Annotated in this window: 96 protein-coding genes, 1 tRNA gene, 1 other RNA gene and 3 pseudogenes (1 of these 101 running past the window's edge); 56 read left to right on the plus strand and 45 right to left on the minus strand. The window is 41.4% G+C overall.

Annotation, left to right across the window (positions count from 1 at the left end; all coding sequences use genetic code 11):
- Together H6G83_RS18200 and H6G83_RS18205 are read right to left on the minus strand one after the other, a co-directional pair.
- Positions 1-503, minus strand: a pseudogene (locus H6G83_RS18200) (RNA-guided endonuclease TnpB family protein); the annotation flags it as partial.
- Positions 504-678: 175 nt separating this feature from the next.
- Positions 679-1,956, minus strand: a complete 1,278-nt coding sequence (locus H6G83_RS18205) for a hypothetical protein (RefSeq protein WP_190474852.1) — start codon at positions 1,954-1,956, stop codon at positions 679-681.
- A 996-nt stretch (positions 1,957-2,952) separates the two neighbouring features.
- On the opposite strand from H6G83_RS18205, the gene fmt reads away from it, so the two are divergent.
- Entirely contained in the window at positions 2,953-3,951 is a 999-nt protein-coding gene (gene fmt, locus H6G83_RS18210; RefSeq protein ID WP_190474854.1) for a methionyl-tRNA formyltransferase, read from the plus strand.
- Between the two features lie 45 nt (positions 3,952-3,996).
- Here fmt and H6G83_RS18215 read toward each other — a convergent pair whose 3' ends face one another.
- Positions 3,997-4,368: a DUF6464 family protein gene (locus tag H6G83_RS18215; protein WP_190474856.1), complete on the minus strand. Its 372-nt coding sequence runs from the start codon at positions 4,366-4,368 to the stop codon at positions 3,997-3,999.
- 428 nt (positions 4,369-4,796) lie between these two features.
- Here H6G83_RS18215 and H6G83_RS18220 point away from each other — a divergent pair, with 428 nt between their 5' ends.
- The 4 genes from H6G83_RS18220 (at position 4,797) to H6G83_RS18235 (ending at position 12,310) form a co-directional block, all read left to right on the plus strand.
- Positions 4,797-7,826: a tetratricopeptide repeat protein gene (locus H6G83_RS18220; RefSeq protein ID WP_190474858.1), complete on the plus strand. Its 3,030-nt coding sequence runs from the start codon at positions 4,797-4,799 to the stop codon at positions 7,824-7,826.
- Between the two features lie 551 nt (positions 7,827-8,377).
- On the plus strand, positions 8,378-8,623 hold the full coding sequence (gene psaC / locus H6G83_RS18225) for a photosystem I iron-sulfur center protein PsaC (RefSeq protein WP_067775192.1): 246 nt from the start codon (positions 8,378-8,380) through the stop codon (positions 8,621-8,623).
- 283 nt (positions 8,624-8,906) lie between these two features.
- Positions 8,907-10,781 carry a glutamine--fructose-6-phosphate transaminase (isomerizing) gene (glmS, locus tag H6G83_RS18230; protein ID WP_190474860.1) on the plus strand — a complete coding sequence of 625 codons (1,875 nt, stop codon included), beginning with the start codon at positions 8,907-8,909 and terminating at the stop codon, positions 10,779-10,781.
- A gap of 248 nt (positions 10,782-11,029) precedes the next feature.
- Positions 11,030-12,310, plus strand: a complete 1,281-nt coding sequence (locus tag H6G83_RS18235; protein WP_242044663.1) for a hypothetical protein — start codon at positions 11,030-11,032, stop codon at positions 12,308-12,310.
- Positions 12,311-12,553: 243 nt separating this feature from the next.
- On the opposite strand, the gene H6G83_RS18240 is transcribed toward H6G83_RS18235, so the two are convergent.
- Positions 12,554-12,721, minus strand: a complete 168-nt coding sequence (locus H6G83_RS18240) for a hypothetical protein (RefSeq protein ID WP_190474862.1) — start codon at positions 12,719-12,721, stop codon at positions 12,554-12,556.
- Between the two features lie 336 nt (positions 12,722-13,057).
- On the opposite strand from H6G83_RS18240, the gene bchM reads away from it, so the two are divergent.
- A complete protein-coding gene (gene bchM, locus H6G83_RS18245; protein WP_190474864.1) occupies positions 13,058-13,744 on the plus strand; it encodes a magnesium protoporphyrin IX methyltransferase in 687 nt (228 codons plus the stop codon).
- 640 nt (positions 13,745-14,384) lie between these two features.
- On the opposite strand, the gene shc is transcribed toward bchM, so the two are convergent.
- Positions 14,385-16,316, minus strand: coding sequence for a squalene--hopene cyclase (gene shc / locus H6G83_RS18250; RefSeq protein WP_190474866.1), 1,932 nt, complete (start codon positions 16,314-16,316; stop codon positions 14,385-14,387).
- 332 nt (positions 16,317-16,648) lie between these two features.
- Between shc and H6G83_RS18255 the strand changes: the two genes are divergently transcribed.
- Complete coding sequence (locus tag H6G83_RS18255; RefSeq protein ID WP_190474868.1) at positions 16,649-17,893, plus strand: glycosyltransferase; 1,245 nt, start codon at positions 16,649-16,651, stop codon at positions 17,891-17,893.
- 311 nt (positions 17,894-18,204) lie between these two features.
- On the opposite strand, the gene uvrC is transcribed toward H6G83_RS18255, so the two are convergent.
- From uvrC to dndC, 4 genes are all read right to left on the minus strand, one after another.
- Positions 18,205-20,079 carry an excinuclease ABC subunit UvrC gene (gene uvrC, locus H6G83_RS18260; RefSeq protein ID WP_190474870.1) on the minus strand — a complete coding sequence of 625 codons (1,875 nt, stop codon included), beginning with the start codon at positions 20,077-20,079 and terminating at the stop codon, positions 18,205-18,207.
- Positions 20,080-20,426: 347 nt separating this feature from the next.
- On the minus strand, positions 20,427-21,338 hold the full coding sequence (locus tag H6G83_RS18265; RefSeq protein ID WP_190474871.1) for an NF038130 family PEP-CTERM protein: 912 nt from the start codon (positions 21,336-21,338) through the stop codon (positions 20,427-20,429).
- A 594-nt stretch (positions 21,339-21,932) separates the two neighbouring features.
- Complete coding sequence (gene dndD, locus H6G83_RS18270) at positions 21,933-23,921, minus strand: DNA sulfur modification protein DndD (protein WP_190474873.1); 1,989 nt, start codon at positions 23,919-23,921, stop codon at positions 21,933-21,935.
- 188 nt (positions 23,922-24,109) lie between these two features.
- The gene (gene dndC / locus H6G83_RS18275) at positions 24,110-25,777 is read right to left on the minus strand and encodes a DNA phosphorothioation system sulfurtransferase DndC (protein ID WP_190474875.1); all 1,668 of its coding nucleotides are present in this window, start codon (positions 25,775-25,777) and stop codon (positions 24,110-24,112) included.
- A 250-nt stretch (positions 25,778-26,027) separates the two neighbouring features.
- On the opposite strand from dndC, the gene H6G83_RS18280 reads away from it, so the two are divergent.
- Both H6G83_RS18280 and H6G83_RS18285 read left to right on the plus strand, forming a co-directional pair.
- On the plus strand, positions 26,028-27,626 hold the full coding sequence (locus H6G83_RS18280) for a DGQHR domain-containing protein (protein ID WP_190474877.1): 1,599 nt from the start codon (positions 26,028-26,030) through the stop codon (positions 27,624-27,626).
- Between the two features lie 105 nt (positions 27,627-27,731).
- Positions 27,732-28,922, plus strand: coding sequence for a DNA sulfur modification protein DndB (locus H6G83_RS18285; protein WP_190474879.1), 1,191 nt, complete (start codon positions 27,732-27,734; stop codon positions 28,920-28,922).
- A 33-nt stretch (positions 28,923-28,955) separates the two neighbouring features.
- On the opposite strand, the gene H6G83_RS18290 is transcribed toward H6G83_RS18285, so the two are convergent.
- The 7 genes from H6G83_RS18290 to H6G83_RS18315 form a co-directional block, all read right to left on the minus strand.
- Positions 28,956-29,429, minus strand: a complete 474-nt coding sequence (locus H6G83_RS18290) for a DNA phosphorothioation-associated protein 4 (RefSeq protein ID WP_190474881.1) — start codon at positions 29,427-29,429, stop codon at positions 28,956-28,958.
- A gap of 295 nt (positions 29,430-29,724) precedes the next feature.
- Entirely contained in the window at positions 29,725-30,294 is a 570-nt protein-coding gene (locus tag H6G83_RS18295) for a Uma2 family endonuclease (protein WP_190474884.1), read from the minus strand.
- Complete coding sequence (locus H6G83_RS36430; protein WP_190474886.1) at positions 30,221-30,418, minus strand: S-layer homology domain-containing protein; 198 nt, start codon at positions 30,416-30,418, stop codon at positions 30,221-30,223. The genes H6G83_RS18295 and H6G83_RS36430 overlap by 74 nt, the downstream gene beginning before the upstream one ends.
- On the minus strand, positions 30,387-30,521 hold the full coding sequence (locus H6G83_RS35950; RefSeq protein ID WP_277876367.1) for a hypothetical protein: 135 nt from the start codon (positions 30,519-30,521) through the stop codon (positions 30,387-30,389). The genes H6G83_RS36430 and H6G83_RS35950 overlap by 32 nt, the downstream gene beginning before the upstream one ends.
- Positions 30,475-31,149 carry a cadmium resistance transporter gene (locus H6G83_RS18305; protein ID WP_190474888.1) on the minus strand — a complete coding sequence of 225 codons (675 nt, stop codon included), beginning with the start codon at positions 31,147-31,149 and terminating at the stop codon, positions 30,475-30,477. Before H6G83_RS18305 ends, H6G83_RS35950 begins: the two co-directional genes overlap by 47 nt.
- 283 nt (positions 31,150-31,432) lie before the next feature.
- On the minus strand, positions 31,433-33,505 hold the full coding sequence (locus tag H6G83_RS18310; RefSeq protein WP_190474889.1) for an AAA family ATPase: 2,073 nt from the start codon (positions 33,503-33,505) through the stop codon (positions 31,433-31,435).
- On the minus strand, positions 33,502-33,675 hold the full coding sequence (locus H6G83_RS18315) for a hypothetical protein (RefSeq protein WP_190474891.1): 174 nt from the start codon (positions 33,673-33,675) through the stop codon (positions 33,502-33,504). Before H6G83_RS18315 ends, H6G83_RS18310 begins: the two co-directional genes overlap by 4 nt.
- 561 nt (positions 33,676-34,236) lie before the next feature.
- Here H6G83_RS18315 and prfB point away from each other — a divergent pair.
- From prfB to H6G83_RS18335, 4 genes are all read left to right on the plus strand, one after another.
- A protein-coding gene (gene prfB, locus H6G83_RS18320; RefSeq protein WP_190474894.1) for a peptide chain release factor 2 occupies positions 34,237-35,359 on the plus strand; the annotation gives its coding sequence in 2 pieces (ribosomal slippage) (positions 34,237-34,308 and positions 34,310-35,359; 1,122 coding nt in all).
- Positions 35,360-35,517: 158 nt separating this feature from the next.
- Positions 35,518-35,673 carry a DUF3285 domain-containing protein gene (locus H6G83_RS18325; RefSeq protein WP_190474895.1) on the plus strand — a complete coding sequence of 52 codons (156 nt, stop codon included), beginning with the start codon at positions 35,518-35,520 and terminating at the stop codon, positions 35,671-35,673.
- Between the two features lie 39 nt (positions 35,674-35,712).
- A complete protein-coding gene (gene ybeY / locus H6G83_RS18330) occupies positions 35,713-36,240 on the plus strand; it encodes an rRNA maturation RNase YbeY (RefSeq protein ID WP_199328492.1) in 528 nt (175 codons plus the stop codon).
- Positions 36,241-36,377: 137 nt separating this feature from the next.
- On the plus strand, positions 36,378-36,833 hold the full coding sequence (locus H6G83_RS18335) for a diacylglycerol kinase family protein (RefSeq protein ID WP_190474899.1): 456 nt from the start codon (positions 36,378-36,380) through the stop codon (positions 36,831-36,833).
- Between the two features lie 324 nt (positions 36,834-37,157).
- Here H6G83_RS18335 and H6G83_RS18340 read toward each other — a convergent pair whose 3' ends face one another.
- From H6G83_RS18340 to H6G83_RS18355, 4 genes are all read right to left on the minus strand, one after another.
- Positions 37,158-38,726 carry an alkaline phosphatase D family protein gene (locus tag H6G83_RS18340; protein WP_190474901.1) on the minus strand — a complete coding sequence of 523 codons (1,569 nt, stop codon included), beginning with the start codon at positions 38,724-38,726 and terminating at the stop codon, positions 37,158-37,160.
- Positions 38,727-38,968: 242 nt separating this feature from the next.
- Positions 38,969-39,646, minus strand: coding sequence for a DevA family ABC transporter ATP-binding protein (locus H6G83_RS18345; protein WP_190474903.1), 678 nt, complete (start codon positions 39,644-39,646; stop codon positions 38,969-38,971).
- 29 nt (positions 39,647-39,675) lie between these two features.
- A complete protein-coding gene (gene devC, locus H6G83_RS18350) occupies positions 39,676-40,830 on the minus strand; it encodes an ABC transporter permease DevC (RefSeq protein WP_190474905.1) in 1,155 nt (384 codons plus the stop codon).
- A 104-nt stretch (positions 40,831-40,934) separates the two neighbouring features.
- Positions 40,935-42,128 carry an ABC exporter membrane fusion protein gene (locus tag H6G83_RS18355; protein WP_190474907.1) on the minus strand — a complete coding sequence of 398 codons (1,194 nt, stop codon included), beginning with the start codon at positions 42,126-42,128 and terminating at the stop codon, positions 40,935-40,937.
- A 128-nt stretch (positions 42,129-42,256) separates the two neighbouring features.
- On the opposite strand from H6G83_RS18355, the gene H6G83_RS18360 reads away from it, so the two are divergent.
- From H6G83_RS18360 to H6G83_RS18400, 10 genes are all read left to right on the plus strand, one after another.
- Positions 42,257-42,802 carry a PadR family transcriptional regulator gene (locus H6G83_RS18360; protein ID WP_190474908.1) on the plus strand — a complete coding sequence of 182 codons (546 nt, stop codon included), beginning with the start codon at positions 42,257-42,259 and terminating at the stop codon, positions 42,800-42,802.
- A gap of 240 nt (positions 42,803-43,042) precedes the next feature.
- Complete coding sequence (locus tag H6G83_RS35955) at positions 43,043-43,177, plus strand: hypothetical protein (RefSeq protein WP_277876365.1); 135 nt, start codon at positions 43,043-43,045, stop codon at positions 43,175-43,177.
- Between the two features lie 186 nt (positions 43,178-43,363).
- On the plus strand, positions 43,364-43,765 hold the full coding sequence (gene dndE / locus H6G83_RS18365) for a DNA sulfur modification protein DndE (protein ID WP_190474910.1): 402 nt from the start codon (positions 43,364-43,366) through the stop codon (positions 43,763-43,765).
- A 30-nt stretch (positions 43,766-43,795) separates the two neighbouring features.
- Positions 43,796-45,253: a DNA phosphorothioation-associated putative methyltransferase gene (locus H6G83_RS18370; RefSeq protein ID WP_190474912.1), complete on the plus strand. Its 1,458-nt coding sequence runs from the start codon at positions 43,796-43,798 to the stop codon at positions 45,251-45,253.
- Between the two features lie 35 nt (positions 45,254-45,288).
- Positions 45,289-45,522 (plus strand): hypothetical protein, encoded by a 234-nt coding sequence (locus H6G83_RS18375; RefSeq protein WP_190474914.1) that lies wholly within the window; start codon positions 45,289-45,291, stop codon positions 45,520-45,522.
- Positions 45,519-45,920: a type II toxin-antitoxin system tRNA(fMet)-specific endonuclease VapC gene (gene vapC, locus H6G83_RS18380; RefSeq protein WP_190474916.1), complete on the plus strand. Its 402-nt coding sequence runs from the start codon at positions 45,519-45,521 to the stop codon at positions 45,918-45,920. Before H6G83_RS18375 ends, vapC begins: the two co-directional genes overlap by 4 nt.
- 89 nt (positions 45,921-46,009) lie before the next feature.
- Positions 46,010-47,518: an AmpG family muropeptide MFS transporter gene (locus tag H6G83_RS18385; RefSeq protein ID WP_190474918.1), complete on the plus strand. Its 1,509-nt coding sequence runs from the start codon at positions 46,010-46,012 to the stop codon at positions 47,516-47,518.
- Positions 47,503-47,913 carry an ABC transporter permease gene (locus tag H6G83_RS18390; RefSeq protein ID WP_190474920.1) on the plus strand — a complete coding sequence of 137 codons (411 nt, stop codon included), beginning with the start codon at positions 47,503-47,505 and terminating at the stop codon, positions 47,911-47,913. Before H6G83_RS18385 ends, H6G83_RS18390 begins: the two co-directional genes overlap by 16 nt.
- Before the next feature lie 187 nt (positions 47,914-48,100).
- Positions 48,101-48,253, plus strand: coding sequence for a hypothetical protein (locus tag H6G83_RS18395; RefSeq protein ID WP_190474922.1), 153 nt, complete (start codon positions 48,101-48,103; stop codon positions 48,251-48,253).
- Between the two features lie 88 nt (positions 48,254-48,341).
- Positions 48,342-48,908 carry a GNAT family N-acetyltransferase gene (locus H6G83_RS18400; RefSeq protein ID WP_190474924.1) on the plus strand — a complete coding sequence of 189 codons (567 nt, stop codon included), beginning with the start codon at positions 48,342-48,344 and terminating at the stop codon, positions 48,906-48,908.
- 376 nt (positions 48,909-49,284) lie between these two features.
- Here the strand turns inward: H6G83_RS18400 and H6G83_RS18405 are convergent, their stop codons facing one another.
- Positions 49,285-50,130: an exosortase-dependent surface protein XDP2 gene (locus H6G83_RS18405; protein WP_190474925.1), complete on the minus strand. Its 846-nt coding sequence runs from the start codon at positions 50,128-50,130 to the stop codon at positions 49,285-49,287.
- A gap of 438 nt (positions 50,131-50,568) precedes the next feature.
- On the opposite strand from H6G83_RS18405, the gene H6G83_RS18410 reads away from it, so the two are divergent.
- Positions 50,569-51,327 (plus strand): HEAT repeat domain-containing protein, encoded by a 759-nt coding sequence (locus H6G83_RS18410; RefSeq protein ID WP_190474927.1) that lies wholly within the window; start codon positions 50,569-50,571, stop codon positions 51,325-51,327.
- A gap of 91 nt (positions 51,328-51,418) precedes the next feature.
- Here the strand turns inward: H6G83_RS18410 and H6G83_RS18415 are convergent, their stop codons facing one another.
- Together H6G83_RS18415 and H6G83_RS18420 are read right to left on the minus strand one after the other, a co-directional pair.
- Positions 51,419-51,826, minus strand: a complete 408-nt coding sequence (locus tag H6G83_RS18415) for a phosphomannose isomerase type II C-terminal cupin domain (RefSeq protein WP_190474929.1) — start codon at positions 51,824-51,826, stop codon at positions 51,419-51,421.
- A gap of 248 nt (positions 51,827-52,074) precedes the next feature.
- Positions 52,075-53,421, minus strand: coding sequence for a PQQ-dependent sugar dehydrogenase (locus tag H6G83_RS18420; protein WP_190475024.1), 1,347 nt, complete (start codon positions 53,419-53,421; stop codon positions 52,075-52,077).
- Between the two features lie 322 nt (positions 53,422-53,743).
- On the opposite strand from H6G83_RS18420, the gene H6G83_RS18425 reads away from it, so the two are divergent.
- The 5 genes from H6G83_RS18425 to H6G83_RS18445 all read left to right on the plus strand — a co-directional run bounded on the left by H6G83_RS18425 (position 53,744) and on the right by H6G83_RS18445 (position 59,650).
- Positions 53,744-54,475: an RNA methyltransferase gene (locus H6G83_RS18425; protein ID WP_190474931.1), complete on the plus strand. Its 732-nt coding sequence runs from the start codon at positions 53,744-53,746 to the stop codon at positions 54,473-54,475.
- 199 nt (positions 54,476-54,674) lie between these two features.
- Positions 54,675-55,862 (plus strand): RNA-guided endonuclease InsQ/TnpB family protein, encoded by a 1,188-nt coding sequence (locus H6G83_RS18430; protein ID WP_190474934.1) that lies wholly within the window; start codon positions 54,675-54,677, stop codon positions 55,860-55,862.
- Between the two features lie 330 nt (positions 55,863-56,192).
- Positions 56,193-57,707 carry a serine hydrolase gene (locus tag H6G83_RS18435; protein ID WP_190474936.1) on the plus strand — a complete coding sequence of 505 codons (1,515 nt, stop codon included), beginning with the start codon at positions 56,193-56,195 and terminating at the stop codon, positions 57,705-57,707.
- 141 nt (positions 57,708-57,848) lie between these two features.
- Positions 57,849-58,217, plus strand: coding sequence for a photosystem II reaction center protein Psb28 (gene psb28, locus H6G83_RS18440; RefSeq protein ID WP_190475026.1), 369 nt, complete (start codon positions 57,849-57,851; stop codon positions 58,215-58,217).
- 1,031 nt (positions 58,218-59,248) lie between these two features.
- Positions 59,249-59,650 carry a peptidoglycan-binding domain-containing protein gene (locus tag H6G83_RS18445; RefSeq protein ID WP_190474938.1) on the plus strand — a complete coding sequence of 134 codons (402 nt, stop codon included), beginning with the start codon at positions 59,249-59,251 and terminating at the stop codon, positions 59,648-59,650.
- Positions 59,651-59,696: 46 nt separating this feature from the next.
- On the opposite strand, the gene pstB is transcribed toward H6G83_RS18445, so the two are convergent.
- From pstB to H6G83_RS18485, 8 genes are all read right to left on the minus strand, one after another.
- Positions 59,697-60,527 (minus strand): phosphate ABC transporter ATP-binding protein PstB, encoded by an 831-nt coding sequence (gene pstB / locus H6G83_RS18450; RefSeq protein ID WP_190474940.1) that lies wholly within the window; start codon positions 60,525-60,527, stop codon positions 59,697-59,699.
- A gap of 50 nt (positions 60,528-60,577) precedes the next feature.
- Positions 60,578-61,477: a phosphate ABC transporter permease PstA gene (gene pstA / locus H6G83_RS18455; RefSeq protein WP_190474942.1), complete on the minus strand. Its 900-nt coding sequence runs from the start codon at positions 61,475-61,477 to the stop codon at positions 60,578-60,580.
- Between the two features lie 5 nt (positions 61,478-61,482).
- On the minus strand, positions 61,483-62,424 hold the full coding sequence (gene pstC / locus H6G83_RS18460; RefSeq protein WP_190474943.1) for a phosphate ABC transporter permease subunit PstC: 942 nt from the start codon (positions 62,422-62,424) through the stop codon (positions 61,483-61,485).
- A gap of 26 nt (positions 62,425-62,450) precedes the next feature.
- Positions 62,451-63,452 (minus strand): PstS family phosphate ABC transporter substrate-binding protein, encoded by a 1,002-nt coding sequence (locus H6G83_RS18465; protein ID WP_190474945.1) that lies wholly within the window; start codon positions 63,450-63,452, stop codon positions 62,451-62,453.
- Between the two features lie 120 nt (positions 63,453-63,572).
- Entirely contained in the window at positions 63,573-64,706 is a 1,134-nt protein-coding gene (locus H6G83_RS18470; RefSeq protein WP_190474947.1) for a sulfate ABC transporter substrate-binding protein, read from the minus strand.
- Between the two features lie 744 nt (positions 64,707-65,450).
- Positions 65,451-66,065, minus strand: a complete 615-nt coding sequence (locus H6G83_RS18475; RefSeq protein WP_242044667.1) for a DUF4437 domain-containing protein — start codon at positions 66,063-66,065, stop codon at positions 65,451-65,453.
- Positions 66,066-66,401: 336 nt separating this feature from the next.
- Positions 66,402-66,710: a hypothetical protein gene (locus H6G83_RS18480; protein ID WP_190474951.1), complete on the minus strand. Its 309-nt coding sequence runs from the start codon at positions 66,708-66,710 to the stop codon at positions 66,402-66,404.
- 6 nt (positions 66,711-66,716) lie between these two features.
- Positions 66,717-67,430, minus strand: coding sequence for a cadmium resistance transporter (locus H6G83_RS18485; protein ID WP_190474954.1), 714 nt, complete (start codon positions 67,428-67,430; stop codon positions 66,717-66,719).
- A 568-nt stretch (positions 67,431-67,998) separates the two neighbouring features.
- On the opposite strand from H6G83_RS18485, the gene H6G83_RS18490 reads away from it, so the two are divergent.
- From H6G83_RS18490 to H6G83_RS18505, 4 genes are all read left to right on the plus strand, one after another.
- The gene (locus H6G83_RS18490; protein WP_190474956.1) at positions 67,999-68,991 is read left to right on the plus strand and encodes an ABC transporter ATP-binding protein; all 993 of its coding nucleotides are present in this window, start codon (positions 67,999-68,001) and stop codon (positions 68,989-68,991) included.
- Entirely contained in the window at positions 68,992-69,804 is an 813-nt protein-coding gene (locus H6G83_RS18495) for an ABC transporter permease (protein WP_190474958.1), read from the plus strand.
- A 135-nt stretch (positions 69,805-69,939) separates the two neighbouring features.
- Positions 69,940-71,763, plus strand: coding sequence for a GldG family protein (locus H6G83_RS18500; RefSeq protein WP_190475028.1), 1,824 nt, complete (start codon positions 69,940-69,942; stop codon positions 71,761-71,763).
- 264 nt (positions 71,764-72,027) lie between these two features.
- A complete protein-coding gene (locus H6G83_RS18505; RefSeq protein ID WP_190474960.1) occupies positions 72,028-72,627 on the plus strand; it encodes a DUF4340 domain-containing protein in 600 nt (199 codons plus the stop codon).
- A gap of 183 nt (positions 72,628-72,810) precedes the next feature.
- Here the strand turns inward: H6G83_RS18505 and H6G83_RS18510 are convergent, their stop codons facing one another.
- The gene (locus tag H6G83_RS18510; RefSeq protein ID WP_242044669.1) at positions 72,811-72,996 is read right to left on the minus strand and encodes a hypothetical protein; all 186 of its coding nucleotides are present in this window, start codon (positions 72,994-72,996) and stop codon (positions 72,811-72,813) included.
- A gap of 268 nt (positions 72,997-73,264) precedes the next feature.
- Here H6G83_RS18510 and purU point away from each other — a divergent pair, with 268 nt between their 5' ends.
- Positions 73,265-74,119, plus strand: coding sequence for a formyltetrahydrofolate deformylase (gene purU / locus H6G83_RS18515; protein ID WP_190474966.1), 855 nt, complete (start codon positions 73,265-73,267; stop codon positions 74,117-74,119).
- Between the two features lie 311 nt (positions 74,120-74,430).
- Positions 74,431-75,015: an LURP-one-related/scramblase family protein gene (locus H6G83_RS18520; protein ID WP_190474968.1), complete on the plus strand. Its 585-nt coding sequence runs from the start codon at positions 74,431-74,433 to the stop codon at positions 75,013-75,015.
- Positions 75,016-75,085: 70 nt separating this feature from the next.
- Here H6G83_RS18520 and H6G83_RS18525 read toward each other — a convergent pair whose 3' ends face one another.
- The gene (locus H6G83_RS18525) at positions 75,086-76,027 is read right to left on the minus strand and encodes an N-acetylmuramoyl-L-alanine amidase (protein WP_190474970.1); all 942 of its coding nucleotides are present in this window, start codon (positions 76,025-76,027) and stop codon (positions 75,086-75,088) included.
- Between the two features lie 613 nt (positions 76,028-76,640).
- On the opposite strand from H6G83_RS18525, the pseudogene H6G83_RS18530 reads away from it, so the two are divergent.
- From H6G83_RS18530 to gmk, 3 genes and pseudogenes are all read left to right on the plus strand, one after another.
- Positions 76,641-76,883 (plus strand): annotated as a pseudogene (locus H6G83_RS18530) (IS4 family transposase); the annotation flags it as partial.
- Positions 76,884-77,490: 607 nt separating this feature from the next.
- On the plus strand, positions 77,491-77,757 hold the full coding sequence (gene remA / locus H6G83_RS18535) for an extracellular matrix/biofilm regulator RemA (RefSeq protein ID WP_010994282.1): 267 nt from the start codon (positions 77,491-77,493) through the stop codon (positions 77,755-77,757).
- A gap of 184 nt (positions 77,758-77,941) precedes the next feature.
- The gene (gmk, locus tag H6G83_RS18540) at positions 77,942-78,544 is read left to right on the plus strand and encodes a guanylate kinase (RefSeq protein WP_190474972.1); all 603 of its coding nucleotides are present in this window, start codon (positions 77,942-77,944) and stop codon (positions 78,542-78,544) included.
- Between the two features lie 107 nt (positions 78,545-78,651).
- Here gmk and H6G83_RS18545 read toward each other — a convergent pair.
- From H6G83_RS18545 to H6G83_RS18560, 4 genes and pseudogenes are all read right to left on the minus strand, one after another.
- A pseudogene (locus tag H6G83_RS18545) lies at positions 78,652-78,969 on the minus strand (zinc ribbon domain-containing protein); the annotation flags it as partial.
- Positions 78,970-79,165: 196 nt separating this feature from the next.
- Positions 79,166-79,681, minus strand: coding sequence for a photosystem I reaction center protein subunit XI (locus H6G83_RS18550; protein ID WP_190474974.1), 516 nt, complete (start codon positions 79,679-79,681; stop codon positions 79,166-79,168).
- Positions 79,682-79,949: 268 nt separating this feature from the next.
- Positions 79,950-80,099, minus strand: a complete 150-nt coding sequence (gene psaJ / locus H6G83_RS18555; RefSeq protein WP_190474976.1) for a photosystem I reaction center subunit IX — start codon at positions 80,097-80,099, stop codon at positions 79,950-79,952.
- A 37-nt stretch (positions 80,100-80,136) separates the two neighbouring features.
- Complete coding sequence (locus H6G83_RS18560) at positions 80,137-80,631, minus strand: Photosystem I reaction center subunit III (protein WP_190474978.1); 495 nt, start codon at positions 80,629-80,631, stop codon at positions 80,137-80,139.
- A 460-nt stretch (positions 80,632-81,091) separates the two neighbouring features.
- On the opposite strand from H6G83_RS18560, the gene tsaD reads away from it, so the two are divergent.
- Positions 81,092-82,132, plus strand: a complete 1,041-nt coding sequence (gene tsaD, locus H6G83_RS18565) for a tRNA (adenosine(37)-N6)-threonylcarbamoyltransferase complex transferase subunit TsaD (RefSeq protein ID WP_190475031.1) — start codon at positions 81,092-81,094, stop codon at positions 82,130-82,132.
- Positions 82,133-82,235: 103 nt separating this feature from the next.
- On the opposite strand, the gene H6G83_RS18570 is transcribed toward tsaD, so the two are convergent.
- The 3 genes from H6G83_RS18570 to H6G83_RS18580 all read right to left on the minus strand — a co-directional run bounded on the left by H6G83_RS18570 (position 82,236) and on the right by H6G83_RS18580 (position 84,257).
- Positions 82,236-83,147 carry an alpha/beta fold hydrolase gene (locus tag H6G83_RS18570; RefSeq protein ID WP_190474980.1) on the minus strand — a complete coding sequence of 304 codons (912 nt, stop codon included), beginning with the start codon at positions 83,145-83,147 and terminating at the stop codon, positions 82,236-82,238.
- A 176-nt stretch (positions 83,148-83,323) separates the two neighbouring features.
- Positions 83,324-84,043, minus strand: coding sequence for a hypothetical protein (locus H6G83_RS18575; RefSeq protein WP_190474982.1), 720 nt, complete (start codon positions 84,041-84,043; stop codon positions 83,324-83,326).
- The gene (locus H6G83_RS18580) at positions 83,994-84,257 is read right to left on the minus strand and encodes a hypothetical protein (protein WP_190474984.1); all 264 of its coding nucleotides are present in this window, start codon (positions 84,255-84,257) and stop codon (positions 83,994-83,996) included. The genes H6G83_RS18575 and H6G83_RS18580 overlap by 50 nt, the downstream gene beginning before the upstream one ends.
- 423 nt (positions 84,258-84,680) lie before the next feature.
- Between H6G83_RS18580 and H6G83_RS18585 the strand changes: the two genes are divergently transcribed.
- From H6G83_RS18585 to prmC, 4 genes are all read left to right on the plus strand, one after another.
- The gene (locus tag H6G83_RS18585; protein WP_190474985.1) at positions 84,681-85,232 is read left to right on the plus strand and encodes a GNAT family N-acetyltransferase; all 552 of its coding nucleotides are present in this window, start codon (positions 84,681-84,683) and stop codon (positions 85,230-85,232) included.
- 77 nt (positions 85,233-85,309) lie between these two features.
- Positions 85,310-85,383, plus strand: a tRNA-Pro gene (locus tag H6G83_RS18590).
- 656 nt (positions 85,384-86,039) lie between these two features.
- Positions 86,040-86,870 (plus strand): Tic22 family protein, encoded by an 831-nt coding sequence (locus H6G83_RS18595; protein ID WP_190474988.1) that lies wholly within the window; start codon positions 86,040-86,042, stop codon positions 86,868-86,870.
- Between the two features lie 2 nt (positions 86,871-86,872).
- On the plus strand, positions 86,873-87,790 hold the full coding sequence (prmC, locus tag H6G83_RS18600; RefSeq protein ID WP_190474989.1) for a peptide chain release factor N(5)-glutamine methyltransferase: 918 nt from the start codon (positions 86,873-86,875) through the stop codon (positions 87,788-87,790).
- On the opposite strand, the gene H6G83_RS18605 is transcribed toward prmC, so the two are convergent.
- Entirely contained in the window at positions 87,791-89,656 is a 1,866-nt protein-coding gene (locus tag H6G83_RS18605) for a ShlB/FhaC/HecB family hemolysin secretion/activation protein (protein WP_242044671.1), read from the minus strand. It abuts the gene before it with no gap.
- Positions 89,657-90,263: 607 nt separating this feature from the next.
- Here H6G83_RS18605 and H6G83_RS18610 point away from each other — a divergent pair.
- On the plus strand, positions 90,264-91,169 hold the full coding sequence (locus H6G83_RS18610; protein WP_190474992.1) for a trypsin-like peptidase domain-containing protein: 906 nt from the start codon (positions 90,264-90,266) through the stop codon (positions 91,167-91,169).
- Between the two features lie 392 nt (positions 91,170-91,561).
- Positions 91,562-97,054 (plus strand): CHAT domain-containing protein, encoded by a 5,493-nt coding sequence (locus H6G83_RS18615; RefSeq protein ID WP_190474994.1) that lies wholly within the window; start codon positions 91,562-91,564, stop codon positions 97,052-97,054.
- A 212-nt stretch (positions 97,055-97,266) separates the two neighbouring features.
- Here the strand turns inward: H6G83_RS18615 and H6G83_RS18620 are convergent, their stop codons facing one another.
- Positions 97,267-97,590: a slr1957 family protein gene (locus H6G83_RS18620; protein WP_452038995.1), complete on the minus strand. Its 324-nt coding sequence runs from the start codon at positions 97,588-97,590 to the stop codon at positions 97,267-97,269.
- Positions 97,591-98,238: 648 nt separating this feature from the next.
- On the opposite strand from H6G83_RS18620, the gene H6G83_RS18625 reads away from it, so the two are divergent.
- Positions 98,239-98,772, plus strand: coding sequence for a pentapeptide repeat-containing protein (locus H6G83_RS18625; protein WP_190474998.1), 534 nt, complete (start codon positions 98,239-98,241; stop codon positions 98,770-98,772).
- Positions 98,769-99,911: a 5-(carboxyamino)imidazole ribonucleotide synthase gene (locus H6G83_RS18630; RefSeq protein WP_190475034.1), complete on the plus strand. Its 1,143-nt coding sequence runs from the start codon at positions 98,769-98,771 to the stop codon at positions 99,909-99,911. Before H6G83_RS18625 ends, H6G83_RS18630 begins: the two co-directional genes overlap by 4 nt.
- On the opposite strand, the gene H6G83_RS18635 is transcribed toward H6G83_RS18630, so the two are convergent.
- Positions 99,908-100,084 carry a hypothetical protein gene (locus H6G83_RS18635; protein WP_190475001.1) on the minus strand — a complete coding sequence of 59 codons (177 nt, stop codon included), beginning with the start codon at positions 100,082-100,084 and terminating at the stop codon, positions 99,908-99,910. The genes H6G83_RS18630 and H6G83_RS18635 overlap by 4 nt on opposite strands.
- Before the next feature lie 38 nt (positions 100,085-100,122).
- On the opposite strand from H6G83_RS18635, the gene ssrS reads away from it, so the two are divergent.
- From ssrS to H6G83_RS18660, 5 genes are all read left to right on the plus strand, one after another.
- Positions 100,123-100,305: non-coding RNA, 6S RNA (gene ssrS, locus H6G83_RS18640), on the plus strand.
- Positions 100,306-100,559: 254 nt separating this feature from the next.
- Positions 100,560-101,801 (plus strand): M16 family metallopeptidase, encoded by a 1,242-nt coding sequence (locus tag H6G83_RS18645; protein ID WP_190475037.1) that lies wholly within the window; start codon positions 100,560-100,562, stop codon positions 101,799-101,801.
- Between the two features lie 121 nt (positions 101,802-101,922).
- Positions 101,923-103,206 carry a M16 family metallopeptidase gene (locus tag H6G83_RS18650; RefSeq protein WP_190475003.1) on the plus strand — a complete coding sequence of 428 codons (1,284 nt, stop codon included), beginning with the start codon at positions 101,923-101,925 and terminating at the stop codon, positions 103,204-103,206.
- A 246-nt stretch (positions 103,207-103,452) separates the two neighbouring features.
- Entirely contained in the window at positions 103,453-104,448 is a 996-nt protein-coding gene (locus H6G83_RS18655) for a peptidoglycan-binding domain-containing protein (protein WP_190475006.1), read from the plus strand.
- A gap of 422 nt (positions 104,449-104,870) precedes the next feature.
- Positions 104,871-105,224 (plus strand): phage holin family protein, encoded by a 354-nt coding sequence (locus H6G83_RS18660; RefSeq protein ID WP_190475007.1) that lies wholly within the window; start codon positions 104,871-104,873, stop codon positions 105,222-105,224.
- On the opposite strand, the gene H6G83_RS18665 is transcribed toward H6G83_RS18660, so the two are convergent.
- Both H6G83_RS18665 and cofH read right to left on the minus strand, forming a co-directional pair.
- Positions 105,200-105,676, minus strand: coding sequence for a cobalamin biosynthesis protein (locus H6G83_RS18665; RefSeq protein WP_190475010.1), 477 nt, complete (start codon positions 105,674-105,676; stop codon positions 105,200-105,202). The two genes, H6G83_RS18660 and H6G83_RS18665, sit on opposite strands and share 25 nt — an antisense overlap.
- Before the next feature lie 639 nt (positions 105,677-106,315).
- Positions 106,316-107,491 carry a 7,8-didemethyl-8-hydroxy-5-deazariboflavin synthase subunit CofH gene (gene cofH, locus H6G83_RS18670; protein WP_190475011.1) on the minus strand — a complete coding sequence of 392 codons (1,176 nt, stop codon included), beginning with the start codon at positions 107,489-107,491 and terminating at the stop codon, positions 106,316-106,318.
- A gap of 253 nt (positions 107,492-107,744) precedes the next feature.
- On the opposite strand from cofH, the gene H6G83_RS18675 reads away from it, so the two are divergent.
- The 4 genes from H6G83_RS18675 to H6G83_RS18690 form a co-directional block, all read left to right on the plus strand.
- On the plus strand, positions 107,745-109,331 hold the full coding sequence (locus H6G83_RS18675; protein WP_190475012.1) for an LA_3751/LA_3752 family putative glycosyltransferase: 1,587 nt from the start codon (positions 107,745-107,747) through the stop codon (positions 109,329-109,331).
- A 439-nt stretch (positions 109,332-109,770) separates the two neighbouring features.
- Positions 109,771-111,465 carry a glycosyltransferase family 39 protein gene (locus H6G83_RS18680; RefSeq protein WP_190475014.1) on the plus strand — a complete coding sequence of 565 codons (1,695 nt, stop codon included), beginning with the start codon at positions 109,771-109,773 and terminating at the stop codon, positions 111,463-111,465.
- Between the two features lie 955 nt (positions 111,466-112,420).
- A complete protein-coding gene (locus H6G83_RS18685) occupies positions 112,421-113,665 on the plus strand; it encodes a glycosyltransferase (protein ID WP_190475017.1) in 1,245 nt (414 codons plus the stop codon).
- 173 nt (positions 113,666-113,838) lie between these two features.
- A protein-coding gene (locus tag H6G83_RS18690) for a glycosyltransferase family 39 protein (protein ID WP_199328495.1) crosses the window boundary here: on the plus strand, positions 113,839-115,343 show its 5' portion. It continues 166 nt past the right edge of the window; the window shows 1,505 of its 1,671 coding nt (coding positions 1-1,505); the start codon lies at positions 113,839-113,841; its stop codon lies beyond the right edge, outside the window.

Genomic DNA, 115,343 nt, shown 5'->3' on the forward strand with positions numbered 1-115,343 from the left:
AATTGAGCGTAGTAACCATCAGCACGACGGACTAATCGCACACGTTTAATTTGTTTAATGTCATAGTAATTAAGGTCATAGGTTCCTTTTAGTTTGAGAGTACCAATACCTTTCTTGTCAGAGAAAGTTATAGCTTTTCTGGTATCAGAAAGTTTCCATCCAGATGATTTATATTCAACTGAACGGCAGTTTTTCTTAAACTTCGGGAAACCTTTCTTACCCTTAATTTTCTTCTTGCAGTTATCGTAAAATCGAGCTATCGCCGACCAAGAACGCTCGGCAGCAGACTGTCTAGCCATTGAATTTAGTTCATCAGCAAAGGGAAATTCCGCCGCTAATACAGCGCAGTATTTATTTAACGCATACTTATCTACCTTTGAGTCTTTGTTATCCATCCAGTAGCGCAAGCACTTGTTTTGAATGAATTGACTAGTACGTATCGCCTCATCTATTGCCTGATATTGCTGCTGTTTTCCTTTGACTTTGAACTCGTAGACAATCATGGATATCGACCAATTAACCACATGCTTATGCTATCACAAAAAGCATAAAGCCGTCGTAGAACGACGGGGTTTTAAACCCATTTTTCTGATAACTCCAGCCTAATTCATCAGTAATCAAAAAAAATTCCCGTCATCAACGCTAGCGACAACGGGATCTGATCAAATTGTCTACTAATTAACGAGAAGCCACTTGTGGTTCTGCCCAGATTTGTGTCAGCTTGTTACCATAGGTAATTGGCTGGTCTTTTTCTGTTGTCGCTGCTGTTTTACCATCGATCGCCACTTTTACTAAAGGCCATTCTTCTTCGCCCATTTCACCAGCACGGAAGATGACATGATCAGGTTCGTTTTTACTCCAACCTAATAACACCGCGATTTTCTCGTGGTTGTCTTCTGGTTGTGCTGGTGCAACTGTATTAGTTTGATTCTTTTGGCGATCCCAAATCACAGCCTGATCTGTGGAATCCCCTGTGTTGAATATCCCTTCAAACTTACGCGCTAAAAAGCGATCGCTCTTTTCTGACCAACTTACAGGAACTAATACCCCTATTTTTCCATCACCCTCGGCTGGTTCTGCTGATACTTCCTGTTTATTTAACAGGGGATCAGTCGTCATAGTTGTCGCAGCCAACACCCGCAGTTTCTTGGTTTCCCTATCTTCCACAAACAGAACACTATTGACTCTGGTGTTGTGCATTTCGGGTTTTACTTCAATTTGTACCCGACTGTAAACCGCATATTTACCATCAGGAGAAACTACAGGTAAGCTGCGATAATAGCGCGTTCCCGAACCGCTTTTACCACCAATGGCTTGTTGAGTTGCCAAAATCCATTTCCAGGGAATTGGATGAGGACTACCAATGGGATCTGTTTGTTCTACTCCCTCTGGGGGTTCCTCAACTGATATGTCTGGGGTGGCATTTGGTGTGGATGGTTCCATCAAGCTAGATGCTACCTGACCCGCCACTAATGAATGAGCTTTAGACACTGCATTCAAAATTACTTTGTCTTTTTCTGTGAGTGTCTGGATATGAATATTTGTCAGTTGTTCACTTGCTCTTAACTGTGGAATTGGTGCAAGTTCCACTGCTGCTAGAAGTTCGTTTGATTGGGAATATTTTTTCGCTAGTAAAGACTCTAAATTGTCGGCTGGTATTTGCGGCTGGGCAATTACCGTTTGCTGTGGCAAACTCTCTAGTTCTCTGGTACTGGAGTTTGTTTGGCTTGCTGTTAAGTCTTGCGCCAAGTTTGGTTCATTAATGGTAGCCGCTTCCTGTGGCTGAGTATCAGGTGTCTCCGCTTCAGCGCCAGTTTTAGCAAACGCTTTGGTTGGCTTGGCTGAACTAGAATGACCTGATGCCGCTACTAAGGGAGCAATCAACAGTATAACAACAACATAGTTAAGAAATGGTTGCACGCGGAACCATCCTGACAGCAAGAGGGGTTTAAGCATGGGTAGGACTCTCCAGAGGGGCGGTTGCTGTGTGAGGAGCAAAGTCTATTTGACTAAGGAAGCTGGCTGTTGATTACAGGTATAACAACAAACTCACGGATTTAACTAGATCAAATAAAATTATTTTTTTTTATTAGCAGATTTTTACAAAAACATCGTTTCATTCTTTACACCTTGTCATTTAAACTAGGGGTTTTTACTGAATAGATATGCCACCAAAAAATACCAGCAGATTTACTGCCGAGTTTTTACTTAAAATAGGAATTTACTGCACTTCAAATAAAGTGCATTGAAGGGATTGTTTGAGCTAGGTTTGATAGCTCAAAATAAGACTTGATGACTGAACTGTTAGGCTAGTATGATTAACAGCTAGCTATAATTCAGCTACTCTGTTAACATCCGCGATGACAGTACAGACCCTGATAATGGATTATGTGAGGCGTTACTTTAAAAATTGAGAAAGCTGACGCACAAGATATATTACTTGCAAAACAACTTTAGCACACACCATCAGGTAGAAACTGCTATTGTAGTTTTCACCACGTAACTATAGTATTAGCCACAATAGCAAGAACTATAATTACGATTATTAAATTGGTAGACGTAGCCAAATCAGGACAATTACTAACAGTGTATACAACTACTAGCCGTATAGCTGCCAGTTAACTTTGTGATAAGTTTACCAAGAAAATTTAAGTTTTGCCACCGTATATTCAATTATTAGTTGCTCATAAAAAGTGCATGGGGGTAGGTGATAGTTGTCAGTTGACAGTTGACAGTTGTCAGTTGACAGTTGACAGTTGTCAGTTAACAGTTGTCAGTTAACAGTTGACAGTTGACTATGGACTATTGACTAATGACTATGGACTATGGACTATGGACTATTGACTATGGACTATTGACTATGGACTATTGACTATGGACTATTGACTATGGACTATTGACTATGGACTATTGACTATGGACTATGGACTATTGACTATGGACTATTGACTAATGAAAATAGTATTTTTTGGTACACCACAATTTGCAGTTCCTACTTTAGAGAAATTGTTAGAAAATAACCAATTTGAGGTTTTAGGGGTTGTAACTCAACCGGACAAACGCCGAGAGCGGGGGAATAAATTAACACCTTCACCTGTAAAAGATGTGGCGATCGCACACAATTTACCAGTATGGCAACCCGAAAGGATTAAAAAAGATACGCAAACCCTGACTCAACTCAAGCAATTAGAGGCGGATGCTTTTGTTGTGGTTGCCTATGGGCAAATTCTGTCACAGAAAATTCTCGATATGCCAAAATTGGGTTCGGTGAATGTACATGGTTCAATTTTGCCCCAATACCGGGGTGCAGCACCGATTCAATGGTGTCTGTACAACGGGGACACAGAAACAGGGATCACGACGATGTTGATGGATGCGGGGATGGATACTGGGGCGATGCTACTTAAAGCCACTACACCCATAGGCTTGCTCGATAATGCTGATGATTTAGCTCAAAGATTATCTGTCATTGGTGGGGATTTACTGATAGAAACATTACTGAAGTTACAGCGCCAGGAAATTCAACCAATTCCCCAAGATAACGCCGCCGCGACTTATGCCTCTTTAATTCAAAAGCCAGATTATGGCTTAGATTGGTCGAGAAGCGCTTGGCAACTGCACAATCAAATTAGAGGATTTTACCCAAATTGTACGACTACCTTCCGTAACCAACCTCTGAAGATTACAGCCACCCTTCCCCTTGGTGCTGCTTACAGGGATGAGCTACCACTAGAACTGCAAAAGATATATCAAAAACTGCCTGATTTGTCAAGTATATCGGGTAGCCCTGGAGAAGTAGTCAGCATAACCAAGGGAGTCGGCGCGATCGCTCAAACTGGTGAGGGACTGTTATTATTACGGGAGGTTCAACTACCAGGCAAACGTCCTCAATCGGGATGGGATTTTGTTAATGGTACACGTTTGACTGTGGGAGAGGTGTTAGGCGGGTAATTGGTAATTACTTTGGTTTTGGGTTTTTCAGGATGGGGATGGTGGTTACGTTTGGGGATTGAGTTCTGCGCTTTCATAAGAACGACAGGACTCACAAGGCCCGTTGGGATTTACTGCACAGCGAATGATTTCTGAATGGGCATTGTATCTACAAGTGGCATCACCTACTACCCAGCGTCCTGCTACTAAGCTTTTTTCTACTGGTCTTTGAGCCGACTGGACGTAGAGGGCGATGTTATGCAGGCGATAACGTCCTGATTTGAGTTGATATCTATGGCGACGTTCTAAAATTGCGTAGGTTTTACCTTCAAAATCGAGATAGTTTCCAGGTTGGGGTGTCCAGTCAAGTTGGACTTTACCGAGGGAGCGACGTGGATGCGTCAGAATTACCTCGGTTGGTAAAGAATCTGGCTGCATGAGTTCATGTGATTTGGTTTACATTATAAAAATAATATCGTAGCAGCCTAATCACGCTCACCACTTTCAGCTTATAATTAATGATTCACTACAAATAGGGGACAGGTGAGAGGGGATAGGGGACAGTTAGTAGGGTGCGTCAGTACGAGAAACCCTAGCCATACCAAGAAAATATTCATACTGACGCACCCTACTAGCGTGTCTAGGCTAAAAGGTTGCAAAAAATTTTCTTGTGGTGTAGGCATCTTGCCTGCACTGGACGGGCAAGATGCCCATCCCACAAGAGTTTGCTAATGCACAAATTTAGTCTAGACAGTCCAGTAGGGTGTGTTAGCTTTTTAGCGATCGCTCCACAATCACATATCATCAAAAATCAGCCTAAATCGTCTAAATTAAGACCATAGGCATATTGTCACATTTCTGCTGGCATGAGTATTAATTTTAGAATGCGATCGCTCACTAATAACAATCGGGCATTACAGTTATTTACAGATAGACATGAATTAACTCGTGTCTTCGCTGGTTATTTGCATGATGAGCCAGCAGAGAAAATATTATCTTTTTCTGGCGATGGTGGTAACGGCAAATCTTTACTACTGAAGTTTTTACGCACTCAATGCTGTAAGCAGTTCCGTGGAGATATTTGGCAGAAATTACAAACTAAAACGGCGGCGGAAGTAGCAAATTATATAGAGTCTGCTGATAGTTGGGAGTTTGAACAAGTACCCGCAATTCCACACGATTTTGGGCAACCACCAAATGGCGATGACCAACCCCAAGATCCATTTTATGGCTTGTTGATGCTCAGGCGATCGCTTTCACGGGCGGCGACAGAATTAAACTATCGCCTGCGGTTTCCCTTGTATGATTTTGCCTGTGTTTGGTATCTTAAACAAAAAAATCGCCTCACACGGGAGAAGTTAGCAGAATTGTTTCCCGCCGAAGAAATGGACTTGTTGATTGAAATTGTGAATGCAGTTAGCGATACTTCTTGGGGAACTATCGGTAAGGCTGTCTTGGGAATTTTTGATAAGCATTTGGGTGAGAATTTTCGCTTGTATTTACAGCGACGGGGACTGAAAGAAGCTGATGTACAAGAAATTCGTGGGATGGATGCGGAAACCGAATTAATTAATGAATTACCGCGCTATCTAGCACAAGATTTGAATGCGGCGATGGCGCAAAAAAACGCACCACCCAGAATAGTCTTGTTTTTTGACACTCATGAAGCCTTTTGGGGTGAGCAACGGCAAAAAACAGGCATACTATATTTTCAAAGGGATGAATGGCTGCGGTATTTTTTAGCCGAGTTGGAATTGCAAGCTGGGATAGTGGCTGTCATTGCGGGAAGGGAAGCACCACGTTGGGAGGAAGCTGATAATTTTCCCATTCCACAACAATATATTGATAGTCAGTTAGTTAGTCATTTTTTACCAACTGATGCAGATGTGTATTTGCGACGTGCTGGTATTGGGAATGAGACTTTGCGCCGAAGTGCGATCGCCTATGCTACTGTGACAGGAAATCAAGTACATCCCTTGCTGTTGGGTTTGTCTGCGGATGTGATATTACAGGCGCAAGAACAACGAGTTACCCTCACACCAGAGGATTTTCCCAAGACACCGGAGATTTTAAATAAAGCCAAATACCTGATTAACTTACTGCTGAAATATGCAGATAGAGAATTTGGTTATGCTGTTCATGCTTTATCTGCTTGTCGCTCATTTAACTTTGAAATTTACCGTTTGTTGGCTGAGGAATTGCATTTTTCTAATACTAAACCAGCCTTCGATATCCTGACAGAATTTTCCTTTGTTTGGGATGTGGAACAGTTGGGTGAAGATTGGTATCGCATCCATGATTTGTTGCGTCGTTTAAATTATGAAAACGGTAATAAAATTACTCAACAGGCTCATGTTGTTTTAGAAAGATATTACCGTCAACAGGGACAAGTAGCAGAAGCAATTTATCATGCTAATCGTTTAGATTGGCAAAGGGGTGTGTATGAATGGAAAGAAGTGTTTGAGGAAGCATTGCAGAAGAGTAGTTATCAACAATGTCGTTCACTCTTGGAAGTTAGGAATGAGTTAATAATTAACAAATATTCTCAACTGGGTAGAGTATCGCAATCTGAAGGTGATTATTTTGCCGAGTTGGCTCAACATCCAGCAGCGCAAACAGAATATCTAGAAGCTGTGGCTGCATACAACCAAGAATTAAGCATTAACCCTGATCATACCACTACACTCAACAACAAAGGAAATACTTTACAAAGTTTAGGAAATTTGCAAACAAAACTTGCCCAGCATACCCAAGCAATAGAATCCTACCATGATGCAATCTCCACCTACAACCAAGCCTTGAACCTCGCTACTGACTACAAAATTTATATTCTCAACAACAAAGGTTCAGCATTAGACAATTTAGGGAATGTGCAAACAAAACTTGCCCAGTATAGCGAAGCCAGACAATCCTACACTGATGCGGTCTTCGCTTACAACCAAGCTCTCTCTCTCTTTCCTAACCAAATAGATGCTCTTAATAACAAAGGAAATGCTTTACAAAGTATAGGGAATCTACAAACAAAACTTGCCCACTATAACGAAGCCATACAATCTTACACCGATGCGATCGCCGCCTACGACCAAGCTCTCAGTCTTGCTCCTAACTACATCAATGCTCTCAACAACAAAGGGAATGCCTTAGCAAAATTAGGGAATTTGCAAACACAACTAGTCCACTATAACGAAGCCATAAAATCCTACACCGATGCGATCGCCGCCTATGACCAAGCCCTCAATGTTGCTCCTAACTACATCAATGCTCTCAACAACAAAGGGAGTGCCTTAGCAAAATTAGGGAATTTGCAAACACAACTTGCCCACTATAAAGAGGCCATACAATCCTACACCGATGCGATCGCTGCCTACGACCAAGCCCTCAGTCTCGCTCCTGACTATATCCAAATTATGAGTAACAAAGGTTCAGCGTTACAAAGTTTAGGGGATTTGCAAACACAACTAGTCCACTATAACGAAGCCATAAAATCCTACACTGATGCGATCGCTGCCTACGACCAAGCCCTCAATCTTGCTCCTAACTACATCAATGCTCTCAACAACAAAGGGAGTGCCTTAGCAAAATTAGGGGATTTGCAAACACAACTTGCCCAGCATACCCAAGCTATACAATTTTACAGTAGCGCGATCGCCGCCTACGACCAAGCCCTCAATCTCGCTCCTAACGATATCTATGTTCTCAACAACAAAGCCTTAGCTTTACAAAGTTGGGGTAAATTGCTTTTACAGTTATCCCAAAAACCAGAAGCAATCAATCATTTACAAGCAGCATTAGTCGCCTTTAATCGCTCCTTAGCAATAGCCCCTGGTGATGAGTACATTCGCAATTTAAGAGATGAACTACAAGCATTTATCGAAAAATTTAGCCTGAATTTATAGCATTGCTGAATCAAAATATAAACTCTCAAATTAACTTTTATTCTTCTTTGTGCCTTTGCGCCTTTGCGTGAGGCAAATAAATTCTTGTTTTTTAAACGCAGAGGTTAGCGCAGAGGTTAGGAGAGGTTTTTTAAAGATAATTCGCTATCTACCAAGATAATTATTAATTATTTCTGCTTGAATACACAAATTCTAAAATTTTGCTAAAGATTTAAAAATTCGTTACAAATTTGGTTGACTTAGCAATCCATAGCTATTAAGTAATAACTACCATAGATAGCTCAAATTGCCCTTTTTACCCAGACTTCTGCTTCATATATCTTTACATAAATTATGCAGCCTAGAGAACCTATGAGGGAAACACGCGGCTGTGATGTAGCTGATTTCCAAGGAAAGAGAGAATCTTCGCAAATTACCAAATTTAAGAGTGCCTATTACATTGTTTAAAGTTATGTAGCCTTTTACTTACGGTGGATGAGCGACTGCGGTAAACTATGCCTTGATTATGATTCTTTCACAGAAAAGAACACTGGAAAGGAGCCGTTTTTTCAATGTCTCATACCGTAAAAATCTACGATACCTGCATTGGTTGCACACAATGCGTCCGCGCCTGCCCTACCGACGTTCTGGAGATGGTTCCTTGGGACGGCTGCAAAGCTGGTCAAATCGCATCTTCACCCCGTACAGAAGACTGTGTAGGCTGCAAGCGTTGTGAAACTGCTTGCCCCACCGACTTCTTAAGTGTGCGGGTATACCTGGGTGCAGAAACAACTCGCAGCATGGGTCTAGCTTACTAAGGAATTAACCGCCGATTCCTTTTTGCTCTCCATTAATTGTTTCGATAGCAAGCGTCTTTAGCTTTGTAGGGTGGGTAGCGATCGCATTCTACCAGTAGTAGGCGATCGTTCCCATCCTACAAAATTTGAGAAATTTATAAAAATACCTAGTGGCCAGAGGAGCAAACCTGCTCCTTTTTCTTTGGAAAAATCTGTTAACTGTCAACTGTCAACTGTCCACTGTCAATTGTCAACTGTTGACTATACTGGATTTAATTATCCTGAGCAAAGGGTGGTGTGAGCAATGTGTGGTATTGTTGGGTATATCGGCACTCAAGCAGCGACAGAAATTTTATTATCTGGGCTGGAAAAGTTAGAGTATCGGGGTTATGACTCGGCTGGTGTGGCTACGGTTTGGGAAGGCGATGTTCACTGTGTCCGGGCAAAGGGCAAATTACATAACCTCCGTTCTAAACTAGAACAACTAGCAACCCAGTCTCAAATCGGCATCGGTCATACACGCTGGGCTACTCATGGTAAACCAGAGGAGCATAACGCCCATCCCCATTTAGATACCGCAAGGCGAATTGCTGTTGTCCAGAATGGTATTATTGAAAACTACCGGGAGTTACGAGAAGAACTGAAACAGAAGGGGTATGAGTTTCGTTCGGAAACTGATACGGAAGTAATTCCTAACCTGATAGCTGAATTGTCAAAAAATGCTGACTCCTTTCTGGAAGCAGTACGTCAAGCTGTTAGCCACCTGCAAGGGGGATTTGCGATCGCCGCCATTTCCGCCGACTACCCCGACGAGTTGATTGTTGTGCGTCAGCAAGCGCCTTTAGTGATAGGATTTGGTCAAGGTGAGTTTTTCTGTGCTTCAGATACGCCAGCGATCGTTGCCCATACCCGCGCCGTTTTACCCCTGGAGAATGGGGAAATTGCCCGTCTGACACCTTTGGGAGTGGAGATTTATAATTTTGCTGGCGACAGGCTGAAAAAACAACCCCGGTTATTGAACTTGAGTCCCACGATGGTAGAAAAGCAGGGATTCAAGCATTTTATGCTCAAAGAAATTTATGAGCAACCAGGAGTAGTCAGAGCAAGTTTAGAAGCATATTTTAATACAGAAGTCAATAGCGGTGAGTCATTCCAATCACCAGTTAAGTTGGGTTTACCAGAACAATTTTACGCAGACTTAGAACAAATTCATATTGTCGCTTGCGGTACAAGTTGGCACGCCGCTTTAATAGGAAAGTATTTACTTGAACAATTAGCCGGAATATCCACTCAGGTACATTATGCTTCAGAGTATCGTTATGCACCCTCACCGCCAACAGCGAATACATTAATTATCGGCGTTACGCAGTCGGGGGAAACTGCTGATACCTTAGCAGCTTTGGCGATGGAGAAAGAACGCCGTCAAGGTAAAGAAGCCAAATATCAAGCGCGACTCTTGGGTATTACTAATCGTCCAGAGAGTAGCCTGGGTCATCTTGTACCCCATATTATCAACACCTTGGCAGGAATTGAAATTGGTGTGGCAGCTACTAAAACCTTTGTCGCCCAACTGATGGCGTTTTATGCCCTAGCCATAGATTTAGCCTATCATCGCCAGACTGTAGCGCCGGATAAACTAGCAGATATAATTCAAGGCTTGCGCCAGATACCCAAGGAAATTGAAGCGACTTTGGAAAGTCAGGAAAAATTGACAGAACATTTAGCCCATGAGTTTGCAGAGACTCAAGATTTTATCTTTTTGGGTAGAGGAATTAATTTCCCCATAGCATTGGAAGGGGCGTTGAAATTAAAAGAAATCAGCTATATTCACGCTGAAGGTTATCCGGCTGGGGAAATGAAACATGGCCCCATTGCTTTGTTAGATGCGAAAGTGCCTGTAGTGGCGATCGCTTTTCCTGGTACTGTGTATGAAAAAGTGATTTCCAACGCCCAGGAAGCCAAAGCCAGAGATTCGCGCTTAATTGGCGTAACACCAGTTAGCGATGGCGAAGCTGGGGAAATCTTCAATGATTTACTCCCCGTTTCCTCTGTAGATGAATTACTCTCACCCATCCTCACAGTAGTACCTTTGCAACTATTGGCTTATCACATCGCCGCCCGTCGCGGTTTGGATGTCGATCAGCCAAGAAATTTGGCAAAATCAGTGACGGTTGAGTAAAACAATACTACTTAATAAGTAATTCTCGGTATATAAACTAGATAATTTCTGAATGTAGTGATATTATTATTACATTCAGAAATATTTTTTTAGGCGATTGTCTACACATCTGGTGCGTCCATCCCAGTAGCAGTATTTTTTCTGTTGGCAATTTATTGAAAGGATAGAAAAATATACCTACGATGGTAGGGAGGTTTTTAACGGAAAAAATGATTTAAGATGCTGTGGTTAAAAATTTTGAGATATCAATGAAGCAATTAAAAAATATCTCAAAATTAAAATGTAGAATAATTTATGGAGAAACTGGTATGGCGAGAGATAAATTTGCTTTGTTTTCAGGTAGACAATTTAGCTCTTTTTCGAGAGGAAAATTAGAGTCAATTTTTCAAGATATAGATAACCTTGATGCTAGTAATTTACTTAATACAAGTTTAGATAATTGGTGTGATTTTTATGAAAATAGTTGTAAATTTGAGATGTTAGAAATTTTAGAAGATGAAATTACTACTGATCAAGAAGAAGCATTAGTACCTGTAATGAATCCTTATAGAGGTTATACACAGGAAAAAGGGACTAAATTTAATTTCTTCATTCCGTTTAAAGGTGAAAAAGAGCTATTTAGCTATCAATCCTCTGTCCTTATTGGGGATGTTAATAATACCTTATTAGCACAAATAGATAATAATGAAATCATATTGGAATATACAGAATGGCATCCAGAAATAATTAGGATTCAATCACAATTTAAACAAGATTTATCTAAAATTAGGGAAAATATAAGATATATCAACCAAGAAGTTTCAGCTTTTAACAACTCAATTCGCACGAAGATAAAGTCTAAGCTTGAATCTCGACAACAAAAACTTTTGCAAGATCAAAATTTAGTAGCAGCTTTAGGTTATCCTTTGCGACGAAGAGATAATACACCAGAGACTTATGTTGTACCAACAGTACGCAGAAAGATTTCTATTCCTCGACCCTCTGCAAGCACAACACCTTTTATTCCAGAGCCTACCTTGGATATGCAGGAATATGAACATATCCTCTCTGTGATTAATAATATGGTAATGGTTATGGAAAAAAGTCCCAAAGCTTTCAAGGACATGAGAGAAGAAGACCTTCGTCAACATTTTCTCGTCCAGCTAAATGGACATTATGAGGGACAAGCTACTGGAGAAACTTTTAATTTTCAGGGTAAAACAGATATATTAATCCGTGCTGGCAATCGAAATATTTTTATAGCAGAATGCAAATTTTGGGGTGGAGAAGAAAAGTTAAAAGAGACTCTTGATCAACTACTAGGTTATACTTCGTGGCGAGATACTAAAATTGCATTAATCATATTTAACCGGAATAAAAATTTTTCAGCAGTTGTTAAACAGATTCCAAAAATAATTAAGTCTCATGGAAATTTCAAGAGGGAACTTGATTACAATTGTGAAACTGGATTTCGGTGTCTGCTTCATCACCCTGACGATGTAAACCGCGAACTTATTCTTACTAGCCTGGCTTTTGATGTCCCTCAGTAAGTACAAAATACACAAAATCTATTACCTTTTAGTAACTCACACCAGTTTCTCCTCAGAACTCCGGTACAATGGCCATAGTCCGTTCTGTATAACAAGCTGCCACTGTGGACGCTGTAGTGACATTGGTAGTGCGGCGGTTGCATCAGGGACGCTTGCTATTGATAAGGTAAACCACCTGGAGACACTACCAACAATATATTAGTAATTATTACTGCCTCAACTATGTGAATGGAAGTAAAATAACTAACTGGCATGATTCCAGTCACTTAATAATTCATATTCTTGTTGGATTTTTTTAACCTTACGTAAGGGTACTCTAGGTGTGCCGATATCTGCACTTAAAAAAGACGGTTGTCTTTTTTTGGCTGATTTTTTGTCTTGTTTAGCAGAAATAGTCTGTGTAGTTGTCATTTTCCTATCCATCCTTGTGGAAAACCGAGAGTTCAGTTTATATCAACAATTTCCCAACGGCAAATATCCTTTAGGCATAGCTTTTCATCATATTTTTTAACCAAGCAGTGTATTTTGTACCTGGGGTACTGGGGGGAGATGAGGGTGTAGGGGTGTAAGGGTGTAGGGGTATAGGGGAAGAAAAAAGTGCGAAGTGTAAAAAACCTGCCCCTGGAAGCTGGGGAGTGGGGGAGATGGGGAAATTGTTAATTTTGAATTTTGAATGGGCGAATTTTGAATTGATTGTTCCTATGGATGATAATTTTAAGCATTGGGAACCCTTAAAAATCTGAGTTTATGAACGCAGCCGACGATAAAACCATTGTTCGTGAGTATTTCAATTCCACGGGGTTTGACCGATGGAAACGCATTTATGGCGATGGCGAAGTCAACAAAGTCCAACTCGACATCCGCAATGGACACCAGCAAACTGTGGATACGGTCATCGGCTGGCTTAAAGATGATGGTAATTTGGCAGAGTTATCAATTTGTGATGCTGGGTGTGGTGTGGGTAGTCTCAGCATTCCCCTAGCCACAGCAGGCGCTAAAATCTATGCCAGCGACATTTCTGAGAAAATGGTAGAGGAAGGCAAGCAAAGAGCCTTACAGACCCTGGGAAATGCCGAAAATCCTACATTTGCTGTGCAGGACTTGGAATCTTTGAGTGGTAGTTATCATACTGTGATTTGCTTGGATGTGTTAATTCACTACCCCCAAGAAAAAGCTGATGAAATGATTTCTCATCTGTGTTCTTTAGCACAGTCTCGAATTATTCTCAGCTTTGCACCTAAAACCTGCGCTTTAGCTTTACTCAAAAAAATTGGCAGTTTCTTTCCTGGCCCAAGTAAAACCACCCGCGCCTATCTGCACCGTGAAGCTGATGTGATTAAGATTTTAGAAAGCAACGGTTTTGCTATTCAAAGAAAGGCGTTTACTAAAACTCGCTTCTATTTCTCCCGCATATTAGAAGCTACGCGGGTGTAAGTTAGGAATTGGGTATTGGTACAGATAACAATTAGGGCTGACGCACTAAGGTTATCTGTAAGGATGAATGACTCTGAACTACACCGACAAATTACTGAACATAAACCAGAAAACGAACAATAGCATTGTTCGTTTTCTGGCTTTTTCTAAGATTACTTGCGTCAATTTCTAGACTATCAACCTGATAGGGATTTTGAGGCTGTGCTAAATTAAGCTAAAACCTCAGTTTGTAGTAGTGCTTTGCTTGACACTGCTATCTGTTAAGCTCACGCATTCGCCGTCAGGCGTTCCCGCAGGGTAGGCGCTAAGACGCAAAGGTGCAAAATTTTATTAAGTGCATTGTTACAGAGAATTGGTATTACAGCAAATTGCTTGATAGAAAACAGATGCTTTGTGGCAGGAGGTGGAGAAATTGTCAAGACAATATTCACTCAAATGGTTAAGTTCAGGCGATCGCAATTTCATAAAAAAGTTGGGTTTCCTGATGTTAACCCAACGTACTGATCTAAAGCACTGAAGTGCTGACTACGAACTTATCGTAATTCCGAGGGTTAAAGACCCCTACGTCTGTACGTAGCAAATTTTCAGTTCGGGTTTAAATCCCCAACTGTTCGCGTAGCGTGCCGTAGGCAAAATGTCTTTAATGCGCGAATTTTGAATTTTGAATTGTTAATGCTTGATAGCGACCAAGGGCAATTAAGGGGAAGTATTGTTGATAATAGTGATACTTCAGATAAAAGTGACAGGGAAAGCCAGTTCCGGTAAAATAGGCTTCAAACCAACTACCGTCAGTCTGTTGAGTTGAGACAAGATAGTTAACTCCACGTTCAATAGCGTCACGAGCAAATTTACCTGTAGCTTCACCGGCTGCTATCAAGCCAATTATCGCCCAAGCTGTTTGTGATGCTGTACTATCACCTTTACCTTTCAAACTGGGGTCGTTATAACTAAAGCAAGTTTCACCCCAACCACCATCAGCATTTTGACAACTTACTAACCAATTAGCCCCGCGTTCAATTTGGGGTTGATACTTTTGGGGATTAATTAAAGCTAGGGCAGAGAGAACGCCGCTAGTACCATAGATATAATTTACACCCCAGCGCCCATACCAACAACCCTCGGCTTCCTGTTCATTTAATAGGTATGTCAGCGCTCGTTCTAGGTTGGGGGAGTCTATGGTTAAGTTACAAGCTCCCAGCATTTCTATCACTCTGGCGGTAACATCTGCGGTGTTGGGGTCAATCATGGCTTTTAAGTCGCCATAGGGAATAGCATTGAGCCAATCTTGATCATTGTCAAGATCAAAAGCAGCCCAACCGCCGGGTTTGCATTGCATTGAGGCTACCCATTGCAAAGCGCGATCGCCAGCTTTCTGTTTTAATTGTTCATTAGGTAGTTTTGCGGCGTGGAGTGCCATCACTACCACAGCCGTATCATCTACATCTGGGTAAAAGCGATTATCAAATTCAAACGCCCAAGCCCCTGGTTTTCCTTGGGTATTTTTAATATTCCAATCACCGTAATCGAGGATTTGCTTTTGTAATAACCATTCCCCCGCCTTAACTATCGCTGGGTGGTCTGGTGACATCCCAGAGTCAATAAACGCCCGCATTACCCAAGCTGTATCCCACACAGGCGACACACAAGGCTGGACTCGGTATTCCTCTGCTGTTTCAACGGCAAAGTTATCAAGGGCTTGTAAACCCCGTTCCACTATGGGATCATTAGGGTTATAACCCAGAGAGCGCAAAGCCAACATGGAATTTAACATGGCGGGAATAATACCGCCCCAATCTCCTGTAGCTTCTTGTCTTTCTATAATCCATTGTTCGGCGGCTTTGATGCCTTGTTCGCGCCAAGGTATAAAATTAATACTTTCAGCTAGTTTAAAGCCTTCATCTAAAGTGAGGAAGATATCTGTCCAGTCACCACTGCGGGGTAACTCATAGCGGACATTCTCAACACCTTCGGCGTATAACTCATCAAGGGTGATGGCTGGGTTAACTTGATAGACAGGTTTCTGGTCAAAGACTATTAACAGTGGGACAGTGCTAGAACGCGCCCAACTGGACATTTCGTAAATATTAACTGGGAACTCCTTGGGTAACAGCATTACCCAAGCTGGGAGGGAAGGAAGACCACGCCAGTTGTAGCAGCCGATAAGTGCAAGGTGAAACTTGGTAAAGATGCGGGTTTTGCTGATACCACCACGCCGCAGAATAAACTCCCGCGCCCTTATCATGGCTGGGTCGGTGGCTGGGACACCCAGGAGTTTCAGCGCCATGTACGCCTCAACTGATGTGCTGAGTTCTCCCCCGTCGCCGTAGAATAATTCCCAACCTCCATGTTGCCGTTGCTGCGATCGCAAGTAAGCTTCTACTTTATGTAGGGGTCTAGTTTTATCTGTTCCCCAAATTTTATGGAGTAACACCACCTCAGATGTAATGGTGACATTTGATTCCAACTCCGCCCACCAGTAGCCCGTCGGATTTTGTAACGATAGCAGATATTTTTGACTGGACGCGATCGCCTCAGCAATGGGATTGACTTGTACCTTGTCTTGTGTTTGCATCAAATACTACTCAAGCGCAATCAGCAATAATTGTATTGTGTTTGGGGTATCAAAGTTAAGGCAGGTGATAGGTGATAGGTGATAGGTGACAGGTGATAGGTGACAGGTGATAGGTGATAGGTGACAGGTGACAGGTGATAGGTGACAGGTGATAGGTGACAGGTGACAGGTGATAGGTGACAGGTGATAGGTGACAGGTGACAGGTGATAGGTGACAGGTGACAGGTGATAGGTGACAGTTAGCATTCTCCCCCAGATCCCCCCACTCCCTCATCTCCCCCCACTCCCTCATCCCCACTCACGAAAATTTTAATTTGAAGTGGTAACGACTTATGGGTGCATCTTTTTTAGGGTTAATGCTTTTATCTTTGGTTATTTGGTTGGGATTATTAACTTTGCGGGGACAGTTTTGGCGGTCAGATCAGCGGTTGGAAGTTGGGGAAATACAGTTAAATTATTTACCGAAAATTTGTGCAGTAGTGCCGGCACGTAACGAAACTGATATGATACCGATGAGCTTGCGATCGCTCCTGCTACAAGATTATCCTGGTGATTTCCAAGTCTTTTTAGTTGATGACCAAAGTACAGACGGGACAGCCGCTTTTGCGGAAGGTGTAGCCCACGCTGTAGACAAAGCCCAACAATTACATATTGTTAAGGGCGAATCTTTACCCCCTGGTTGGTCTGGTAAACTCTGGGCAATTGAGCAAGGTATTCGCAACGCCAACACAATCGCACCTGATTATTTTTTCCTCACTGATGCAGATATTGAACATGATGTCAGTAATCTGCGGCGATTGGTCGCCAAAGCTGTACAAGAAGATTTAGACTTAGCATCAGTGATGGTAAAACTGAGGTGCGAAAGCTTCTGGGAAAAATTTTTAATCCCCGCCTTCGTCTTTTTCTTTCAAAAACTCTACCCCTTTCCCTGGGTGAATAATCCAAAAAATAAAACTGCGGCGGCTGCTGGTGGCTGTATCCTCATTCGCGCCGCAGCCTTAGAACAAATTGGTGGTATCCAAGTCATTCGCCAAGCTTTAATCGATGATTGTACCCTCGCGCAAGTCGTTAAGGGAACCGATAAAAATTCAAAATTCAAAATACCCTACGGGAAGCTAAAGCTACAAAATTCAAAATTAGATAATTCTCCCCCCAGTCCCCAGTCCCGCAAAATCTGGCTAGGCTTAAGTTCATTAACTCGCAGTCTACGACCATATAAATCTTTACAAACGATTTGGGATATGGTAGCACGGACTGCTTACACTCAATTAAATTATTCGCCTTGGTTACTTTTGGGAACTGTAGTGGCGATGACGTTGATTTATCTGCTTCCGCCTGTGGGGACTATTATTGGTGCATTGATGGGTAACTGGAGAATTGCATTGACAGGGTTAGCTACTTGGTTGTTGATGTCCTTGGCTTATTTGCCCACAATTCGTTTTTATAAACTTTCGCCATTCTTAGCTTTTAGTTTACCTGCGATCGCTGTTCTCTATACTCTCATGACTATCGACTCTGCATTACGTCATTGGCAAGGACGCGGCGGTGCTTGGAAAGGTAGAGTCTATCCGGGTTAATATCAATCAGGACTTACGCAACTGGCATAGTAGTAGGGTGCTATACTCCCCTCTCCTCGTAGGAGAGGGGTTGGGGGAGAGGTCAAAACCCCACTGGTCGAACTCACGTTAAATTAAATCTTAAGTATTGGCATGACCATGCTAAAATAATGAATTAGCAAACAATCTAACATCTTATTCATCTGCGTTTATCTGCGTGCATCTGCGTTCGATTTTTTCCCAATCTAATGCAACATTTTAGCCTTGCCAAGCCACTATGTAAGGATTTGAGCGTTGGCGAAATGAGGAATTAGCCGTAACGCACCAGTATGCTACGGATGGAAGTAGTCGTAAATCGCTTGAGCTAGACGTGGGCCGATTCCAGGGACTTCGGCTATCTGCGAGGGTGTGGCTTGACGAATATAGTCAACGGAGCGAAAATGAGCTAGTAGCTGTTTTTGACGGTTGTGTCCTAAACTGGGAATTTCATCTAAGCGCGATCGCTTCAATTTATCACTGCGTTGTTGACGATGGAAACTCACGGCGAAACGGTGCGCTTCATCCCGCAATCTCCGCAACAATTGCACTCCCGGTTGTTCTGCATCGGTTTCTAAGGGTTGGGATTCACCCGGTAGGAAAATCTCTTCGCGTCGCTTGGCTAAACTGATCACCCGCAAGTCTTCTAGTAAGTTCATCTCTTGCAAAACAGCAATTACCGACGATAACTGACCTTTACCGCCATCTATCATCACTAAATCAGGCCAGTCAGGATTACCTAAGCGTTGTAATTGCGGATCTTCTGCATACTTGCGGAAGCGCCGTTGAATAACTTCAGCTAAACTGGCAAAATCATCTGAATGTCCTGTGGTAACAGTAGGATTTTTAATTTTATAGTGACGGTAATGTTGCTTGGCTGGTAATCCATCGATGAACACGACTTGGGAAGCTACCGCATTAGAACCTTGAATATGGGAGATATCGTAACCTTCGATACGGTGGGGTAAGTCAGGTAAATCGAGAATATCAGCTAAATCTTGGGTGGCTTGATGATTGCGATCGCCCATTTTCTGCATTCTCTGCAATTCATACTGGGCATTGCGTTCTACCATCTCTATTAATTCTGCCTTAACTTGGCGCTGGGGCGTGAAAATAGTCACTTTCCTCCCCTTACGCTGGCTTAAGACATCGGCTAATATTTCCGCATCTGCTAAATCATGCTGGACTAAAATTTCTGTGGGAATTTCTACAGATTCAGCAGTTTGATAATGTTCTTCTAATACCCGTTGTAAAATCGCTCCCGGTTCAGCCTGGGAGTCAGCGACGAAAGCCAAGCGTCCGACTAATTGCCCAGCACGAATCTGAAATAATTGGATGCAGGCGTGTTGTGTGTCAGATGCAAGTGCGATCGCATCCCGTGAAACGGTATCATCTGGTAAGGAAACCTTCTGTTCCGCCGTCAAGGATTTTAACCCACCTATTTGATCGCGAATCCTTGCGGCTACTTCAAAGTTCAAAGCTTCCGCCGCTTTGTGCATCTGTTCACTCAAGATATCAATCAACTCCTGAGTCCGTCCTTGAAACACCATCGCCACTTTCTGGACAGTTTTGCGGTATTCTTCTGGTGAAATCAATTGTTGACACACACCTGGACAGCGACCTAAATCATAGTTTAAGCAAGGACGGTCTTTAAATAGTGGTTGTGGGCGTTGTCTCAGGGCAAAGATCCGCTTAGATATGCGTAAGATTTCTCTTAACAAGCCTGAATCAGTATAAGGCCCGTAATATTTATCTTTTTCTTTGCCTAATTGTCGTTTACGGGTGATGAAAATCCGAGGATAGTCTTCTGACCATGTGATACATACGTAGGGATACTTTTTGTCATCTTTCAGCAGGACGTTAAAGTATGGCTGATGCTGCTTAATTAAGTTGGCTTCCAGCGCCAAGGCTTCAGCTTCGGTATCGGTGACGATGAACTCAATCTCCGTCACCTGCTTCACCATTGTGGCGATGCGTTCAGTTTTGTTGTTACCGTCACGGAAATAGGAACGAACCCGCGATCGCAACTTCCGTGATTTCCCGATATAGATTATGCGATCGCTTCCGTCCCGCATGAAATAAACGCCTGGTTCCGGTGGAATCTCTTTTAGACGAGCCTCCAAGCGTTCTGGCTCTTTAACCAGTGGTAGTATTTGAGCAGATGTTGTCACAATTTCCCGCAGGTAATCTCACAAATTTACCTATCTTTATTTTAAGAAAAATAGTTGCTTTGTGCCGAGTCTACAGGTTTTTACCTAGCAAATATTTAGCGTCTTTTTGCTTTATCTTCTGTTTATATTTAAACTCAGGACTTACGCACCAAGGTTATCTGTTGAGACTGGGTGTAGGGGGGTAAGGGTGTAAGGGTGTAAGGGTTTTAATGATTTACACCCCTATACCCCTATACCCCTACACCCTTGCCCAAACCCTAGATTTTTCGTTTTTATGCGTAAGTCCTGATAAAAAAAGGAGTAATTAACTCCTTTATGGTTGTCTATTTCGTATTTAAACCTGATTCTTAACGAAAGACTTTTTTAGACTTGCGTTTTGTCACAACAAAACCAACAATACCTGCAAGACCAAGAACAACAGAAGGTTCAGGTGTTGGGGTTGACGCTGGAACTATACCTTGGAATCCTACTTCATAGTTACCACTGTGAGATTGAGTATCTGTTCCCTCAGAGGCAGTTAATCCACTCCTTGTAGCTCTGAAACTATACAGATAGTCAGTAACTCCATTATAGGTGTACTTAACAACTTCACTGGCTTGGAATCCGTTAGGTAAAAGCTTGGCAAATGTAGCGAATCCTGAATTGGGACTACTGTAGTAAGCTTTTAAATCGAAGTGACCTGCTAACCCAATTGTGATGAAGCCAGTTGTATCATCTTGGTTAACGTAAGAGATATTAGGGTCGCTAGTACGCTGAAAACCCCTAATCTGTACAAATAAATTGAAGGCACTAGTAGCTAAAGAAGTTCCTACTAAGTTGCCTTTACCCGCATTAACTAAAAAATCATTAAACCACCTTGTTGCTAAAGTGTTAGCCCCATAGGTAGTGTTTATTGATGTCCCTGTGCCAAACCAATCAGATGCTGTCAGACTGCTAAGAGTTAAGATTTCACCGTTAATTGTTCCTGATAAGGTGGTGTTTTGGGAAAAATTAAAATTAGATTGTTCGCTGCTGGCGCGTAACTCTACGTTACCAGTAGGGCTTTGTGCGTTGCCATCTAAAACTTGTTGTACGTTTGTCAAGTTGCTGGGAATACGTACTGTATTATTACCCTGAACACCATAAACTAAATAATCACTGGCTGCTGATCCACTAATGGTAACATTTGTGAGGCTACCTGCTTGTGCTGGAATAGCGATCGCACTCATACCAGCAGTTATCGAAGCGCCAAGCACAAGTCTCTGAACAATTTCCTTCATTGATAGATTTCCTAATTAGCTAGTATGTATTTATACTTCTCCTGCTTCTAGAATTGGGTTAGCTTAATTAAGGGCTTGAGCTTTTCAGCAATTTATCTCCTTAAAAGCCTGATTCAGTATTTAGCAGTGTTGAGTAGCTGAACATACAACCTAGTTTAGGAAACCATGCGACTTGATTGGGTAAAGTTGTGATGGAATCTTATTAAATAAATGGCAAATCTTGTTCTACATATTTACGTATAAACACGGAGTTTTTGCCTAATTAAATAGTTGACAAGATTCCCGACATCTTATGAAGCCAGTGGGACTGACGCAAGTGTCATCATCAAACTAACTGTAGGGTGCGTCAGACCCATTAACAATTTAAAATTCAAAATTCAAAATTCAAAATTCAAAATTCAAGACATTTTGCCTACGGCACGCTACGCGAACAGTCGGGGATTTAAACCCCGACTGAAACTGATACTACGTATAGACGTAGGGGTCTTAAACCCTTTTATTTACGATAGTTTCATACACATTTAAGGATTTTCCACATCTGACGCACCCTACCCTAAGTGCTAGTTGCGTAAGTCCAGGCCAGGAATCTGAAGTTTAGTAAAAATACTTGTTTTCCAGCACGGTTGTTTGACGAGTAGCTGAATTATACTGCAAAAGGTATTCACGGGCGATCGCTTCATTACTCCTGAGCATTTCTACTTCTTTTTTACCAATTTCCGTATCCGTAGATAGCAAAATTACTTGATGGCTAGCGGCGGGAAAGTATTTCTCCACAAGGTTTTGGCGGTGGGAGGAATCAAGTCTAGCCAGGGGTGTGTCGATTGCTACTGGTAGACGCAAACCAGAGACTTTAGCTAGTCCCCAAAGGAAAGCTATTGCTAGTAGTTGTTTCTCCCCTGCTGACAGGCGATGTTTGGGGACTGGTTTACCCTCAAAATCGAACAGAGATAAAGCAAAGGTGTTAGTATCAATAGCGATGCGAAACACTAAGTCTGATTTATGCAGTAGGTAGAGGAAACAATTCTTTACTTCCTCTTCTAATTTATTGAGTTTACGTAGGGTTAATTTTTCCCGAAAGACCTTGAGTGTTTCTTGAACTTTGGTTGCTGAAGTAATAATATGTTCTCTATTTTTCTTATCAATATTTTTATCGGTATATTCTCTTAATTCTGTTTTAGTTTTTTCGATAGTCTCTGCTAATTCAGCTAAAGTCCGGCGAGTAGTTTCATAATTAGCCTTAGCTTGGACAACTTGGTTTTGTGCTTCATCCACAGCCGCACGTAACTTTTGATAAGCTTCTGGTTCGGCGGCTGTCTGCACTTGTCTAGCTAAAACAATGAGTTCTTCTTCTAAATTTTTGAGATTAGCTAATTGTTGCTTTGCCGAAACTTTAGCATTTTGCAAGTGATATCTTATATTATCTAGCTGGCTTAAACTTTCCTCATCAGCTAATAGCCAAGGTGCTTCTGCTTGGGAGGGAACTGCATATAAATTATCCGCATCTTCAGTTAAGAATGATTGTATTTTCTCAACTTGTTCGGAAGTAATGGTTAACTCTTTTAACCATTGCAGTAAGCGTTTATCTCGCTCAATTAAGACATCCCTAGCTAACTGTACCTGTTGATGACGAAATTCTTTCGCGCCTTGTGCTTGGACTTGACTGAGTAGATGAGGAATTAACGCCAATGGTAACACCTCAGCAGCTAACTGACACATTGACTCTCTGATAGTTTCGGCTGCTTGATGTTTTTCCTTTTGTTGCTGTTCTAGTAGGCTGCGATCGCTGGCTATTTTACCACCTTCAGAAACAAATTTATTCCAGGCTTCTTGTTGGATATTTTCTAATTCCTCAACTTGATTTTTTAAACTAGCTAATTCTTGCTCTGTGAATTGATAATCTGCTTGCTGTTTTAATAACCTTGTTTCAATTTCTTGTAGAGTGTTTAAATCTTGGGTATCCGCAAGTTCTTTACGCTTACGGTTGACTAAAACCTCTAAATCCAGTGCTAACTTATCTGGTAATTGTAGCCCTAAAAGTCCACGAATAGCTTCAATTACAATCTGTGGTGGTGATTCCTGTTCTGCAAGGTTCCTTACTTGTTCACCATCGAAGAGAAACAAATTAGAAATTCCTAATGGCAGAAGGTTTTCTATATAATCATCCCAAGTATTCATCAAAGATTCAACAGGCCAAGTATCGTCATCGCCTAAAATTCCCAAGGAATCTTTGCCATCTTTAGGGTTTTTTTCCCAAGTTCTGACAATTCGATATTTTACTGGTTTATCGTCTTCAATATGTTCAAAAAGTAACTCAACTCTAGTTTTTTCAGCAGGGTTAGCTTTACTATTAACACATTGATTTAAAAAATCATTATAACTTAAATTTCCACGAGTAGAACATTGGGCGCGTTGTCCATATAATGCAAGGCGGATAGAGTCCATGAGGGTAGTTTTTCCGCCACCATTCATCCCTCCTAACAAGATAATTGGATGAGGATTATCTTCAATTCTTGGGTCAAGATTGATTACTTGTCTACCCGCGTAGGGTCCAAAATTTTGTAGAACGAGTTCGAGAAATATCATTGTAATTTAAGCAACGAAACATTATTTTGGGCGTATGTAATTCGCGGCTACACATCGTCCAGGGCGAATGTAATTCGCAGCTACACAGGCAAAGTCTGCCTACGCAGACTAATTAGAGATTAACAGTAATTAACCCGCGCAGGCGGGTTTTGTCTGTGTAGCCGCGATTTCTCATCGCTAGGTATAATTTACTTTTTCTGGTTCTTTTTGAATTTCCTATTTCCCCAAGCCTTGGCCTTAGCATCAGATTCGGTTGCTTCAGTTGGTGTATCGGGTGCGATCGCCTCCGACCGACCAGAGGTTATAGTTTCCGTATTGGGTATGGTAAAATCGCCTAAAGTTAGCTGTTTGACTTTAGTCATATCACCTTGACTAATAGCTTCTCTTAAATCGCGTTTTAAATGAGCATTGGCAATTGCTTCTTGAGGAGAACGGGAACTAGACTTAAAACATTTTTCTAAAGATTCATATATTCCTAAACGCTTTGTTTTTTTACGAAATTGCCATTCTGTGCTTAAAAGGTTTGACATGAGTTCTAAGTGCATCTTGTCATCAGCACAGATTTCTTCTAACACAGCCCATTCATCGCTACCTAGTAATTTTTGATCAGCACCAGGGCGTGGATCTTTAAACTTTTCGCCAGTTACTTCTTCATAAATGCGAGGTAAGCTGTCATCAAACTCATGTCTTTCTTCCAACCAAATACGACGAATTTCACTAAGCTCTTCCACAGTTATCAGTGTGATGTCGCGCATATTTTCTGGTGCTGTTTGGCGGATTTGTTTTTCAATAGTTAATAACTTTCTTAACCAATCTTCCCGCGCTTCTTTTATATAAGGGCCAGGAATAGGCTCAATAGATTTTTCGCCTTCTAGATTGCGTTCATACAATTGAACATCTCCATTTCTACGGCGGAAATCTCGGCGATCGCGTGTTTCTTCTGCATCCAATTCCTTACGAAAATCGAGTAGAGGCTGCATCCACTCTTTTTCTTCATCATTCTGAATCATAGCAGCCAGAGATTTATCTTGGCTAACTAACGTACAAACCCAACAACCAAAACGAGAGCTACCACAACTAGGTGTAGATGTATCAACAACTAAAGGACATTCATTATCAGCAGAAGCGCCTCGATACATAGCGAATAAGTCTTTATTGCTGTATCTCCAAGGATTTTCCCATTGCATGAGATAAAGCCAAACCTCATCATTTTGCCAATCTTCAATAGGGCTATAAATTAAAGAGTTTGGTAAGTGCATATTAGGACTGAGGCGATCGCGTACTCGCATCGCTTCCAGTTTTTTCATTCTGCTGGCGCGTCTTGTACTTTCTGCCTTACGAGTACCTAAAATAACAATAACTTCTCCATTAGTACGAATAACATTACGAATAAAGCGATTTGACGGGTTAATTTTTAGACGTTCTGTACACCAGCGAAATTTACCTCTGGGTGCTGGATAACCTTTACCAATCAGACCAACCCAAAATGTTTCTTTATAGTCTGGTTGTAATAGATGGGGTTGAAATGGTAATCCTTGCGCTTGGGCTTCCAATTCCATCTGTTTTAACGAATTACGTACCCAAGCAGCTACAATAGGATTTTCTACCAATGTATCTGTAGTAATCACATATATTGTTTTATTCCGTTTTTCTGGAGGTAATCCAGATATCGCATTCCAAACGAGCTGTAGAGTTGCTGTACTATCTTTTCCCCCCGAATAACCCACAACCCAAGGTATTGCATCTAAACAATACAATTCTTGAATTTCTGTGGTCAGAGCTTGGATATCTTCTACTAAGTCTGCTACAGTACGTGTTTGCTGACCTTTATTTTCTGGCTGTTGTGCGGTACTCATTTCCCCCTTCCTCCGAACAAAAGAATGTCACCTCATCTATGACTTTTAAGCAGGCAAGATTAGCCCACACGGAATCAAATCCGCGTAGGCGAAATTGGTTGTTTTGCTAAACTCCTTCAGTTTAGGGTGCAAAACTTGATGAGCTTGCTTGCAACAATAAATATTTGATTGACTCTATATATATTTACTGCAATTTTTAAAAATTGTACACTTTTCTTCTAAGTTTTTTACACATTTTTCAAAAACTAACATGAAAGATAGTACATCTGATCCAACTGCTGACATAGCTAGAGAGTACCTAGAACGAGAAAACAAAGAAAAACAGGTACTAGCTTTACTTTTAGAAAACTTTTTACAAAGAAAAGACCAAATTCTCGTTCAAAAAACGGAAATGGGCGGTACAGAGGCTTATATAGGGTCTGTAACTCTAGAATGGTTTGCGGGTCGGGTTCACTTCGCCTCTGGTTTACCTCTGCTGCAAAAAAAGTACAACCCAGAAACAGATAATATCGAAATTGACGCTGATAGTATTGACGAAATTCAACAGCGTCCCCTGGACTGGTCACGTCAAGCGCCGTTAGTTCAGTATTTAGCAGCAAGAAAAAATCATAAATTTCCTCCAGTATTAGTAGTAATTAATCAGCCTTGGGCTGATGATAATAAAGCTGCTGAATGGGACGGACAAGGATGTGCTAAAAAGTCTACAACTGATTTTATTCCTTTGGATAAAGATGGTAAGGTCGGCTTACTTAATGTTTCTGAAGAAAATGTGACCATTTATGCACTTGATGGTCAACACAGACTCATGGGAGTTCAGGGTTTAATAGAGTTAATTAAAACTGGTAAACTCCAGCGATATAAAAAGGATAAAACGGCTGATGATAGTTTTATCACAGTGTCAGACTTGCTGGAACAATATCAAGTAGACCCAGCTTATTTACAAAGCTTACCTAAAGAAAAAATTGGCATTGAATTTATTTGTGCTGTCAATGCTGGGGAAACTCGCACTGAAGCAAGACGGCGGGTAAGGTCAGTTTTTGTTCATGTTAACTTAATGGCTGCACCTTTAACTAAAGGTCAGTTAGCACAATTAAATGAAGATGATGGTTTTGCCATTGTGGCGCGAAAAATTGCGGTGACTCACCCACTCTTGGAACAAAAACCAAATCGTAACCCCCGCGTTAATTGGAATAGTGCAACAGTAGCCACAAATTCTACAGTTTTGACAACTTTGCAAGCGTTGCAAGATATGTCAGAAAGATACTTGGGTTATAAGTTTCCTCATTGGAAACCTTTTGAGAAAGGTTTAATTCCCATGCGTCCAGAAAATGAGGAAATTGAACAGGGAATTGCTGAGTTCACCAAACTTTTTGATAACTTGGCAAGCTTACCTAGTTATAAGATTTTGGCACATGAAGATACGCCTGTTTTGAGAAGATTTAGTTTTGAAAAGGGAGGCGGTGAAGCAAATATACTTTTCCGACCTGTGGCGCAGGTTGCAATAGCACAAGCTTTAGGATTTTTAGTGTTTAGGAAAGGTTTTTCTTTAGCCAGTATTTTTAAGAAATTGAAGAAATTTGACCAACAAGGCGGTTTTACTGGTATGGAATACCCTCAATCTTTGTGGTATGGCGTTTTATATGACCCTAATAAAAAGCGCGTCCAGGTTTCAGGAAAAGAATTAGCTGTAAAATTGTTGATTTATATTTTAGGTGGGATTGAGGATTCAATGGAACGTGCTGAACTGCGTAAGGCTTTGGCTAATGCTAGGACTGTGGAAAATAAAACCATTGGTTTTGATGGTGAGTTTGTACAACCAAAGGAAGTAGGACTTCCATCGTTAATATAAATTGGCGGTTCAACAACTTGATTTCAGAGGGTTTTTACTGATTCCAAATGGCTTTATAACGGCGTAGTATGTTAAACACTAGACTCAAATTATACAATTTTATCTATGGTTAGCATCAACCAGGATGGTGTAAATACTATTTCACCAGAACTTCAAGCTAAGTTTAACGCCGTTCTTGAACCTTTTTTTTCTGAATATCATCGTGAGCGTTGCTATCCTGGGCTAATTTTTAGACAGGGAAAGCGAACTATGCTGCAAATCAATGTACCTGCAAGTGATTTCTCTGGACTTCTACAAGCAAAACCATCCAAGGATAATGATCCTGATTCTGGAAAAAATCGCCCAGAAGTAAAAGGTCATGCAGAAGAAATCAAAGAATACATAGTTGACCGTGCTAGGAAGGAAAAACCTTGGATTGTAGGAACTCTGACTGCGAATGTCAATCCAAAAGATATCGCAATTATTAACTTGGGTAGAGGTATTTGTTTAGTTGTTATTCGTCGTGGCGTTAAATTAGACATCACAGATGGACAGCATCGTAAACGTGCTATTCATGAATTAATCGAAAGTCCAGAAAGTTATTTAATTAGTGATGATGATTTCCCCATTACGCTGGTTTTAGAGGGAGATTTTCGCCAATGTCAGACAGATTTTAGAGACATGGCACAAACAAGACAGTTAGATAAATCATTGTTATTATCATTTGGAGAATTTTCTGGTCGAGTTGGCATTACCAAAGAATTAGTCCAAAGAGTGCCAATGTTTCTAGGTAAAACAGAGAAGATTAAATCTTCCCCAGCTACTAAACAAAAACTCATTTATACAACTAACTATATAGCTAGGTTTGTAAGTTGTGTTTTCACTAATGATCCGAATAATCAACTACGAGATTATGATGTTTATGAAGCATCAGATTCTTTAGTTATTTGTCTGAATAAATTTTTCTCACAATGTAGTAATACAGAGTATATATTTGATACTCCAGTTGAGGAATTAACTGAGGATGAAGTAGCTTCTTTTAAAGAAGATTGTCTTTTAGGTGTAAGTGTTGGGTTGGAGGTGTTAGGACGTTTATTACACAGCACTTATTCACCAATGGACAACTATTTCAATGAAGAAAAAGTATGGCAACTTTCACAGATAAATTGGTCGAGAGAAAATCCTCTTTGGAAAGATAACGTAGTGCGAATAGATCCCAAACCTAAAAATCCAGATAAGCCTTATAAATTATCTACTGCGGCAAATGCTGTTAATGATGCAGTTAAAATGGCAATAGCTAGTTTGGGATGGATTTAATTAATCAGTCTTTGATTATTCATCTCAGATTAATTAAAAGAGGAATTTAGTTAAATTAAATTCCTCTTCCTCTTCATCTGCGCGAGTTCGTTCATAACTAAGGAATAACAAAATTCGCTCTGAGTAATCAACTGCTCCGCGCAACTCATTTTGTAATATCTCTAGCCCCCCATTAGCATATTCTTCAAAGATTTGATTACGTAGAGTTTCATATTCTTCTTCATATATAGATAAAATGTTAATTTCCTTAACTTCGGTCATTCCTAATAATTTAATCACCACATCATTTCCTACTGAAGCGAAGTATTCTAATCTGATTGGTGATGGTTCTCTTTTAGAAATTTCGCCCAAGGGTACGCGCTTTTTATGCTTTGCACCTAACGCCGCAGCAAACACAATCACATCAGCGAATGTTTGAAAAGGCCCTGTGCTACCATCTGAAAAGGTCAACGCTTTCACTAAATCCGCTTTATCTTTAGCAACCCTGATTCTACCAGTTTCTGCCATGTTTTAAATATCTACTTTGTCGCTATTGTAACAGAAGGGTACAAGTAAGCCAATTTTAGATAATTATTTTATACTAAGTGCTTGAGCGATCGCCCCCGTACCCCCACCTCACAAGTGTAGGTTTTTAATATAGCAGTGAGTAAGGACTATAAAACTAACGAGAAAATCATTGTTTCATCCACCCCTACACCCCTACACCCCTACACCCTTACACCCCAAACCAAGGTTTTTGGAACACCAATAAAAAACCTACACCTGTCAGCGTACCCCCACACCCTACAGAGGTAATTCACAATTACAAGAATAACTGGACATCTTCATAAACTAAGGATATGGGAAACCGAAAATTTACCGTTGCTAAATCAACCTCATCGCCTTCTTCGTAAGAATGTAACTCCCAAAGCCCTTTTTCATTCAACCGAAAACAATCTATACTAATTTTTTCCCCATCGATCAGCACATATTCTTGTAAAGTCTGCATCCGGCGATATTGCTTAAATTTAGCACCACGGTCATAAGCTTCTGTACTAGGAGAAAGAACCTCAACAATTAAACAGGGATATTGAAGAAATTTGTTAGCTTGTCTATCTCGTTCGTCACAACTGACCACAACATCAGGGTAAAAAAACGGGCCATTCTCAGATACTGCTACTTTTGCATCCGCCATAAAAGCACGACAGGAACCGCCACGTAGATGACTTTTTAATGCTGATGCTAAGTTTAAGGCAATAGTAGTATGACCAAGAGTTCCCCCAGTCATAGCAAATGCTTCACCATTGACATACTCATATTTAATATCTTGGCGTTCTTCCCATTCCAGATATTCTTGAGGAGACATATAATTTATGTCTGGACTCGCAACCATAAGCTACTCCCTTTTTTCTCCACTTTAACCAAGAAAAACTAATGACGGCTACTTCTGCCCGTGTTAATGTAGCGTTGGGGCGAAAAGTGCCGTCAGAATAATCTGTGATTTTGGGTATCTGCAAAAGCGGCGGAGTTTGATAGCATCAGGACGATGGCGATCGCAACTAACTTCTGTAATCTAGCGGGAAAACATAGCGATCGCTGGTATAAGTTCGTAAGAACCACTTTTAATTAAAATCGAGCATCCCAAGTAGATTAACACAAAGGGAAACACTTTCCGCGCATGACGAGCCAAAATAGGAGCCATCAGAGGATTGCGTACCATTTTATAGGATAGCAAACACCATACACCAACTGTACAATAGCAGACAGATATAATTACCCCTAGACTGTGAAAGTTACTGCTGGCAAATAGGGGGACATAAATCCCAATATTGTTACCACCATTGGCGAGAGTTACAGCAGAAACACGGTAAGTTTGAGGATCGCGCAGGGTTGCTAATAGAGATTTTTTGCTTCGTCCAGAAGTAGGAGAAGCATGGAAATCAATTGATACATCCTGTACCGTATCTTCTTGCTTCTCTTTAGTTAATAGATGATTAATACCAATAGCGATAGGTAAAAAACCTAACAATCCTATCCAAGATGCTGGTAGCATTAAGCCACCAAAGAAGCCTGGAAGACTAGCAAGTACCAGTATGGTAAACCCTATAAATTCACCAAGAATAACATTTTGGGGGCGAAAGGTGCGGTTGACTTTACCAAAGAAAGCAGTCAGATATAGATTATCATCGAAAGTAGTGGCAAAAGCAACAGAGATTCCCAGAAGAATAGTAGTGATAAGCCAAGTCATGGTATTTGCTGAAGGTAAAAATGCCCCATTGTTGGGAGGATTTATGGACAATTTCCATCGATTGATGGACGTTTTGGTTTAGCAAGTAAGGTACCTTAGCCGCGCATGAATTTAATATTAAGTCTGGTATCTCGATAAAATCAAATCTTCTTTTTTTTTAAAACGATAAATAGAATTTATTATTAAGTATGTAGTAAGCACTTTAGTGCTGAGATAGATAAGGACTAAAGTCCTTACTACGAGCTTATTCAGAGGCTATATTGTCTGTGGAAATTAAGGAACTTTACCAAGCACGTTCTACTGCGATGACTTCGGTGTATTCAAACTCATTAGGACTCTGTTTCACCAGAGGATAGTTTTCTCCACCTAACTCAATATAATCTTGTTCACAATCTGGTTTAGAAGAGTAATATATCAGCACATATTCCCTACCAATTCTATCGGCAATTTCTGCTTCCACTTCACCCCGCCATTGGGTTTTTGTCACTAATATTATCAATTGATTTGCTAATTCAGGTAAGGTTTGGGCAATTCTGCGGCGATAGGTTTCATCCAAGCTACCAAATGGTGAATCCATGACAATGGGAAAGGTGCTACTGTCGGGTATAGTTAAGATTTTTCGCTTCTCACTCCATTCTCTGACTTTATCAATGATGCTAGCAATAAAGGATAGGCTGAGGATTTGATTTTCCCCAGTGGAAGCTGCGACTAATGCTTCAACTCCTGATGTATTTTCTACTAGAGTTAATTCATATTTATCGCTGATTTTCGGTACATAAGGAGTAAAAGATATAGAGTTAAATATTTCTTGTAATCGCTTTTCCAATTGCAGACGAAATTGCTTTTCTTGACGGTTCCGCACTTCCGTTAATCGTTCAATTGCGTCTTGTGTAGCGTTAATGCGCCTTTGTGCTAATAGCTGTCTTTCTTCGTTGAGTTTTTGTTTAGCAATTTGTTTAACTAAAGCATCGATATCAGTTTTTAGATGTGCAGTTTGTTGTTGATTTGCACCTTGTTCTCGATTTAATTCATCAATTTTACCTTCAATCTCATCCAAGCGTTTTTGTAAACTGCTAATTTCTTCATTCGCATCTTTCCGCAAACGTTCCTGAATAGTCTCTAATTCCTGCTCAACTTGAGCTATATTTTGACGTAACTGATTAATTCTTACTTGTTCCCTATCGACTTCTTCCCAAAATGCGATCGCCTGCTTATCAATTTCCTCTACTTGGGCGCTCATGCGAATTGCTGTCTCTTCTACAGCCGAGGAACCTGCTTGATTTAACCAAAGACTCACATTCGTATGCGAGTGATTTCCTTGATGTAATTCTGCACCACAAATACAACGTCGAGACTTGAGTAATTCATTAATAAATTCCCGCGAAATTCCCGTTGTCAATTCACCGCGTTGTTTCAAATCCTGCATTATCTGCCGGAATTGCTTGGTAGTATCTGATAGTAATACTGTGTAACCCCTGGCGGAAATAATTTTCTTTAAGGTTTCTCTCGTTTGGCGTAAGCTTTCTTGATTTGCCGTTTTTTGATTCTCTAATTCTTGTCTTCTCTGTTGTAGTTCTTTCGCCGCACTCAATTCTTGTAAACGATTACCCGTTTCTTTTTTAAAGGTTTGTTGATACTCCAACTCTTGCTTAATTTCTGCTTGGCGAGTGTTGATACGTTCAATTTCTTGTTCTAATTTTTCTTGTTCACGCAAAAGCTGTTTAATTTCCGAGTCACCAACAGCTTTTAACTCATTTTCTAAACTTTTCTTCGCCTCTCCCAAATGTCTAATCGAACGGTTAATTACTTCCACACCCAAAAATATTTTAGTCGCTTCCGCAATTTCCGCTTTTTTATCAGAACGCACTATTTCTTCTATGCGTTCCCCATCGAAGAAGAAATATTGATGTAAGCTGATAGGTAAAATTTGCCCGATAATTTCTTCTGGTTGCTGGCTGGGATAATACCATCTACCGTCATCCCCAGCAACCTGCATCAGTAATTCTGTTTTACCCACTGCAAAGTCGGTTTTATTTTTATAGCCCTTACACTGGCGTTTAACGTTGTAGCGTTTGCCTTCGTGTTCCCAGTTAATTTCTACCCAACATTCTACAGCTTGTCCAATTGTAGCTTCAGCGATCGCTCGTTTATTCACCAGTTGTTCTGTTGAAGCAAAAGCCGCACTAAACTTCTCATATAATACCCAGGTAAAGGCATTGAGTAAACTAGTCTTACCTGAGCCATTATTCCCATGAATAATCGTCGTATTGAGAACATCCCCCCCTGCAATAACTATCTCTGGTGTTCTGCCATAAAATGAGCGAAAATTACACAACTTAATTGAAGTCAGCTTCATCGTACCGCTTCCTTCACAATTGTCAAAATATCATCATTGATGGGGCTATTACTTTTTTTATCTAGCCGACTTTTTTCCAAATGCCATACCCGCTCAATAATTTGCCGCACCTCCGGCGGAGCGTTAATAATTGGCTCTTGCACATCATCGATATTTTGCTCTTGGGACATCTTGATCTAGCAATAGGTTATCCTTTATTTTAGCCGCGTCTATCGTTGATTCTACATCCTTAAAGCTACGATTAGTCTTATTTTGAATTTAGGCAAATTATGCTAGGAAAATTTTCTAAGTTTTTCCCAAAAATGACTTTATTTTTGTAATATTTGCTGATACAATAAAAATCTAGACGATTTTCATCATAATGGGATGTATCCTGCTGTAAAAATTTTGCTAACATCCCATTGTACTTAATATCATTATGGCATATTGCGTACAAATATTTCCCACCTCAAATAACAAATTTTCCGATTCTGACAATCTTGTGACTGACATCAATAAATAGAATGACTAAACTAAACCTAACTTGAGATTATCGGGTTTCGCGCTCAACCCTCTACTAGTCAGCTTATCGAGCATTGATAAGATAATGATGTGGATATAAAAAATACCGACTTAACCTGACAAGCGCGGGTGTAGATATTCACAACCCCCACACCCAGCCCCGATTGTGAAGTAAAATCAATAAAGTCAAATACAATATCAACCAAAGCGCTGTATTTTAAGCGAGCTTTATGGAAGTTTTAGAACTCAAACGCGAAATCGAAACGTTGTCTAGCCGCCTGGGTAAAACCCAGGACTATCTTTGACGTACCTGCACTCAAAGCCAAAATTCAAGACCTAGAACAAATAGCAGCACAGCCGGAATTTTGGGATGACCAAAACCAAGCCCAAAAAACGCTGCAAGAACTCAACGACCTCAAAGCCCACCTCGATAGGTATTATCAGTGGCACACCAATTTAGAGGATACTAAGGCAGTGGTTGAGTTATTGGAATTAGAAACCGACGAAGCACTATTGCAAGAAGCGGAATCAACAATTACTAAACTCAATCGTGACCTAGACCAGTGGGAATTACAACAGTTATTATCCGGCCCCTACGATGCAGAAGGGGCAGTATTAACAATTAACGCTGGTGCTGGTGGCACAGATGCTCAAGATTGGGCATTTATGCTGCTGAGGATGTATACTCGCTGGGCGGAAGCGCAAGGTTACAAGGTAACTTTAGCCGAAGAGTCTGAGGGTGACGAAGCTGGGATCAAGTCAGCCACCTTAGAAATTACTGGTCGCTACGCCTACGGTTACTTGCGGTCAGAAACAGGGACTCATCGCTTAGTGAGAATTTCCCCCTTCAACGCCAATGGCAAACGCCAAACCAGTTTCGCTGGGGTGGAAGTCATGCCACAGTTGGATAACACAGTGCAGTTAGACATCCCCGAAAAGGACTTGGAAATTACTACAACCAGGTCTGGCGGTAAAGGTGGACAGAACGTTAACAAAGTAGAAACAGCCGTGCGGGTGGTTCACCTTCCGACAGGTATTGCTGTGCGCTGTACAGAAGAACGTTCTCAACTGCAAAACAAAGAAAAAGCCCTCGCCCGTCTTAAAGCCAAGTTGTTAGTCATTGCCCAAGAGCAAAAAGCCCAAGAAATCGCCCAAATTCGCGGCGATATGGTCGAAGCTTCCTGGGGGAACCAAATCCGTAACTATGTATTCCACCCTTACCAGATGGTAAAGGATTTACGTACCAATGCGGAAACAACTGCGATCGCCGACATCATGAACGGCGAACTCGATATGTTCATCCAAGCCTATCTACGTCAGGAGAACCAGATAGTAGAAGGGGAAGCTAGTTAAAAGATGAGGGGGATGAGGGAGATGAGGGAGCAGAGGAGCAGAGGAGCAGGGGAGATAGTCTTTTACCTTTCCCCCTTCCCCTTTCCCCCTTCCCCTTTCCCCAATCCCTCCCATCACCTGTTACATTTATATATAAAAGCATTTGAAATTTAATCCTTATGAGTAATTCACCATCAACAGAATCTCAACCCAGCTACGTCAAGCTAGCTATGCGAAATATGGTGCGTAAGGGTGGGACTTCTTTTAAACATTTTTTCTTGACTACAGTGGGACTTTTGGCTGTGCTTGTGGGACTTGCTTATTTAACTCGCTAATCAAAAGCAAAAATTGTCAGTGCTGAGGAGTTTGGGTATTTGGTGCAAGTTGAACTAGATGTACAAGACTATTTCTGTGAATCTTTCCCCCAAGCAGCCCAAGCTGCGGGATATGTGGATAGTCTTACGCCTGCAACCTGGGAAGACTGGTTTCATCGCTGGTTAGAAATGCTTGAGTCCTATCTTCCGCCTGCACCAAGCTATGAAATTTGCTTGCGGTTAACTGATGATGCCGAAATTCAAGCAATTAATGCACAATACCGTCAGCAAAACAAACCTACAGATGTTTTAGCATTTGCCGCTTTAGAGGTCGATTTACCAGAAAATCCGGAAATGATGGCACAGCCGTTGTATCTGGGTGATATCGTGGTTTCAATCAATACGGCACAACGTCAAGCTAATCAACAGGAGCATAGTTTGTCAACTGAGTTAGCTTGGTTAACAGCTCACGGTTTGTTACATCTGTTGGGCTGGGATCATCCTGATGAAGAAACTTTAATGGCAATGCTAAAACAACAAGTGTTACTACTAGATGCGATCGGTATTAATATCAATATTCATCATTAAGAATTTACCCATCCTTAAGTATTTATTCCTAATAACCATTTTATAATACTTTAAGAGAAAATTGCCTAAAAACACATAGCAGATTAAAATCGGCAAAGATTATTCATTAACCTAGTTTAATTTTTATTTTTAAGCCTATGCCTCAACAAGTTACCCAATCACCAACGCCAAACAGCATACCATCACTACTAATGAAAGAACGGGAACTTTCTTGGCAAGTCGCCACTAACTTATTGATTAGCTTTAAATATGCTTGGGCGGGAATTATCTATAGTTTTCAAACTCAGCGTAATTTTCGCATTCATGTGAGTGTATGTGTTTTGGCGATCGCTTTAAGTATTTTCTTACATTTGCCATCTGTAGAGATAGCCATTATCGGCATTACTAGCGGTTTAGTCTTGGTGATGGAGTTGTTGAATACGGCGATCGAGTCGGTTGTAGACTTGACAGTAAAACAAAGTTACCACGAGTTGGCAAAAGTTGCTAAAGACTGTGCCGCCGGTGCAGTGCTAGTTTCGGCTATGGTAGCAGTGCTAGTTGCCGCAATTCTAATACTTCCACCTCTGGTAGTTGTGATTAGGTCGGCTTTATGAATATCATGGTCGGGAATAGTCAGAAAATAGCAGAGGGAATTGGCGATCGCTAAATCCCTCTTCTAAAATTATCAAGACTTTCGTAACTGGCACTTGGGGTAGGGTGCGTCAGATGTGAAAAATCCACAGAATTTGTACGAAATTATTGGGGCTGACGCACCCTACTAGCGTGACCGGACTAAAATGTGGCAATATATCTGAGAAAAATTGAACGCAGATGAACGCAGATGGACGCAGATGATAGATTGCTATTGCATTATTTTAGCCTTGCCAGTCCACTACAGTTAGTTTGATTATGACACTTGCGTAAGTCCTATTTATGTATCACGCTCTTTTCGCACCTGGTTGCCCATTTTCCACCACAAACGAAGCTAAAGTATTAATAGTAGCCTTCTCCTCAAGGATGCTGGAGACTGCACGGTAATCACTTTGCCAAAGTTCTCTAGTTAATTGACAACGGACATAACCCCGATAAGTAGCATTAAAGAATTTGGTATGAGGATTATCTGTGAGTGCAGCTTGTACAGTAGCAATAGAAGCAGTGGGAAAGTCAGAAGTAATGGAAGTACCGACAAACTCAGTGCCAACGGTTGCAGAAAGTGGGTTATTGAAGTCAACTTTTAAATCATGCACCCAACTTGAATGAATATCTCCAGTAATTACCACTGGGTTAGAGGGTTGGCGCTGTTCTAAAAAGTTTAACAGCCTTTGACGAGCCGCTACATAACCATCCCACTGATCCATATTAAATACTGGTATACCTGGACGAGGATCAAAATCAAATTGAGCCAGCATGGTTTGTTGTGCAATTACATTCCAACGTGCCGATGATTTTTCTAATCCCCGGAATAACCAAGCTTCTTGTCTTGCACCTGTCATAGTTGCTTTTGCATCTAAAGCTGCATCACAACGTGGCTTGAACCCATCACCACAGGGTTGGTCTGTACGGTATTGGCGAGTATCGAGAATATTAAACTGAGCCAAGTCCCCAAAAGTTAACCGCCGATATAGCAGCATACTAGCTTGTTTGGGTAAGGAAGACAAGCGCAACGGCATATGCTCATAATAAGCTTGGTAAGCATTGGCGCGGCGGCGTTCAAATGCCTCCCGACTTTGGTCATCTTCTGGAATGAAGTTAGCATAGTCGTTATCTACTTCATGGTCATCCCAAGTTACTGCCCAAGGGAAGTTAGCATGAGCCGCTTGTAAATTCGCATCTGTCCTATACAAAGCATAGCGGTTGCGGTAATCAGCAAGAGTAATGATTTCCGGGCCGATATGTTGACGTGGTGCATCAGAACGAGGCCCATACTCATAAATGTAATCACCTAAATGTACAACTAGGTCGAGGTCTTCTTCCGCCATGTGTTTATAGGCTGTATAAAAGCCATTCTGCCAATCTTGGCAAGAGGCAAAGGCGAAGTTAAATTTTTGGATAGAACTAAAAGGCGCGGCGGCTGTGCGTGTGCGTCCCACAGGACTAACTTCGTTACTTACTTTAAATTGATACCAGTACCAACGGTCAGGCTCTAATCCACGGACATCAATATGTACCGAGTGAGCGAGTTCTGGTGTTGCTAAAGCTGTCCCTTGTTGCACAACCTGCGTCATGTTTTCGTCCCGTGCAATTTGCCACTGCACAGGGACATTCACTGGCGGCATACCACCACCATTGAGAGGGTCTGGTGCTAGTCTTGTCCATAACACCACACTATCCGGTAAGGGATCTCCAGAGGTCACACCCAAACTGAACGGGTAGCCGGAAAACCTTGTTTGCGCCTTGACTGGATGCCATTGACTAGCTACAGCTAACCCCGTGAAAAATCCTGCAACCAGTAAAAAATCCCGTCGTCTGCACTGGGTTGTGAGGAAGTTGCTGTTGATAAATTCCATGTTCACCCCTACTAAGATTTCCAGATGTTGGCAACTGCTTGAGTTTGTCCAATTAAGTAAGAGAAACCTATCAATGAATTATCAAGTGGGGTTTAAGAAAATGTTAAGTCATTAGTCATTGGTCATTGGTCATTGGTCACGAAACTATGGACTATGGACTATGGACTACGGACTATGGACTATGGACTACGGACTATGGACTATTGACTATGGACTATGGACTATGGACTATTGACTATGGACTATTGACTAACCAAATACCCATCTTCCATGTGAATGATGCGATCGGCTATATCTAAAATGCGGTTATCGTGAGTTACTAGCAGGATTGTACAACCTTGTTCTTTAGCTAATTGTTGCATTAAGTTAACTACATCTCGCCCAGATTTACTATCTAAGGCAGCTGTCGGTTCATCGGCTAATACTAGTTTAGGATGATGTACTAAAGCACGCGCGATCGCCACTCTTTGTTTTTGTCCCCCTGAAAGGTCATCGGGATAATAATTTAATCTTTCTCCTAAGCCTACAGTCGTTAACATTTCCGCCGCTTTGGCTGCTGCTGTTTTCACAGGAATATTACCAGTCATTGCAAAAGGCATCTGTACATTCTGCTGGGCTGTGAGAAACCCTAAAAGATTATGGGCTTGAAATATATAACCAATATTACGCCGCACTTCCACCATTTCATTTTTGCCAGCGCCGACTAGTTCTTTACCTAATATTTTCAAGCTACCCGATTGTACAGAACGCAAACTCCCAATTAATGTTAATAAAGTGGTTTTTCCTGAACCAGAAGGGCCTGTCATGATCACAATTTCACCTGGTTGAATTGCTAAATTGATATCAAAAAGAATCTGCTTTTTGAGAGAACCTTCACCATAATAGTGATTGAGATGAGAGATGGCTATAGCAGGTAACATATTAATTCTTAATTAATAGCACAGATGTTTTAGAAAATATCAGCCGGGTCGGCAGATTGTAATTTTCTGATGGCTAGTGATGCAGAAATTGAACACATCAAGGTTGTCAGCAGAAAGATAAACACTGCCCTCTCAACTGTCATCATGATGGGGAGGAGTGTTGCTTGGCGGGTAATCATGTACAACCCTTGGGAAATGGCAATCCCCGGAATAAAGCCAATGGCGGCTAAAATTAATGCTTCTTGAAATACAACTACAAGTAAGTAGCGATTTTTGAAACCCATAGCTTTCAATGTTGCATATTCTGGCAGGTGATCGGAAACATCACTATAGAGAATCTGATACACAATTACTGCACCCACCATGAACCCAATCACTACACCTAATGTAAATGTAAAACCTACAGGTGTGCTTCTATTCCAATAACTTTTTTCTTGGTCAGCAAATTGTTGTTTTGTTAATACTGTGACATCATCAGGAAGATTTGCTTTTAAATTAGCTAACACCCAATCTATATTTGCTCCTGGCTCTAACTTAATTACTCCGATATCAATTAATCCTGGTTGCCGTCTTTCATTAAAGAGGCGAAAGAAATTTACATCGCTAGTTATCAGGTTGCCATTGATGCCAAAAGAAGTTCCTAGTTTGAATAAACCAACTGTTTTGATGAGACGACTATTAACTTCTGTGGTGAAGGAACCACTAGTTTGAAATCGAGATACAATCTGACCAAATTCTTTACGAGAACCCTGATCAAATAAGACAGTATCAGGTTCTCTTAATTTAGTTAAATTCTCTGCTACACCAGCTAAGTTGAGAACTTTTTCTTCTGGATTAAAACCAATAACGTAAATGTTCCAAGTCTCTTGGTTATCAGGGTTTTTCCAACCAATGGGGTCAACATAGATAGGACTGACTGACTGCACGCCAGTAAACCCCATTGCTTGATAGAGTCTGCGTTGTGAAAAACGCTGCTGTGAAAATAAAGATTTGTAGCGACTACTCACCAGCACAATTTCACCTTCTAAGCTGTTGTGTAGTTGCACAGCACCATCAAACAAAGCTTCACGAATACCCAGTTGTAAAAACATTAGCACATCTGCAAAAGCAATCCCGGCGATCGCTACTAGCATCCGTGCCTTTTCCCGCGATAATTGCAACCATGCTATATTTTTCATAGTCATTAGTCATTAGTCATTAGTCATTAGTCCGTAGAAAGGACAAGGCTTCCCCTTTCCCCTTCCCCTTTCCCCCTTCCCCTTCCCCTTTCCCCTTTCCCCTTTCCCTTCTAATTCAATGCGATCGCTACTTTGACTTTAGAATTAGTTAAACCTGTGACTCGCTGGCTTGATTCAGCGTTGAGGCGGATTTTTACTTCTACTACTCGCGCATCAATATCTGCTGCTGGGTCGGTGTTGAGTACGTCTTTTTTGGCGATGAGTAAGTCAATTTGCTCGACGGTTCCGCTTAATTCTCCGGGGAGGTTGAGTTGGGTTATCGCTGCACTTTGTCCGACTTTGACGCGGTTAATGTCAACTTCATACACTTCGGCGACAACATACATTTGATTTGTCTGTCCAATTTCCACAATACCTTTGTCACCCACGATTTCCCCAGCCAGAGTATGAGTTTTCAAAATTTGACCAGCTTTAGGCGATCGCACATAAGCTAAGTTTAAATTAGCTTGGGCTTCTTGAACTGCGGCTTTGGCACTATCTACTTGTGCTTGTGCAGCTTGCACATCGGTAGGACGCACTTCTGCAATTCGATTTAAGGTGGCTTTTGCTTGTCTGAGTCTTTCTTTTAGGGTTTCTGATGTTTGGCTGCGGTTTGCTAAGGCTTCTCGTAAACTCTCTTCGGCGGTTTCCAATGTCAGCTTTTTACTATCTCTGATCGAGGTGGAAACTGCACCATCTGCTTGCAGAGATTGATAGCGCTGATATTCGATTGTTGCATTTCTCACTTCTGCTTCTAAACGCCTAACTGTCGCCACTCTGGCTGCAACTTCTTGGCGTAGTTCTGCTTCTAGTTCCGCAATTATAGCTTGTTGTGCGGCAATTTCTCCCTGTTTTGCTCCGGCTTTTACCTGTGCTAATTGCGCTTGTGCTACTGCAACTTGTTGCTTTGCTCTATTTAACGCCGCTAGCCGAGTATCGCGGTTATCTAGAATAGCAATGATTTGTCCCTTGTTGATGCGATCGCCGTTTTTTACCAACAGTTCTGCTACACGGTTACTCCCAGCCGTCTGGGAAACTGACACCTGTACAACTTCCCCTTGCGGTTCTATCCTCCCCAAAGCCGTAATAGCTTTGATTGCTGGACGGTTATCAATCACCTTTGGGGTAATTTCTTTCCCTGGATTTTGCGCCAGCACATATAACGAACCAGCCGCACTTGCTAAGACTAAGGCAACTATACCAACTATGCGCCATTGATGAGGATACTTGAGATTTCTAAATCGGTCTGGATGTGTGTTCTGCATGAGTTACCGCCTGGGTGTTGGCAGCTAAATTTACTGTATACAACATTTTATTATCAAATTATTTTACTCAACTTGTTGTGTACAAACTCTAGTGTACACTTAAGAAAATATCTGTCAAGTCGTTTCTTATGGGTTTATCGCAAGCAATCCTCACCTGTTTAATTGATGCTCCCCATAGTGGTTATGATCTGTCTAAAGTCTTCAGCGAATCTGTAGGCTACTTTTGGCAAGCTTCTCAGCAACAAATTTACAGAGAACTAGGTAAACTGGAGGCTGCGGGTTTGATTGTGTCGGAAGTTATTCCCCGTGAAGGTCGCTTAGATAAAAAAGTGTATTCAATTACAGAACAGGGAAAGCAGCACCTCATCGAGTGGATGCACAAACCCAGTGAACCCGACATCATTAGAGAAGATTTATTAGTAAAAATTTTTTCTGGGGGTATAGTATCAGTGGACTTGCTGATAGAAGATATCGCACGTCACCGCAGAATTCATTTAGAGAAGTTATCCACCTATCGAGAAATTGAAAAAGAGAAATGTCCTTATCCAAAAGAACTAAATAAGGAAGAGAAATTAAGACGTTTAGTTTTAATGGCGGGGATGAAATATGAGCAATCTTGGATAGACTGGTGTGATGAGGCACTTGAGGTTTTACAAAGTCTATCGTCAGAATAAAGTTTTTATTGGTGATGTTGTGAGAGATTTGGGCTTTTTTTAACGCGGAGGGACGCAGAGGTTTTATCAAGATAATTGGCTTTGTATCAAAGTAGTAGCGTGGCAAGGCTAAAATGTGGCATTAGATTGGGAAAAAAATCGAACGCAGATGAACGCAGATAAACGCAGATGAGTAAGAGATAGATTGTTGGCTAATGCACTATTTTAGCCTTGCCAAGCTAGTGGACTGGCAAGGCTAAAATGTTGCATTATTCCTTTCTTGTAGGATGGGCATCTTGCCCGTCCGGTGCGGACAAGATGCCCACACCACAAGATTTATTTTCATTGCACTATTTTAGCCTTGCCACGCCACTAGTAGTGGACTGGCAAGCTTAAAATGTTGCATTAATTAACCACAGAGGCACAGAGACACAGAGGTTAGAGAGGAAACTTATTGCACTATTTTAGCCTTGCCACGCTAGTAGTTATAATTAAGTGCATCTTCTGAAAAAATTGGTATTAAGGAGAAAAATATATATGCAAAATAAAAGTATAATAAGGGGTATTTTTTGACTTTTAATTATGGAATCGCCCATCGAAAGAATTAAACTCTCACAAACAGCCAAAGAACAACTTTTAAAACTTCGCCGCAGTACCAAAATCGACCAATGGAATATTTTATGTCGCTGGGCTTTTTGTCGTTCCCTAGCTGAACCTACTCCACCATCTCCTGTCCCCATTCCCCAGGATAGCAATGTGGAGATGACATGGCGGGTTTTTGGTGGGGAAATCTCGGATATTCTCCTGCTGGCGCTGAAACAACGCTGTCACAATGACGGTAACACCCCAGATAAGGAAACCTTAGCTACTCAATTTCGCCTACATTTACATCGCGGTATCGGCTACTTAGCAGGCGACTCAAATATCAAGAAAGTTGAAGATTTAATTGAACTGGCAATAAAAGATGGAAAGGATATTAGTTAACTGTTAACTGTTGACTGTTAACTGAATCTTATGTCTGAAGCGTTAGAAATCGAGCGTCATCGAGCTGCGATCGCTCGCACTGAAATCTCTCGTCCTGTAAGATTAGCTATAGAATGGGCTATTCTTAACCCAGACAAGACATTTTTTGACTACGGCTGTGGTTACGGTGGTGATGTCCAGCGTGTAGCTAACCTTGGCTACACCAGCGCCGGTTGGGACCCTTACTACTATCCCAACGAACCCATTACCCCCGCCGATGTGGTCAATTTAGGTTACGTCCTCAACGTCATCGAAGACCAAGAAGAACGCCGTCAAAGTCTCATCCAAGCCTGGGAACTGACGCGCAATGTTTTAATTGTGGCTGCTCAAGTATTAATTAACGCCCCCAGTAAGGCACAACTCGCTTACAGTGATGGTATTGTCACTAGCCGTAATACCTTTCAAAAATATTACGAACAAGCAGAACTGAAAAAATATATTGATGAAGTTTTAAAAGTTGATGCTGTCCCCGTTGCCCTTGGGGTTTACTTCGTTTTCCGGGATGAAGCCGAAAAAGAAAGCTTCAAAGCCATCCGCTTCTTTTCTCGCACCGCTACACCGCGAGTCCGCATCCCCACAAAGCGGTTTGAAGACTATCAAGAACAACTTGCGCCCCTGATGGCATTTTTCACCAAGCGCGGTAGACTGCCAGTTAAAGGAGAATTAGCCAACGAACAAGAGTTACTGGGTGAATTTGGCAACTTCCGCCGGGCTTTCGCAGTTGTCCTCCAAGCCACCGATGAGGCAGAATGGGATGCGATCGCCTATCGTCGTTCTTTAGATATCCAAGTTTACCTTGCCCTCACCCACTTTGACCAACGTCCCAAATTCTCCCAACTCGCCCCCGAAATGCGCCATGACATCAAAGCTTTCTTTGGTAGCTACGAGGAAGCTTGCGAAGTCGCCGACCAAAAACTCTTTAGTTTAGGTAGACCAGGAGTTGTGCAAACAGCTTGCGAAAAAAGCAAAATCGGCAAACACACACGCGGCGCTTTGTATGTCCACGTTTCCGCCCTAGCCTCCCTCGACCCCCTACTGCGAATATACGAAGGCTGCGCTAGCCGTACCATTGGGCGTGTAGATGGAGCCACCCTCATTAAATATTACACCGACCAACCGCAAATATCCTACCTATTTTATCCAGATTTCGACACAGACCCCCACCCGTCTTTAAAAGCCAGTATCACAATTGACTTAAAAACCTTGTATGTAACTCACCGCGACTATAGTAATCGAGCTAACCCCCCCGTGCTGCATCGTAAAGAAACTTTTGTTACCAGCAGCTACCCACGATATGAACAATTTGCTAAACTCACCCAACAAGAACAGCAATTAGGACTGCTCAAGCAAAAAAGCGAAATCGGTACTCGTGCAGGTTGGGAAAAATGTCTTGCAGCTCATGGTGTAGAAATTAGGGGACATGAAGTTTATTTAATTAAGGAAAGTTAAGAAAAGGCTGATAACGATTTAGAGGATAAACAACTATGCAAAGTATTAATATACGTTCTCATGTAGGTGCAGATGGGATTTTACATCTTGATATTCCTGTAGAAATGACAAATACAGAAATCGAAGTGACAGTTACCATTCAAGAAGTTTCGCCACAGAAACGAGGTTGGATGCCTGGTTTTTTTGAAGAAGTGATTGGTGGTTGGGTAGGCGAACCGCTAGAACGAACACAACAAGAAGAATACGACAATAGGGAGCAGATATTTTGACTTATCTTCTTGATACTAATGTTTGTATTCGTTTAATCAATAATAGTAGCCCTGCGGTGATTAACCGTCTTGCCGACAAAAAGCCAGAGGATATTTTAATTTCAGCTATAACTCAATTAGAACTTTATTATGGTGCTTATCGTAGTTTACAAACAGAGAGAAACTTAGAAATATTACAACGGTTTTTTAGCCAATTTAATATATGTTTTTTGGACTCAGCATCGGCGATGATAGCTGGGAAAATTCGTGCTGATTTAGCTGCTATTGGTACACCAATCGGCCCCTATGATTTGCAAATTGCAGCCAGTGCAATAGCCAGAAATTTTATATTAGTAACGCACAATACCAGGGAGTTTAGTCGAGTGAAGGGATTACAGCTTGAGGATTGGGAAGATTAAACATAATCTGTGGCGTAAATGATAAAACCATACAACAGCTATGGCAATATAACAGCAATTTGTTCAAATGAAAAGGAAAAAATTAAACAATGAACGAAATTCAAGCAATGCGACAAGCCTTTCAAAGTCGCAAAATGGGTGCGCTACTACTGCTAGGCTTTGCTTCTGGGTTGCCTTTATTCTTAACAAGTAGAACATTACAGCTATGGATGCAGGATGCCAAAGTAGATATTGGCAAAATCACCTTATTTGGCTTGTTAGCATTGCCTTATTCCCTGAAATTTTTGTGGTCGCCTTTATTAGATAGATTTGTGCCGCCACTATTGGGTGCAAGACGAGGTTGGCTACTGTTTACTCAAATTGGATTAACAATAGCGATCGCCACCCTAGCATTGCAACAACCCGCCCAAAGTGACCAAGTATTACAAATTCTAGCAATCAACTGTCTCGTCATCACTTTTTTAAGCGCTACCCAAGACATCGCCGGAGATGCTTACCGTACCGACATCTTAAACCCACTCGAAGCCGAACCAGGTGCATCAGTTTGGGTATTAGGCTATCGCGTAGCCTTGTTTATCACCAGTTCCCTCGCTTTCGTTTTAGCTGAACGCATCCCTTGGAACGTTATTTACTTATTGATGGCTGTTTTAATGGCTGGGAGCATCTTGGTAACTTTGTGGTCTCCTCAAGAACCACAAAGCCGCAACGAAAATCAAAAATATTCACCTTTATCTCTCAAAGATGTCATTTTTATCCTGGTGATCACATCATTAGTAGCTGGATTAATTGCAGGTGTCTTTACTGCTTATATTGCTCTGCCTGTATTTTACTCGGTGTTAGCGGGTTTAATCATAGCTTGGATTGTTACATCTTTATTATTACCTACAGAACTATTAGATGAAGTCACAGAAAATAGTCCTCCCCAAAATTTACAAGCCGCTATTTTTCTACCCTTTAAAGAATTTTTTCACAGATTTGGGTTAACTCAAGCTACTATCATCTTAATTTTCATTATCCTTTATAAATTAGGTGACTCCTTAGTAGGCATTACAGCGAATTTGTTTCTGCGAGAGATCCAATTTACCAAAACGGAAATTGGTACAATTCAGTCTGGTATGGGCTTTATCGCCACAACTGTTGGTGTATTGGCTGGTGGCGTAATTATGACCAAAATCCACCTCAATCGTAGTTTATGGGTCTTTGGTATCCTTCAATTACTCAGTAACTTAGGTTATTATGCACTAGCGGTTGCTGGCAAAAATTATTCACTTCTCATCTTGGCAGTGAATATCGAAAACTTCAGTGCGGGATTAGTGACAGTTGCTACAGTCGCATTCTTGATGAATCTTTGTAACCATCGCTTTACTACCACTCAATTCGCTTTATTCTCTAGCTTAATGGCTATTAGTAGAGACGTTTTATCCGCACCGGCTGGTGATTGGGCAAAAGCTACAGGCTGGCCTGTATTTTTCTTGCTCACCCTAGCAGCAGCAATACCTGGCTTGCTGCTTTTGCCCTTTGTTGCCCCTTGGAACCCTAAACTAGTGGCAGTAAATAGACCAGGACTTGATGAAGAGGATGTATGGGAAACCAAGTAGTGATTATCGTCGGTACATTTATTCTCCTACTCACGGGCTTGTTACTAGGCTATGTTCTTTCACAGTTAGTTCTAGGTTATTTAGCGTTTAACCTGCTAACTTTTTTCGGAACAATTAGCTTAATTCTAATTTTCGGCACTCTCTACTATGTCCTGTTCTGGCAACTGAAGCGAGGACAGACACAGGTAATACCAGCCCAAATGCCTACCAGATTAGAAGAACAAACACCAACAACACCAGAAAATCATCTCAAAAACAAACTTATTTCCCGATTAAACGGGGATGTAGCAGCAGCAGAACGGTTAATTGACCAAGCCAAGCAAAACTATCCCGGAATGCCAGAAAATTGGTATTGCGAGAGAGTGCTTGATGACCTAGACCGGGATACCCGCTAAACTCTGGTTTGTCATGCTTATAGCAGGTGACAGGTTCAAAAGCTTCTGGGTATAAGGATTTGATGATTTATCTATGTCCTAACTTATGTGCCTACTGCTATAAATATCGCTAAGATTAACTTAAGGAAAATTTACAAATCTTTGCTAAGGTTGTGCAAAACAGCCTGATCTAACAACAAATCAAAATATGGCTATATTCAGACAGTACATCGCACCCTTACTAGTCGTACTAGTATTCATCTTTGCCCTAGTAGCAGTCAGCGCCCGCATCTTTTTACCCTCAGATATGGCTGCACCAGCACCTATTGAAGAAGTTGGTGTCATTCTCAAGAGGGGCTAGGGACTGGGGACTGGGGAAAAGGTGAAGAAAAGGAAAAGCCTTTCCCCTTTGCCCTTCCTATGGACTAATGACTAATGACTAATGACCAATGACTATACCAGGCTATTCCATTCGGCGAGGCTCAAGCTTGGAGCGATCGCAACTTGTCAAATTCATCCAACGCACCTACCAAGAGTTATTTCCCGAACAAACAGACTTTGCTCACCTAGCAACCACCGTTGAGCAATACTTCTCTCAAGATACGCCTTTGTGGTGGGTCGATTTTGTTGATGGACTGGGTGGGGACTGGGGAGTAGGGGGAGTAGGGGGAGTAGGGGGAGTAGGGGGAGAAACTAATAAATATTCTCCCTCATCCCCCTCATCTCCCTCATCCCCCTCATCTCCCGTAGCCTGTCTATGGATGGGAAACGCTATAGACCAAATAAAAGGCGATCGCCACGCTCATATCTTTCTACTGTATGTCGTACCCGAACATCGACGGCGTGGTATTGCGACAGCCTTGATGGACTGTGCAGAAAATTGGGCAAAAAAAAGAGGCGATCGGCAAATTGGATTACAGGTATTTCAATCCAACGCGATCGCTTTAAATTTATACAATCACTTAGGTTATCAAACTCAGTCTCTCTGGATGGTCAAGCCTATTAGTGGTGATTAAAAATCATCAGAACTTACGCATCAAGATTGTCTGTTAAGACTGGGTGTAGGGATATAAGTGTATAGAGGGCAAGGCTTTGAACACCTCTGACAAAATCCTTGATTTTTCGTCTTCATGCGTAAGTCCTGATGATATACGCTTTGTGTGAGTTAAAAATTACCCAACAATATCAAAGGTTTGCATCGTTATATCTTGCACCATTCTCTTCCACTCGAAAATCTTAGCTTAAAACCCTTGCGATTTCGTAGGGTGAGCATTTCCACTTGCTTATTGAAAAGGTGCAAGATATGAACATCTTCGGTTTACATCTGAGTCAACGAGACTGTTGTATTTCAGTCTCCAACTCACATCAGCCGTCATATGCTGTTGGCAATAATTAAAAAGATGATTTCCAAAGAGACTTTTTTCTGATTTGACGACGGCGCACTAAAGCAAGTGCGGCTATTGAACCTAACCCTAGAATAGTAGCAGGCTCAGATACAGCAGCACTAGCAGCAATCACTTTGAAATCAGGCCCTCTATAGTTACTTTCAGATATTAATCTGATACCGCTAATAACTGAACTGCTATTCAATCCTAAATCTGCAAAACTTACCCCATACGAACCTACAGGTTGAGCGCCAGTTGTTTCTGTCGTATCGATGCTAAAGCCAGCAGAAGTCCATCGGTTACGGGTAATTCTAAAACTACGACCGATAAGATTGCCACTATTATCCAGTGCTTGAACTACGAGATCGGCATTACCACCGCGTTCCCAAAAGAATAGGCTATCTGTCCCATTAGAGTTGGCTACAATTTGATCTGTAAATGTTAGATCAAGCGTAAAGAAACCATCGTCTTCAGTGTCAATAATATTGTTTAAGTTGTTGTTACCTAAGTATGTGGCAACTGCTTTCCCATCAGCAGCGTTTCCAGCTACTAAATTTTCTTTTGGAGAAAGACCATCAGGATTTGTAGCTTCATCGCCTCTATCGGTACTAGCTGCACCAAAAGACCTATTAGTGATGCCTTTATTCCTGACTATGTTAGCCCCATTGACGTAGTTAAAATTGGTCAACCTGACTCCATTCTGCGTAATAGACTCCAAGAAAATGTCCTTCTTAGGATCAGCAGGGTTTGGGGTAAAGTTCGTTGTGAAACTGGCCGCTTGGGCAGAGTGAGAAACAGCTAAGACAGTACTCACAGCCAGTCCAGTAGGCAAGAGTATTGTGTAAAATTTCATTGGCTTTATGAATGTAATGAGTTTAGTAAAAATACTAATGCAGTTTGTACAGTGAGAACACAGTCTTTTATTTTAAAATTTGGTTAAGGAATGTGTATTTTAGGAAAACTACGTATTTTTTCAATAAAAAAATATAATATATACTTATTCAACCATGTTATTACTTACGCAATTGTCATCATCAAACTAACTGTAGGGTGCGTCAGCCCCAATAATTTCCTACATATTCAAAGATTTTCCACATCTGACGCACCCTCCTACTATTGTGCTTATAAAGCATCCGTGTAAATCAGGAGTCAATGCTGTTTCCAGTCAATTTTCAATTCTCGCGTATGAGATGGATCAGAAAGTGTACAATGATTTAATCAATAAAAATAAAGCTTTAAATAATTAGCACGGGGGGTTTCTCGAAACCTCACTTGCGCGTGCAATAGAAATATGTATGACGAAGAAGACCTAAGCCTACTCGATATCGAGGAGGAGTTAGAAAGCCCCTTAGATAAGATAGAACCCATCACGGCTGAGTCAGAAATACCAAAGCCTGACCCAGATGAAATGCTAGCCCTCCTAGAAAATCCCCAACCACAAAAAAGGATGCTGGCTGCCCGTGCTTTTTGTGATATTGAAGACTCACGGGCTACCCCGCTTTTAATTCGCCTGTTGAGTGACAACTGTCCTTTGGTGCGAGTAAGTGCATCCTATGGCATTGGACGCAACCCTAGCGCCGATGCAGTTGAACCGCTAATTGCCCAACTGTATCGAGATTGGAATGGCTATGTCAGGAAAGGCGTTGTTTGGGCTTTGGGTAATTGCCGCGATCGCCGTTGTCTAGCACCCTTAGCTGATGCCTTAAGAACCGATATTTCCGCCGTGCGTCTTTGGTCTGCCAGTGCCTTAGCCCAAATGGCAGGAGTCGGTTATGAAGCTATTGTTGGCGCAATGCCACCACTGATTGAAGCCCTAGTGCAAGATAAAGTAGCAGCTGTGCGGAGTAATAGCGCCTGGGCAATAGGACAATTATGTAAAGAACTGCCTTCCAATATAGTTTATGCTACAGCGATCGATGCCCTAATCCAGGCTTTTGCCGAAGACAAAGACTTAGGCGTGCGCGAAGACGCTAAAGCCTCACTATTAGGCGTGGGCGATCCCCGTGGCTTGCAGTTGATTGAAACCTTAGAACAAGAGGGCTGGTTTTAATCAGGTGACAGGTGACAGGTGACAGGTGACAGGTGACAGGTGACAGGTGACAGTTTTTATTCTCCTCTGCTCGCCTGCTCGCCTGCTCCCTCTACTTACTCTCCCCCGCAGGCTTGACCAAATTTAAGTCATAAGGACGTTCTGTATCATCCTCGCCTAAATATTCCCCATTTTGAATTTCCAGAATTACTAATGGGATAGACCCTGGATTTTCTACTTTATGTAGGGTTGCTGCGGGAACATAGGTTGATTGATTACGACCTAGCAAAATTTCCTCTTCGCCGCAAGTCACCTTAGCCACACCAGAAACTACCACCCAATGTTCATTCCGGTGATAGTGAATTTGGGGCTTAATGCCGTGTCTGGGTTTGATTTCAACGCGACTAATTCTATAGGTTTCTCCCTCTTCTATTACTTCCACATTACCCCAGTAACGTGAACCTGAATGTGAGGAAGCTTCCAGGGCATCTAATTGGCCGTTGTTTTCACTCTGAGTCATAACTAAACTTCTCAGCTAAAAGAATATTAATGTTTTCAGGCAATCTAATTTAAACCAGAGAAGACCAAGAGCAAGATGCACAATATTTTATGAAAATATTATCTGATGATAGTGGCTGTCCTCACTTAATTTTAGTCCATAATCAGTTATCAGTTATCAGTTATCAGTTATCAGTTATCAGTTATCAGTTATCAGTTATCAGTTGTCAGTTGTTATTTCCACTGTCCACTGTCCACTGTCCACTGTCCCTAACCCCCTGTATACTGAATCCGGTAAATGCGATTGTTAGATTCCTCTGTAACTAATAGGCTACCATCAGGTAATACGAGTAAACCTACAGGTCGCCCCCAAGTGGTTGGGACAGCAGGGTCAAGCAAAAAGCCGGTGAGAAAGTCTTCATAGTAACCTTGGGGTCGTCCTTGGGCATTGAAGGGAACATATACTACTTTGTAACCAGTACCGCGATCGCGATTCCAAGAACCCCGGAAAGCGACAAAAGCCCCATGACGATATCTTTGGGGAAAAGTTTTACCATCATAAAATTTCACACCCAAGGCGGCTGAATGGGCTTGAAACAACACATCTGGAGTCAGGGTACGGGCGGCTAAATCTGGGCGTTTACTTTTATCGCCACTCTTCTGTCGGGGGTCGAGGTTTTTTGGTGTTAAATAAGCATAAGGCCAGCCGTAAAATTCTCCCTGACGAATCCTTGTGAGGTAGTCTGGAACTAAATCATCACCTATTCCATCTCGTTCATTCACCGTAGTATAAAGTTCTTGAGTCACGGGGTGAAAGTCGAGTCCGACAGGGTTGCGTAAGCCAAAGGCAAAAGTCTGCTTTTGGGAACCGTCCAAATTCATCACCTGCACAGAAGCCCTTGGTAGTTCTTCTTCATCCACGTTGGAACGGGAACCGACAGAAACATATAACTTCTTACCATCAGGTGATGCTACTACATTGCGAGTCCAGTGCTGATTGTAGCCACCGCCAGGGAGGTCAGCAATTTTTTTACCAGTGCCGGTGAGTTGTTCTTGTCCTTGAGTATAAGGAAACCGTAACACTGCATCGGTATTACCTAAAAAGAAGGAGTTACCAGCGAACGCCATACCAAAGGGAATGTTCAGCCCATTTTTGCCACTAGCAAAGGTTTTGCGGACATCAGCCACCCCATCGTCATCAGTATCACGCAATAAACGAATGCGGTTTTGTCTGGTTTCTGTCACTAAAACATCTCCGCTAGGAGTTAACGCCAGCCAGCGAGGTGCATCCAAATTTTCAGCAAAAACGTTAACTGTAAATCCTGCTGGAACTTTCAGCAGTGGTTTTTGGGGAATGGCTACTACTTGCGGAGATTTAGAGGCGCTATCTGTTGCAAAGGGTGCTGGTAAATTCTGTAAGTTGATGCGGATAGGCTGGGGTGAAAGTTTTTCTGTAGGGATGAGATTTTTACCCTGTGTGGGATTTTGTGCCAGTTGCACCGCAGGTGTAGATGCTTCTTGTGCTGGAGAATTTTCTAGTGAGGCGCTAGTCTGGTAACAGGCTGCTGTGGTGATAGTTAGAAACACAGACAGCACAAAAAGCCTAGAAACCTTCATGATGGTGTCGATATACACAACTTTATTAGTTTAGGTTTTGAGGTTAATTTCTGTCGCCCGTCATAAGTTTGACTTTTTTGAGGACTAAAGTCCTCACTACGAACTGGGACTGCTATATTGAACTTGTGCAGGACTTACGCACCAAGGTTATCTGTTGAGACAGGGTGTAGGGGGGTAAGGGTGTAAGGGTGTAAGGGTGTAAGGGTTTTAAAGATTTACACCCCTATACCCCTATACCCCTACACCCTTGCCCAAACCCTTGATTTTTCGTTTTTATGCGTAAGTCCTATTGTGTTTTCGATGTTAGAGTGGGGGGTAAATAATGGGATTGGCTGGTGTGAGAATTGTGTTGGTGGAACCAGCCGGGCCGTTAAATGTAGGTGCGATCGCTAGAGTGATGAAAAATTTTGGATTAGCACAGCTAGTATTAGTTAATCCCCAATGTGATCCACTGTCACCTGAAGCGATGAGAATGGCAGTCCATGCTAAAGAAATATTAGAGTCTGCCGTCACAGTGCCAAGTTTACCAGCAGCTTTACATGGATGTGTGCGGGCGATCGCCACTACAGGACGTGCTAGCGATGGGGATTTACCCCTAGAACATCCCAAAATTGCTTTACCTTGGTTATTAGAAGAAATTGGTCAACCCTCAGCATTGATTTTTGGTAGGGAAGACAGGGGCTTAAGCAATGAAGAATTAAACTATGCTCAAAGATTTATCCGTATTCCTACTAGTCCCGATTATCTATCTTTAAATTTGGCTAGTGCTGTAGGTATTTGCTGCTATGAACTAGCACAAAGCACTGTACCAATTGAACCTCAAACCACCTGTAAACAAGAATTTGCGTCTATAGAACTAGTAGAAGAATTTTATCAGCAATTAGAAGCCTTACTACTAGAAATTGGCTATTTATATCCCCATACAGCAACCAGCCGAATGGAGAAATTCCGTCAACTATATAATCGTGCTTACCTGCAAACTCAGGAAGTAGCGATGCTGCGCGGAATTCTGCGGCAGGTAGAATGGGCAATTAATCACCAGCGTGATTTGTAATCACAGTAACTGTGGGGTGTGTCAGTTCAAGGATTTTCCACATCTGACGCACCCTACCCCAAGTGCCAGTTGCCTAAGTTCTGATTAGTAATTATGCCCAGAGACATCATTTGTGAATTTGGTATAATTCATCAGAAAAATGGGTAGAAACCCCGTCCTTTGAGGACGGCTTTACATGGAACATGGTAAAATGTGAAGTATGGAAAAAGCCTACCGCTACAGATTTTACCCAACTGCCGAGCAACAACAGATATTGCGTCGGACAATTGGCTGTGTGCGGTTGGTGTTTAACCGAGCGTTGGCAGCAAGAACAGAGGCTTGGTATGAAAGGCAACAACGAGTAGATTACGTTCAAACAAGCGCCATGTTGACGCAGTGGAAAAAGCTTGAAGAACTTCAATTTTTGAACGAGGTTAGTTGCGTACCACTGCAACAAGGATTGAGACATCTGCAAACAGCGTTTACCAATTTCTTTGCGGGTAGGGCAAAATATCCTAACTTCAAAAACAAGCGTAGCGGTGGTAGTGCAGAGTTTACTAAGTCTGCTTTCCGATGGAAGGATGGACAAGTTTATTTGGCTAAGTGTTCTGAACCATTGCCTATTAAATGGTCTAGACAGCTTCCCAAGGGCTGCGAACCTAGCACTATCACAGTTAAACTTGAACCTTCTGGACGTTGGTTTGTCAGCTTGCGGATTAATGAGCCGACTGATGAAACTTTGCAAAGAGTTGATAGTGCTGTTGGTCTGGATGTTGGAGTGAGTAGTCTTGTTACTCTGAGTACGGGTGAAAAAATTGCTAACCCCAAAGCATTTGACAAGCACTATCAAAAGTTGAGGAAAGCGCAAAAGTCTTTGAGTCGCAAGCAGAAAAACTCTCGCAACCGAGATAAAGCAAGACTCAAAGTTGCTCGGATTCAAGCTAAAATTTCTGATGCCAGAATTGACCATTTGCACAAACTGACAACTCGACTGATTCGTGAAAACCAAACGATAGTAGTTGAGGAAATGTCCGTTAAGAATATGGTCAAAAATCCCCAACTTGCCCGTGCCATCAGCGACGCTGCGTGGGGTGAGTTGGTGAGACAACTGGAATATAAAGCTCTTTGGCACGGTCGAACCTTGGTGAAGATTGACCGATGGTTTCCTAGCTCTAAACGCTGTGGAAATTGTGGGCATATTCTTGATAAACTGCCGTTGAATGTCAGACAGTGGGATTGTCCCAACTGCGGAACACACCACGACCGGGATATCAATGCGGCTAAAAACATTTTGGCGGTGGGACACACCGTTACAGTCTGTGGAGCGAACATAAGACCTGATAGGCATGAGTCTAAAGGGCGGTTGCAAAAAACCCTTAAGGGAAGGAAACAGAAACCTAAATCGTGAGGTTTAGGAATCACCGCACTTTTAGGGCGGTGAGGATGTCAATATCTAGAATTTACGCAAATAAGCCCCAAAATATGGAATATGGCTTAAACTATACACAAAAATAATAGTATTTAGGAATTGGGGACTAGGGACTGGGAAGAGGTCAGTTGATGATTATACTGCAACAGTCCACAAATAAAGCATAAAAATGCTGATTTTTCAATCCCCAATCCCCAATTCCCAATCCCCAGTCTCCAGCCTCTAATTCCCAGTTCAAGCCGCCTAGGTGCGTGAGTTTTGGATCGGGAGTCAGCAAGAAAAAATTCGAGTGAGTCACAAGGAGTGGCAGTGTCAGAGTCAGGTGACAAACTAAGAGATTTCTCGCGGCGACAACCCACCAATCGCCGCCAGCGATCGCGTAAGGTGCAGAAACCAGAACCGAAAAAAGCGAAACTACCAAATCAACAGCGTGGGGTTACGGGAGGGGCATTAGTAGCCCGTTCTCCTAATTTTGTGCCTGCGCCTGTTGTGGCTGGGCGCAAACCAAGGCAGGGCTTGGTGATGCCCAGTGCAGTCAAACCCATGCCCACAGTTAAAGGTCAAATTCCCCCTTACAACCCTAATAATGTAAAACTCAGAACAGTAAGAGTGACCAACCAGCCGATGTCGCCCCAATTCGGTAGACGAGTATCACGCAAGACGCGGTTAAAACCAATGGCGAGAGCGATTTTGTATGGTATTAGGTTATTAATTATCGGTGTTGGTATTGGTGCGATCGTCGGTACAGTTTTGTCGGTGTTAGACCCTGCAAATCGCATGGCTCCCACTTCTACTACATCCAACCCTAATAATACAGCGCCAACTCCAGCAAAACCTACTCCTAATCAAGCAGCTGGTTTATTCTTAACTCAGGAAATCACATCTCTCAAGACTATTGTGCAAGAACTGGCTACTGCCAATCCCAACCTCACCCCCGGAGTCTTCTTGATAGATTTAGAGACTGGTGGTTATGTAGATGTGAATGCAGGTAGCAGTTCGCCAGCCGCTAGCACAATTAAAATCCCGATTCTGGTTGCTTTCTTTCAAGATGTGGATGCAGGCAAGATTCGCTTAGATGAAATGCTGACGATGCAGCAGGAAATGGTGGCTGGAGGTTCAGGAAATTTTCAATACAAAAAAGTTGGCACTCAGTATGCTGCTTTAGAAGTCGCCACGAAGATGATTACTATTAGCGACAACACAGCAACTAATATGCTGATTGCCCGACTCGGAGGTATGGAAGCACTCAATGAGCGTTTTCGTAGTTGGGGATTAACTAGTACAGCTATTCGCAATCAATTGCCGGATTTACAAGGGACAAACACCACCAGTCCCAAAGAATTGGGGAATCTGATGGCGATGGTGAGTCAGGGGAATCTCGTGAGTATGCGATCGCGTGATCAAATTCTGGATATTATGCGTCAGACAGAGCGCGATAATCTCCTCCCCTCCGGCTTAGGTGCAGGGGCTAGAGTATATCACAAAACTGGCGATATTGGTACTATGTTGGCAGATGCAGGTTTAATTGATACTCCCACCGGAAAGCGTTATGTAGTCGCTGTCATGGTACAACGCCCCAATAATGACCCCCGCGCCGAAAAACTCATCAGTTCAATTTCCCGTGCTGCTTACCAACAGTTTACTCAGAGTGAGCCGACACCGAGCAACACCACCAGTAATTTACCGCCAACAGGTTATCCATCGCCAACTGTAACTTCTCCTGTACCCAATACACCCATAAATCCAGCTATTGCGCCTCCTGTCTCCAACAACGGTGGTTATACACCTCCAGTGATGAATCCCCAATATTACCCACCAAGATAATTTGGGAACTGGGGACGAATCAATTCAAAATTCGCGCATTCAAAATTCGCGCATTAAAGAATTGTTACTCTTGCCTCCTAACTATGGACTGTTGACTATGGACTATGGACTAATGACTAATGACTAATGACTAATAACTTTATGACAGCTACTAGCCCCTCAATTCAGTTTTTCGCAGGAATTTATGAAGAACTAAGTAATGTAAGTTTGCGGCGAGAGGTGAGGACAGGTAAACGCATCGTGATGATGAAGTTTGCCCAACTCAAAGCCATAGAAGGATTCAACAGTTTTACTAAACAATCATTAAATTCTTTGCTGCTAACTGACGAAGAAGGTGAAATAAATGTTACACCTTCTTCCACCAGATTTATTTTTGGCGGAGACGAAGGGGACGAATTGCAGGGAGTAGAGTGCAAATTTGAGGTGGAACGTGAGGATCATTGGGAGCGCTTTATGCGCTTTATGCACCGCTACGCCGAGGCTAATGGTATGGAATATGGTGAAAAATAACAATTCAAAATTCGCGCATTCAAAATTCGCGCATTAAAGAAATTTTGCCTACGGCACGCTACGCGAACAGTCAGGGATTTAAACCCCGACTGAAACTGATAGTACGTATAGAAGTAGGGGTCTTAAATTCATATCTTGCACCTTCTCAATAAGCAGGTGGTGGGCAATGCCCACCCTACGACATAATAAGCTTTTGGGACTGTTATTTTGTCAATAAGAGAGTGGTGCAAGATTTGAGTAAACCCTTTTATTTAGGATAAATCAAGGTTTGTAGTAAGGACTTTAGTCCTTTTCCCCGGACTAAAGTCCTTACTACGAACTCAATTGTAATAACCTTACATTACTTAATATAGTTTGGTTTATTTTCGACCGCATACTTATAGCTAGGGTTTCTCGTACTGATACACCCTATATTCTGCATATTTTTATCATATAAATCTGTGCGTCCCTACAGTCGATTCATGTATTAGATACATTTTTAGAAATAGTATAAAACATCTTTACTAATACAAATATTGAGAAAATATTACAATATTTGCCGCAATATAAAGTCAAAATTAGTCCGATACAATCCTTAATAAATAATTCATGCCTTTGTCATAACTCTGCCATGAAGCTGTCAATTAGACGTGTGATGCTATAGCTCATGATTGATTTACAGGTTCACTCGAATCTACCAAGAAGAGTTAATTAATGCACAAGCTCTAATATCATGTCCGCTTAATCACTTATCATATCTTCGGGGTTGGTAATTGGTAATTGCTAATGGTAGAAAACAATTACCTATTAGCTATTACCCATTACCGACCAAAACAACCATATTATAAGTAATTAGCCGAACTTGATATAAGAGTTTGTTGTAGAAGTATTTTGCTGTGTTTTTAGACATCTATTGATATTGCCTATGCTTCCTGAAAAAGGGGAATCTCAAAGGTTGTGCTAGCAACAAACAGACTTTTAAGACATTCTCTAACTAACATGACTCTTCAAATGAAACTGGTAATTGTTTAATCTCAAAAAGGAACAAACATATGAATTGGAAAGTAATTGCATTAGTACCTGCTCTAACTCTAGCTACTGCTTTACCTGGATACTCTTTAACAAAGGATAAAAACCATCATCCAACTACCGCTACCCATGCGGCGCAAGTTAGCCAACCGAGTCATACAATGAAAATAGCTAACTCTCTGCACAAGACTAATATCAAGGATGAGTCTAGTACAGCAGGACGCGATCGCGCCATTACTATAGGTAGTAGAGGAGAAGCAGTAAGAAATGCTCAAAGTTTGTTAAAGCAGCGAGGATTCTATACTGCAAGTATCAATGGTGTTTTTGATCAAAAGACACGCGCCGCAGTAATGAAGTTTCAAAAGTCTAAAGGATTAAGAGCAGACGGAGTTCTCGGTAGTAAAACTTTAGCCGCTCTTAGATAATACCAATGCACAATTCGCAATACCAGTGGGGTATTGCGAATTAGTATTAACCGAAGCGTCCACTGATATATTCTTGTGCTTCTTTAGTGTGAGGAGAGTTGAACATTTGTGCAGTGGGGCTAAATTCTACTAGTTTACCGCGACGTTTACCACCTGCATCTATTTCTGTATTGAAGAAGGCTGTCCAATCTGCCACTCTAGAGGCTTGCTGCATATTATGTGTTACTATAATTATGGTGTATTGCTCCTTGAGTTCTAGGCAGAGTTCTTCTACTTGACTTGTGGAAATAGGGTCAAGTGCAGAACAGGGTTCATCCATTAATAATACATCTGGTTTCATGGCGATCGCTCTGGCAATGCAGAGTCGTTGTTGTTGTCCACCAGATAATGCAGTACCTTTCTCCTTAAGTTTATCTTTGACTTCATCCCAAATAGCGGCGCGTCTGAGGGAATTTTCAACTAATTCATCAATATTCCCTTTATAACCGTTCGCACGGGGGCCAAAGGCAATATTTTCATAGATTGATTTGGGAAAAGGATTTGGTCTTTGAAACACCATTCCTACTTGACGGCGTAGTTTCACCGCGTTAACTTTGGAGTCGTAAATATTGCGATCGCGGTAATGTAACCTACCCTCTACCTTAGCACCTGGAATCAAATCATTCATCCGATTGAAGCAACGTAGCAGGGTACTTTTACCACATCCCGAAGGCCCAATAAAAGCAACGATTTGTTTCTCAGGGATTTGTAAATAGACATCTACAAGTGCTAACAATCCCCCATAATATACTTTCACTCCTTCCACATTAAATACACTATTACTTTGCTCTATTGTGGCGCTATCTGATTGACTTCTACCGTTGCTGCTATAGGGCATTTTGCAATTCTCCTAGTATGTATAGATCCCTGGTTAATAAAAAAATCCAATTAATGGATAATGAAGCGTTGTCTAATATAAATGGCTACACCATTTAAAACTAAAATTAAGAGTAACAACGCAATAATTGTTGCTGCTGCTGCGTTAGCAAAACCTGGTTCTGGACGAGTAATGTAACTGTAGATTTGAATAGGTAAGGCCATGAATCTTTGGAATAAACCAGGATTAAATGTGAGAAAACCTACAGCACCAACCACAATTAAAGAAGCTGCATCACCAATAGCGCGGGATATAGAAATAATGACTCCGGTGAGGATACCAGGGACAGCATAGGGTATGACATGGCTACTAATAGTTTTCCACTTGGTAGCGCCTAACCCGTAGGACGCAAATCTTAAGGAATTGGGAACAGCGCGAATTGCTTCCCTAGCCGTGACAATAATTACTGGTAAAGACAGTAAAGATAGAGTCAACGCACCAGAAATTAAAGCAGGCCCAAACCCCAGCAAGTAATTAAAAACACCTAAACCCAGAAGTCCATAAACAATAGAAGGTACTCCTGCTAAGTTGCTGATATTAATCTCAATAATGGTTGTCCACCAATTTCGAGCTGCATACTCTTCTAAATATAAAGCGGCTCCTACACCAATGGGAACTGTGACTAAAATTACCACAATTCCTAAGATAATGCTGCTGATAATTGCCGGACGTATACCACCTTGCTCAGGAAAACGTGAAGGGGTTTGGGTTAAAAACCCAGGCGTTAAAAACCTAGCTAACCCATCTCGAAGAATGTCGTAAAGCAGCAATACTAGGACGAATAAACCGACTAATAAGCCTAATAAAAAAAGTATTTCAAATACCTTGCCTATAACTTCTCTCTTTTCAATATTATCAGTAAATTCTGTTGGAGAATCGAGATCATCATCTCGTTGATAATTTGTAGCCATAACTATTAGTCGTACTTTTCTTTAAAACGATTAGCAACCCAGTAACTTATAATATTTAAAGCTAGGGTAATGACAAACAAAAGAGCGCCTACGGCATATAAAGTCTGATAATTAAGACTACCACGGGGACTATCTCCACCCGAAATTTGTGCCATGTAGGCTGTCATTGTTTCTACAGATTCTGCGAAGTTTATAGTGATTTTCGGTTGTTGTCCAGCCGCAATTACAACTGTCATCGTCTCACCCACGGCGCGAGAAACACCGAGAATAATTGAAGCGATAATTCCCGAAAGTGCTGCTGGAAGCACAACTCTAAAAATAGCTTCGAGCTTAGTAATACCTAACGCATAAGCACCTTCTCGCAAAGAACGGGGAACTGCTTGAATAGCATCTAAACTAATAGAACCAACGGTAGGGGTGATCATTACTCCCATCATTAAGCCTGCACTTAAGGCGTTGAATAATTCTAGAGGAACCACATTTCGTAGTAATGGGGTGACAAATAATAGGGCGAAATAACCATAGACTACAGTTGGTATCCCCGATAAAAGTTCTACTGCTGGACGTAAAATTGCTGCTACTTTGGGTTGAGCATATTCACTTAAATAAATTGCCGAAGATAAGCCTAACGGAATAGCAACAGCCATGGCGATCGCAGTTGTTAAAAACGTACCATTAATCAAAGGCCAAACGCCAAAGTGTCTATTAGCAAACAGTGGTGTCCACTTGGTATCAAGGAAGAATTCGGCAAAAGAAACTTGTTGAAAAAATGCAAATGCCTCCTGAAATATTATTAATATAATTCCAAAAGTAGTTAAAACAGAAACTAAAGCACAGGCAAATAAAATTCCGGCAATAATCTTTTCTAGAATATCTTCTGAGGCGTTTTTTTCTAGCTGATGTCTAGATGTTTGATATGAATCTTCCTGAATATTCCTACTGCTCATAATAATTTTTTTCAATCAAGCTTAATTTAAATAAAGTTTGTGATTGGTTCCCCAGGTTTAGCTTTTTTAAACTTTGTCCCAGTTTCACCTTTAGCCAATTTTTGTTTCACTTTGAGGTAAGCTTCATCTGGAAGCGCAACATAACCAACGCTATCTACCCATTTCCAAGAATTATCTAAATAAAAATCTACGAACTCTTTGACTGCTGGTTTATTATCTAAAGATTTTTTACTGACATAAATGAATAAAGGACGAGACAAAGGTGTGTATATATTTTTAACGACATTATCTATAGGAACTGGTTTTTCACACTTTCCTGTCGCACCTTCTACAGCCACTAAATTGAGCTTGTCTTGGTTTTGAATGTAATAAGATATGCCTACATAACCCAAAGCTGTAACATCCCCTGATACGCCTTGTACAAGTAGATTTTGATTGTGGCTGGGAGTATAATCTGTGCGGCCGTTCTTAGCTTTGCCAGTCACAGCTTGAGTCATATAATCAAATGTGCCTGTATCAGAAGCCGGAGCATACAACTTGAGTTTTTGATTAGGAAACTTAGGGTTAACTTGATTCCAATTCAAAATTTTACCATCTGATTTCGCACTCCAAATTTTATCTAATTCTTTAATAGTTAGACATTTAGCAAAGTTGTTCTGACGGTTAGCAATCACCGCTATCCCATCTAAACCTATGGGTAACTCTATAAATGCAATATTCTTATTCTGACACTTTTTGATTTCTTCATCTCTAATAGTACGAGATGCCCCAACAATATCAATATCGCCATTACAAAACTTACTAATACCGCCACCAGTTCCACTTGAAGCTACACTCACTTGAGCGTCAGGTTTAATTTTACCGTATTCTTCTGCAACCGCTAGAGAAATGGGAAAACCAACAGCCGCACCATCAATACTTACTTGATTTCTTAATTCTTGTCCACTGTTACAAGCGGTGATACTGCTGGCAATCAGCATTAAACTGGTGATGTAACAGCTTGAGTGGAATAGGCTAGGAAAGTTCATAATACCAATTCAAAATTCAAAATTACCAAAGCAAAACATAAGTTTATTCGCCGCATTTTTTTAACTTAAATTCTCAGGTTTTCTGTCGGCAATTGGGTACATTTCATGCAAATTAAAACTTCAGGCTTTTTTGGCTGCTTGCACTTGATCAAAAACTGCCCCATTAGCAAAAAACTTCTTTTCTATCAAATCCCAACCACCTAAATCTTGAGATGTAAATAAGGTATCAATTTTAGGATATTTTGCCACTACCTCTTGGGTAACAGTGGGATTGACTGGACGATATTGTAGTTTAGCAAATTCGCGCTGTGCTTCTGTGGAGTATAAGAAATCAACGAAGGCGGCTGCAACTTCTCTAGTACCGTGCTGATCAACGTTTTTATCTACTACAGCTATGGGATTATCTATAGAAATATTTACCTTTGGCACTGTATAAGGTAGTTCTGCCCCATTTTTTTTAGCCAAAGCTATTTCGTTTTCGTAGTTGATTAAGACATCGCCCTGATTTTTTTGGAAAAATAAATCGCTGGCTTCACGAGCATCTTTTGTGAGAATTGGCGTATTTTTATATACTTTTGTAATATAATTTAAGGCTGCCGTTTCATCGCCGCCTGTGAGAGTCACTGAACCCCACAATGCCAGAAATTCCCAAATGGCAATACCGGAGGTTTTGGGGTTAGCTGCAATTAATGTTACGCCGTCTTTTGCTAGGTCTTGCCAACTATTGATCCCTTTGGGGTTGCCTGCACGAGTAACGATCGCCGCAACTGATCTACTCACAATACCATTCCTTGGCGCTCTGTTCTCCCAACCTTCTTTAATCAAGCCAGCTTGCTGGATTTTTTTGACATCTAAAGGCAGTGCTAAGTGTACTATATCTGCTTGTTGTGTACCGACAATCACGGTTGCAGCTTGTGCGCCAGAACCTCCGTAACTCTGCTCAAAAGTTACGTTTTGATTATGTTCTTGCTTCCATTTTTGGACAAATTTAGGTATTATTTGGTCGTGAGCAGCTTTAGTGACTGAAAAAGAAACGAGCTTCAGCCTCACATCAGATTGTCCTGCATATCTGCTTTGCGAACAAGCTGCGATCGCTGTACTAAAAATAGCCCCCACCAACAACAAACTTACAAAGCTGCGAACATTACGCGCCTTCAACCAACTTATAACTATGTGTCGGTAAACCCCTATAGGTGGCAAAATTTTCTCTACAATTAAATATCTTAACTGCGCTAGATGTTGCGACTTGCTCATCAGCACTTACTCCTATATGTACGGTATCTTGGGCGGAATACCGTTATTTAAATTATTATAGTCTTTATAGAAGTAAATCTATCGTTGTGCTTTATTATTTGTTACTGAGTCAAGAAATTATTATAAGTAAAATGGCGTAAGTACATTCAGGTTTATTTCAGTTCTCGTAGCTTGTGTTACGGCTGTGTAGAGATTTGGGAGTTTGATACCATTAGGATCAGCCGTAACGCACCAAGATATGCGGTGCGTTACTAGCGTGGCAAGGCTAAAATGTGGTAATAAATTTGAAAAAATCGAACGCAGATAAACGCAGATAAACGCAGATGAGTAGGGGCGCACAGCTGTGCGCCCCTACCCACAAAAAACCCCTCCTGAGTAGGAGGGTTAAATGACATTCGTGAACATTGACACTCCTCGATCTAAAGATACGAGGATTCTTGCTTCATCCGTCCTCTCTAGAAACTTGAATACTCGTATTCAAGTTTCCCCGTTTGGATACGTCCACAAACATACACGGACTGCCCGACCGCGTTTGAAAAGGTTTTTAATTTCTGACTTTACTCCCACATTTGTACAAGATTCAGGATTTATACTACCAGGGTTCCGGATCAGGAGTCGTCCGCTTGACCTACTTCGTCTTTTTTATGTGCGCTTTACCGCTATCCGCTATACTATCACAAAAGCTGCCCTTCTAGGGCAGGGCTTTAAACCCAGTTTTTTGGTAAAATTAATGCCTAACTAGGATTAGTCGATGATTTGTGGACTGGGAACTTGCGCGTCAACCTCTGCCTGAGATAATGTAGGTAGCAACCAAGTGCTTTCGCCTGCTTTGAAGACTTTAGCAGGTGCAACATTTAATTCAATCGCCCCAGTAGTTGGATTAATTCTAGCAATTGACTGTGTACCATCAACAAACTTGACAGCAATTGGTTCGGTTAATTCTTGTACTTCACCAGTGGGATTCAATAATACCCGACTACCTGCGGGTAAGTACATACCATCACAATCCCAATCATCATCTGTAATTTGTCCTGCTGCAAGGAAGTAAAGTTGAGTTGGGTATTTTTTAGGTTTATTGGCGTAGACTCCTAAAGTTCTACCAGTTTGGTTGAAGCATTGCGCCCGTTTTCTAGCTGTTTCCATCACATACTTTTGAGACTGCAATTGTGATAGTCGGGTTTGAAATTGTTCTGGTGTATAGCCTGCTTGTTCAGGGTTATCTTTCACGGTTAAAAGTTGATTGAGTTCCTGAGTTACCTCAGCATAGTCAGTCCCTTTAGTGAAATCTTTACCAGCCCAAGAAGGTTGAGCAATTGTCAAATTCAAGATGAACACGAGAGCGACAAGAAAAATTTTCATGAACTGCATATTTTCTCCCTGGTTGGAAATTGTTAAATCAGTTATCAGTTATCAGTTATCAGTTATCAGTTATCAGGCGTATGGTGGGGATTTAGACACGCCACTAACGCCTTCCACCAATTGCTGGGGAACTTAGACCCAAGGATTTTACTGTTCACTGTTAATTATCAGAATATGGCAATTATTAGCTGCTGAAGACTAGATAAAGCCTTAATTTTCTTTCAACCTCAGCACTTATGTATGGGTAAGTTTATGAATAATTTCATCTATCCAAAGACTTACTAACTAAACCTACCCCTAATTTTTGATGAATTGCGTATCAGTTTTGATTTAGCGTCATGCTGAGTCGTGAATCTTAGGAAAACTTTCCAGTTTGTTAGGATTTACCCAACGATTAACAAATTCGTTATTGTTTTTGCGTACTTTAATTTGCACTTGCTTAGGGCTTAACTTGACTACTTCCGCCGGAATTTTTTGGACATCAGCAGAGTCAGGACGAGCTTTGTAAAGCCAAATGACTTTTTGACCAATCTCAAAGTTAGAGCTAGGGACTAAAGCAATGTTGGTTAATGCCCAAGATGGGCTAGTAACTACTAAGTTAATTAACAACATTAATACTGCAAAAGAAAGAGGAATAATTTTCATATCTTTTTACAATTCTAAACTTTGGGTTTTTAATTTAGAAACCTGGATGATTTTGATTAGTCCCGTTAAACATAAACAAGTAACTGTCAAAACAATAGGGGTGAGCGAAGCACTGTCTAAGATAATAAAGACACCTAAACCTATCAAGACAAAGGGAACAAAATTATTACCATAGCGGGTTAACAGGTTGGCGCTGGCATTCTGACAGGTGAGTTTATAAGTCACATAACACCAAACACCAACCAACAATAAGAAGACAGAAATGATTACTAGCAACTCAATAACAGCACTGTTAGCAAATAACGGCATATATATACCTATATTATCACTGCCGTTGGCAACTGTAATAGCCGCCACACTATAAGCTTGAGGAGATACAAAACTACCAGCAAAATTAGCAGAATTAGACAATTCTATTTCTGATTCTTCATCAGACGATGAATTAGATTCAGGATTGAGGAGGCGATTTAATCCTATCGTAATTGGCACTAAACCCAACAGCCCCAGCCAATGAGATGGTAATATTAACCCTCCCAATATACCCAAGAGACTGGCTAGAACCAATGTGCAGAAACCTAAATACTGACCAATGACAATATGTCGGCTGCGGAAGCTTGCATTCACTTGAGAGAATAAGAGTGTGAGGATGACTAAATCATCCATGTTTGTAGCTATAAAAGCGGTAATTCCGGTGGGGATAGCTGTCAGGATTTCGTTCATGTCTATCTGTTCTCAACTTTGTCGGTAATATTCCAGGTAGTTTGAATTTTCTGTAGGTAATTGCTAAGAATTCCCAGTTAATTTATGGGTTATCAAGTAAGTAGAATGGTTTAAATAAATCAAGGTTTGTAGTCAGGACTTAAGTCCTGACTACGAACTAAATCGTGATAAATTTACATTACTTAACATACTTTGATTTATTTTCGACGACCTACTTAAGACAGTTCAGTTTAGGCTAGATTAAATAAAAATCTTGATTAAGAATCTTGAATTTTCGGCGGTTAATTATTCTTATTTGAACCGTATTTTTTTTGTGAATATTCATGTTACACCCGGTTAAATAATTCTGTTGACGTTTGGCTTTGTATGTTTCAATTTAAGCCTTCCTTCCGATAGGAGCAAATATTCTTTATTTTCAAAATGATAAATAAAAGTGATTGGAGAGGTGCTTTGAAACGCAGAGGTAAGCGGAGTTTTTTGAGTTCAGGCGGCAAAATGTCAGGATTGTTGAGTACCCTAGAGAAGTTGTGAAGGTCTACTATGGGACGAGCAGATTGCTGAAAGATTTATGATTGAAGTTGAACATCTAAGTAAAACCTATGGTTCCACCCCAGCAATTACTGATGTGACTTTTAGCGTCGAACCAGGGGAGATTTTAGGGTTTTTGGGGCCGAATGGGGCGGGAAAGACTACAACAATGAGGATTTTGGCGGGTTATCTACCTGCAAGTAGTGGGACGGCGAAAATCGCTGGCTTTGATGTGCATGAGAATTCTTTGGCGGTGCGTCAGCGTATTGGCTATTTACCGGAAACGCCGCCGTTATATCCAGATATGACGGTGGAGGGGTTTCTGCATTTTGTGGCGCGAATTAAGGGCGTGTCAGCAGGCGATCGCAATTCTAAGGTAGACGCAGCTATCCAACGTTGTAACTTAGAAGATAGGCGCAAGGTAATTATTCGCAAACTATCTAAAGGGTATCGTCAAAGAGTGGGTATTGCACAGGCGATCGTTCATGACCCACCAGCGATTATATTAGATGAACCTACAGTGGGGCTTGATCCCAGACAAATCATCGATGTGCGGAATTTAATTAAGAGTCTGGCGGGAACCCACACAATTATCCTGTCTACCCACATTCTGCCAGAGGTGAGTATGACCTGTAGCCGGGTTGCGATCATCAATCGTGGTAAGGTAGTAGCTACCAATACACCAGAATTGTTGATGACCCAGTTGACAGGCGGTTCTGGTTATGAATTGGAGATTGAGGGAGAAGCAGCCCTAGCCAAACAGGTATTGCAGAAAGTTCCAGGCGTGAGTTTGGTAGAATCTATTCCTGGTCATCATCTCCCCAAAGATAACCGTGCATATCTGCGCGTCATCTCCCAAGGGGGAAGGGAACCAGGAAAGGACATCGCCACAACTTTAATTAGTTGTGGGTTTGGTTTGCATGAAATGCGTCGTGTCAGCGCTAGTCTAGAAGATGTCTTCTTGCAACTAACCACAGAAGAGAAAAATTTAGCTACCCTGGACGAATCAGCCCAGGATGAAGGAGCAGCGTAAATGGGTATAGTGCTAAGTAATATTATTGCCATTTATCGCCGAGAGTTACAGAGTTATTTTGTTTCACCTTTAGCTTATGCGATCGCCTCTGTATTTTGGTTCATTGCTGGGTTATTTTTGGTGATGATTTTACTAGGGCCAAGTGGCATATTAGTATACGTTGCCTCCTTAGATTTACAAGGACAACAACTAGGTGTACCAGTCCCGCCAATTGACGTTCCAGCTGAATTTGTTCAAGCATTTTTAGACCGTTTGGGCTGGTTGTTGTTATTTATACTGCCAGTTTTATCGATGGGATTATACGCCGAAGAACGCAAACGCGGTACATTGGAACTTTTAGCCACCTCACCTGTAACTAATTGGGCAGTTGCTGTAGGTAAATTATTGGGTGTGCTGACATTCTTTATAACTCTAGTTTTACCATTGCTGCTATTTGAAGCGATCGCCATTAGTAGTTCCAGCCCACCAATGCCAGCTACAATACCCTTACTTGGTCACTTAGGATTAATTTTATTTGCGGCAGCAATCTTATCATTAGGAATGTTTATTTCTTCCCTGACAGACAGCACCATCTTATCTGCTGTTCTCACCTTCGCCTTAATTTTATTACTCTTATTTGTTGACGTAATTGCTAAAAGTATCGGCGGCCCCATAGGTGATGCACTTGGACATTTCTCGCTACTCAAACATTACAACACATTCATTCAAGGCATCTTCGATACCAGCGCCCTCATATTATTTGCCAGTTACATATTTCTGGGCATTTTCCTCACAGCCCAATCAATTGATGCCCTAAGATTTCAGCGTAATTAGTCAATAGTCCAAAGTCCAAAGTCCAAAGTCCAAAGTCCAAAGTCCAAAGATTAGTGACTGTTGACTATTGACTATTGACTATTGACTATTGACTATTGACTATTGACTATTGACTATTGACTATTGACTCTAAAGATGAAAACTATTCAACGAAACAAACTTTGGCAATATTTATTTTGGTTAGGCCCTTTTTTGGTGGTCGCGGGTTTAACATCGGGCTTAGTTTCTGATAGTTGGGGGACACTGACTCTAGCATTACTAATTGCGGGAATTGTCATCATTGGATTGTGGTTATTGTGGCAAAGCCAGCGTAGTCAATGGTGGAATCGACGTTCTACTCAAGCTGGTACTAACGCCCTTGTGGCAACTTTAGCAGTTTTGGTGATTTTGGGACTAATAAACTTTTTAGGAACTCGCTACCAAGTACGGGCAGATTTAACAGAAAGTCAATTATTTACCCTATCACCACAGTCACAACAATTGGTGCAGAATCTCCAACAACCTGTGAAAGTTTGGGTGTTTGACGTGACACAAAATCCCCAAGACCAACAACTTTTAGAAAATTATCGCCGCAAAAGTAGTAACTTTCAGTTTGAGTATGTTAATCCACAAAACAGCCCAGGGTTAGCACAGAAATTTGGTGTGAAAGATTATGGCGAAGTTTATCTAGAATCTGGTAATAAAAGGCAATTAGTGCAAACTGTCAATGTTAATGAACGTTTGACAGAAATTAGGTTAACTAATCGCTTACAACAAATTATGAGCGATCGCACTGCCAAAGTCTACTTCCTCCAAGGTCATGGCGAACACCCAATTACTGAAGGTGAAGATGCAATTTCCCAAGCAGTCCAAGCATTAAGTGATAGAAATTATAATTCCTCACCTTTAAATCTAGTACAAAACCCTAAAGTGCCTGATGATGCTGATGTTGTCATCGTCGCTGGCCCCAAACGCGGATTATTTGACGCTGAAGTTAAAGCATTACAAGAATATCTCAATCGTGGTGGTAACGCCCTACTCATGATTGACCCCAGCACCAACCCCAACCTCAACAGTTTACTGCAAGAATGGGGTGTACGCTTAGATAACCGTTTAGCAGTCGATGTCTCTGGAGCCGGCGCACAACTCGGCCCGGCTGCACCTATAGTTACAGATTACGGACAACATCCCATTACAAAAGAATTTGCTCAGGGTATTTCCTTTTATCGCCTAGCCAGACCGCTAGAAGTTACCCCAGTAGCTGGCGTAGAGTCCACCCCCCTGCTAAAAACCAAACCCTACCCCGATAGTTGGGCAGAAAGCGACCTCAAAGACGAAAATTTGCAGTTTAACCCCGACAAAGACCTGAAAGGGCCTTTAACCTTGGGTGTAGCTTTAACGAGAAAACTACCAGCCCCATCTCCAGCAACTCCTCAACCTACACCTACCCCAGCGCCAACAAACCAAAGTCAAGCTAGCTCGACACCCACAGCATCGCCAACAACACCAGCCAGTCCCACACCCACAGCATCGCCAACAACGCCAGCCAGTCCTACACCCACAGCATCGCCAACAACGCCAGCCAGTCCTACACCCACAGCATCGCCAACAACGCCAGCAAGTCCTACACCCACAGCATCGCCGACAACGACACCTACCCCAAGTGCTACGCTAACTCCCCCAACCGAACAGAAGCCAACAAAACCAGCCACAGAATCACGGTTAGTAGTGATAGGTAACTCAGACTTCGCCACCAACAACACATTTCAACAACAATTAAACGGCGATGTCTTTCTTAACTCAGTCACCTGGCTGAGTCAGCAGGATCAGCAACCCCTTTCAATTCGTCCTAAAGAACCAAAAAATAGACGAATCAACCTATCAACCTCACAAGCTAACCTTTTAACATTATCCTCTCTGTTTGTTCTGCCCCTACTCGGCCTAATCGCCGCCGCCGCTATTTGGTGGAAGCGGAGATGAGAAACTGGGTAATGGGTAATGGGGAATGGGTAATAGTATAGCGGTTCTCGGTCTAGTGAAGTACAATTTTAACCTCTCTCCAAACCTCTCTCCTAAAAGGAGAGAGGCTTTGAATTGTTCCCCCTTCCCGAAGCGGGAAGGGGGTTAGGGGGTTAGGTCTATTTGCATACCTGTACCTCACTAGATTGAAAATGGCTATAAACAAGTTATTACCAATTACCAATTACCAATCACCAATTACCAATCACCAATCACCAATCATCAATGACTAAAAAAACTCTAATTTTACTATTGTTAGCCCTGGGGTTGGGTGGTTTTGTTTATTTCCATGAGATTCGCGGTGCAACTCAACGAGAAGAGGCTAAAGAAAATCAGCAACAAGTCTTTTCCTTTACACAAGATGATGTGCAAGCCATCACTGTCAAAACTCCCAAATTGACGGTGAGTTTGTCACGCAACCCCCAGTCTGATAACCCTAAGTGGTTGCTTAAATCTCCTGTATCCGAACCTGCAAATGACGCTATAGTTAGTTATTTGATGGATTTGTTGGTGAAGGGGAAAAGCGATCGCACTCTCTCAACCCCAGCTAATCAAATAGCAGAATTTGGCTTAGACCAACCCCAAGCCACCATTAACATTAATCTGAAAAATCAAAAAACCCATCAGTTGATTTTGGGCAAGCCTGATTTTAATGGTCGGTTTATCTATGCTCAAGCTGATCCCAGCAATCAACCAAATGGTAATGTAAATGTGCTGTTGGTATCTACAGATTTTGCTAATGCTGTAAATCGAGAATTATCAGAGTGGAAACAACCTGTTGCCTTAGATAAAATTGAACCACCATCTACCCCCAATACCCCTTAATATCTTGTCCGGTAAAAGACTTATCATTAAGACTGCAAGGGGGCAGGGGGAGAAAGACTTTTCACCTTTTTGCACAGATGCACCGAATTACAACTAATTAGGCGGACATGATATAAGAGGATGTTGGGAAAGTATTGATTATCAATATCAAGCTTTCCTACGCTCATTCAAACATGAATCCTATTATTTCACAGAGTAATTCTCATGCTTATTGCTGTTATCAGCTTGATTTTTTAATAATTGAATCTCTTGGCTATATTTTAGCTGAAAATTTAGTAATTCCAAATAAGCAAACGGAACTACTACTGGCCAGAAAATAGTTGCTATCAGAAGAATTACACCAGAATAAGAGCGTTGACTAGAACTCATATCTTCATCTTGGAGAAAGAGAAATAGCCATTTTTTAAATAACAAGTAAGCTATTACTAAGTAAAATATGAGCAATATCAAGATAAAAATATGCCACATGAGATTTATTATGGTATTGGTACACTGCTAATAAAACTAGGAAAACCTCTGCGTCCCTCTGTGCTTTCCTCCGCGTCCCTCTGCGTTTAAAAACATCGATTATATACCTAACTTGACTGATAATCGCTATATAAATATTATCTGATGGCGATATTATTTTACTTTTACCATGACCAATCCAACTGCAACCTTACTAATTTCTTGCCCCGACCAACGGGGATTAGTAGCCAAATTCGCTAACTTTATCTATGCTAATGGTGGTAATATTATCCATGCAGACCAGCATACCGATTTTGCTGCGGGGTTATTCCTAACTCGCATCGAATGGCAGTTAGCAGGTTTTAATTTGCCGCGAGAGATAATTGGGGCAGCATTTAATGCGATCGCCCAACCTCTAGGTGCTAAGTGGGAACTACATTTTTCGGATACCATTCCACGCATTGCTATTTGGGTAAGTCGCCAAGACCATTGCTTATATGATTTAATTTGGCGACAGCGTGCAAAAGAAATTGCGGCGCAAATTCCTTTAATTATCAGTAACCATCCTCAATTAAAAGTAGTAGCCGACCAATTTGGCATCGACTTTCATCATATTCCCATCAATAAAGATAACAAAGCTGAACAGGAAGCTAAACAATTAGAATTACTGCAACAATACCAAATTGATTTAGTTGTATTGGCAAAATATATGCAAATTGTTAGCGCAGACTTTATTGATAAATTTCCGCAAATTATTAATATCCATCACTCATTTTTACCAGCTTTTGTAGGTGCGAATCCCTACCATAGAGCTTTTGAGCGTGGTGTGAAAGTTATTGGTGCTACAGCTCACTATGCTACTCCTGAATTAGATGCAGGGCCAATTATTGAGCAAGATGTAGTCAGAGTTAGCCACCGCGATGAAGTTGAGGATTTGATTAGAAAAGGTAAAGATTTAGAACGAGTTGTTTTAGCTAGGGCTGTACGTCTACATCTGCAAAATCGAGTGTTGGTTTATGGTAATCGCACTGTAGTTTTTGAGTAATTATTTTCTCCTCTACTTCCCTCCTCTTCAGGGCTAGGGGTGGGTTACTTCCCACTCCCACTTTCTCATTTACATTATTTAACTTTTTCTGTGTTGGATATCAGCCTCAACAGGGATTAATAAGAAGTAAACTACCCTGACTTTTCACGGGATCTGAAAGACCTCTCTCCAAACCTCTCTCCTACAAGGAGAGAGGCTTTGATTTCTCCCCCTTCCCTTCAAGGGAAGGGGGCTGGGGGGTTAGGTCTGCTGTTAACTTTTCCACATAACGTGAAAAGTCAGGTGACAAACAAGTTGTTTTCACTGAAACTATGCAGCATCCCTTAGAACTTACATTTAAATTTTGGGCGTTAGCACCGCAAATATCAGTTGTTGACGCTCAAGGTAATTTGGTTTTTTACGTCAAGCAGAAACTATTCAAGCTCAAAGAAGCAATTACCATCTTTGCAGATGCTGAACGTACAAATCCCCTGTATTACATCAAAGCCGATCGCATTATTGATTTTTCTGCTCGTTATGACTTCACAGACAGTAACGGTGCTAATATTGGAGCCGTTAAGCGACGCGGTTTAAAATCCCTGTGGCGTGCGCGTTACGATATCTTTGATGGGGAGGTCACTAACTTAAGCATTCAAGAAAAAAATCCTTGGGTGAAGATTGCGGATGCGTTGTTTGCAGAAATTCCCATTGTTGGTATCTTCACTGGTTACGTATTCAACCCAGTTTATTTAGTTAGCCGAACTGATGGTACAGTCGTGATGCGGTTGGAGAAAATCCCCTCGTTTCTCTCCAGAAAATTTACCATTAAACCTGTTGATCAAATTAGCGATCGCGAAGAGCAACAAATTTTAATCAGCTTAATCATGATGCTTTTATTAGAACGAAATCGTGGTTAGTGAAAAAGGCTGAAAGCAAAAGGTAATTTGTTAGCCTAAGCGCCTCCAGCCTCTAACCTCTAGTTCCTCACTAACCAATTAATTTTTCCCAACTCCTTGGCCCAACAATTCCATCGGCAAGTAAACCATTTTGCCGTTGAAATCTCTTAATTGCCTCTTCTGTTTGTGCGCCATAAATGCCATCAACCTCAACCCCTACTCGGAATTGTAAGTATCGCACAACAGGGCCGCCAGCGTGGTTAGGTCTGATGATTCTTTTAGATAAAATCAAATTAACCGCGTTCCATGTGGCTTCATTCAAAATCCCTGTTTTTTCCAGCCCGACAATGCCTTGAAACTTCTCGATCGCAAATTTTGTCTCCGTATTCAGTTGGGCATTTTCTACTAGAGCTTTATTATTTCTATCTGTAATTTTCAGACGATTTAGTGATTTCTGTAGCCTTAAAATACTAGTATCTGTATTTTGTTCTTCATCGGCAACAGAACGTACAGCAGCACTAGGAATCTTCCCTGTTAACCCTTTGACGATCGCATTAGCAGTTGCTTCTGCGTCGAACAAATTCATATCCTTTGGCGAATCAATAAAGCAACACTCCACCAGAATAGCAGGCATATCTGTATTTCGCAAAACAAACAGGTGAGTACCGCTTTTAACCCCACGATTAAAAAATCCTAGTTTGACAATTTCATCTAACACTGGTTGAGCAATTCTTCTCCCATTATCACTAGTGGCAAATACTTCTGTACCGTTAGCTTGTCCATTAAAAGCATTAAAATGTATTGAAACAAAAACCTCTACTTTACTGGCATTTGCTTTGTTACACCTCTGGGAGAGAGAATCTTTTACTGAAGAAGCTCTATCAGGTTTACATGATATTACTTCATGCCCTAAAGCTTTTAACTTACTGATCACCCGGTTGCCTACATCTAAAGTCAGATTGTCTTCTACTTTTATGCCTCTAGCTCCGGTATCTGGTGGGCAATTGTGACCAATATCAATTCCATATCTCATAGAAATATCCTCAAACGATTTCCTTAATACTTATGTGCTATTGCTTTTTTGATGTTAAACTAATTTCAGCTTCATTACAGCAAATTTCAGTAAAATATTGCTTATGCAAATTCTGTATTCATCATCTCTATATTGTAACAAAAAATAACTTACTATTAAAATAGTATAACTGTGATTAAGTTCATCAGCGATCGCTCTCATCCTCCTCCTCAATATTAACTCTGCCTTCCTCTGCGTTTAAAAATGCGATCGCTCACACTACAAAGAAGATAATATGTGTTACCCCAGAAGCTAATCTATATTTAGATATGTAAAAAATCCCGTAATCAGATAAAATAAGAAACGCTATTTTTGCTCTATAAACTATAACAAAATTTGAGAATAAATCAAAATATAGAAACAGATGATTGTGAGTTAGTCAGGACTCACCGCAACGCACTGGCTCCCCTACAAATGTAGAGATTGGCATCAGGAGGGGAGACGAAACAGCCTAAAAAGCTTGGTGTATAAGATGGGTAGCGTTTTGTGATAAAAACAGGTAGGTCTAGTTTTGTCAATAAGACCTACTTAATGATAATGTTATACATAGTACCAAAAGCACTTAAAAAGTCAATTGAGTTTAGCAGAATATCTGTTGCTAAAAATTTTGATACATTTGTTGCAGTCAATCAAGGAAGTAACTTTAGAGAAATTAGCGAATGCGCTACCTCTGGCAATTAAATTTGAAAGCAGAAGAAAAAGAATACAAAGATTTTTATCATTACCAAATCTCACAATTGAAAAAGTTTGGTTGCCAATTATTCAAGAACTAATAGTCAACTACTTCCCGGATGAAAAGATTATTTATATAGCAATTTACTGAAGCAACTGGCACTTGGGGTAGGGTGCGTCAGATGTGGAAAATGCTTGAATCTATACGAAATTATTGGGGCTGACGCACCCTACATTTAGTTTGATTATCACACCTGCGTAAGTCCTAAATATAGCAGTGAGTAAAGACTCTAAAACTAACGAGAAAATGTGGTTTCATCTAACCCTACACCCCAAAACCAAAGTTTTTGGAATACCAATAAAAACCTACACCTATCAGAGGGTGAGCAATGCTGATCCCATTTGTGATGCAGGGAAAAAATATAAAGCTTATCGGAACTTGTTGTAAATAACACCAATCATAGAAAGTTTACCCAAAGTTTAATATCTTGGGGAAGAGGAAAGAAATTAGCAAATACCCTTAGATAGTATTTATAATTATCAACTTGGTACTAGCTCGTATTAGCGGATTAATACCTATGTCTTTAGGTAGATTTTCAGTAAAATTGACTAATAAATAGCTAAAAAAAGCATCGGTTATTTAAAAACTCAATCTGGCTAAATGTAATGCGTTGTAACTCTTATTTTTTCGGGATAACATGAGAATACAATCTTCTTTAGCTTAGAACACCACATTAGGTGTCAGTTTTTCTATGGAAATACAGTTAATTAATATCGGGTTCGGCAATATTGTTTCGGCTAACCGAGTGGTTGCCATTGTGAGTCCAGAATCTGCTCCTATTAAGCGGATCATTACCGATGCTAGGGACAAAAATCAGCTAATTGATGCGACTTATGGTCGCAGAACCAGGGCTGTAATTATCACAGATTCGAGTCACGTAATTTTGTCGGCGATTCAACCGGAAACGGTAGCGAATCGTTTCGTTATTTCCCGCGAGCATCAGAGTGTAGAAAACTAATGAGAGAGAGGCGTAAAACCCTACCTCTGTTTGCACTATATCGGCAGTACCATGTGAATTAGACAAGTTTTCTGTCACTGCGGTTACAAATTCGTTAGTTAAGGTTTGCGTTATTAACGTAGACTAGATTAAATTACTGACTTATCTAATGAATCATTTTTTTGATTAATTCACAGGTTTACGGATGATGCAAGTTTTATCCATCCATTGTGCTACTACCAAAGAAACACCGTTTTCAGGCAAATTGATTGTCCTAACCGGGCCTAGTGGGGTCGGTAAAGGTACTTTAATGCGATCGCTCCTCCAGCGTCATCCGGAACTCTATTACTCTGTCTCTGCGACAACTCGCGCTCCCCGTCCAGGGGAAGTCGATGGCACAAACTATTACTTTATTAGCCGTAGCAAGTTTGAACAATTGCTTGCTCAAGGCGAATTTCTCGAATCTGCCGAATTTGCAGGTAACTATTATGGCACTCCCCGCGAAGCTGTGCTGAGTCAAGTTCAATCAGGCAAGTTAGTAGTCCTAGAGATTGAACTCGAAGGCGCAAGACAAGTCCGCGCCTCCTTCCCCCAAGCCCTGAGTATCTTTATTCTCCCGCCTTCCTTTGAAGAGTTGGAAAGACGAATTCGCGGGCGGGGACAGGATTCAGAAGAAGCGATCGCTCGTCGCTTACAGCGTGCCAAACAAGAGATTGCAGCTGCTGACGAATTTGATATTCAAATCGTCAATGACGATTTTGAAACCGCCCTGAATGCGATCGAAACCGCGTTATATAACAGGGAATAGGGAACAGGTGACAGGTGACAGGCTCACCAGCTTCTTGCAAAAAGGATTTTCTGATTTATCCATGTCCTAACCTATATGGCTACTGACATAAATCAATTGTGAACTACCTACATCGCCCTAGCGGGTCGATGTAGGCTTCCCAATTCATTGGGAACTGCCTGGGACTTGGTGGATTTTTTACGTCCAGAAGTCTTTGGTCTTACATCCCCTCCTTGGGCAGAGATGCTCGTTCCTAACACCCTTACGGGTTCGCCAGTTGCTCCACTTGGGGAGGCCCCAAGACCGCACTGGCTCACCAAAAGTCGCAAACCTTCATTTCTAATATTTATCGCCGCATTGATGTCTCTATCATGCTGCTTTTGACAGTGTGGACACTCTACAAACCTCACTCCCAATGAATCATAACCATTCTGCAACATCGGGATGCTCCCCTTTCCTACGGAACGCTAGCGCGAACGGGTGAGACGTGAGCCTTCTTGCTGTTTAAGGTAAAAATTGGATAATAAAAGGATTTCAATACTGTTCCCTGTAACCTGTAACCTATTCCCTAATGATAAATCTTCAATTGGTAACGGGGGATCAGTCATCACTAAATGCGATCGCCCCATTACCAAAAATCAATTAGCCCACTAGACCTTGAATCAGAGCGATATTGCTAGTCAAGAAGTAAGCAACTACCGCACCGCCAATACCGCCAATTAAGAAAGCGCTGGCAAAATTGTTCCAGCCTTCCTTAGATTGGAAAGCATCAGGAGGAGTTGCAGTTACAGTAGCCAGAGGTTGGGGTGGATTGCTGTTAGCGTATAGCGATAGCCCGGCAGTTAAAATCACGATTAAGCCGATGCTTGCTAGTAATCCTGCGAGGTTCGCGTTAGGTGTATCGCGCAGGGGTCCTAATTTAGCAAAAGGCCCAAAAATCCAGTAACCGTGAGCCATACCAATTTCTAGCGCACGTCTAAAAGGAGTTAGACCTGGACGATAGGCAGGTAGATTGTTAATGTACCACTTGCTTAAAGGGGAAGCATTAACAGGGGTTTCTAAGTTACCCCATTGAGGATCGCGTGCTGCTGGAAAAACCACTTCCCGATTTCTAGGATCGCTAGGGGAATTTTTTGATGCGTCTACTGCTTGCGCCATATTTTATGTTGCCTCAAAAATACAATGGTGGCATTTTTATATTAATAATAATTGCAGCCCAAGATATTTTTTATTCGGGAAGTTTAGAAAAATTAATTTAGTTTTATTAAAACGGCGAAACTCGCAAGCTAATCAAGCTTTACGAGTTCCAAAAAATAATTTTTAATGCCTATTTGTGTGATAAATCCACTTAATTGATAAAGCCAATTCACCACACAAATTAGGCAAAAAACAACAGATTAAGCAGTCTTAAAATCTGAGTTGCAATTTATGGTAGGGGATGAAAAAGTAAATCTGGGAAAAAGCGATTGAACTCAATCAAAATCCCGGCTGTGATGGTCAACCAGATGGTAGCAGCTACGGGGGCTGTGCTAATAAACTTGAGTAAGTAGGCGGATTGATCAGATTTTTCAGCCATGATTTATGCTCCAAACAAATTAATAGATTAAGCGGAATTAGCGAGGAGAAACGGTAATTTCGGAGTCCTTAGCGGTTAATTCACCAGACAGGAGTTCCTTAACTGCGGCTAATGGCCAAGCAAAGCCACTGGCGATGATGGGTAATGCAATACCCAAATCGATTTGGATTTCTTTTTGTTCAGAGTCATTACCCTTTTGGACGGTTTGTAAGTAAGCACGACCTACCCAACCAATCCAACCAGCAATGTAGAGGAAGAGGATGCTGGGAATGAGAAAATCACCAGCTTTGTCCAGACGACCATCTACAATCAGGTGAGGATAGCCTTCTGGCCCGCACAGTTCTTGAGAATAACGCTCAAAGCGTTTTTGTCCTGATTTGGGGTCAGCTGTAGTATTGCGGGCATTTTTTGCCAATGCTTGGAATGCAGGATTTTCTGCACAAGGAGTCAGGTTAGCTCCCAAGGCTTTTGCAGGAGGAGCAAAGCTGAACGACAGACAAATCACTAAAATCAAAGCAAACAATCGACGCATGGATTTGTTTCCTTTTATTACACAAGAAAAAGTTTTTTGTACAAAACGAAGCGGCTTGTACATTCTTGATTTGCTTAACTAGCAAGTCATCATACTCTTGCGCGGGAATCGAGTAAAGTTTAAGTAAATAAAAGTTAAAGCTTCTCAAACAAATCTTTAGAGATTGGGGACTGGGGACTGGGTATTGGGGAAAGGGAAAAGGGGAAAGGGGAAAGGGAAAAGGGGAAGGGGGAAAGGGGAAAGGGGAAGGAGGAAAGGCTGTCTCCTCATCTCCCTCATCTCCCCCCACTCCCTCATCTCCCTATTCCCCTCCTGGGAGGGGTTAGGGGTGGGTTACTCCCTCATCTCCCTCATCTCCCTCATCTCCCTCATCTCCCTCATCTCCCCCCACTCCCTCATCTCCCTCATCTCCCTCATCTCCCCCATCTCCCCACTCAGCACCCCTTACTTCTTCGTAGCAATGACAACTGTTTTAGCAATCGAAACTAGCTGTGATGAAACTGCCGTGGCAATTGTAAAGAATCGTCAAGTTTACAGCAGTGTCATAGCCTCGCAAATTCCGGTTCACCAGCAGTATGGCGGGGTAGTACCGGAAGTAGCTTCACGAGCGCACTTAGAAACAATAAACGACGCGATCGCCCAAGCAATGGCACAAGCTCAACTAGATTGGAGTAAAATCGACGGGATAGCCGCCACTTGTGCGCCTGGACTGGTAGGAGCGCTATTAGTGGGGCTAACTGCTGCCAAAACCTTAGCAATTTTACACGATAAACCATTTTTGGGAGTTCATCACCTCGAAGGTCACATCTACGCGACTTATTTGAGTGAGCCAACTTTAGATCCCCCTTTTCTTAGCTTACTTGTTTCTGGAGGACATACAAGCTTGATTTCTGTTAAGGAATGTGGTAATTACGAAACCCTGGGCGAAACTCGTGATGATGCAGCCGGTGAAGCCTTTGATAAAGTCGCTAGGCTATTAAAGCTAGGTTATCCTGGTGGGCCAGTTATTGACAAGCTAGCGCAAACAGGCGATCCCCAAGCCTTCACCTTGCCAGAAGGGAAAGTGTCTCTACCTGGAGGAGGATATCATCGCTATGACGGCAGTTTTAGCGGCTTAAAGACTGCGGTACTGCGTTTAGTGCAGCAATTAGAGAAAGAAGGGGATACACTGCCAACAGAGGACATCGCCGCCAGCTTTCAGACGACTGTAGCCAAAGCCTTAACCAAAAGAGCGATCGCCTGTGCTTTAGACTATGGTTTAGACACCATCGCCGTAGGCGGAGGAGTAGCCGCTAACAGTGGCTTGAGAAAACACCTCCAAGCAGCCGCCACAGAAAATAATCTCCGAGTCCTCTTCCCACCCCTAAAATTCTGTACTGATAACGCCGCCATGATAGCCTGCGCCGCCGCCGACCACCTATCACGCGGCCACACTTCCCCCCTAACTCTGGGCGTAGAGTCACGGCTAAGTCTTAGTCAAGTGATGAAGTTATATCAATAGTCAATAGTCCACAGTCCACAGTCCATAGTCCACAGTCCATAGTCCATAGTCCATAGTCCAAGAACTCATCCTCTATCTTTGACTGTTGACTAATGACTAATGACTAATGACTAATGACTAATTTCCGGATATGATTAGCAACCGCATCTGGCTGTTCTAACATTGCCAAATGACCACAATCAGGAATTTCAATCACATTGTCACCACAGTATTGGAAAAGTCTATGAAAACTTGCTAAGTGGCGCACATACTTGGGTTCCATCACCTTATCATCAGTACCAGCCAGGAAATAAACTGGCTGTTTTAACTGCGATACTAACTTTGGTAAGCGGTTAACTTCTTCCTCAGTTGTGGAGTCTAGCAACGTGCCTAAAGCTGCTTCCGGGTCAGCCACGATAAAATCCATGATACGCTGACGCGCCCACTGACGATCCAGGGGACGAGATACACTAGCCCTGGTGAAGAGTAAATCAATCAGAGGCACTTGGGATAACCAACGGGGACGGAGTTGTAAAAATCTCTGCCCGGCTGAACGGAACTGTTCAAAAGCTTCCTTTAAGTAAATACCTCCACCTGCGTTGATACAAATAACACCTTTTATACAATCAGGCATTTGCGAAGCAGCCCACAGAGCGATCGTACCGCCTAACGAATGTCCAATCAGCCAAGCACTAGTAATATTTAGCTGTTTTAGCAGGACTGCCAAATCTTGAGCATAAGCAGACGGTGTATAAACAGAATCAAGAGAGGGACTTAAAGCCTGTACAGACTGAGCCGAGAAACTGACAGAACCAGGTTGCCGATGAAAATCACTTGCCAAGTGTGACTGAGACTCCCCAAAACCTCGTAAATCATAGGACAAACACTGTAAATCCACCGACAAACGAGAAATTACAGGTTGCCAGTATTCACGGCTATTGAGCCAACCGTGAATAAATACTAAAGCATCGGGGCAGGATGTGGGGGCTGTCAGCTCGTATGCGTGTGGAAAGCCCAAGATTTCAATAGTTGCCATATTTATATCGTAACCCTAAGAGTAGGCGCGACAAAATAAGCAATTGAAAATTCAAAATTACAGGTTATGGGTAACAGGTTATAGGTAACAGTTAACAGGTAACAGGTAACAGGTTATACTTGTTTAACTTACTTTTTAGCCCTCATTCCCCAGTCCCCAGTCCCCAACCTCTAACCTCACTTCCCTAACAATCTTTGGCGTACCCCTTCAGCAATTTTGTGTCCCAGATACTCAGGAATTAAACTTTCATTTGGCCCCAACAGATAAAGAATTAGCCTAGTACGTCCACGCCAAACTAGTAAGTTGGCATTAACCACAAGTAAATCTTCCTGCCAAATAGCATACATTACCTTGTAAAATAACCCTGGTTGATTATCAGCTTCAATCACCAAAGCTGGAAGATGAAAAACCGGATCAACATAAAATTCAGTCTGTACCTGTTCTAAACCAACGTCTAAATTGAACTCTACAGCTAACATCTCTTCTACTTCAAAACGCCCTCCCAAAGCCTCACGAATGGCACGGCAAACATTTTCTGCTGTTTTATCAGTCAGCGCTTTACTACCACGGGATACCAAAAGTTTAATAAAGACCAACATCGGTGGTTTAATCTGCCCGTACAAACTCAACCCATGAATAGTTAGCCCATAAGCAGCTAGTACACCAAAAATATCACTGAGAAGAAACGATTGATTGCGGTAGGCAAAATGCAGCGCACTTTTACTACCTTCAGGTTTCAACTCAATTACAGCACGCCTGCTTTTATAAAGACGATAGGCTAGCCGCAAATTTTGCAGTTGAATCTCACTGCTAACGAATTGTTCATAAAATTGAGGAAACGCTCGGTTAAAGCGCTTGAGAAGTTCCAGTGTCGAAGATTTCAAACCAGAAGCCATTGTAGGTGTAAAACTCGCTTGCTTGTGTCGCTTGGGGAAGGGAAAGGGGAAGGGGGAAAGGGAGAAGCCTTTGGCCTTTCTGGAGACTAGCTATTAGGTAGGGACTGGGTAAAAACACTCCCTCATCTCCCTCATCTCCCTCATCTCCCCCCACTCCCTCATCTCCCTCATCTCCCTCATCTCCCTCATCTCCCCCCACTCCCTTATCTGCCATTAGTTAATTTCCTTTATATACAATTCACTCTCAGAACTTTTCGTTTTGAGAAATTTATCATAGCCTTTAGCAAAAATTTGGGTTTAAAGCGCCATCTTTCTAAGACAGCTTTTTGATACAATAGTCATGCACAGGCAGGGCATTGTCTGTTGGGCGAGATAGTGTAAGACTAGCTCTAGCCTACAACTATTGTTTGAACCCAAAATCTCCGCACTTTTAGGCGGGGAGTATGTCAAAACAAAGTGCTAAAGTTAAAAATGATTGGTGTGAAACACACTCTAACCGGCTGTAGCCATAAAAAGTTCCAAAATTGCTCACAAAAATGAGTGTACTGGCTCAACAATGGTAATTGCTTTGTTAACTGTGGATCAACACTTTCAATAGTGGACACCAATTTAGTTATACTACCCGAACCGCGTTGGCATGGGTTTTTGGAAAACTTGGTTTAGTACTCCTGAATCTGGGACAAGTAAAATTCAATCTTTTGAAGAGCATACAGTAGACGCTACGGGCAACTCTAACCCGAAAAGCGATACTTCAGCAGGTACAAGAAATGCAGAACGTATCGTTTTTAGCACCGAGCGAGACATTGACCTGTATGAACTCGAAGAACTCTGTGATGCTGTAGGCTGGTCACGTCGTCCTTTAAGGAAGGTGAAAAAAGCCATTGAGCATAGTTTTCTCGTAGCCTCTATGTGGCAAGTGCGAGGAAACCAGAGGCGGCTGATTGGTTTTGCTCGTGCTACCTCAGATCACGCTTTTAACGCCACTATTTGGGATGTGGTCGTTCACCCAGATTTTCAAGGTAAAGGGCTGGGTAAGGCTTTGATGAAGTATGTACTTAAAAAACTCAGGAGTGAAGAAATTAGTAATGTAACTCTCTTTGCCGATCCTCATGTTGTAGATTTCTACCGCACTATGGGTTTTATGCCAGATCCGGAAGGCATTAAAGGTATGTTTTGGTATCCTCATTAAATTTCTAAAGCAAGAAACATAGCCAATAGTGAAAAAATAAGCTATGATAGACAAAGCTTGTTTGACTGAAGCTCAATCGGGATGTAGCGCAGCTTGGTAGCGCGCCTGCTTTGGGAGCAGGATGCCGCAGGTTCAAATCCTGTCATCCCGATTTAACTTGACTATTAACCAGCAAAACCCATACTCTAGTCTGCTAGAGTATGGGTTTTGCTTATGGATATAATCAGAAAAATTAGCATTTGCTATCGCAAAATTAAATTGGTATCAAAAAATATTCTTAAATCATGTGTTAATACATAAAAATTTAGCTTGATTAAGCTACTGTATATTGCCGCATTAGAAATGCTTACAAGCCAATTTTTGATATTAGCAGAATTGAATTAGCTAAATATATGATGTATAAAATTGAGCAGTAGAGCAGCATCAGCAAGAGGAACGATCGCTCTTCAATAACGTCCTCATATTTGGCTAAGGGCAATAAAATAGCATTGACCGTATTTACAGAAACGGGAAAATATTCGTCCGTGACGGCTATATTTAGTAGGCATCTACATGAATTTGTGGTAAATAGTTAAGCAAAATTAAGAAAAGCATAACTAAGCGTATGGTCAATAGGTAGCAAGCACATTACAACTATCCTGAAGAGTTTGAAAATCTCAAGCTTTAAGTGTAAATTGGGAGCATTTAACGACTACCACAACTTTTTCTCATTTAAGAGAAATTGATATATAACTAAGACGAGTTGGTGGCGAGCAAATCCAACAATTGGTCTAACTGGAATTGAACACTTTGATGCGAGGAATACTCATGAAAGCATTGGTTCGCTGGGGCGCAACATTAGGTTTACTTGGAAGTACTTTACTAGGATCAGTATATTTGGGCAATTTCCCAGCAATAGCTTTATCAGAACAACAAATTAAAGAAAAGTTAGATGACGTACCTGTTTATTTAGTTACTAATGACAAAGGTTTACCATTAAGCCGTCCTTTGCCAGAGCCACAAAACGGTCAACAAAAGGCTGGTGGTTCAATCACAGGGGTTTACATGAGTCGCCAAGAGGCGCAGGCTTTTATTAACGAGCTGCGTAAGAATAAAGACCCCAAGATGGAACAAATCGTCAAAAGTTTACAGGTGACACCTGTACCGCTAGGGGTGATTTATCAGCAGCTGCAACAAACTAAAAAAGACCCTAATCGTTTGTTGTTCGCTTTTAAACCTGTGGATCAGGAAGTTAAAGGGGCAATGGATTTATTGCGCCAAAGCGGTCAGCAGGTCAATCAGTTTAAGAGTGTGCCAATGTTCGCTGTGAGATTTGCACCCGATCAAGGTTATGTCTCAATCAAAGCAGGCAGTGGCAACGATCAATACATACCACTATTTTTGAGTAAACAGGACGCACAGGGTTTGTTAGGGCAGGTTAAGCCAAAACATCCGAAAGCGGATATTCAAGTTCTAGATATAGATGGTGTGATTCAGACTTTACAAGCTAAGAATGATCCTTGGCTGAATCAAGTTGTGATAGTACCATCTCCAGAATCTAGAGAATATATTCGGACTTTACCTAGAAATCAAGGGTCTAACGCTCCTAATCGGAACAATAATACTGCCAAACCACCAGCAAGGCAGAACTCTCGTTAAGCATGACAAATCAACGGCTCAATGTAATTTCTGGTTTACAACTTTGGCAATGGCGCACTCAGGCAACTCAAGCCGCGATCGCTCACGATGTCCCTGTGGCAGAATTAGATTGGCTGTTGCAAGAAATAGCTGGTTTAGACCGTTTGGCACTACGTTTAGAATCGTTTAAACATTGGTCGGAGATTTCCTTGAGTTTATCTTTGGAGGAGTTAGACCAATTGTGGCAAAGGCGATTAAGCGATCGCTTACCTGTACAGTACATCGCTGGGGTGACACCTTGGCGGAAATTTAGGCTGAGGGTGTCCAGTGCGGTTTTAATTCCCAGACCGGAAACGGAATGCTTGATTGATTTAGCTGTGGCGGCTGTTGCTGATAGCAAAGCAGCACCACAGCTACAACAAGGACATTGGGTAGATTTGGGAACAGGTAGTGGGGCGATCGCTTTGGGGTTAGCCGATGCTTTCAGGGAGGCGACAATTCACGCCGTTGATTATAGTCGGGAAGCAATGGCCATCGCCGAGCAAAATGCCCATAATTTGGGATTCTTTGAAAGAATGCGATTTTATCAAGGTCGCTGGTGGGAGCCTTTAACCTTGCTGAAAGGTCAAGTTAGTGGGATGGTATCTAACCCTCCTTATATTCCCAGCAATATCGTGCCTACGCTACAACCAGAAGTAGTAAACCATGAACCACATTTAGCCTTAGATGGTGGTAATGATGGCTTAGATGCAATCCGCCATTTGATAGATGTTGCCCCCAGTTATTTACTACCTGGGGGTATATGGTTAATTGAAATGATGGCAGGTCAAGCAACAGCAGTGAAAACTCTGCTGCAACAGCAAGGAAACTATGAAAATATTCAAATTCATGCTGATTTAGCTGGTATTGAACGCTTTGCTCTTGCTTATGTGAAGGGGTAACTACAGACGATACCCTACACTGAAGTAGAAACCATCATCCTGAGCATTTCTACCTCGGTCTTCTAAATCAACTAAGGGAACAGCATAATCTAAACGTACACCCAAATTGGGTATAGGTTTCCATAACAGTCCCAGTCCTAAACCAGCGATGAATTTTTGTCTTTGAATGATGTTGGGATTGCTATCTACGTTCCAAACTAATCCTAAATCAAAAAATGGTGCTATTTGTAATAAATCTTCTTTAGTGTCAGGGTCTCGTTGTAAAACTATGCGGTCTTCTACAGAGAAGCGCAACCCATTATCGCCTGCACGGGCGTTTTGCCGATAGCCGCGTATCGATTGACCACCACCAATTACAAATTGTTGAGATGGTAATAAGGCATCTGGTGTAAGTTGCAAATCAAGTTGAGCGATGAAGAAATTATCTGGAGTCAAGCGTTGTTGGCGTTGAATTTGGAATAACCAACTAAAAAATTGACCATCAGGTTGAGGATCGGGGTTGATAGTAGCATCAAACACATCAATTCCAAAGTTGAATTGAGAACGTAACCCCCAAACTCCCTTAGCATCTCGTCTGATATAATCTTGAGTAAATCTGATGGTGCGGGTTTGACTGTTACCGTCGGCATCAGGCCCAATACCAAAGGGAGTTGGCCCGGCAAAGGTAAATGTTTGACCATTCTGTACACTAAAAGCTAAGGATAAAGCAAATTCTTCTCTGAGCGATCGCAGCAGGGGTTGACGGTAACTAATTTCATATAGTTCTGATTCTCCGCGAATGTCGAAGATATCAAAGGGGGGTTGAATGACTCTAACATTATTAATTGCTGTCCTTAATTGTAAAGTGCCATTCATCGGGTTGAGTGGCAGTTGATAGTTAAAGTCGTAGTAATTCGAGCCGCCTTTACGAGTAGAAAAATAATAAGACGCACTCAGTTGATCGCCAAGACCTATGGGGCTACGATAAACTGCATTCACGCCTAATCTTTCTGAGCCAATGCTGGGTGGAGAGTAGTTATCTGTGTTTAAGACCAGTTCAAAGGGCTTGGCTTCGGTAACTTTGACTATAACAATACTTTGACCCCGCTTGGTTCCCGGACGGAGAGTACCTTCAACTTTGGTAAATAAGGGGTCGAGTTGTAGTAGCCGAAACTGTTCTTCTAGCTTTGTTTGCGAGAAGGGTTTCCCAGTACCTAAAGCAATGCGCGATCGCACGTATTCAGAATTGACGCGTCTTGTTGGTGGGTCAATTTTAATTTCTTCTATTGTCCCTTCAATCACCTGAATTGTGACAACACCATCTTCAATTGTTGACTCGTCTAGAACGGCGACAGAAGTGATGTAGTTTTGCTGAAAATACCAACCAGTAATTTGATCGGCAAGATTTCTTAAGGTTGCCAAACTCACTGTTTGCCCTTCAACATTCTTAATCAAATTCCTCAGCGTTTCCGAGTTGGCAAAACTGCTACCTGTCAAATTAATTTTCTTGACTGTAATTTGTTGAGATTCTTCTTGACTGAGTTGGGTTGCTGAATTTGGTCTGCTTGGCTGCGAGGAGTCTTGCTCATCCGATTTGACTGCTATTGACAATGGAAGCAAATTAGATGCTGAATTTGGTCTGTCCTGAGAATTCGCTGCTACTGACAATGGAAGCAAATCAGATGCGGTTGTCTTGTTTTGTGTTAACTCCGATACCAATGGTAACAGGTTACTGCTCTTCGCCATCTCTTGATCTGGCGATGTCTGTTTTATATCCTCTGGTAGCGACTCCGCATTAGCATGATTGGCAAATAGATTTGTAACTGTAGTAATACTAGATACAAGGCACAAACACCACAATAATTTATATGGGAATATCAAGCGCATCTTTTTATGCTGGTATTTCTTTAAATAAAGTTAAGACCAATTTAGTCTTGCAAGTAATAAATAGCACACTCAAGTTAATTATTTTTAATGTAGTTTTCATTACATTATATTTCCTATGTCGGAGTCAATTACAGATTCCGTCCAGATTTATTTACCAGTAAATATCTTGTTTGCCCCTTTACCTGTATTTATCAAGCTTTAAGATATGGTAGTCAAGGGTAATTTAGCATCAAACCATGCTCAAGTCTCCAGTAGATAGTAGATTGAGCGCCTGACACTACGAGGATATATATGGTAGCAATAAGTTTCCCAGTGACTAGGAAACGAAAGTAAATAACTACTGAGTAACGAATCATTTTATACTATTTTTGTAAAAATATAGTAATTTTACAAATTGATGAAGATTTCTTGATAATTAACCAAAGCCTAAAAATATACCTTACATCTGGGTAAGATTGTGTGTTATGTATAATACAATAAATCCAATTTTACTTCCTTGTAACTGTGCAATCCAGAGAAAAGGAGATGAGTAATACTGAGTTGGAAAGTGAAAAGCTAGTCAATTTCCTAACTGAACAAAGTTAATATCTAATTAGGGATGAGTGCTATGTTGACCCGCCATTTATTATCAAGCTGTTTAGTAGCCGTAACAATATTGACATCAACTGCGCCTGTATTTAGCCAACAAGGGGTACAGCCATCAACATCTGTACAGGCGGCGGAAACAGTGAAGGAATTACAGCCTGATGAAATAGTAGCGATCGCTAGAGCTACAGTAGTGAGAATAGAACCTAGTGTTGGGACTCCAGGTTCGGGAGTGATAATTGGTGTTGAACCGAAAGAGGGTAAGTATTTGGTACTGACAGCCAAGAAATTGGTGCAAGACAAAAATGCTAACTACGATATTGTCACACCCATAACTCAAGACGGCAAAACCACAAAACGGCAAAAAATTAGAATTTCCACACAGCAGGACATCGAAGAATTAGCTGATGAGGATTTAGCAATAATTACTTTTCGCAGTAATCGCAAGTACCAAACTGCCCAATTGATTGAAGTAGATCAATCAGAAAATAATTGTCTTTTAGCAGATCGTAAACTGTGCAATGGGGTTTATGTGGCGGGATTTGTTAACCCCTCTACAGAAGTGAAAAATCGCATCTTTCATATTACCCAATTACGGAAAAAAGAACTGAATGGTTCGCAGACTTACAGTAATTTACCGCATGATGAGTTTGCTGGAGTTACTGGTGGCCCAGTTTTTGACGCTTCAGGTCGGGTAGCAACAATCTATGGTCAAACGCCAACGCAACAGAAAGCAAGTATCAAGAGAAAAGGTTTTAGCATACTTCGCAATTATGGTAGATATCGAATTAAACTGCAAATGACACCTCCACTATTAACCATTTCCCTCAGAGATCCCAATCCCTTTAACTTTACCGAAGAAATCAAAGAAACAGACATCGAAACTGTCAGCGCAACGTCCACACCTGTGCGTAGACAGGTGAAGTAACTATATATCAGAAGACAACCTACAGGCTTTCCCGCCTGTAGGTTGTCGAGATTTTATCAAGGAGGAGAAAAGTAGAACGGCTGCAAGTTCATCTCTTTTCCCTAATTTTTAGGATTAGTTTATACCCTAATCTATCTGGCTACGGCTATAACAATTAGATAAATAAACAATTCACCAGTGAACGGTTATCAGGCTTATAGTGAGCGATATAAAGCCGCTACTAACCCTTCCATCAAATGGTATAGTGTTTTACCAGGGATTTAACTAATAACTAATAACTGTAAAAAGCCCTATTTAGACTAAAGGCTAGAATTTTTGACTCACTAATAAATACTCCTCCGCCATAGCTGATGGGGGGAGATATTGCAATTTAATTTTATTCAAGGAATTTTATGAAATTTTGCGGTATAAAAAAATTATTATTAGTAATTGCAACTGGTGCGATCGCCTACGGTGGATACCCCATTCTACCTGTACAAGCACAATCAATTACAACCACTCCCAATAACGATACAAACACCATCATCAACCAAAGCGGGAATATTATTGATATTGAAGGTGGTAAGTTTTCCTCAGATGGGAACAATCTCTTCCATAGCTTCCAAAGATTTGGTTTAGAGAGTAGTGAAATAGCCAACTTTATATCTAGCCCCAACATCCAAAATATTTTGGGGCGGGTATTGGGCGGAGATCCTTCAGTTATTAAAGGTTTAATTCAAGTCTCTGGTGGAAACGCTAACCTCTATTTACTTAACCCTGCCGGTTTTATCTTTGGATCTCAAGCCAGTTTAAACGTACCAGGAGACTTTATTGCTAGCACCGCCAATAGCGTAGGTTTTGGCACAAATTGGTTTAACGTATTTGGCAGTAACGACTACAATACATTAACAGGTACACCCACAAGCTTTAGTTTCAACGCATCTCAACCAGGAAGTATCGTCAACTTTGGTGACTTAGAAGTAGATACTGGAGCTAACTTAAGATTAATCGGTGGCACAGTAGTTAGCACCGGACAACTATCAGCACCAGGAGGAAGTATCACTATTGCAGCAGTTCCTGGGGGGAATTCATTACGCATCAGCCAACCTGGAAACCTTTTAAGTTTAGAATTTCCTAACAACGCCTCTCCATCTGGGAATTTCACAGTTGCTACCTTAGCTAAATTATTAAGTAATACAGGTTTTCAGAATACTGGTGGCTTGACAGTTAACGCCAACGAACAAGTACAGTTAACAAGTACTGGTAGTCTTATCAATTCTGGGGATGTTGTCGGCACAGAAATAACAGGAGGTAGCGCCAGCCTATTAGCCGCACAGAATTTGACCTTGCCAAATCAAATTATCATAACAGGCGACATCATACTCACTGGCAATGAAATCGACTTTTTAGGAGCAGTTGGTTCAGTTAGCGGTACTGGCAAGTTAACGCTTCAGCCTTTTACAAGCAGTCAAAATATTGTAGTTAATGGTGTTGAAGGTACAACCGCTTTAGATATTAGTACCCAGGATTTTGCTGCTTTGGGTAATGGCTTTAGCTCTCTAGTGATTGGTGCTAACAATGGTAGTGGTAAAATTACACTTAATCCTAGCACTGTCAAATCTGATTTAGAAGTGCGATCGCCCAGTGGGACTACGGAAATCAACGGTAACATAACCACCACAGGCGCTCAAACTTACAACAGCGATGTCAAGTTGAACAACTCTGTAGAGTTAAACACAACCAACAGTGCAGTCACATTCAACCGCAAGGTAGATAACCAGACTACAAACCACAACCTCAGCGTCAACACAGGTACAGGCAATATCACCTTCAACGATGCAGTTGGCTCGACCACGGCATTAGGGAATTTATCAACTAACAGCACAGGCACAACTAAATTTGCCAGTACGGTTCAGGCGGCAAGCCTCAGCACATCAGGTGGCAATACGCAAATCAACGGTAACATCACCACCACAGGCGCTCAAAGCTATAACAGCAATGTTCAACTAACTGGCGATATCATACTTACTGCCAATGAAATTGACTTTTTGGGAGGAAATGCTTCAGTAAGCGGTAGTGGTAAGTTAACGCTCCAGCCTTTTACAAGTAGTCAAAATATTGTAGTTAATGGTAGTGAGGGTACAGCAGCTTTAGATATCAGTACCCTGGATGTTCTAGCTTTGAAGGATGGCTTTAGTTCTCTGGTAATTGGCGCAGGCGATGGTAGCGGACAGATTACACTCAATCCTAGCAATAATTTTTTAGACAATTTAGAAGTGCGATCGCCCAATGGGACTATCGAAGTTGCTAAATTAACCGTCGATGGGAATGCCAGTTTCCATGCAACTCAAACGACTATTAACAGCGACATCACCACCACAGGAACTCAAACTTACAACAGCGATGTTCAACTAACTGGCGATATCATACTTACTGCCAATGAAATCGACTTTTTAGGAGGAAATGCTTCAGTTAGCGGTACTGACAAGTTAACGCTTCAGCCTTTTACAAGCAGTCAAAATATTGTAGTCAATGGTGTTGAAGGTACAACTGCTTTAGATATCAGTAGCCAAGATTTTGCCGCTTTGGATAATGGCTTGAGTTCCCTAGTGATTGGTGCTAACAATGGTAGTGGTAAAATTACAATTAATCCTAGCACTGTCAAATCAGATTTAGAAGTGCGATCGCCCAATGGGACTACGGAAATCAACGGCAACATCACCACCACAGGCGCTCAAACTTACAACAGCGATGTCAACTTGAATAACTCCGTAGAGTTAAGCACAACCAACAACGGTGCAGTCACCTTTGACAGAAAGCTAGATAACCAGCCAAATACAACCTACAACCTGACGGTGAACGCAGGTACAGGCAACATCACCTTCAACGATGCAGTCGGAAATACCACTGCGTTAGGGAATTTATCAACTAACAGCACAGGCACAACTAAATTTGCCAGTACGGTTCAGGCGGCAAGCGTCAACACATCAAGCGGCAATACGGAAATCAACGGTAACATCACCACCACAGGCGCTCAAAGCTATCAAGGTACTGTGAGGCTAAATGGCGATATTATACTTACTGCCAATGAAATCGACTTTTTGGGAGGAAATGCTTCAGTAAGCGGTAGTGGTAAGTTAACGCTCCAGCCTTTTACAAGTATTCAAAATATTGTAGTTAATGGTAGTGAGGGTACAGCAGCTTTAGATATCAGTACCCTGGATGTTCTAGCTCTGAAGGATGGCTTTAGTTCTCTGGTAATTGGCGCAGGCGATGGTAGTGGACAGATTACACTCAATCCTAGCAATAATTTTTTAGACAATTTAGAAGTGCGATCGCCTAATGGCTCCATCCTCAATAATGGTTTAACTGTCAATGGTACTGTTAAGTTAGACGCTGCTACAACCACTCTCAATGGCAATATTACTGCTCAAGGACAAATTGATATCCCCAAACAGATATTGTTGGGAGCTAATGTCATTCTCAACAGCAATGGCTCAGACATCACCTTGGGTAGCACAGTTGATGGTGGTCGTGACTTAACCCTGAATGCTGGTAATACAGGTACTCTCACCTTTGGCGGTGCTGTCGGTAGTGGAAATGCTTTGACAAATTTAACAGTAAATGCTAAAGATACCAACGTCGGCAATAACATCACCACTACAGGGACTCAAACCTTTAATAGTCCCATCCAACTAACTGGGAATGCTACCTTTAGTGCTGGTAATAATATTGCCTTCAACAACACAATTGACGGTAGTAGCGATTTAACAGTATTTACACCAGCGAACGTTTCCTTGGGAAATATTGTAGGTGGTGCAACAAGATTGAATAGTTTAAATATTAGTGCCGCCAATATTACTGCTAGTAACATTAACACAACTAACAATATCAATCTGATTGGTAGTAATAATATTACTACCCAAAACATCACCACCCAAGGCGGAAATATTCAAGTTACCAGTCAAAATAGCAGTATTACTACCCAGAATTTAGATTCTAATGTTGATAGGAAAGGTAATGGAGGTAGCATTTCTCTGCAAGCCCTGGGAATTAATAATGCCACGATAAAGACAGAGGGCATTAATACCAGTAGCAGTGATGGAAATGGTGGTGACGTAACTATTCAAGCGCCAAATACCACTGAACGCAATAATTCTATTTTGTTGCAATGGATCAATGCTGAAGGTGGAAAGTTAGGCGGTAACGTAGATATTAAGACAAGAGGTTTCATCCGCTCTCTAGGTTCGTTTTCAGATAAGAGGGGTTCCACTGCAACTATTTCTACCATTGGGGGCAGGTTTGGTGATGGTGGCACAATTAAGATAGATCACGGTGGTGATGGTGTTAATCCATTCTACGTGGGTAGAGCTGACATCAATGGAACCCCTGGCAGAATTACTACTGGGGAAAACTTTATTAATCCCTTGGAATTTTTTGCTAATAGCGAAACTAGAGGTAAGATTCAAATTATCACCCAAGGGCAGGTAGTGCCAGGGAAAGACGAGTTACCCGCGCCACAGGTAGTAATCAATAACACTACTTCTTCAGTAGCATCAGCTATTGCTAACGTAGAAGATGCTGTAACTAGTCAGTTTGAACAAAAACTCAACTTGGATAGAGTCAGGAGAAAATCTCAACAAGAAATTATTTCTGATCTCCAAGAAATTGAGAAGAAAACTCAGATTAAAGCAGGGCTGGTGTATGTAGAATTTAGTAATGAAAGTTTACCTTTAAATACTACTAAAGCCAATGAGCAACGCAAAGATAGCGACCCGTTAGTGTTGCTGATGGTGTCTCCTGATGGGCAATTAACTCGCCATTTAGTACCTGGTGTAAATCGTGACAATTTCCAGAAAATAGCGGATGAGTTTTACAAGGAAGTTGCTCTTAAGGACAAACCAAATTCGGACAAACCAAATTCTAGTCCTGATTTACAAAAACTGAAGACCACTAGCTACAAACAATCAGCGCAACAACTGTATAAATGGCTCATCAGTCCCTTAGAAGTACAGTTAAAAAATAAAGGGATTAACAACTTGTTGTTTGTTATGCGGGATGCAAATTTGCGATCGCTCCCCATCGCTGCATTAATGGATGAGCAAGAAAAGTTTTTGATTGAGAAGTACAGCATCTCAATCATCCCTAGTTTTAACCTGATCAATCCTGAGTACGTCCAGTCCAAAAACTTAGAAGTCTTGGCGATGGGCGCTGAAAACTTCGACCCAGGCCCAAATAACAGTAATCAAATCAAGGAATTGCTAGCCGCGCCTATAGAAGCTGAAACCATCGTCAATCAAATTTGGCAAGGACGGGGCAGAACTTTAGTTAACCAGGACTTTACTTACAAGCGTCTCGCAAGAGAGCGCACCCCAGCCCAGCCCTTCGGAATTATTCACTTAGCAACCCACGCAGTATTTACCACTGGCGACCCTCTCAAATCATATATCCAACTGTACGATAGCAAGTTGACTTTAGACGAAGTGAGAAAATTGGGTTGGGGTAATCCGCAAGTAGATTTGTTAGTGTTAAGTGCTTGTCAAACAGCCTATGGGGATGAAGATTCTATGTTGGGATTGGCAGGAGCAGCTGTGAAAACTGGTGTGAGGTCGGTTGTGGCCAGTCTATGGCAGGTTTCCGATACGGGAACCTTGGGACTGATGACTGAGTTTCACCGCCAGTTACAAAAGCAACCCATTAAGGTAGAAGCACTCAGAAAAGCACAACTAGCAATGATTCAAGGTACAGTCGGCATAGACCAAGAGGGTAAGAATTTAATTGTTGACACAGATGGTTTAACTATTCCACTGGCAAGAATTGCAGTCGGTTCTACTGAAGCAAAGCAATTGAATCTTAAACATCCATTTTTCTGGTCATCATTCACGATGATTGGTAGCCCCTGGTAGTACCCTATTCATCCGAACCTCACGGGAGTTTTTCCTCCCCTGGTTTAAAACCAGGAGAGGAAAAACAACAAGGCAGGGTGGTTTCATACAATCAGAGAAAAAAACTCATTTGTTTCAAAGCCTCTCCCCCGTGGGGGAGCTAAAACGTTTTGCTACCAAGCATAGGACTTTTCCAACATCCTCTAATGCCCATAATGCCTAAAATTAATCACCTAAGCTTCCTCTGGTTCAAGTTGAGCTACCGTCACAGCATTGAACGCGAAAGCAAACACTAATGGCATAGGACAACGAAAAACAAAAGTAGAAATCAGCGCCAAAACTGTACTAGCTACGGCTGATATTGACCACAATTTTTCATCAAAAGTTAAGCCTTTTTCGGCTTTAATATCTCTGAGAACATGGTTTGGGATAGGTTCCGGCATGACACAGCCTGGAGGAAACGCCCAGTAATGATTTCTTCTTTCTTCAAATAATTCTGTCCAGCCGTTTTCCTCGCACCATGCTTCAATCCATTCAATAGAGTAGTGTGTCATAATCACTGTTACTGATTCGTCTTGTTGAGTTTGTTTACTTGGTAAAAATAAGACTAAAGATAATTTATAGGTGGTTAATAGTTAGTTAAGGAATTACGATTAATCCTGCATATAGGAGCTTATTACGCATCATAAACGTATAGTCGTTATGCTCATCCTCTGCCTAGAGCTTCACCTTGTTTAACAGACTAACAGTCAATTTTGCATAGTCAACATAAAAGTCAATAAACTTTACCTACAAAAACAGATGTTAATAAATGTAAATTTAGGCGATCGCCTAATTACTAATAAAACATTTATATCGCAAAAACCTTTGTCAAAAATCAAGATTTGTAAATGTCAGTCCGAGTGATTACTTGAACGTTGACTTAATGCTTTTATATCTCCTGAAATGCTAATTTATCCAGTACCCAAAGTTGTATCTGGTGAACGGTTTATCAGTATTTAGTTATAAATTCTTGGATGTAGACCAATAGACTCAAGTGATGAATAATCATGATAAGCCTTGTTATTTTAAGGTTTTGTGCAATCAACAAAGTCCTAACCGCCTGAGTACTTAGCATGAAGCTAGGCTTTTGTGACAAAATGTTAAGCAGTAAGTAATGCACATCAGCTAAAAACAGGGGTTGCAAAGTGGTCAACAAGAATGCTATGGAAGCAAATGCGCTCAGGAAAAACCGCATTAGTCAGCTAAAAAATTTATGCTGGCCAGGAGTAGCGGTAATTTTGGCGATAGTTGTACTGTGCTTATCCTCTCCAGCCCTAGCCGACTGGACTCATCCCTTATCATTTAGTAACGCTGAATTATCCAGACATAATTTCGCAGGCGAAAGCTTGCAGGCTGCTGAGTTTTCCAACGCTAATTTAGAATTAGCTAACTTTGTCGGTGCTGACTTACGCGGTGCGGTTTTAAGTGCTTCCGTGATGACACAGGCGAATCTCCAAGGAGCAGACTTAACGAATGCGATGGTTGATCAGGTAAACTTAACAGGGGCTAATTTAAGCGATGCCGTTTTCAAAGAAGCTCTTTTACTCCGCGCCATATTCGCTAACGTGAACATAGAAGGTGCAGACTTTACTGATGCAGTTTTGGATAAAGCGCAAATTAAAGAACTTTGTACAAAAGCTAGCGGAGTAAATACTAAAACAGGCGTAGAAACTCGTGAATCTTTAGGATGTCGATGAAGCGTGTAGGCGTAATTGGTGGTGGACAACTGGCCTGGATGATGGGAGGCGCAGCAAATAAACTAGGGGTGGAATTGATAGTGCAAACTCCTAGTATTCATGATCCTGCTGTATCTATTGCCCAGGATACTGTTTTAGCGAAGATTGATGATGCTGATGCTACAGAAGTTTTAGCTCAAAAGAGCGATGTCATCACCTTTGAAAATGAATTTGTGAATTTAGAAGCTTTAGCACTGTTAGAAAATCAAGGTGTCAGTTTCCGTCCCAAGTTAGAGGCGCTAAAACCTCTTTTAGATAAATATCATCAACGTTGCTATTTGCAAGATTTAGGTCTACCTGTTCCGCAATTTTTCGCCCTGGAACATCAAGAAAATTTGTTATCTCAAATAGAGAATCTGGGTTTTCCATTAGTTTTAAAATCTCGTCGCCACGGTTATGACGGACAAGGTACTTTTATCATTCATGATTTGTCAACTTTACAAGCAAAAATTGAATTAGATGACCATACCAATACGACATTTTTAATAGAAGAGTTTGTTCCATTTGAGAGGGAATTAGCTGTAATTGCGGCTCGTTCTGTGGATGGTGAAGTTGTCATCTATCCTGTGGTAGAAACACAGCAAGAACAGCAAGTTTGTAGAAGAGTCATCGCACCCGCCGATATTACACCAGAGCAAGCCGCAGCAGCCAGTGCGATCGCTCACACATTATTAAGTAGTTTGGAAGTAGTCGGCGTATTTGGCATAGAATTATTTCTCACCGCCGATGGTCAAGTCCTAGTCAACGAGATTGCACCTCGCACCCACAATTCCGGGCATTTTTCTTTAGATGCTTGCGAAACATCCCAATTTGAGCAACATTTAAGAGCCGTTTGTGGATTATCTTTAGGAAACCCAGCCTTACAATGCGCTGGTGCAGTCATGGTCAATCTTTTAGGCTACGAAACCTCTGACAGCGATTACCAAAACCAGCGCCAACAACTAGCCGCAATTCCCCAAGCTCATGTTCACTGGTACGGTAAAACAGAATCCCGCCCTGGACGCAAACTAGGACACGTCACAGTATTGTTAAATAATCATAACCAAATTGCAGCAGAAGCGATCGCTCGGACAGTGGAAAGTATTTGGTATCCCAGTTAGGGAGATGAGGGAGTGGGGGGAGATGAGGGAGATGAGGGAGATGAGGGAGATGAGGGAGATGAGGGAGTGGGGGGAGATGAGGGAGAAATTATTAACTTTCCCCTTTCCCCTTTCCCTTTCCCCCTTCCCCTTTCCCTTTCCCCCTTCCCCTTTCCCAGAAAAAAATTCCCCATTCAATACACAACCTGTTTTTGAAAGCTATAATGAGTTAGTTGCACTGCGACGTTGGTGACTGCCATCAAGTTTTTTGATCTATGTCTTTAAGAAAAAGGGAACTAAAATCTCTCGTGGCAGTAAACCGGGCTTGTACCCGGAAACTTTAAACGAGGTAAATCGGTTCCCACCTGGTTTAACCAGGTCATAAACTTAGGTAAAACGGCGTTGCGGTGAACTCAAAATTTTTTAGCTCTCAAGTAGTAACTTGGGAGCTTTAATTTTTTCACTGGGGAAGGGGGAAGGGGGAAAGGAAGAAGCCTTCTGACAACTGACAACTGATAACTGATAACTGACAACTGACAACTGACTAATATCAAATTCTGTATCAGTTGATGCCAAAATAGCGATCGTTCAGAGTTAAAATCACAAACAATAAAGTTAAATTGTGGTTAAATTTACAAAACCTTGTCAAAACAACAACTTACTAATCCTGTGTTTCCAGCCTCGGTGTTTCGATTAGACAATGGTTTAACATTTATTCATCAAGAAATTCCCACTACGCCTGTAGTTGTGGCTGATGTCTGGGTGAGAGCTGGAGCAGTTCGTGAGCCTGAACCTTGGTTTGGGATGGCACACTTTTTAGAACACATGATTTTTAAGGGAACAGCAACCTTACCACCTGGGATGTTTGACCATCAAATCGAAAACAGGGGGGGAGTGAGTAATGCAGCTACCAGCTACGATTATGCTAATTACTCTCTAACTACAGCTGCTCCTTACTTAGAAGATACCCTTCCTTGTTTGGCAGATTTACTACTAAACGCCGTCATTCCAGAGGATGAGTTTGACCGGGAACGAGATGTAGTATTAGAAGAAATTCGCGCTGGCTATGATGATCCTGACTCGGTAGGATTTCAATGCTTGTTAGAAAGTATCTATCAGGATCATCCCTATGGACGCTCAATTTTGGGTACTGAGCCAGAACTGATGCAGCAGTCACCAGAAGCTATGCGCTGTTTTCATCGCGCTCACTACCAACCGGAAAACATGACAGTAGTCATTGCTGGCGGTATTGCACAAAAACCAGCTTGGGAGTTGGTGCAGCGTTCATTTGCCGATTTTGCTGAACCTCTAAATTGTCCGCAAATCAAGCCAGTAAGCCAACCAGGAATTAGGGGAGTTATTCGCCAAGAATTGACTTTACCACGCATAGAACAAGCTAGATTGTTAATAGCATGGGTTGTACCAGGAGTAGAGCAACTCCGCACAGCTTACGGTTTAGATTTATTGTCAGTATTATTGGCGGAAGGGCGGACTTCTCGTCTAGTTAGAGATTTGCGAGAAGAACTACAATTAGTCCAAGGAATTTGTAGTAATTTTTCTTTGCAATGTGAATCAAGCTTATTTACTGTTACCGCTTGGTTGGAGCCAGAACACATAGAAAGAGTTGAGGATTTAATTCTGAGTCATGTAGATGAAATTCAAACCAATGGTGTGAGCGAACAGGAAATAGCCCGTACTCGCAGACTTTTATGTAATGAGTACGCCTTCTCTACAGAAACACCGAACCAATTAACAGGGCTTTATGGCTACTACAATACCATCGCTCAAGCAGAATTAGCAGTGACATATCCACACCAAATTCAATCATTTGGTAGTCAAGAACTGCAACAATTAGCTAAACAACATCTTTCACCAAAGAATTACGCTGTTACTATACTGAAACCTATGTAGTCAAGAGTCCATAGTCCATAGTCCATAGTCCATAGTCCATAGTAAGAAACAAATGACTAATGACTAATGACTAGTGACTAATGACTAGTGACTGTTGACTGTTGACTAATGACTAATAAGAATGACCCAAACTGTGAAACCATCCCTTGCACAATCCCCAATTCATCGCACTGTACTAGACAATGGACTTGTTGTGCTGGTAGCGGAAAATCCAGCCGCAGATATTATTGCGGGACGAATTTTTATCCGTGCTGGTAGTTGCTACGAAAAACGAGAACAAGCGGGATTAGCCCATTTGCTGGCTGCTGTGTTAACTAAGGGATGTGAGGGACTTTCCAGTTTGGAAATTGCGGAACAGGTGGAGTCTGTAGGCGCAAGTTTGAGTGCTGATACTTCTACCGATTACTTTTTGCTGTCGTTGAAGACAGTGACATCGGATTTTTCGGAAATTTTAGCATTGGCGGGGCGAATTTTGCGATCGCCTACCTTCCCCAAAACCCAAGTCGAACTCGAACGGCGTTTAGCACTCCAAAATATCCGTTCCCAAAAAGAGCAACCTTTTACCCTCGCCCTTGAGCAAATGCGGCAGGTAATGTATCAAAATCATCCCTATGCTATGTCTGTATTAGGTGATGAAAATACTCTCAACAGCATTACTAAAGAACACTTGGTAGAATATCACCAAACTTATTTTCGCCCAGATAATGTAGTAATTAGTATTGCTGGGCGAATCACACTCCCAGAAGCGGTAGATTTAGTACAACAATTTTTTGGTGATTGGCAAGTACCAACCGTAGCCCCACCAGTGCTTAATTTACCAGATATTACCATAAATCCCCGGCATCAGTTAAAGCCAGTCCAAACACAGCAATCTATCGTCATGCTGGGTTATTTAGGCCCATCGGTGAGTTCTCCCGACTACGCCGCGATGAAGTTATTGTCTACTTATTTAGGCAATGGTCTTTCCAGTCGCTTGTTCGTAGAACTGCGGGAAAAGCGGGGGTTAGCTTATGAAGTTTCAGCATTCTATCCCACCAGGCTTTATCCAGCATCCTTTGTGGTCTACATGGGTACAGCACCAGAAAATACCAGCATCGCTTTAGAAGGGTTACACACAGAAGTTGAGCTACTTTGTCATGCAGAAGTATCCCCAAACAGCTTACAAGCTGCCAAGAACAAGATATTAGGACAGTATGCTTTAGGTAAACAAACTAACGGTCAAATTGCTCAAATATACGGCTGGTATGAAATTTTGGGTTTAGGAATTGACTTTGATCGAGAATTTCAAGAACTTATTACTTGTGTGACTGCTCAAGACGCTTTAAAATCGGCGCAGCAGTATTTACAGCAACCTTACATATCTTTAGTTGGGCAAGAAGCCGCAATTAATCAAGCGATTAAATGAATTAGGACTTACGCATAAAAACGAAAAATCAAGCGTTTGGGCAAGGGTGTGGGGGTATAGGGGTATAGGGGTGTAAATCTTTAAACCCTTACACCCTTACACCCTTACACCCTTACACCCTGCCTCAACAGAAAACTTCGATGCGTAAGTCCTGTGAATGCTTCAGCACCTAGTACTATAAAAAGACTACTCAATTAACACAAGCGGGGATAATATTAGCATCAGAAGATTCTGAGAGCAATTTCTATGAAAGGCAGCTTGAGAGCAAGTATCGCTTATTTAGAGCCACAAACTATATTTCGCTGCTGCAATGCAAGCAAGTTTTATTGGTTACTTTTGCTATCCTCAATGACTACGTTCATCGGCTCTTCGGCTGTAGTAGCAATTGCACCACCACAACAAATTGCCCAACAAGCTGTTATTAACCGTCCTACGCTCAGGCTTGGGAGTCAAGGTGAACGTGTCTCTGAACTTCAAGCAACTTTGAGGCTTTTGGGTTTTTATTCAGGTGCGGTAGATGGGGTTTATAACGAAAGTACAGCAAATGCTGTGTCTCAATTCAAACAAGCAGCTGGCTTGACTCCAGATGGTGTGGTTGATGCTGCTACTTGGCAAAGATTATTCCCTAATCAACCAACAGGTACATCCACGGCTGCTGTACCAAACACAACAGCTAATCCGCCAGCAACCTCAACAAGTGATTTTCCTGTTCCCACTCAGTCTGCAACTACTCCTACAGCTAACCCCAGAGTGACAACTCCTACTCCATTAGCTAACACAAGACCTGAGCCAAGACCAACCAACACAAGACCTGCTCCTAATCAAGTTGTCAGAACTAGACCTGCTCCCCCCAGAACTACAACGCCTACTCCTAGACAACAAACAACTACTCAAAGGACATCTTCCGCCCCGCGCCTTAGCCCCACACCCCCATCTCAACGAATTTCTGGTATACAATACACTACCGAAGGCTGGCCGATTTTGCGTGTGGGGATGAAAAATGCTGAAGTAACTAGATTGCAACAAAGATTGAGTCAGCTTGGTCTATTAAAGGGTGGTGTTGATGGATATTTTGGAGTGCAAACCGAAGATGCACTCAAAGCTGCTCAAAAACGCTATGGTATAGAACCTGATGGTGTGGCTGGTGGTGCGACTTGGGAAGCACTAGCAAGGCGATCGCCAACGGCGGGGCGAAGCACATCGCCTACTACAGGGCGTAGCACATCATCCCAGCAACGTTAAGCTAAAGTAGGTATTATCTGCTGAGTTTGTCATCCTTAAAAGATATCTAAACTCAGCACTAAGTAAGCCGTTGAAAATAAATCAAATTATGTTAACGAATGTAAGGTTATCACAATTGAGTGAGTAGTAAGGACTTTAGTCCTGAAAAAAAGGACTAAAGTCCTTACTACAAACCTTGATTTATTTAGACCGTTCTACTTAAGTTAATGTGAGTTCGACCAGCGTTGTTTTGACCTGTCCCCCATCCCCTCTCCTTCGAGGAGAGGGGAGTAAGAGGGTGAGGTTTTCGTTTCTCCTCCCTCTCCTCGTAGGAGAGGGAGGTTGGGAGGGAGAGGTTCATCGAACTCACGTTAAGTTAATTCTTACAGCCAAAAAGTAAAAATTATCTCAATTTATTACTGATTTCTGCCAAACAACAACTGATGAAACACTTTTTATTGACATGGCTCGGTACTGCGTTGGCTTTGCTGATTACTGCCCATATTGTGCCGGGATTTGCTGTTAAAGGTTTTATAACTGCTCTGGTTGCTGTTATAGTGATAGGGTTAGTCAATGCTTTAATTCGACCAATACTCAGCATTTTGTCTTTCCCCATTACCTTACTAACTTTTGGGTTATTCACATTTGTAATTAATGCTTTAATCCTATGGTTGGCAAGCGCTATCACACCAGGTTCTGATTTTAAAATTGAAGGCTTTTTTGCTGCTTTTTTGGGTTCAATTGTTCTCTCTATTGTTTCCAGCTTTATTAATTACATTTTGAGAGCAGTTGAATAATATAATTCGTGGCTATGGGCGATCGCGATCGTGACCACTCCCGGTTCCCCAACTAAGCGAAAAATTTGTTTGGGAACTAAAAGCTTTACCCCTAACTGTTGTTTTTCACTGGCTGAAGCCGCAAGCATAGCCGCAGCCTCAGCAACGCTGGCGGTTCCCACCTTTGCTGCGATCGCTTCACTGGGGTGAGGTACAGTAACATGAGTCAGCATTTCTGCGCTAAAAGTTTTTAAAGGCAATTTGCACAAGCTGCAATACTCTAGTAAACCGGGTTCTGATGCTTTTGTATCAATAGTCGCAATACCTGTAATTACTTTTTGATCAAGTTGATTTTCTTGGAAGACTTGGTTAATTGCTGCGGCGATTAAGTGATGAGAAACACCCGCTTGACAACCAAATCCTACCCACAGATTTTCTGCAAACCGCCGTTGTCTATTAATTTTGGTTTTCACTACTAATTTGTAGCTAGGTAGAACTTGACACTTTTGAGTTTTATGTAATTAAAAAACTTATAGACTATACTATTTTGACGTTTACTAAGATACTGATAAACTGATAGTTAGAATACTGTTCTCAGAAATGAAAAACTATATATTAAGCATATCTAGCACAGTAGGAAACATCGAGGGAGGACAAGGTAAAAATAGAAAGTATATTTACTTTTCTAGTTTTGTTTCCTTGATACCTTGGAAACACATACATTTTACCTGGTCTACTTCGGTGTTTCAATTTCTTCATTTGATTGACGATCGCTTCGTCAAAATGTTGCACAGTAAATTTTTTTTAGCTTTTCATTTCTGAGTTTTATTTTTATACTTCCTTAGTATTTAATTAAATAACGTGATTTCACTTGCTTGTCAAGATGCCTATTCATGATTTTGTGACATAAAAAAATTCGAGTCACATTTCCCTAAAAAATGTTTTATTTTCTACAAGAAATTCTGATTTTTACTGCCGACTAGTTAAATCTCTTTTGTCTCACTAGGAAAAGAAACAAGAGAGAGTAAATAGAAAACCTTTGCAACCTCTTAACTCTGTGTCTTTGTGTCTCTGTGGTTGAATAAATTATTTTTTACCACAGAGGCACAGAGTCACAGAGAAAAAGATAAGCCATTAGTCAATTTTTTGGCTGAATCAAATTTGTGATAAATGGTATTTCGTTGTTGGTAAGGTCTGCCTAAAGAAGCGATCGCATTTTGTAATGTCTCCACTTCCATACAAGTACCACCCACAGCACCAGCCATTGTAGTGATGTGTTCTTCCATCAATGTGCCACCGATATCATTACAACCCCACAATAGGGCTTCGGTAGCCCCAGCTAGTCCCAACTTCACCCAACTCGGCTGATGGTTTGGTATCCAATTGCCTAAGTAAATCCTCGCAACCGCACCTAATAATAGGGCATCGGCTAACACTGGTTGGTCGCGTCCTACACGGCGACGTAAAGATTTAGGCGCTTCTTGACCAACAAAAGGCAGGACAATAAACTCGGTAATGCGGGCTGGGTATTGCTGATGGACGCTTGTTTGTTGTAGCGATCGCAATTTTTCTAAATGCCCAATTTGTTGTTCTGGGGTTTCAATATGCCCTGATAAGATGGTGCTGGTCGTATATATGCCTAATTTATGGGCTGTACCGATAATTTCTAACCAAGTAGCAGTATTAATTTTTTCAGGGCAGAGTATGCGCCGCACTTCATCATCTAACACTTCTGCGGCTGTACCTGGCATGGAATCAACACCAGCATTTTGCAAAGCAGAGATGACATCAATATATTCGATTCCGTCCACTCTGGCAATAAACTGCACCTCTTGGGGCGAAAAAGCATGGAGATGAATTTGCGGATACTCTTGCTTGATAGTTTCCACTAATTTGAGGTAATAAGCCAGAGATTTACCGTTAATCTGCGCCTGTGGGTGCAATCCTCCCTGCATACAGATTTCCGTTGCCCCTCTTTGCACAGCATCATGGGTTTTTTCGAGAATAGCCGCCCAATTTAACCAATAAGCGTCAACATCTCCATCATCTCGGCGGAATGCACAAAAACTACAGTGCTGCTCGCAAATGTTAGTAAAGTTAATATTACGGTTAATTACGTAAGTAACAGTATCACCGGCTTGCCGTTGGCGGAGTTTGTCAGCCGTAGCGCGAATAGCTGCGATCGCTCCTGCCTCAGTTTGCTTGAGTAATACTACTCCTTCTGGCGGCGATATATCATCCCCTATCAAGGCACGCTCAAGAATTGTATCAATAGTCTTATACTTCACAGTTAATTAAAAATATTTATATAGAATTTGAGCTTCACTAGCCTACACACAGCAAATTTATTATTAACCACACTAAAAAATTATACAACTTTTACAGTTTGTTTTCACAAGATAATTTACCGTATGGTATTGTATGTCATATTACTTATGTCTTTCTCTTACTTAATTCCTAATAGTACCAATTTTTACCAATAGCACCAAAGTTTTAACATTGTCTGATTTAATTAGTTAAACTTTTTCTGTAATTCTCAAGATGAAATTACCAAAATTTAATGCACCTTTAGTAATTATCTTATCAGGTATAATTTTTTCCTTATACTTACTTTCACAAGTACCTGATGATATCTATTTTAGTGGAGATGCTGGACTAAAAGCGCTACTAGCACGACAGCTTAGTGCGGGAAAGCTAAATTTTGATTTAAATTTAACAGTACCCTCATGGGTACAAAACCTTTGGAATAATGGACTGTATCCTTTTGAACCACCCTTTAGTTATAAAATAGCTAACCGTTATTACATTACATTCCCCTTCACTTTTCCTTTAGTCACCGCACCTTTTTATGCCTTATTCGGTTATCGAGGTTTCTATATAGTTCCCCTATTATCTACCTGGGTAATCTGGTTTAATTTCTATCGGATTTGTCAGTTTTTTCAAGTTAGTATAGTGACAATATCCGTTGGTCTTGCCACATTAATATTTGCTTCCCCGCTTACCATGTATAGTGCGATGTATTGGGAGCATACACTTGCAGTTAGTCTAGCATTTAGTGGATTGGTAATTGTTTTGACTAAGGGCGAAGCAACGTTTACTAAAAAAGATGCTGTGACTAGTGGTGTTTTGATTGGCTTGTCTGTTTGGTTTAGACCTGAATTTCTGGCATTAGTAGCGATTTTACTACCGCTAATTGTGGTTTCTTATGTGTTGAAGCTAGGCAAATTCAACATCATTGACAAGCAAAAAACGCTATTTATCGTTGCATTGCTGACTACGATTGTTGGTTTTTTTATTACCAATAAATTGATTTATAATCATCCTCTAGGCGCTCATGCACTACAAGTTGTAGAAGAGTTTTCGCTGCAAAAAAGGCTAACAACTGCAACGAGAATTTTCGGTAAATTGTGGAATAATTTCCGAGAATACTTCCCCATCATCTATTTCATCATCATTTTTACAGGATTGTCAGCGCTTTATAAAACTATGAAACTGACACCTGTCATGCAGAAGATTATAGTAATATCTACCCCATTCATGTTTCTAGTACCTATACTTTTACCAAGTGATGGCGGTAAGCAGTGGGGGCCTAGATTTTTATTGATTCTGATTCCCCTATTAAGCTTATTAACAGTATTTCTTCTAGAATCTAGTTTTTATATCAGAAAGTTTGGCATCAAATATATTAGTAGCGCCGTCTTTGTCGCATTGTTTGTGCTTGGCGTTCACACAAATACAGTCATGGGTTTAAATCACAGCTATTACACAGGAAATGCTGAAGCTGTTGATATCCTAAATTTCTTCCGTAAAGATAATCACAAAATTGTAGCCGTTGCCCATCAATATATTAGTCAAAGTTTTGAATCTGCTTTTAAAGAGAAAATATTTTTCCTCACAAAGACATCAGATGCTGTGAGTAAGTTGAGTTTAGCATTGCATGAACAAGGTTATAATAATTTTGTTTATGTATGTGCCTTTTATGATCCATGTTACTCTTCACCAACCATCCCAACTAAGCTAAATATTGCAGCTAAAAACAAACCTTTGCTTGTGCAATTCACAGAAATCAAAAAGAACAAAAAATATATTCTTCAAGAAGCTAAGATTTTGCAAGCTGAAGTTAACTAAATTGAGTTTGTAGTAAAGGCTTTAGCCTTCCTTTAAATCAGTTATCAGTTAGCCAGGGCGTATGGTGGGGAATAAAGAAGCGCCAACATACACATTCCACCAGTTGATGCGGTGTTTTACTAAGGTATTTAACTGATAACTGTTCATTGTTAAAGACTAAAGTCTTTACTACAAACCTATGTTATGTTCACATAAGCTTGTTCAACAGCGAAAACTTATACAAGTTTTTTGCCAGCAGTCGATAAAACCCTGTAGCTTTTAAACAAGGGAAAAGGTTGGTTGAATAAGGCATACCAGCAAATTGTTAGTATTTAAAATAACAAACATCTTTAGTATTTATTATTAAAAAAAATATTTAGTTATACTTAACGCAATTATTACAGAAGCAGAGAAATAATGCTGGTATCATGATGAGCATACCTTATAAGCAACTATATTGATGAATCCTGGGTTGCCAGTTGCGAAACTAAATAAGTTAGTTTCTTTACATACATTAGCATTAGGCGCGATCGCCATCGCCGTATTTCTGCGTTTAGTAAATTTAGGTAGTCGAGAATTTTGGTACGACGAAGTACTATCCTTACTCTTGGCTACAGGACAGAAAAACGCATATCAAACCCCAGGGGATGTACCGATAGCCTTGGCACAATATCTACCGATATTAACCATACCTAATGAATCTGGTTTTGGGGCAGTGATCTCAACTGTAAAAAATTTACTGTTGAGTTTGTTGGGGGGGGAACCTCATCCACCATTATTTTATTTGAGTCAGCATTTGTGGTTGCGTCTGTTTGGTAACAGCGAAGCAGCAATGCGGAGTTTAAATACATTATTCAGCATTGGAGCGATCGCTAGTGCCTATAGCTTAGGCAAAGTAGTCATTGGACATCGTGGCGGGTTACTGCTAGCGGCGTTTTTAGGACTCAACCCCTTTTATCTGTTCCACTCTCTGAATGTGCGGATGTATGCACCTTTAGTTTTGTGGACAACAATAAGTGCAACAGCACTTCTGCATTTGATAGAAAAAAACACTACTTCAAAAGCTAAATATACCCGTCGTCAAAAGTTGCAGTGGAATATCCTTTTCATTAGTGCAATTGCTGCTGGGTTGCTAACATTTTATCTTTATTTATATTGGGTAGTAGCTTTAGCTGTTGTCGTACTTTATCTTGACAGAAAACATTGGTGGCAACATGGTTTGCGTTTAGGCGCGGGAATATCACTAACCATTCCTTGGATATTGTGGGGAGGTATCAAACAAATTCGTAGTGCAGATTTAAAAAGATTTGGTGTTATCAAAGATGCAGGTTCAGCGATATTAATTCACTTGCAGGATACAGTTAAGACATTAGCAGCTAATTTCATATTAGGAGACTGGGTAACAAGCTTACCAACAATCAGTATAGTTGTAGTTGGTTGTTTAGCGATCGCTTTCTTCATGACCTCTAGCCTAAAACTTTGGCAACAGGGTGAACGCAGCAACTTAACTGTAGCTTTAATACTAGGAATTTTGCCTCTATTACTGGCTTTGATATTAGATATTGTCACCCAAAAATCAACTTTAAATTTTGGTGGCGGAAGAACCATGATCATCATTCTTCCAGGCTGTTTATTATTACTAACTTTGTGGTTAGAAAAAGCCATTTCTACGCAATGGCGTACATTAATAGCTGGTAGTTTGTTACTGTTATATCTCATCATTGGCTTTAGTGATTATAGTTTACGGCAACGCTCAGTTTTTCATTCAATTGCCCAACTAGTCACAAAACAAGCCCAACAACCCACCTTAATAGCTATGAACTCTAAAGCTTGGGGTCATGTTTTACGTTTAGCATATTACACCCCCCCCAAAGTTCCAGTCATGTTGTTAGCTGAACACCCAGCCAATTTAGCCACTTCACTAGAAAAAGTTCTCCAAAATGAACCGCAGAAATATTCTACTGTGCTTTGGTTAGAAAGTGAAAATCCTGTTTGGTCAAAACTAAAAACACCAGCAGAGATAGAACGAGAACATAATAAAATTCAGCAGATTATATCAAAAGAATTTCAAATAAAATACAATCAAAATATCACAGGAACAATGAATTTAGACAATTTCACGGTTAAAGTTTATAACCGTTCCGCCAAGAGTTGAAATTACAATCAATATATTTAGGACTTACGCAACAGGCATATTTTTTCTGTAGGGTGTGTGACTGGCGATAATATTTGAACGTAGTCATGAGACTTTTAGCGTCACGCACCAACCACCAATTGTGACACTTGCGTAAGCCCTGATATTAATTACGGTAACAGAGCGCAGTCGGATCACTCCCTGGAAGCAAGCTATGCGTTAGCGTCTCTGAAACAGAAGTATACACCCTTACACCCTGCCTCAACAGAAAACTTTGATGTGTAACATCAAGTTCGGCTAATTACTTATAATATGGTTGTTTTGGTCGGTAATTGGTAATAGCTAATAGGTAATTGTTGTGAGCCATTACCGATTACCGATTACCTATTACCAGCCCCCAATATATGATAAGTATTTAAGTGGACATGATATAAGTCCTGTAATGTTAGACTTACGCAATTGTCATAATCAAACTAACTTTAGGGTGCGTCAGCCCCAATAATTTCGTACATATTCAAGAATTTTACACATCTGACGCACCCTACCCCAAGTGCCAGATGCGTAAGTCCTATAATCTATCAAAATATTTTCTCCGTATAAATATATAGGTACATAAGGAATTATCTTGACAAACCCGCTAGCTACTGTGCGGGAATGCCTAACGGCGAAGGCCCTAACCTCAGCGTCAAAAACTCATACTCCATGCAGCCTAAAAGACGAAAGGTATTGAGTACCAATTTTAACCAAGACTTTAAAATATCCCATTAAGTCTAAAAAACTCATAAACTTTCAGAAAGTATATTCATAAAGGTTACTGATGTGCTGCATACTTAAGAGATTACAGTATACATATACTTATTTAACTTGTTTTAAATAATTTCGCCTCTAAATCCCGCAACTTCTCTTACCTTACTGATCAAGCTGCACTCAACAAAACACCGTATCATCTGTATCTGGTAATTCCTCACCTACCTTTATGAATATCAACACAACCAACGAACTATTAGCAGTCCCTACTGGCCCACTACAAGTTTCTGATGTGCCACCTAACAGCGTTGATACAGATGATCAAGATATATATTTTTCCCTGATAATTCCTACCTATAAAGAACGGGATAATATTCAAAATGTCGTCAGAATCCTCAGTCAAACCCTGGATGAGTTTATCCCTGGAGATTACGAATTAATTGTTGTGGATGATGATAGTCCCGATCTGACTTGGGAAGTGGCTCAATCTTTGACGGAAGAATATCCCCAGTTACGAGTCATGCGACGACAACAGGAAAGGGGACTATCTTCCGCAGTAGTTCGTGGTTGGCAAGTGGCGAGGGGACGCATTTTAGGGGTAATTGATGGAGATTTACAACATCCGCCAGAAGTATTGACCCAACTATTGACAAAAATGTCCGAAGGTGCAGATTTGGCATTAGCCAGTCGTCACGTAGATGGTGGTGGTGTGAGTAGTTGGAGTGTAGTTAGACGCTTCTTATCTCGTGGCGCTCAAGTGTTGGGTTTAGTCATTTTACCTGGAGTCTTAGGTAGAGTTTCCGACCCCATGAGCGGTTATTTTATGGTGCGTCGTAGTAGCATAGCAGGCGCAACACTCAATCCTGTAGGTTACAAAATTCTGTTAGAGGTCATTGGCCGGGGTAATGTTCGCAATATTGGCGAAGTTGGTTATGTCTTCTGCGAACGCCAACAGGGTGAGAGTAAAGTGACCTGGAAGCAATATATAGATTATATCCATCACCTAGTACGTTTACGCTTATCTACTGGGCGTGTAGGTCGAGTCAAGCAAAGAATTAATTTCCCTCTAGATCGATTTGTGCGTTTTGGTTTGGTGGGATTGAGTGGTGTGTTTGTAGATATGGTACTGCTTTACTTACTCAGTGACCCCTCGACCTTGGGTTTACCTGTGACTCTCAGCAAATTGATTGCAGGTGAAACCGCTATTTTCAATAATTTTCTGTGGAATGACGCTTGGACGTTTGCTGATGTATCTACCAGACAACAAGAATGGCATCAACGCCTCAAGCGATTTGTGAAGTTTAATGTTATTTGTTTGGCCGGACTGCTGTTGAATGTGGTGGTTTTGCAGTTAGTCCTTAATTTCTTGATTCCCAACCGCTACATTGCTAACTTAATTGCGATCGCAGTTGCTACCATTTGGAACTTCTGGGTTAACCTCAAACTCAGCTGGCGAGTTACCGACGTGAAATAGTTGCTGAACTCAAGTCGTCCATGTAAGTCTAATATACAAAGTAAACTACCCACACTGAAGAGACGGTACAGTGTGGGCTTCCAACTTCACAGAAGATTGCCGCATCTTGCATTTGCGGGCGCGAATCAGTTAACTTGTTCTAGCGCTTGGCTTCTCGCAAGGAATAAATTGGTTTGTATAATTTGCACTCTAAAATTTCCACTCGTTGGTTACATCCTCTACTCTTACTAGGCTGGTTCCTCATCGGTCTGGGCTTACGTTTTACCAACTTGACCGCCAAGCCTCCTTGGATTGATGAATTTGCGACTATAGTATTTAGTTTGGGGAATAGTTTTTTACCAGTACCAATAGATCAGGCGATCGCACCTGAGATTCTCCTGCAACCCCTGCAACCAAACCCATCTGCTACCATTGGGGACGTAATCCATAACATAACTACACAAGACAACCATCCGCCCCTATATTTTGTGCTAGCCCATCAATGGATGAACTTATTCCCCAATCAAGGAAAATACGTCTCCTTATTTGCGGCACGTTCATTTCCCGCTTTACTAGGCGCAGTCTCAGTTTTGCTAGCTTATGTCTTAGGTAAGGTAGCCTTCCGTTCCCGCTTAGTAGGACAGCTAGCAGCAGCGATGATGGCAGTTTCACCCTATGGAATCTTCCTCGCCCAAGAAGCACGTCATTACACATTAGCAGTAATCTGGGTGATTGCCTCCTTATCCTGTCTAGCAATTGCCACAAGCCATCTGCAAAACCGCACATTATTACCCCTTTGGTTAATCATCTGTTGGGTAGGAATTAATGCTTTAGGAATTGCCACCCATTATTTCTTTAGCCTGACTCTTTGTGCAGAAGCCTTGGTTTTGATATTTTTAGCTTGGCAACAATCTCAACAAGCAAAAACTTTAGTATTTCTCTCCTCCCTTTGGTGGCGCATTTATGTTGTTGCCTTTGGTACTGTCGTCTCAGGTTTAGTTTGGCTACCCAGCTTTTTAGACAATCGCGATCGCAGTAGTTTAACAGAGTGGATTCAATTTGAGGGCATCGGCTTAAACTTACTTAACCCAATTTTCCAGGCTTTCGCCGCATGGGTAACGATGATTATGCTGCTACCCGTAGAATCTGCACAGCTAGCCTTGGTCATAGTTTCCGGTTTGGTGATGCTAATTTTCGCTATTTGGGCAACACCAATTTTAGTTCGTGGTTGGAAATTCCAACTACAGCAACCCCAAAACCGTCTGGCGACTCAAGTATTGACTGGGGTAGTCTTGGGTGCGATCGCTTTATTCTTTATCTTGACTTATATTTTTGGTATAGATATTACACGCGGTGCGCGTTACAACTTTGTCTATTTTCCGGCTGTAATTACCCTTGTGGGTGCTAGCCTAGCCGCCTCTTGGTACAGTTCCCAAAAAGCCGTGGCATTGATTTGGCTGATGGGATTCCTCAGTGCTATCACTGTTATTTTTAATTTAGGCTATCAAAAATACTACCGTCCTGATTTATTAGCCCCCATCATTCAAGAAAATTCTCAGGTTCCCGTTCTCATCGCCACAACCCACAAGAGCTTAGTCCAAACTGGGGAAATGATGGGAATAGCCAGGGAGTTAAAATCTTCTGCACAAACTACAACTCAGTTTCTCCTAGCCCATCAAGAAAAAGACCCAAATACCTC

The organism is Anabaena azotica FACHB-119 (genome assembly GCF_014697625.1).
Classification (GTDB): Bacteria; Cyanobacteriota; Cyanobacteriia; order Cyanobacteriales; family Nostocaceae; genus Trichormus; species Trichormus azoticus_A.

What these genes read in the sequence shown, in the direction of transcription:
- H6G83_RS18630 (WP_190475034.1), top strand. Translation starts at nt 98,769, where the DNA reads ATGAAGCGTGTAGGCGTAATTGGTGGTGGACAACTGGCCTGGATGATG.
- bchM (WP_190474864.1), top strand. Translation starts at nt 13,058, where the DNA reads ATGAACGCAGCCGACGATAAAACCATTGTTCGTGAGTATTTCAATTCC.
- psaC (WP_067775192.1), top strand. Translation starts at nt 8,378, where the DNA reads ATGTCTCATACCGTAAAAATCTACGATACCTGCATTGGTTGCACACAA.
- dndC (WP_190474875.1), bottom strand. Translation starts at nt 25,777, where the DNA reads ATGAGTACCGCACAACAGCCAGAAAATAAAGGTCAGCAAACACGTACT.
- gmk (WP_190474972.1), top strand. Translation starts at nt 77,942, where the DNA reads ATGATGCAAGTTTTATCCATCCATTGTGCTACTACCAAAGAAACACCG.
- remA (WP_010994282.1), top strand. Translation starts at nt 77,491, where the DNA reads ATGGAAATACAGTTAATTAATATCGGGTTCGGCAATATTGTTTCGGCT.
- H6G83_RS18575 (WP_190474982.1), bottom strand. Translation starts at nt 84,043, where the DNA reads ATGGCTTCTGGTTTGAAATCTTCGACACTGGAACTTCTCAAGCGCTTT.
- H6G83_RS18660 (WP_190475007.1), top strand. Translation starts at nt 104,871, where the DNA reads ATGAAACACTTTTTATTGACATGGCTCGGTACTGCGTTGGCTTTGCTG.
- H6G83_RS18680 (WP_190475014.1), top strand. Translation starts at nt 109,771, where the DNA reads ATGAATCCTGGGTTGCCAGTTGCGAAACTAAATAAGTTAGTTTCTTTA.
- H6G83_RS18485 (WP_190474954.1), bottom strand. Translation starts at nt 67,430, where the DNA reads ATGAACGAAATCCTGACAGCTATCCCCACCGGAATTACCGCTTTTATA.
- H6G83_RS18220 (WP_190474858.1), top strand. Translation starts at nt 4,797, where the DNA reads ATGAGTATTAATTTTAGAATGCGATCGCTCACTAATAACAATCGGGCA.
- H6G83_RS18425 (WP_190474931.1), top strand. Translation starts at nt 53,744, where the DNA reads ATGGGATTGGCTGGTGTGAGAATTGTGTTGGTGGAACCAGCCGGGCCG.
- H6G83_RS18490 (WP_190474956.1), top strand. Translation starts at nt 67,999, where the DNA reads ATGATTGAAGTTGAACATCTAAGTAAAACCTATGGTTCCACCCCAGCA.
- H6G83_RS18405 (WP_190474925.1), bottom strand. Translation starts at nt 50,130, where the DNA reads ATGAAATTTTACACAATACTCTTGCCTACTGGACTGGCTGTGAGTACT.
- H6G83_RS18470 (WP_190474947.1), bottom strand. Translation starts at nt 64,706, where the DNA reads ATGAGCAAGTCGCAACATCTAGCGCAGTTAAGATATTTAATTGTAGAG.
- H6G83_RS18430 (WP_190474934.1), top strand. Translation starts at nt 54,675, where the DNA reads ATGGAAAAAGCCTACCGCTACAGATTTTACCCAACTGCCGAGCAACAA.
- fmt (WP_190474854.1), top strand. Translation starts at nt 2,953, where the DNA reads ATGAAAATAGTATTTTTTGGTACACCACAATTTGCAGTTCCTACTTTA.
- H6G83_RS18445 (WP_190474938.1), top strand. Translation starts at nt 59,249, where the DNA reads ATGAATTGGAAAGTAATTGCATTAGTACCTGCTCTAACTCTAGCTACT.
- H6G83_RS18215 (WP_190474856.1), bottom strand. Translation starts at nt 4,368, where the DNA reads ATGCAGCCAGATTCTTTACCAACCGAGGTAATTCTGACGCATCCACGT.
- H6G83_RS18685 (WP_190475017.1), top strand. Translation starts at nt 112,421, where the DNA reads ATGAATATCAACACAACCAACGAACTATTAGCAGTCCCTACTGGCCCA.
- dndD (WP_190474873.1), bottom strand. Translation starts at nt 23,921, where the DNA reads ATGATATTTCTCGAACTCGTTCTACAAAATTTTGGACCCTACGCGGGT.
- H6G83_RS18400 (WP_190474924.1), top strand. Translation starts at nt 48,342, where the DNA reads ATGACTATACCAGGCTATTCCATTCGGCGAGGCTCAAGCTTGGAGCGA.
- H6G83_RS18580 (WP_190474984.1), bottom strand. Translation starts at nt 84,257, where the DNA reads ATGGCAGATAAGGGAGTGGGGGGAGATGAGGGAGATGAGGGAGATGAG.
- H6G83_RS18495 (WP_190474958.1), top strand. Translation starts at nt 68,992, where the DNA reads ATGGGTATAGTGCTAAGTAATATTATTGCCATTTATCGCCGAGAGTTA.
- pstB (WP_190474940.1), bottom strand. Translation starts at nt 60,527, where the DNA reads ATGCCCTATAGCAGCAACGGTAGAAGTCAATCAGATAGCGCCACAATA.
- H6G83_RS18345 (WP_190474903.1), bottom strand. Translation starts at nt 39,646, where the DNA reads ATGTTACCTGCTATAGCCATCTCTCATCTCAATCACTATTATGGTGAA.
- H6G83_RS18625 (WP_190474998.1), top strand. Translation starts at nt 98,239, where the DNA reads ATGGAAGCAAATGCGCTCAGGAAAAACCGCATTAGTCAGCTAAAAAAT.
- H6G83_RS18420 (WP_190475024.1), bottom strand. Translation starts at nt 53,421, where the DNA reads ATGAAGGTTTCTAGGCTTTTTGTGCTGTCTGTGTTTCTAACTATCACC.
- psaJ (WP_190474976.1), bottom strand. Translation starts at nt 80,099, where the DNA reads ATGGCTGAAAAATCTGATCAATCCGCCTACTTACTCAAGTTTATTAGC.
- H6G83_RS18360 (WP_190474908.1), top strand. Translation starts at nt 42,257, where the DNA reads ATGGGTTTATCGCAAGCAATCCTCACCTGTTTAATTGATGCTCCCCAT.
- devC (WP_190474905.1), bottom strand. Translation starts at nt 40,830, where the DNA reads ATGACTATGAAAAATATAGCATGGTTGCAATTATCGCGGGAAAAGGCA.
- H6G83_RS18605 (WP_242044671.1), bottom strand. Translation starts at nt 89,656, where the DNA reads ATGCGCTTGATATTCCCATATAAATTATTGTGGTGTTTGTGCCTTGTA.
- glmS (WP_190474860.1), top strand. Translation starts at nt 8,907, where the DNA reads ATGTGTGGTATTGTTGGGTATATCGGCACTCAAGCAGCGACAGAAATT.
- H6G83_RS18355 (WP_190474907.1), bottom strand. Translation starts at nt 42,128, where the DNA reads ATGCAGAACACACATCCAGACCGATTTAGAAATCTCAAGTATCCTCAT.
- H6G83_RS18255 (WP_190474868.1), top strand. Translation starts at nt 16,649, where the DNA reads ATGGGTGCATCTTTTTTAGGGTTAATGCTTTTATCTTTGGTTATTTGG.
- H6G83_RS18285 (WP_190474879.1), top strand. Translation starts at nt 27,732, where the DNA reads ATGGTTAGCATCAACCAGGATGGTGTAAATACTATTTCACCAGAACTT.
- H6G83_RS18290 (WP_190474881.1), bottom strand. Translation starts at nt 29,429, where the DNA reads ATGGCAGAAACTGGTAGAATCAGGGTTGCTAAAGATAAAGCGGATTTA.
- H6G83_RS18475 (WP_242044667.1), bottom strand. Translation starts at nt 66,065, where the DNA reads ATGAAAATTTTTCTTGTCGCTCTCGTGTTCATCTTGAATTTGACAATT.
- H6G83_RS18390 (WP_190474920.1), top strand. Translation starts at nt 47,503, where the DNA reads ATGGGAAACCAAGTAGTGATTATCGTCGGTACATTTATTCTCCTACTC.
- H6G83_RS18505 (WP_190474960.1), top strand. Translation starts at nt 72,028, where the DNA reads ATGACTAAAAAAACTCTAATTTTACTATTGTTAGCCCTGGGGTTGGGT.
- H6G83_RS18465 (WP_190474945.1), bottom strand. Translation starts at nt 63,452, where the DNA reads ATGAACTTTCCTAGCCTATTCCACTCAAGCTGTTACATCACCAGTTTA.
- H6G83_RS18370 (WP_190474912.1), top strand. Translation starts at nt 43,796, where the DNA reads ATGTCTGAAGCGTTAGAAATCGAGCGTCATCGAGCTGCGATCGCTCGC.
- H6G83_RS18510 (WP_242044669.1), bottom strand. Translation starts at nt 72,996, where the DNA reads ATGAGTTCTAGTCAACGCTCTTATTCTGGTGTAATTCTTCTGATAGCA.
- H6G83_RS18395 (WP_190474922.1), top strand. Translation starts at nt 48,101, where the DNA reads ATGGCTATATTCAGACAGTACATCGCACCCTTACTAGTCGTACTAGTA.
- H6G83_RS18560 (WP_190474978.1), bottom strand. Translation starts at nt 80,631, where the DNA reads ATGCGTCGATTGTTTGCTTTGATTTTAGTGATTTGTCTGTCGTTCAGC.
- H6G83_RS18375 (WP_190474914.1), top strand. Translation starts at nt 45,289, where the DNA reads ATGCAAAGTATTAATATACGTTCTCATGTAGGTGCAGATGGGATTTTA.
- H6G83_RS18240 (WP_190474862.1), bottom strand. Translation starts at nt 12,721, where the DNA reads ATGACAACTACACAGACTATTTCTGCTAAACAAGACAAAAAATCAGCC.
- H6G83_RS18585 (WP_190474985.1), top strand. Translation starts at nt 84,681, where the DNA reads ATGGGTTTTTGGAAAACTTGGTTTAGTACTCCTGAATCTGGGACAAGT.
- H6G83_RS18480 (WP_190474951.1), bottom strand. Translation starts at nt 66,710, where the DNA reads ATGAAAATTATTCCTCTTTCTTTTGCAGTATTAATGTTGTTAATTAAC.
- H6G83_RS18315 (WP_190474891.1), bottom strand. Translation starts at nt 33,675, where the DNA reads ATGTCCCAAGAGCAAAATATCGATGATGTGCAAGAGCCAATTATTAAC.
- H6G83_RS18385 (WP_190474918.1), top strand. Translation starts at nt 46,010, where the DNA reads ATGAACGAAATTCAAGCAATGCGACAAGCCTTTCAAAGTCGCAAAATG.
- H6G83_RS18675 (WP_190475012.1), top strand. Translation starts at nt 107,745, where the DNA reads ATGAAATTACCAAAATTTAATGCACCTTTAGTAATTATCTTATCAGGT.
- H6G83_RS18655 (WP_190475006.1), top strand. Translation starts at nt 103,453, where the DNA reads ATGAAAGGCAGCTTGAGAGCAAGTATCGCTTATTTAGAGCCACAAACT.
- dndE (WP_190474910.1), top strand. Translation starts at nt 43,364, where the DNA reads ATGGAATCGCCCATCGAAAGAATTAAACTCTCACAAACAGCCAAAGAA.
- H6G83_RS18615 (WP_190474994.1), top strand. Translation starts at nt 91,562, where the DNA reads ATGAAATTTTGCGGTATAAAAAAATTATTATTAGTAATTGCAACTGGT.
- H6G83_RS18310 (WP_190474889.1), bottom strand. Translation starts at nt 33,505, where the DNA reads ATGAAGCTGACTTCAATTAAGTTGTGTAATTTTCGCTCATTTTATGGC.
- H6G83_RS18205 (WP_190474852.1), bottom strand. Translation starts at nt 1,956, where the DNA reads ATGCTTAAACCCCTCTTGCTGTCAGGATGGTTCCGCGTGCAACCATTT.
- H6G83_RS18415 (WP_190474929.1), bottom strand. Translation starts at nt 51,826, where the DNA reads ATGACTCAGAGTGAAAACAACGGCCAATTAGATGCCCTGGAAGCTTCC.
- shc (WP_190474866.1), bottom strand. Translation starts at nt 16,316, where the DNA reads ATGCAAACACAAGACAAGGTACAAGTCAATCCCATTGCTGAGGCGATC.
- pstC (WP_190474943.1), bottom strand. Translation starts at nt 62,424, where the DNA reads ATGAGCAGTAGGAATATTCAGGAAGATTCATATCAAACATCTAGACAT.
- H6G83_RS18325 (WP_190474895.1), top strand. Translation starts at nt 35,518, where the DNA reads ATGAGTAATTCACCATCAACAGAATCTCAACCCAGCTACGTCAAGCTA.
- psb28 (WP_190475026.1), top strand. Translation starts at nt 57,849, where the DNA reads ATGACAGCTACTAGCCCCTCAATTCAGTTTTTCGCAGGAATTTATGAA.
- pstA (WP_190474942.1), bottom strand. Translation starts at nt 61,477, where the DNA reads ATGGCTACAAATTATCAACGAGATGATGATCTCGATTCTCCAACAGAA.
- H6G83_RS18650 (WP_190475003.1), top strand. Translation starts at nt 101,923, where the DNA reads ATGACCCAAACTGTGAAACCATCCCTTGCACAATCCCCAATTCATCGC.
- H6G83_RS18520 (WP_190474968.1), top strand. Translation starts at nt 74,431, where the DNA reads ATGCAGCATCCCTTAGAACTTACATTTAAATTTTGGGCGTTAGCACCG.
- H6G83_RS18280 (WP_190474877.1), top strand. Translation starts at nt 26,028, where the DNA reads ATGAAAGATAGTACATCTGATCCAACTGCTGACATAGCTAGAGAGTAC.
- H6G83_RS18595 (WP_190474988.1), top strand. Translation starts at nt 86,040, where the DNA reads ATGAAAGCATTGGTTCGCTGGGGCGCAACATTAGGTTTACTTGGAAGT.
- H6G83_RS18340 (WP_190474901.1), bottom strand. Translation starts at nt 38,726, where the DNA reads ATGGAATTTATCAACAGCAACTTCCTCACAACCCAGTGCAGACGACGG.
- tsaD (WP_190475031.1), top strand. Translation starts at nt 81,092, where the DNA reads ATGACAACTGTTTTAGCAATCGAAACTAGCTGTGATGAAACTGCCGTG.
- purU (WP_190474966.1), top strand. Translation starts at nt 73,265, where the DNA reads ATGACCAATCCAACTGCAACCTTACTAATTTCTTGCCCCGACCAACGG.
- H6G83_RS18335 (WP_190474899.1), top strand. Translation starts at nt 36,378, where the DNA reads ATGCCTCAACAAGTTACCCAATCACCAACGCCAAACAGCATACCATCA.
- H6G83_RS18635 (WP_190475001.1), bottom strand. Translation starts at nt 100,084, where the DNA reads ATGGGGAATTTTTTTCTGGGAAAGGGGAAGGGGGAAAGGGAAAGGGGA.
- H6G83_RS18305 (WP_190474888.1), bottom strand. Translation starts at nt 31,149, where the DNA reads ATGACTTGGCTTATCACTACTATTCTTCTGGGAATCTCTGTTGCTTTT.
- H6G83_RS18235 (WP_242044663.1), top strand. Translation starts at nt 11,030, where the DNA reads ATGAAGCAATTAAAAAATATCTCAAAATTAAAATGTAGAATAATTTAT.
- H6G83_RS18610 (WP_190474992.1), top strand. Translation starts at nt 90,264, where the DNA reads ATGTTGACCCGCCATTTATTATCAAGCTGTTTAGTAGCCGTAACAATA.
- H6G83_RS18500 (WP_190475028.1), top strand. Translation starts at nt 69,940, where the DNA reads ATGAAAACTATTCAACGAAACAAACTTTGGCAATATTTATTTTGGTTA.
- H6G83_RS18550 (WP_190474974.1), bottom strand. Translation starts at nt 79,681, where the DNA reads ATGGCGCAAGCAGTAGACGCATCAAAAAATTCCCCTAGCGATCCTAGA.
- prmC (WP_190474989.1), top strand. Translation starts at nt 86,873, where the DNA reads ATGACAAATCAACGGCTCAATGTAATTTCTGGTTTACAACTTTGGCAA.
- H6G83_RS18525 (WP_190474970.1), bottom strand. Translation starts at nt 76,027, where the DNA reads ATGAGATATGGAATTGATATTGGTCACAATTGCCCACCAGATACCGGA.
- H6G83_RS18295 (WP_190474884.1), bottom strand. Translation starts at nt 30,294, where the DNA reads ATGGTTGCGAGTCCAGACATAAATTATATGTCTCCTCAAGAATATCTG.
- H6G83_RS35955 (WP_277876365.1), top strand. Translation starts at nt 43,043, where the DNA reads ATGTTGCATTATTCCTTTCTTGTAGGATGGGCATCTTGCCCGTCCGGT.
- H6G83_RS18570 (WP_190474980.1), bottom strand. Translation starts at nt 83,147, where the DNA reads ATGGCAACTATTGAAATCTTGGGCTTTCCACACGCATACGAGCTGACA.
- H6G83_RS18410 (WP_190474927.1), top strand. Translation starts at nt 50,569, where the DNA reads ATGTATGACGAAGAAGACCTAAGCCTACTCGATATCGAGGAGGAGTTA.
- H6G83_RS18265 (WP_190474871.1), bottom strand. Translation starts at nt 21,338, where the DNA reads ATGAAGGAAATTGTTCAGAGACTTGTGCTTGGCGCTTCGATAACTGCT.